A 115343-nucleotide genomic window follows, 5' to 3' on the forward strand; every position below is an offset into this window, starting at 1 on the left:
ATGTGCCGGGGTGGCGGAACTGGCAGACGCACAGGACTTAAAATCCTGCGGTAGGTGACTACCGTACCGGTTCGATTCCGGTCCTCGGCACCATTAATTTGAGCGTTTGGCTACGGATAAAAGTAATTGTGGTTTCTAAACGCCCGAGAAATTTGCGGGAAGTAGCTCAGCTTGGTAGAGCACTTGGTTTGGGACCAAGGGGTCGCAGGTTCGAATCCTGTCTTCCCGACCATACAAATCATTTCAGCATTAAATAATGGGGCCTTAGCTCAGCTGGGAGAGCGCCTGCCTTGCACGCAGGAGGTCAGCGGTTCGATCCCGCTAGGCTCCACCAATTATAAATTATAATAATAATACTATCGCGGGGTGGAGCAGTTCGGTAGCTCGTCGGGCTCATAACCCGAAGGTCACAGGTTCAAATCCTGTCCCCGCAACCAAATGGTCCCGTGGTGTAGCGGTTAACATGCCTGCCTGTCACGCAGGAGATCGCCGGTTCGATCCCGGTCGGGACCGCCATTTATTTTAATGGGTCGGTAGCTCAGTTGGTAGAGCATTTGACTGAAGCTCAAAGTGTCGGCGGTTCGATTCCGTCCCGACCCACCATTTTAATATTCCGAAGTAGCTCAGTGGTAGAGCAACCGGCTGTTAACCGGTTGGTCGTAGGTTCGAGTCCTACCTTCGGAGCCATTATGGGGAAGTACTCAAGAGGCTGAAGAGGCGCCCCTGCTAAGGGTGTAGGTCGGGTAACCGGCGCGAGGGTTCAAATCCCTCCTTCTCCGCCAGCATACATATTGTTCTGGCCCGTTGGTCAAGTGGTTAAGACACCGCCCTTTCACGGCGGTAACACGGGTTCGAATCCCGTACGGGTCATAAAAATTACAGAATACAGTTATATCTAGTAAAATATTCTGGATAAGCGAAAAAGGTGCAATTAAAAAATTGCACCTTTTTTCTGTCTAAGTTGATATTATATACCATATCTGTGGGCTTCACCTTAGATTTCAATGTTTTGTATAATCCAAGTACTAATATAATAGCTCCCACCAAACAAAAGGAAGCTAGATATCGCCTGATTATCTCCCCAATTTCTATAGGCTTTTAGAGAATTTACTCAAAACGATAAGGAAATTAATAAAAATTCCAAATTTAGAAATCCCTTTCACCTAAAAACCTCTTTCTCATATAATCAATAACCCCTAGAATAAATCCTGAAGTTAAGAGCGAATGTAGCATATTTCGAAAAGAACCCATACAATCTTCAATTACAATCATTAAATTTACTTCTTCAACATTCTCCAATTAAATACGAGTGTGGTAGTTCTTCGCAAATTAATAATCCCTGCATTTTAACTTTTACATCTCGTGCCTCTACTGCATATGATAGGGAGAGCATGCCTAGGTTTTAAAAAAATGTAATTTTTATTGTCTTTTTGAAGAGAACGAATTATAATAAAAATCATTGGAGATGTTGATATATCAATGATTAAGTGTATTTTTAAGGTGGACAATTGTTTTTCATCAGAGGAGGGTACAGCATGAAAAAAATAATGGTAACGGGTGCGTTAGGCCAAATTGGTTCTGAGTTAGTTGTGAAGTTACGTGATATTTATGGGGAAGACAATGTTTTATCCACAGACATACGAAAAGATCCAAAGATAAGTGGACCATTTGAGATTCTCGATGTAACAGATGCAGAACGTATGTATGAACTTGCCAAACAGTTTGGTGCAGATACACTTATTCACATGGCAGCTTTACTATCGGCAACCGCGGAAAAAAATCCGCTTTTTGCGTGGAATCTTAATATGGGCGGATTAATGAATGCATTAGAGGTTTCAAGGGAGTTAAGTTTACAATTTTTCACACCAAGTTCAATTGGAGCGTTTGGACCGTCAACACCGAAAGATAATACACCACAAGATACACTTCAGCGTCCAACAACGATGTACGGAATTAATAAAGTGGCTGGGGAATTATTGTGTGACTACTATTATTCTCGTTTTGGTGTCGATACGAGAGGGGTACGCTTTCCAGGATTGATTTCATATGTGACGCCTCCTGGAGGGGGAACGACCGATTACGCGGTAGATATTTATTACAAGGCAGTTCAGCAGGGCAGCTATACATCTTATATTGCAGAAGGTACGTATATGGATATGATGTATATGCCAGATGCCCTACAAGCAATTGTTGATTTAATGGAAGCAGACGGTTCTAAGTTAAACCATCGCAATGCGTTCAATATTTCCGCTATGAGTTTTGAGCCGTCTCAAATTGCAGATGAAATTCGTAAGCATATTCCTTCATTTAAAATGAGTTATAATGTTGATCCTGTTCGTCAAAAAATTGCGGATAGTTGGCCGAATGCAATCGATTCTTCAGCAGCAGTAGAAGAGTGGGGATTCAAAGCAGAGTATGATTTAGAAAAAATGACCATTGATATGTTAGATAAATTAAAACAAAAGTTAAAAAAGATATCATAAAAGTAGGCTAGGAGAGTGATCTGAAAATTCTCCTAGCCTCTAATCTTATTTATTTAACATTTCAAATACTTGCTCAACGTCTTTATCACCGCGTCCAGATACATTGACAATAATGCTGTCTTCTGGTGAAAGTGTAGGGGCAAGTTTTAAAGCGTACGCAACAGCATGTGAACTTTCTAATGCTGGGATAATTCCTTCTACTCGAGAAAGTGTTTGGAACGCCTCTAATACTTCTTCATTTGTTACCGTTACGTATTCACCACGACCAGTAGAATGTAAATGTGCATGTAACGGACCAACGCCTTGATAGTCAAGACCTGCTGCAATTGAACTTGTTTCTAACAGGTTGCCTTCTTCGTCTTGTAAAACAAAGCTTTTAAAACCATGGAATACAGCAGGAGAACCCTTAGATAACGTAGCAGCGCCTGCTGGTTCAACACCGATTAAACGTACTTCTTTGTCTTCTTTGTAGTGGGCAAAAGCACCTGCTGCATTGCTACCACCACCAACAGCGGCTACAACAGCAGTTGGAAGTTTACCTTCTTTTTCTAAGTGTTGCGCGCGACTTTCTTTACTAATAATCGATTGGAAATGTTCAACCATTTCTGGATAAGGAGTAGGGCCTACAGCAGAACCAATTAAATAAAACGTATTTTTATAGTTTGCCACTAAGTCTGCGAAAGCTTCATCTACAGCTTCTTTTAACAAACCTTGGCCTTTATCAACAGCAACAACTTTTGCACCTAGTAACTCCATACGGAAAACGTTTAATGCTTGGCGTTTTGTATCTTTTGCACCCATGTAGATTGTGCATTCCATACCGAACATAGCACATGCAGTAGCAGTTGCAACACCGTGTTGACCCGCACCTGTTTCAGCAATCACACGTTTCACACCCATACGTTTAGCAAGTAAAATTTGACCCAACACGTTGTTAATTTTATGGGATCCTGTATGATTTAGATCTTCACGCTTTAAGTAGATTTTCGCGCCACCTAATTGTTTTGTTAAATTTTCAGCTAAGTATAGAGGATTTTCACGTCCTGCATATTCACGTAAATAATAGTCTAATTCTTCATTGAATTCTGGGTCGTTTTTATACTTTTCATATTGCTCACCAATGTACTGTAAAACCTGTTGTAAATCTTCAGGAACAAAGCTGCCTCCAAATTCTCCATAATAACCATTTTTAATTGCTACTTGACTCATTGAAAATCATCTCCTAAGTTAATTTTATCCGCCAACTTCAATTCTTATTTCACTGCTGTTACTTTAGAAGCCTTAACTAGCTCTTCAATTGTTGCCCAGTCATCAGCTACTAAACTATCAACAATTTTACTACCAACAATAACACCACTACAAAAATCACTAAAGCTTTTTACATGTTCTGGAGTTGAGATCCCAAAACCAGCTAACACTGGTGTATCTGTGTATTCTTGAATCTTTTTGAAATGCTCCTCTAATTCACTCGCAAAACTTGAGCGAGCACCTGTGATTCCGTTAACGGTTACAGCATAAATAAAACCTTCACTTGCTTTCGTTAATCGTTCAATGCGTTCTGAAGTACTAGTTAAAGAAACAAGTTGTACAAGAGCGATGTGATTAGCTTTTAGAGCAGGGTGGACAATTTCTCTTTCTTCTAATGGCATATCAGGAATAATAACACCTCGAATTCCTGCAAGCTTAGCGTCCTCTGCAAATTTTTCAACACCATAAGCTAATATTGGATTTAAATAAGTCATGGCAACAAGTGGGACTTGAATCTTATCCGCAAAGCTCGTTAATGTTTCAATTACTTTGCGTAAAGTTGTGCCATTAGCTAAAGCACGTTCACCAGCACGTTCAATAGTTGGTCCATCTGCAACAGGATCAGTAAAGGGAATACCCACTTCAATTGCCGTAACCCCAAGCTCTTGTAGTTTTAAAATCGTAGGCTGTAATTTTTCTAACCCACCATCACCAGCCATGATATAGGGAATAAATGCTTTATTACCTCCAGAAGTAGTTGAAAGGATTGCTTCTTTTAATTGACTCATGCTAAGTCACCTCCAAGGGCAGCAGAAATGGTATGAACGTCTTTATCGCCACGACCAGATAAGCAAATAACAAGAATCTCATCAGGTGACATCGTTTTTGCTAGTTTTGATGCGTAATATACTGCGTGGGAACTTTCTAATGCAGGTAAAATTCCTTCTGTACGACAAAGCAATTTCACACCTTCTAAAGCTTCTTCATCTGTTACACTGTCGAAGGTTGCACGACCAGTTTCATGAAGATGGCAATGTTCTGGCCCTACACCTGGATAGTCAAGACCTGCTGAAATGCTATGGGCTTCTGTGATAAACCCGTTTTCATCTTGTAGTAAATACATGAATGCACCATGAAGTACACCAGTTTGCCCACCTTGAATAGCAGCAGCGTGTTTACCAGTTTCGATTCCTTGGCCAGCAGCTTCTACACCATATAAAGCAACGTCCGTATCTTGCACAAATGGATAGAACATACCGATTGAGTTACTTCCTCCACCAACACAAGCGACAATGGCATTTGGAAGACGATTTTCGATCTCTAAAATTTGAGCCTTTGTTTCATCGCCAATTACACGTTGGAAATCACGAACAATTGTAGGGAACGGGTGAGGACCCAATGCTGAACCTAAAATATAGTGTGTGTCATCAATATGAGTTACCCAATGACGTAGTGCTTCGTTTACTGCATCTTTTAAAGTAGCGGAACCTTTTTCAACGGCTACCACTTTAGTGCCGAGCAACTCCATCCGAAATACATTTAATGCTTGGCGTTTCACGTCTTCTGCGCCCATGTAAACGATACATTCTAAGTTCAGAAGGGCACAGGCAGTAGCAGTTGCAACACCGTGTTGACCAGCGCCCGTTTCTGCAACGATTTTTTTCTTACCCATTCTTTTTGCTAACAGTGCCTGGCCGAGAGCGTTGTTGATTTTGTGGGCACCTGTATGATTCAAGTCTTCACGTTTTAAATAGATTTTTGCTCCACCACAAGCTTCTGTTAATCGTTCAGCAAAGTATAGGGGAGTTTCCCGACCAACGTAATTTTTTAAATAATAATGAAGTTCTTGTTGGAAAGAGTCATCGTTTTTAAAGTGCTCATAGGCTTCTTCTAATTCTTGTAATGCTGTCATTAAGGTTTCAGGAACGAACTGACCTCCAAAACGGCCAAATCTACCTTTTACTTCTGTTGTCATTTGCTGTTCACTCCTTTAAGGTTCGCCGCTTTAATAAATTGTTCTATTAACTTAGAATCTTTGGCACCATCTCGTTCGACACCGCTAGATACGTCCACGCCATATGGTTGTACTTGTTCAATGGCAAGACCTACATTTTCACTAGTTAAACCGCCTGCAAGAATAACGCGATCGTTTGGGATAGAGAGCTTTTCAAGTAAAGACCAATCAAAAACTTTTCCGCTCCCACCAGCAAAATCTATACCTGGTGCGTCAAACAAAAAGTAATCCACCTCATACTTAGTTGCTTTTTCAACATCTTCATAAGTGCGGATAGAAAGGGCCTTAATGGACGGATAACCTAACTTTTGAATAAATTCAGGATCCTCGTTGCCATGGTATTGCACGTAATCAAGGCCAACTATATTTACAGCTTCCCGTACTTGTTCTTCAGTTGGATTAACAAAAACGCCGACTTTCTTTACATGAGGGGGGACAAGTTTTGCAAGTTCGGAAGCCCGTTCAATGGTAATTTGCCTTTTGCTTGGTGCAAACATAAAGCCGATCCAAGTAGCACCAGCACGAATAGAAGAAACAACATGTTCTTCCTCTTTTAGGCCGCAAATTTTCACCTTAACCATTACTTCACATCCTTTACGAAAAAGGGAAGGGGAACTTGCAATGATGTTAATGCATCTTCTACATCACCACTACGCATTAATGATTCACCAACTAATACACCGCGAGCCCCAACAGCAGCAACTCGTTCGGCATCTTCTGCATTCCATATGCCACTTTCACTAATAAAGGCGATGTCATCATGGGCATTGATTTTTGCTGCCAATTTTTCAGTTTGAGCAAGGTCAAGGGTGAAGGTTTTTAAATCACGATTGTTAACCCCGATAATTTTTGGATTGATTGCTAAAGCGCGGTCAATCTCTTCGTCGTTATGAACTTCTACTAAAACATCTAATCCTAAAGCTGTTGCATAGTCATAAAGTGCTTTTAATTTTTCATCAGACAATGCTGCAACGATAAGTAAAATAACAGATGCACCTGCTGCTTTTGCATAATCAATTTGTACTTCGTGGATGATAAAGTCTTTATTTAAAATCGGAATATTTACGGTGTTTGCAATATCAGCTAGATCTTCAAATGAACCTTTAAAAAATTTGTCTTCCGTTAAAACAGAAATACAAACTGCGCCTGCCTGTTCATATTTTTTTGCTTGCTCTATAGGATTTGCTCCTTCATTAATTAATCCTTTTGAAGGTGAAGCACGCTTCATTTCTGAAATAACTTGTAGCGTATCAGAATTGCGCAAAGCTTCGTACAAGGAAATACGTGATTTTGTTGGCACATCAAAGTTCGGTTCGTTTGCCAGTAGTTGTGGAATAAGGGTTTCTTTATATTCTAAAATCGTTTGTAAAATCGTCATTTACACTGCACGCTCCTTTAAAATCGATTGGCTAAACTCTACAATCGCCTCAAGTTTTTGTAATGCCTTCCCAGAGAAGATGCTATCTCGAGCCATATCGATTCCTTCTTTGACAGAATCTGCAAGACCGTAAGCAAAGAAACCAAGTCCTGAATTTAATAAAACAGCATCAAAATAAGCGCTTTGTTTCCCTTTTAATAGCTCACGTAAAATCACTGCATTGTCATCCGGCGTACTACCGACTAGGGCACTAATTGGAGCAGGGGAGAGACCTAGATTTTCTATATTTAATGTGAATGGTTTAATTTCATCATTTTCTAACAAGGCTAATGTATTTGCACCGTTTAATGAAGCCTCATCCATCCCATTTGAACCCGAAACAACAACTGCACGTTCACGGCCCAATAATCGTAATACCTTCGCATAATCTTCTACTAGGTCTGGTCGGTTAATGCCGACAAGTTGAGCTTTTAAATTCACCGGATTCGTTAGTGGCCCTACCATATTAAAAATTGTTGGTTTTCCAATATCTCTGCGAATTTCTCCAATGCGTTTTAGTTTTGGATGAACACCTGGTGCAAAGAGAAAAGCAATTCCTTGTTGTTTAATTAGTTCAACTGAGTCCATAACAGTAAAATCGTTATGAATTCCTAATGCCTGTAAAACATCTGAACTTCCAGAATTACTCGATATTTTACGATTGCCGTGTTTCGCCACTTGAACATTATTAGCTGCAAGGACAAATGCCGATGTTGTACTAATATTAAAAGTTTTTAAACCATCGCCACCTGTTCCGCAGTTATCTAAATAACGACCTTCTGGAACGGGAATTTCAACCGCGTTTGCTTTCATAACCGTAGCAAGGCCAGCAATTTCTTCTGCTGTTTCACCTTTTGCACTTAAAGCAAGAAGAAAGGTTTTAATTTCTTCTTTTGGTGTTTCTTCATTAAATACGATTTTTGCAGCTTGAATCATTTCGTCAAAAGATAAATTTTCCTTTGCATTTGCTCGACTAGTGAATAACTGGATACCCATATTTTTGTCCTCCTATATTTGGTTTTAGCAGGTAAGAATAAGGGAAGCTGTTTTGACGCAATAAAAAAGTCCTCTACAAAAGGGAAAAACCCGTTTGTAGAGGACGATTTGCACCGCGTTGCCACCTCTGTTGAAGTAAAAAAATTACTTCCACCTTGGTGTGTAATTTCGTGTAGTAAATCACGAAAAACACTTCCTTGTAACGTAGGAAAGACGTCAACTAACATGAAAGCTAGTTGCTCTCATAAGGCCCATTCACGCATTTGTCCGCACTAGTTTACACCAACCACTAGCTCTCTTTAGCGTCCAAAAAATGCGCTACTATTCTTATTCATCAATTTACTCTGCTATTCTCATCTAAACTCTGCTTTGCTCTGACGGTGGTCGCGCTCCCGCAACCTACTACCGTATCCGAACAATTAGTTAATAGTATTCTAGACTTAATATTTCACCTTGTCAATGTTTTCAGAAAAGTTTTGCAACGAAAATAAATAATAAAAACCGACAGACGTTTTATAGTCTATCGGTTCGAACGTTAAATTAAATCTTTGAAATTTAAACGTTTATTTAAAAGATGCATAATTGGCACACCAACGATTAATACCACAAACTCACCAACAGCACATGTTAACCATGTCCATAAAAACGGTAATTCTAAAGCAAGATTTAATTCAAAGGCGATAATAAACATCGTAAATGTAAATAAAAATGAGTTGATGATCATTCGGGCCAACGTATTTTTTACAAACCTACATATTAAAATGAAGATTGCAAGCGTAATAATAGAGTGTCCTACGCCAAAAATTAAATCATAAATACCTAGTGGTGAGAATAGATTTGCAATAAATACGCCAATTACAACACCTAGCATGTAGCGTGGGTTAAAAGCTACTAAATGATTAAACATTTCAGAAACACGGAATTGAACTTCCGTAAATCCAAATGGCGCAACTAGCATCGTTACAGCAATATATAGAGCTGCAATAATCCCAGTTGTTGCTAAAAATTTTACCTTCATATTCACTTCTCCTTAGTTTTTTTTCGTGGGAGGTTCTCGAACCACGGTGAAAGAACACAAGATAATATATTATAATATTTTATTTTTTATGTCAAATTTATATTAGTAGGGTGATTATTGTACTAATTAATATAGGAAAATGTCGAAATTTCGCCATAAGAAATTATTTTTTGAATATAGTTAAATGGTATTCTTATTTATTATAGTTTAGCGATTTAAAGCGTCAAATTAATATTATTCTAATACTATTTGATTATTAAAGTTTTTCAGAACATTCCTAATGTTGTTGACTATTAAATAAGTACAATGTAATATATCGATAAACTCTAATTTTTCGAATTGTGTAATAGATTCGAAAAATTGTTAAGAATTTGAGTACACAAAAAGTCAGGGGGAAATTAGACACATGAAGAGTAGTATGAAGAAACTTTCATTCTTACTTTTTGGTCTAGTACTTTTACTAGCTGCATGTGGTGGTGGTAGTGAAACATCTACTGATACTACAGAAAAAAGTACAGAAACAGAAGGTACAGAAGAAGCAAAATCATTCAAAGTTGGTATTACACAAATCGTTGAGCATCCATCTTTAGACGCTGCAACTGACGGCTTCAAAAAAGCACTTGAAGACGCTGGATTACAAGTAGAATTTGTTGAAGAAAACGCTCAAAACGACCAAAGTATGAACACGACAATTGCACAAAACTTAGTAAATGAAGGTGTTGATTTAATTTTCGCTAACTCAACTCCATCAGCTCAAGCTGTAAAAGGTGCAACGTCTGATATTCCAATCATCTTCACATCTGTAACGGATGCTGTTGGTGCTGAATTAATCGATTCGATGGAAGCTCCTGGTGGTAACGTAACAGGTACAGTTGACTTACATCCTGATACAATCGCGAAAACTGTAGCATTCTTAAAAGACGAATTAGGTGCTAAAACAGTAGGTACTGTTTATAACACTGGTGAACAAAACTCAGTAGCTCAAGTAGACCAAGTTAGAACTCTGTTAGAAGAAGCTGGCTTAAAATTAGAAGAAGCAGCGGTTTCAACATCTGCTGAAGTAAAACAAGCTACAGAATCTTTAATCGGTAAAGTTGATTCTTTATACATTATCACTGATAACACTGTAGTTTCTGCTCTTGAATCAGTAGTTGAAGTTGCTGAAGCAAACAAACTTCCATTAATGGCTGGTGAACTAGACTCTGTAAAACGTGGGGCTCTAGGTGCATATGGCTTTGAATATTATGATATCGGTTATGAAGCTGGTCAAATGGCTGTGAAAATCTTAAACGGTGAAGCTACACCTGCAGAAATTCCAGCAGCATACCCAGCGAACTTAAAGTTACTTATTAATAAAACACCTGCAGACAAACTAGGTCTTGAAGTAAAAGACACTTGGAATGCAGAGTTATTTGAATAATAAAAGTTAGTTAGGAGAGATGATTCAATATGTTTGCAGCATTGTTCGGTTCAGTTGAGCAAGGAATCATCTATGCAATTATGGCACTCGGGGTGTACCTAACATTCCGAGTGTTAGATTTTCCGGATTTAACGGTTGATGGAAGCTTTGTTACAGGGGCATCTACAGCGGCAATGATGATCGCTCTAGGGTACAACCCGTTACTAGCTACATTAATGGCAATTGTTGCTGGATTTATTGCAGGATGTATGACTGGTCTTTTACACACGAAAGGTAAAATAAATCCACTCCTTTCAGGTATTCTAATGATGATTGCGTTGTATTCAATCAATCTACGTATAATGGGGTTATCTGCAGAAAATGCAATTGTAAAACCAAATATTCCACTCATGAATTCTGATACGATTTTTTCACAATTTCAAAGTTTTTGGAGCAATTTAGGCATTGATGATGCATTAACGAATTTAATTAAAAATACGTTAGGCTTCCAATCAGCTCCATCTACTTGGGGAACAGTTTTAGTAGTGCTAATCATTACACTCATCATTAAGTTTATTGCAGATTGGTTCTTAAAAACAGAAGTTGGGCTTGCAATCCGTGCAACAGGTGACAACAAAAGAATGATTCGAAGCTTCTCAGCAAATACGGATTCGTTAATTGTGTTAGGTCTTGGAATTTCAAATGCCTTAGTTGCATTTTCTGGAGCTTTAATCGCTCAATATTCAAAATTTGCCGATGCAAATATGGGGATTGGGATGATCGTTATCGGTCTAGCATCTGTTATTATCGGTGAAGCTATTTTCGGAACAAAAACAATCTTCCGTACAACAATTGCAGTTATTTCGGGTGCTATTATTTACCGTATAATCTATGCAATAGCACTACGCATCGATTGGTTAGATACATCTGATATGAAACTAATCACTGCGGTAATTGTTATTTTAGCGTTAGTTCTTCCACAATACATTGACAAACGTCGAGAGAAGAGACGAAAACTAAAAAGACGGACAGAACGACTTGGCGAGCAAAACGTGGCGGGGGGGAATCACCTTGCTTAAATTAGAGGGTATCAATAAAATCTTTAACGAGGCAACACCCGATGAAAAGATTGCATTAGACAATATTAACTTACATTTAGCTCCTGGTGACTTTGTGACAATTATCGGAAGTAACGGTGCCGGAAAATCAACAATGATGAACATGATTTCAGGAGCACTTACACCTGACTTTGGAACAGTTACGATTGATGGGAAAGATGTTACGAGACTTCCTGAATACAAACGTTCTCACTACATTGGCCGCGTCTTCCAAGATCCAATGGCTGGTACTGCACCTTCAATGACAATTGAAGAAAACGTAGCCATTGCTTACTCAAGAAATGCAAAACGCCAATTACGCAGTGGATCAAATCGTGAACGTCGTGATTTCTTCAGAACATCTTTAGAAAAATTACATTTAAATTTAGAAAATCGTTTAAATGCAAAAGTAGGTATGCTATCAGGTGGGGAACGACAAGCTTTATCTTTATTAATGGCAACGTTTACAAAACCTGCCATCCTATTATTGGATGAACATACAGCTGCCCTTGACCCATCTCGTGCTGAGTTAATTACAAACTTAACGAAACAACTTGTTGAAGAAGGGAACCTAACAACTTTAATGGTTACCCACAATATGCAACAAGCAATCGATTTAGGAAACCGCCTCATCATGATGGATAAAGGTCAAATCATCCTTTCAATTGATGAAGCTAAAAAGCCAACATTAACAATCCCAGACTTAATGAGCGAGTTCGAAAAAATCCGTGGTGAAAAAATGAACTCCGACCGAGCGTTGTTGGGATAATAGAATATCATGCCTCAGTTGTTAGATAGACTAACACTGAGGTTTTTTTATGTGCAAAAATGCGAAACTTATTTTTTGGGAGAAAGCAAAATCAATTGAAAGGTGTTACGATTCCTTGATTCTTGTGAATACACCTTGTTATTTGAGCAGGTGAAAATTACTTTTTAGGAGAAAAAATTGGGGTGAAATTCCATTTTGGAACTTTGACCATATAGAGAAGTACATTATAAAATTTGGCCGAGGAGGGAGAGGAATGATTGTTTTAAAAAGAGAGAAACCTAATAAATTAATAGTACTAGAAAGTATATTACGTAGATTACAATAGAAGATGAAGAGTATGAGTATTATAAAAATATATATACGACGACTAAACATGGATTTGAGGGAGAAATTCGTGTTGATCGAGAATGGGAGGAAATGGTCATACCTTCAAAATACTATTTATTTCATAGCTATGAAACGGAAAATGAAGTCAATCATTCACATCAAATGGATACAATCTTTCTTTGCCAAAATTTTATCTTACTCTTAGAGATAAAAAACATAGGAGGTCGGGTTGACTTTTACCAAAAGAAACATCAGTTTATTAGAACACGTTTAGATGGAACAAGGGAAGCCTTTTCTAATCCAATTGATCAAATTGAACGTCATGTAAGATTCTTTAAACGAGTGTTTAGGAGTTGGAATCTCATTTTACCAATTGAGTATGCAATCGTTTTAGCACAGCCCACAACAATCATTGGAGACGCTCCACAACAAGTATCTATTTTCCATGTAAGTGGACTACAAACTCATGTCTATCAATTATTTTCTAAGTATCAACATAAACAAATTCCTGAACACCAAATGGATTGTGCAAAAACAAAGCTACTTGAGATGAGAAAGCCTAAAAAATGGAGTCCAACGATTGATCAGAATAAGTTGAGGAATGGTGCGCTTTGTAAAGCTTGTCAGTACACATCAGTAATGCAGTATAAACATGGACATTTTGTCTGTCCTGTTTGTAATACAAAAACTAAAAAAGCTCTGTATGAGGCACTACATGATTATCGGAATTTACATGATGAATGGATATCCAATGGAGAATTTAGAAACTATCTAAAGATTGAATCACGATATGCGGCAAATCGATTAATTGCTGACTTGAATTTAGAGTATAAAGGTTTTAGGAAAGATCGAAAGTATAAAATCCCTTCAAATATTTTAACTTATTTAGAAAAGCGCACATAAATTCCTCGAAACCGCACATAAATGTCCGAAAAGCGCACATAAATCATTCAAAACCGCACATAAACATCAAAAAACCGCACATAAAACAAAAAAACGCACCCGAACTAGATCCGAGTGCGCTATATATTAAACTAACAATCCAAACAACGTGCTGTCTTTATTTACTTCTTTAAATTCGAAACCGTTTGTACGCATACGTTCGATTAGGCCTTGGTAATCTTCTGGTTTGCTTACTTCGATGCCGACTAATGCAGGGCCAGCTTCTTTGTTGTTTTTCTTTGTGTACTCAAATGTTGTAATATCATCATTTGGACCAAGAACAACCGTTAAAAATTGGCGCAAAGCTCCTGCGCGTTGTGGGAAGTTCACGATGAAATAATAAAGCAAACCTTCAAATAATAAAGATTTTTCGCGGATTTCTTGCATACGGCTAATGTCATTGTTTCCACCAGTAATGACAACAACTGCAGTTTTTCCTTTAATGTCATCTTTATATAGGTCAAGAGCAGCTACTGGAAGGGCACCAGATGGCTCTGCAACGATTGCGTGCTTGTTGTATAGATCAAGAATCGTTGTACTTACTTTACCTTCAGGAACGAGCACGATATCGTCTAAGTACGTGCGGCAAATCTCATAAGTTGTTTGACCAACACATTGTACAGCTGTGCCGTCGCAGAATTTATCGATTTTCGCTAAAGTAGTAGGGCCATCATTGTCAAAGGCCGCCTTCATACTTGCAGCACCAGATGGCTCAACCCCGATTACTTTACTGTTTGGTGAAAGGTTTTTTACGTAGGATGCAACCCCAGACATTAGTCCTCCGCCACCGATTCCACCGAATAAGAAATCAATAGGTGCTTCGATATCATTCATAATTTCAACCGCAACCGTCCCTTGACCAGCAATAATATCTAAATCATCAAATGGATGGATGAAAATCATTTCGTGTTCATCACAATAATCCATTGCTGCAGCTGCAGAATCATCAAATGTATCCCCAGCTAAAATGATTTCAATATTGTTGCGACCAAACATACGAACTTGATCTACTTTTTGTTTTGGCGTTGTTAAAGGCATAAAGATAGCACCTTTAATACCTAGATGTGCACATGCAAAGGCTACACCTTGAGCATGGTTTCCGGCACTTGCACAAACTACTCCACTAGTGCGGGCAGCATCTTCAATTTTTTTAATTTTATAATAAGCACCGCGCAATTTAAAAGATCGGACATGTTGTAAATCTTCACGTTTAATATAAATATTTGCACTGTACTTTTCAGATAAGTATTCATTTTTTTGAAGTGGTGTATGTACAACAACATCTTTTAGTAGGTGATGTGCAATTAAAATATTTTCCACTGCAAATGTTTTTGAGTCAACTTCCATCGTTTTGTTACCTCCGTACTATAGGTTTCTATTGGCTGAACTTTCAAATAATTTTTTAATCTTGAAAGTTTTATTATATTTAAAACGTTTTTTAATTTTAACATAGAAAATCGGCTTTTTTCACAAATATTTATTGAATTCAAAAAATTTAACGGATGAAAACGCTTTATTGTGAACGAACTTTTAACATTACATAATTGTGGAAATGAAAAAGGGATGGTAACCCACCACCCCTTAGAAAATCATATGTGAAATTAAAGCAACAATTGGAATCGAAATGATCGTACGGATTAGGAAGATAATGAATAAATCCCAAATTTTAATTGGAAGTTTCGTACCTAAAATTAATCCACCGACCTCTGACATGTAAATTAATTGTGTTACTGAAACTGTGGCGATGAAGAAACGAGTTAAATCTGATTCAATGCCAGCCCCTAAAATTGAAGGTAATAACATATCGGCAAAACCAACGATCATTGTTTGAGCAGCTTCATCTGCAAAAGGAATTTGTAAAGCTGCTAAAATTGGCTCAAACGGCATACCTAAGATTTTAAAGAAACTTGTATATTCAGCAAGAACTAATGCGATAGTACCGAATGCCATAATAACAGGAGTAATGGCAAACCACATTTCTAAAACGTTTTTAAGTCCAGAGCCAATAACTTTCCCTAAATTTTTATTATCTTCTGCTTTTTTTAAGGCATTGTGTAAACCAAAAGTAATAGCATTAAAACCTTCAGGAACATCTTCGCGTTTTTCATCAGGAATCGAACCATCAAAATTTGTATCAGCTTTACCACGTAATGGATAAATGCGTGGCATAATGAATGCAAGGATAATACTAACTAAAATAACCGATCCATAGAAAGAGAAGAAGTAGTTGTTTAAGTTAACAGTTTCAAGCACTACGAAACAAAATGTAATCGAAACGACTGAGAAAGTTGTTGCAATCGTTGCTGCTTCACGTGCAGTGTAGTTACCTTCTTCGTATTGTCTAGCTGTTAAAAGGACACCGATTGTTCCGTCTCCAACGAATGATGCTAAACAGTCAATAGCAGAGCGACCAGGAATTTTGAATAACGGACGCATAATTTTTACCATCATAGAGCCGAAAAACTCAAGTAGTCCGAAGTCTGTCAGTAACGGAAGTAGCAATCCTGCAAAAAGGAATAATGAAAACATCATTGTAACGAGTCCGCCATCTGGAGTGATTAATAGTCCAGCTGTGTAGTCGCTCGTGAAGCTTTCAGGTCCTACTTGGAATAAATACATAGCTGCAAAAATGACAGCTAAAATACGCATGATTGTCCAGAACCAATTTACACGGAATAATGAATCCCAAATGGAACGTTCTTTTTTCTCTGGTACGAATTTGATAATAACTGCGCCAACAGCTGCAATGATAAAGATGAAAAATGCGAACCAATGTATAACGGATGCAACTTGAGTAGAAAGTGCATTTGCGAGTATTGCAATAGGTACCTTAATTCCGTCATCTGTATTAAGAGGTGTAATAAATAAAAATACACCTACTAATGAAAGAACGATAAAAAGGAACCATGTATAAGGTGTGAATTTCTTCATGATGTTTTTACCTCTCTATACTTTAATATTGAATATTTATACACTATAAGGCGTTTATATGCAATTGTAAATACGTTTTGAGAAAGTAAAAGTATTCTGAATCTTTAGGCTGTATGCAATTTGAATAATTAGCATATGTAGCAAAGGGATAGTGCAGTTTAAAATGAAAAAATACGAATAGGTAAGTTGAATGTTTATACACCAGTACGTATAGGATGGTAATAGTTACCTAATATAAAAAAAGGAGACTACAATAGTATAGTCTCCCTAAAAAAGTACGTATTAATCTTCAAATTCGTATTGGTAAAATTTTTCATAGTGTAACCAACTATCGCTCATAGGTCGGCCTTCGTCAACGCGCTTTGTACTTTCTTGTATCATCCAAGCTGTTTGAGATGCATGGGCTTGAAGAGCTTTAACCTTATCTTGCTTTACGCTGCTAACATCGATTAATACTGTCGGCTCACCAATTTCTGCTACAGTGTTGTTCGCGAATGCACATGCATAAACAGTTGGGCGATCTTCTGGTTTTATACGTCGAACAGCTTCAATCACAGCACGTGCTGTTGCTTCATGATCCGGGTGAACTGCATACCCTGGATAGAAGGTAATGATGAGGGATGGATTTAATTCATCGATTAAGTCTGTTACAAGCTTCACCATTTTTTCATCATCTTCAAATTCTACCGTTTTATCGCGTAACCCCATCATACGTAGATCATCAATCCCCATAAACTCACATGCTTCTTTTAATTCTTTACGGCGAATTTCTGGTAAAGATTCACGTGTGGCAAACGGTGGATTTCCTAGGTTTCTTCCCATTTCACCTAAAGTTAAACATGCGTATGTAACTGGGACACCCATATTTCTGTAAAGTCGGATTGTACCTGCAGATGAAAAGGCTTCATCATCCGGGTGGGGAAAGACAACTAAAATTTGACGTTGTGGTTGTAAAGTCATTTGCTTCACTCCTTAATAAGAAAATGGTGTTTCACTAATTTCTAGTGCCACAGCAAGTTTCCCTGTATAGTCTAATCCAGCCATAAGTAACCGACCATGTTCATCCAATTCATAATGGGTAATTCCTTGTGCATACACCCAACCATGTTCCATCTTTAAGCCAACGCGATGTGGAGTATCGTCAATAATTTTCGCAAGTTCATAGCGAATTTTTGCATTCCGAATAAACGCTCCTGCATTAAACACTTTTTCATCAAAATGTGTTGCATATGCTCCATTTGTAGTTTCTAGATGAATATAGACGTCTTTGTTCGCAAAAGAATTAAGCAACTTTTGGAGCTCATTCGTTTGTACTTCCTTCATCTTAATTCTCCTTTCACATCTATTTACTAATATTATAGTAAAAAATGTAACTTTATGAAAAGAAAAAGCAAAGTACCCGGCACGAAAACCATTCAGAAAATGTGTGCCGGGTACATATTTTTAAATTTTTTCGATTGTAACTTCTGGTGCGCCAAGTCGAGGTTTCGCGCCGTGGTATACTGGGCCGACGAATTCGTTTAGTTTCCAGCCATGTTTGATGCCTGCTGCAACGAATTCTTTTGCTTCAAAAATGGCGTCTTTTACGGAAAGTCCATTTGCTAAATTGGCTGTAATACTTGCTGCAAATGTACAACCAGCACCGTGATTATAAAGCGTGTCAACTTTTTCTGTTTCTAATAAATAAAAGTCACTTCCGTCGTAGAATAAATCTACTGCTTTATCTGTTTGAAGTGCGCGGCCCCCTTTAATGACAACATTTTTCGCACCAAGCGCAATAATTTTTTCTGCTGCTACTTTTAATTCATCAATCGTTTTCGGTGTGCCAGTGCCAGCTAATTGGCCAGCTTCAAACAGGTTTGGAGTTGTGACAAGGGCGTTTGGTAGAAGATATGTGATCATTGCATCTACCGTACCTGGATTTAATACTTCATCTTCTCCTTTACATACCATTACAGGGTCAATTACAACGTTTTGTACGCCAGATGCCTTAATTGCTTCACCTGTTGTTTGAATTACTTCCTCTGTTGATAACATTCCTGTTTTAAGCGCATCGATGCCAGTTGAGAAGGCCGTTTTTAATTGAGCTTTTAACACATCAATTGGTAATGTATGAACTCCATGAGCCCAATTGTTATCAGGATCCATTGTCGCGATAACTGTCACGGCTGCCATCCCATACGTATTATGTTCTTCAAATGCTTTTAAATCTGCTTCTAGACCTGCTCCTCCTGATGCGTCAGAACCAGCTATTGTTAAAGTTTTTTTCAATGACATTTTTATCTACTCCCTTATCTTATCTAATGCTTACAGTATAAAATAAATCTGACTATACTAAAATGGTCAGAATTATAAAATGTTGTAGGGTCAGTTTTGGGTTGATTGGTGAAAAACATAAAATCTTCTATTGAAACCGATTCAACAATCAAGTACGGTGAAGGTGGGGTGAATTATATGAATACAGTATTTGATAATGATTGGCAAGATATCCTTGCTGAAGAATTTGAAAAGAGATATTTCATTCATTTGCAGGAATTTGTCGCGGATCAATATAATAAATCAACTGTTTATCCACCGAAACATGAGGTCATGAATGCCTTTAAAAAAATACCTTATTCTAAGGTGAAGGTGGTTGTGTTAGGGCAGGATCCATATCACGGCAAAGGGCAAGCAAATGGTCTATGTTTTTCAGTAAATAGTGGAGTTCTTATTCCGCCAAGTTTAAAAAACATCTTTCAAGAACTTCATAACGATTTGGGATGTCCAATTCCAACAGACGGTAATTTAATGAAATGGGCAAACCAAGGTGTGTTTTTATTAAATACAGTATTAACGGTACGAGAAGGTGAAGCGAATTCACATAAAGGAGAGGGCTGGGAACAGTTTACCGATGTGGTGATCGAAAAACTTGCTGAAAGAACTCGTCCGATGATTTTTGTGTTATGGGGAAAACCTGCTCAAAAGAAGAAAAAAATTATTGAACGATATGGTCCTCATCATTATATTTTAGAAGCGGCCCATCCAAGTCCATTAAGTGCGTACCGAGGTTTCTTCGGAAGTAAACCATTCTCTAAAATTAACACCAAGTTAGCAGAATGGGGACAACCACCAATTGATTGGAGTTTGTAGAAACGCACATAAACAAGACAAAACCGCACATAAAGTTGAGATAACCGCACATAAACAAGACAAAAACGCACATAAACATGAACAAACCGCACATAAAACAAAGAACACTTAACTTTTAACTTCACTTGAATCATGTTACATTGTTATAGAAAGAGAGGGAGCAACCGTGAAAGTCAGTTGCTTTAAATGTCAGCATTTCCGTGTAACTTGGGACCAAAATAACCCAAGAGGATGCGCGGCTTATCAATTTAAATCAAAACAGCTTCCTTCCATAATCGTTAAACAATCGTCAGGTATGGATTGTATGCAATTTTCACCGAAACAAACACAGGAGGACCGTAGATGATGATTTCTTACAAATCACTTTTAGATGAAATCGAAGTACATCTAGCAAATGCTAAAAATACAGAAGACGAACAACAAATTCGTGAACAACTTACTGCCATTCGTGCCCTATGCAATGTTGGACTAGCTAACAATCAGATTTCAAAACCTACTACAAAAAGTGTTAGTCTGAATCAATCAAATACTTCACCCAGTCAATCTCAAAGTATCATAAATAGTGTTTCATCGTTAAATGCTTCAAAGCTTACAGAAAACGATGCAAATGGGGATTCGATTTTTGATTTTTAATTTAATCGTACATATAGAAAGAGGTCAGTTTATACATGAAAGGTTCAATCATATCCGGTGCAATTCATGGTTTACTTGCTGTGGCATTAGGTGCGTTTGGTGCCCACGCATTAAAAAATGTACTAGATGACTACGGCGCAGGCATTTGGGATACTGCTGTACAATACCAAATGTTCCATGCAACTGCTTTACTGTTCATTGGGGTTTTAATCAAACTACTTGGCCCGATTAAGCAACTTAAAATCGCGGCAATTTGTATGAATCTAGGAATACTCTTCTTCTCAGGAAGCTTATTTATTTTAGCGTTATCTGGGATTGGTACGCTTGGTGCCATTACGCCAATCGGGGGAGTATTATTTATCAGTGGATGGATTCTAATTATTGTTTCTATCTTAAAACACAAATAACGTTGAAAGAATTACTAGATGCATATCTTAGTAATTCTTTTTTTATTTCAAATAATAATTAATTTCTCTCTATATAATATTGTAAAAGTCATGGTAAAGTAACAGTATACTATTGTCGAATTTTAGAGAGGGGATACCTTATGAATGATTTATTTTCGGCATTAAATAAAAATTATGATGAGATGGTATCGATTCGCAGACATCTGCATGCAAACCCTGAGCTCTCTTTCCAAGAAGTGATGACGCCAAAATTTATAGCGGATTATCACAGAAAGTTAGGTCTTGAAGTGCGTGAAGGAGTAGGAGGGCGTGGTGTTGTTGCGAAATTACCAGGTGCGAAACCAGGAAAAACCGTAGCGTTACGTGCAGACTTTGATGCCCTTGCGATTCAAGAATTAAACGAGGTCCCATATAAATCAAAAGTTGATGGTGTTATGCATGCTTGTGGTCACGATGGTCATACCGCAACTTTGCTTGTTCTTGCTAAAGTTCTCAAAGAAATGCGTTCTGAATTGGCGGGTAATGTTGTATTTATCCATCAGTTTGCAGAAGAAATTACACCGGGTGGGGCTAAGCCAATGATTGAGGACGGTTGTTTAGATGGGGTGGATGTTATTTTTGGTACGCATTTATGGGCACCAACCCCATTAGGAGATGTTTTAGTACGCAACGGTTCGATTATGGCGGCAGCAGACATGTTTGAAATCACGATTCACGGTAAAGGGGGGCATGGTGCCGAGCCTCATAATTCTGTTGATGCAATCGTCATCGGTTCACAATTTATTACACAGTTGCAAACCCTTGTTTCAAGAAGAGTGGATCCACTGAAATCTGCTGTTGTATCAGTAGGGCATTTTGAAGCGATTAATCCTTTTAATGTCATTGCTGAGAGTGTTGTTATTAAAGGAACGGTAAGAACTTTTGAAGAAAGTGTGCGCACATTGCTTGAGCAGGAAATAGAACTCCTAGTAAAAACAATTTGCGAAGGCGCACATGCAACTTGTGATTATCATTTTTCTAGAGGATATCCACCTGTTGTCAATCATAAAAAAGAAACACAATTTATTGCAGATATTGCGTGCTCAGTACCAGAAGTTACAAATGTTAAAGAGTGTGCACCATTTATGATTGGGGAAGATTTTGCGTATTATCTAGAAAAAGTTCCAGGTACATTCTTTATTACAGGAGCAAAAAATCCAGAATGGGAATCGGCGTATCCACATCACCATGCACGTTTTGATTTTGATGAAAGAGCGATGTTAGTTGCTGCAAAAACAATGGGCATGGCGACATTAAAATATTTAAAACATAAATAACCTCAAATATAAAGAGAGAGAAAAGGTGAGGATTATATGAGTATAGGTACTAAATTAAGTGCATCATTTTATTCACTAATTATTTTATTATGTATTTCGGTTGTAGTGAGTTTCTTTAATTTAAATAATATACAAGGCAAGATGGACGAAGCACTAGAAAGACGAATAACACAAATGGTCGAAATTGAAGAAATGCGCTATTCGTTGGCAATGCAGGGGTTATTAGTTCGAGAAATAATTGTAAACGATTCAGATAGTACTAGAGAAAGTTTACTAAACTTTAAAGAGTCATTTGAAGAACATATTACAACACTTAAGGAAACTACTAAAAGTGAAACAATGAAAAGTTATCTTCAAGAGATTGAAAATTTCCGAAACAGTTATGATCAAAATATAATGACTGCCCTTGACGCTCTGGACCAAGGTGATACAAAGCAAGCAACATTTATTGTTTCAAACTTTTTATCAGTGGATAGTCAAAACTTAACAGTCGTTACAGATAAAATGTTTGAATATCAGAACTCTCAATTAACAGACGTACGCAAACAAGCTAATGATACAATATCAAACTCTAAAACGATTTCAATTACTGTATTAATAATTAGTATTTTAATAAGTATTGCTTTAGTAATCTATGTGAAGAGAACTGTAGCATATCCTTTAAGAAAAGTTGTTAACTCTGTGAATGTAGTTTCAGCAGGGGACCTAACAGAAGATGATTTACCTGTACGAACAAGAGATGAAATTGGTCAATTAGCGAAATCCTTTAATATGATGAAAGGGAATTTAAAATCCCTCATAAAAAGTGTTCAACAAAATACCGAGCATTTAAGTGCAGCTGCCGAGGAGTTATCCGCAAGTACAGAGGAAATTACAGCATCCACAGAAGATGTGACAGTGCGTGTTGAAGCAACGGCAGAACAAGTTAAAACAAGTTCGGTCGCATCATTTGAAAGTGCAAAATCAATGGATGAGACGGCTTCAGGGGTACAACGGATTGCAGAATCAACACTAGTTCTACATAATAGTTCAGTGAATGCAAGTGAAACAGCAACGCATGGTACAGAAATTCTTCAAAAAGCAGAAAGTCAAATGAATGCAATTAGTCACTCAACAACTTTAGTTAACGAGCTTGTACAAAAATTGAGTAAGCAAACTGAGGAAATTGAGAGTATTTCAAAAGTCATTACTGATATTACCGAACAAACGAACTTATTAGCGTTAAACGCAGCAATTGAAGCTGCTCGAGCAGGTGAACATGGCAAGGGCTTTGCTGTTGTTGCAGAAGAAGTTCGTAAGCTAGCAGAAGAATCTAAAAATTCTGCTAGTCAAATCTTTAATTTAACAATGGAAATTAAGTCAGATACGGAAAATGTTGAAAAGGCTGTTACAGAATCCATTTCTTCAGTTGGTGAGGGTGTACACATTATCAGTGCAGCGGGTAGTTCCTTTAATACGATTGTCCATGCAGTAGAAGATATGAGAAATCAAATAGAGGAAATCTCAGCAACATCTGAACAAATCTCAGCAAGTGCAGAGGAAGTATCTGCATCAGTTAATCAAATTTCAAGAGGATCATCGAAATCAGCCAATGATGTTGAAATGATTGCTGCTGCGATTCAAGAGCAGGCTGCAACAATGGAACAAGTAAATTCCGTTGCAGTAGAATTAAGTATTAAAGCGCAAGAATTACAAAGTGAAATTCAAAAGTTTAAAATTTAATAAAAAAAGTTGCCCACATCAATCCTTTGAAGGTTGAGTGGGCCTTTTTGTTAAAAAAACAATTCTTTAAGCACGCTGCATAAATTATTAAGTTCCAAATGGATTACGATAGTTTATATAAGCAAGTTCTTCATCAAACTCAGCAAAATCGAAATAAATCATTGGGAATAAATAGTTATGATTTGTATCAAGTTCGCGGATGATTGCATGGTCACGCCCTGCTTCTACAACGACCCCTCGAACTCTAATCGTATTGCCATTTGCTGTATCTTGCTGCACATTTGCAGATGGTACAGTGAAGAAGAAAGTTGCTGGTTTTCCTCGGTTTAAACGTAAAATGTTTTCGATGTACGATTCTTCACGTAATGTTGGGGCAGAGCCATTTTGAACAGGAATTCCACTTGTCGTTTGCCCTCCATTAGGAACCGCAGTCTGTGGAGTTGGGAACGGTCTTGTTTGCGATTGACCGCTTTGCATTTGCCCCGCTGGATATTGCCCCATAGGATATTGTCCCATAGGATATTGCTGTTGATTTTGTTGACCCCAGTAATAATACAAGAATAAACATCCTTTCACTATAAATTTTACTTAAGCATCATTAAAGTGGATGATAAGTTTACACATAAGGACAATCCAAAAACATACAGGTGATGAAACGTGAATTCTACATTCCACTTATTAAACTACTTAACACCCTACAGTAGCATGAAGAGTAAGATTTTTCTTGCTTGGAAGCAGTAAGTATTGATGCTACTGAACAAGACACAAACCTCCTCATAACCATGTATATGCGCAAGGCATCATTTAAGAATAATTAAATGTCAAAAAATCACCCATGCAACTAATTTATGTAACACAATACTTCTTGTTCACAATTTGTATAAAAAAATAAAATTCTTAATACACTATAGATAAGAGGAAAGTTTTACAAAGTTTTGGCGGTTTTTGGGGATAAAAAAATGTAAGGGGAATCGGTGAAGAAATCTACCTTAGGGGTTGGTACGATGCAAATAGGTATTTGGATTGGAATTGTCATCAGTGCGATTATTTCATTTTTGGTCGCAAGTTTTTACGAGCAACCGTTGCATTGGTATTTGTTTGTCTTAATTGTGTTTATTGGTTTTTTTATTAACACCATCATCCTTATATTGAAAACAAAAGATGAAAAAGAGAAAAACGGTACGTAATATGTTAAACTGCTCCCAATAATTTATTGGAGAAGCAGTTTTTTTGATGAAAAAAAGGCATGTATCCAATTGTAGAGTGAACACATGCCAAAATCATAAGTTTTATTTATTTACAGATAAGAAATTCATTAATTTTTCGTTGTCTAATACGTTTCCAACTAAGAACTCTCCAAATTCGCCATAGCGAGCTGAAACTTCATCAAAACGCATTTCATATACGATTTTCTTGAATTGAAGCATATCATCAGAGAATAATGTAACGCCCCATTCATGATCATCTAGACCAACAGAACCCGTAATATATTGTTTTACTTTTCCTGCATAACTACGACCAATTAAACCATGTGAACGCATTAATTCACGACGGTCGTCCATGCTTAACATATACCAGTTATCATTTCCTTCGCGACGTTTGTCCATTGGGTAGAAACAAACATATTTTGTACGTGGTAGCTCTGGGTATAAACGGGCACGCACATGTGGATTTTGGTATGGATCATCGTTTGACTCACCAGCTAAGTAGTTTGATAACTCAACTACAGAAACATAAGAGTAAGTTGGAATTGTGAAATCAGCTATTGCTAATTTATTAAATTCTGCTTCTAATTCTTGTAGTTCTTCTGGTGTTTCACGAAGAATCATTAACATAAAATCAGCTTTTTGTCCGATAATTGAATAGAAAGCATGAGATCCAGTTTTAGCAACGTGTGTTTCGTTTAATTTTTCTAAGTATTGGACGAATTCATCGATTGCTTTTGAACGTTCATCTTGTGATACTAACTTCCAAGAAGCCCAATCAATTGAACGGAAATCGTGTAAACAGTACCAACCATCTAGTGTCATTGCTGCTTCATTCATTTATAAACACTCCCTTAATTGATAATCATTCACAATTATCTTAGCATAAAATCAAAATAATTCCTTCTATGAATGCTGTAATATGTCGAAATTCACCATTTCGTCATTAGTGTGCACATCTTTTTTATAACGCATAAGTATCGAGAAAATTTGATAAAACATTATTTTCATGTATTCTTAAAATAAATGGTGATTTTTAAGGAGTTTTTTACTATGAATCCTCTGTTGCAACAACCAACATGGCGTTTTATTGATCAATCCAATATTATGAAAAATCGAACACCCCTAGAATCCTTTGCGATGGATGACACACTTTGCGAAATCGTCGGGCAATTGCGTTCGCCAGCGACAATCCGAACATGGGTCCATGATGATACGGTTGTATTAGGCATTCAAGACCATCGTTTGCCCTATGTTCAAGAGGGAGTTGAACTTTTACATACAAAAGGGTATCAATCAATCGTACGTAATTCTGGTGGACTAGCAGTAGTGCTAGACAGTGGCGTATTAAATATATCCATCATCCTTTCAGAGCAACCTGCATCTATTTCAATAAATAGTGGCTATGATGTTATGGTGGATTTAATAAAATACCTTTTTCCTGAGGTAGCTGATCAAATCGAAGCTTATGAAATTGAAGGTTCCTATTGTCCAGGTTCATATGATTTAAGCATTGATGGAAAGAAGTTTGCGGGAATATCACAACGCCGGCTAAGACAGGGAATCGCTGTTCAAATCTATTTATGTATTGAAGGTAGTGGAGCAAAACGCGCCGAGTTAATTAGAGATTTTTATAACATTAGTTTAAAAGATGTAGAGACAAAATTTGCTTATCCAAAAGTGAATCCATCTGTCATGGCGAGTTTAAGTGAACTATTAAACAAGCCGATTACCGTTCAAGAAACAGTTTTTCGGTTGCAAAATCTTTTTGAAAATATAGAAGTGAATAGTTTTGATGAAGAAGAATTAGAACTTTATATGTTTTATTTAAAACGAGTGTTAGAGCGAAATAAAAAAATGCTTGGAAAATAGGAAAAAACGTGAATGTGCTTAATGAGGCACATCCACGTTTTCTTTTTCAATAGAGCCAGTAGTATAGTTAGCTACCAAGTTACCGTTTTTCTCCATTTTAAAGACAGGTGCAACACGTTGTTCATCTTCTTCTAGAGTTACTAATCTACGAGCACGATTCATAATCTGAACGAATTGCTCATAATCTTCTCGTATTTCTTTATTCTCTTGTTCTAGTCGCTTTAACTGAGCTTCTAAATCTTTTACTTTTTCTGTAGCAGTATTTGCAATATGACGCCATTTTGTTGCTTCAATATCATTTCCACCTTGATGTTGTAAACGTAATAGATAAGCAATCACAATATCAAGATTAAGAGCTGATAACGGAATCGATTTTACTTCTTCATTACTACTTGGAGTTGAAGCACCAGGTAATAGATAAACAGGTTGAGAGCGACGTCTACCATTCATTCCTAATACTCGCATTCTCTCTTTTCTTTCTTTCTTAGCTTCTGCTAGTTCTTTTTCATATAAACGACGAACGACTGCATTCCAACGAAAACCACATGCTGCTGCTGTACGATTTAACGCATCGCCAGCTTCTTCAAAAGCGTTTAATTGTGTACTACCTTCTTTCACGTGACGTAAAACTGCCTCAGCTAATAGTTCATCATTTTCTTTTAACCAAGCATCTTGTCTAATTTTAACCATTGTAAAACCTCCTGTTAATAAAATAGTTTTTTCTTATCTCAAAACCTAGAATGTCCAAGATGTACCAATTTTATTCATATATTTTTACAGAAAAAAGGATTTTTATAGGAAGTTTATTAATGAAACAATATAAATGGAGTAATAGTGTTGTGGAAATGTTTATGCTTGTTCAGACCTTTGACGGAAATGTTAGGTTTTTACTTGATGGGATATGATTTATTACGATAAAATAGCAATTGTGTTAAATGGGAATGATATAGTTAAAATAGAAATCAATCAATAGAAAGGGTTGTTGACAAAATGGCAAACGAATTTAAAGTTTGCGATGAATGTCAGGCCGTTAATTTAAAAACGTTAATTCCGAAATTAAAACAATTAGATCCAGATGCAACGATTGAAATTGGCTGTCATTCATATTGTGGTCCAGGACGTAAAAAAACATTTACTTTTGTAAATGGTAGACCTGTTAATGCATTAACTGAAGAAGAGTTAATGGAAAAAGTAAAGGCAAAATTAAAAGATAAATAATATAGCTATCTCCTGCAGCAAGGAGATGGCTATATTTTTTTGTGCCCAACGTTTGGAATATGTAGAAATGCAAGTTCTTTATGAGAATATGATGTAATTATGACGAAACACTCTTATAATAGATAATAAGTTTATGGGAGTGAGGTGTCGACAGTGAGTCATTACGCAAATGCTAAATTAATAGAAGAAAAAGTATTTAAGGATCCTGTGCACCGTTATATCCATGTACGCGATCAAGTAATTTGGGATTTAATTAGCACGAAGGAATTTCAAAGGTTGCGCCGTATCAAACAGCTTGGCACTTCGTATCTAGTGTTCCACGGTGCAGAACATAGCCGATTTAATCATTCCCTTGGTGTTTATGAAATCGTGAGACGTATTGTCGATGATGTTTTTAGAGGCAGAGCGGAGTGGGATGACAATGAACGATTAGTAGTTCTGTGCGCGGCTTTGCTTCATGATTTAGGTCATGGTCCATTTTCCCATGCCTTTGAAAAAGTATTCCATACAGATCACGAATATTTTACAAGGGAAATTTTATTAGGCGACACAGAAGTGAATGCAGTGTTACGAAAAGTTTCTGCAGATTTTGCTGAGAGAGTCGCATTAGTGATTGAGAAAAATTATACAAACCCATTGGCAGTAAGTCTTATTTCAAGTCAAATCGATGCGGATCGTATGGATTATTTACAACGAGATGCTTATTATACAGGAGTAAGTTACGGCCACTTTGACATGGAACGAATTTTAAGAGTCATCCGTCCAAGACAAGGTCAAATTGTCTTTAAAGCGAGCGGCATGCATGCGATTGAAGATTATATTATGTCACGCTATCAAATGTATCTTCAAATCTATTTCCACCCGGTATCAAGAAGTGCGGAAGCCGTGTTAAATCAAGCATTAAAAAGAGCAAGAAAATTATATGATGAGGGGTATCAATTTAAGTTTGAACCGGCTCCTTTCATTTCCTTCTTTGAAAACAACGTAACATTAAAAGATTATTTAGCACTGGATGAAAATGTCTTATTGGCATATTTCCAGTTTTGGATGGAAGAAGAAGATTCGATATTAAAAGATTTATGCAGAAGATTTGTTAATCGAGATCTATTTGCTCACGTGGATTTAAATCCAGAAGAAGAACCAGAGCGATTTGCTTGGTTAGTAGAACAGGTGAGGTCGATGGGGTTAGATCCGGAATATTATATTAAACCAGACTCTACTTCTGATTTACCCTATGATTTTTATCGTCCGGGTTCAAAATCAACAAAGAAACCGATTTATTTAGAGATGCCGAGTGGGGAAATACGTGAGCTTTCTGAACAATCACACATCGTTTCCGCAATGGCCAATAATATTAAAGTAGATTATAAAGTTTACTATCCAAAAGAAATTTTATTTATATAAGTATGTGAACGCTTGCTCCTCTCTACAACTAGGAACTTCTTGCATTGAGCACAGAGTTTATGTAGTTGTTGTCGGAGTGAGCGAGCGTTCTTTCGCTTTTTATTTATTTATCAATCGCACGTACGCCACCGTTTGCGTAATGATTTTTTGACATTTCTTCAATAACAATCGTTACTGCTTCAGGTTTTGCATTTACTGTTTCAACAACTGCTTCTGTTACTCTTTCAACTAATGCTTTCTTTTGCTCGTCTGTACGACCTTCTAATAATTTTACTGTTACGATTGGCATTTTGTGTCCTCCTTGGTGGATAATATTAGTGTATATTCATTATAATAGGCATATACGGAGGGATTTATCAATGGCTAATGAAGAAACGAAGAAACAAAAAATGGGCTTCACCATTATTAAAAACGATCCAACAGATGGGCATAAAGGGTTCGGAATTGGCTCTTTATCGTTGGAAAATGTTTCGCCTGTTTTTATTGATATACAAGAGAAACATGCATTTATTGATATTGGTGCTATGCATGCTAAAAGTGATGTAGAGCGTGGAATTAAATTTACAACCGATCGCGCGGATTCAGAGGGCGGAAAACCATATTGGCTTGTTTGGGTCACAATCGATTTTAGAGAAGAGGGTCCGTATTTTGCGGGGGTTACCGCATGTGAAATGGTCGTGAACCGTGAAAAGAGACGGGGCTACAAAATATTGGCAGATCATGTTAATAAAATGGATAAATCGATGAAACGAAAAATCATCGTTGACCATATGGATGAAGACTCTAAAAAAGTACTAGCGGATTTCCTAAAGTCTCATAATATTGAAATGTGGAATAATAGCGAGGAACAATTACGAAATGATTTAACAGTAGGATAAGTTTCAAACTTATTATTTTATTATTTAAGTGCCCGTCAATAGTTTTTTAATAAAATAAAATTACAAAATTGAACAAAGTGTGACATTTATTTGTTGCATTTAATCCGATATTGAAACTACCATTGAAAAAAAGTACACTAAATGTAGCTGACAATAGTGAGCTAGGACACTTGGCAAACCTAAGCTTGAGACTTATGCGGCATTTGTACAATCCCAAGCCGAATGCCCCATGATTCTCATGCTTTTGCTTGCCATAAAAAAGCTTTCTCTTAATGACGGTATATCCGTTTTAAGAGAAAGCTTTTTTGTTAATAATATTTTGTTTTGGAGTTGGGCGAACGCGCTCCGCTTTTCTGATTGTCTAGCTGCGGCGGCTAGCTCCTCGGTAACTTCGACTTCTTCCTGCGCGTGTAAACACGCTTGTCAGAAGTCTACAGTTACTTTCGGAGCTGAACGAGCCGCCTCCGCTTTTCTAATTTTTGAATGCTTCAAATGGGAATAGGTCCAAGAAGTCATTCCAAGAATCATCATCAAAGAATTCAAAGGATGAACATTTTTCTTTTGGTACATCTTCCGTTTTTACATAGACAAGACGTTGTTTTGGACAGGAATCGGTTGCAAGTTTCCCGGTTTCAATATCAATTACAACTCCTTCAACCCCTTTAGGAGGTTTAAAGTTTTCGTTTGGTGTTCCTTTATTGATAGTTTCCATAAAATCAATCCACACTTGTTTTGATGCAGCCATATCTTCTTGAACTGAAAGAGTTTTACCTTGGTCGTACCCATTCCATACACCAGCTGTCACATTTGGTGTGTAGCCGATTAGCCATTGATCGCTCACAGTTGTTCCTGATTTTGCCGCATACGTATGAGTCATACGAGGGCGTAAGGAAACACCCGTTGCAGGGGAATAATCACTATATACAGGATCAAAAATTCCCGTCATCATATCGGTTAATAGAAACGCATCTTTTTCTGAAATGACTTGCTTTGATTTTGGTTTTTTATATTCGTAAACAGTTTCACCAGATGAATCTTTAATTGAAAGAATCGTTGTCGCTTTTCTCTCTTGACCATTGGCGGCAATCATATTGAATGCATTTGTCAAATCGTATAGTGATGTTTCGATAGTGCCAAGCGCAATGGAAGGATTATCTGCATCTGTATAGTTCAAATCAAATCTCTTTAACATATCGCGGTAGTGCTCATAGCCGATTTTCTCTAAAGTTTTCACTGCATAAATATTATCTGAAATGGCCATTGCTTGAGCTAACGACATTTCACCGTCTGCATATTTACCATTTACATTTTGTGGTTTATATGTTGCCCGACCATTATCATAGGTAAAAATCGTTTCTCCTACATCTAAATAAGTGAGTGGAGAGAATCCATTTTCTAATGCAGCCGCATATAGAATGGGCTTAATAGAAGAACCAGGTTGACGCACAGCTTGGGTAACACGGTTAAATGAACTTTTCTCATAATCTCGTCCACCTACTAATGCGGTGACATGTCCATTCTCTACATCCATGCTGACAAAGCCAACTTGTAATTCACTATCAGGCATATTGTTCTTAACTGCTTCCTCTGCAGCTTTTTGATGTGCTTGGTTTAAGGTTGTTCGAATCTCCCATCCGCCTTCACGAATGTTGCGGTTTTCTTCTTCTAGTATTTTTTCAGCTTCTTGCCAAGCTGCATCTAGGAAGTAAGGTGCAACAGATTTTGTTGCTGCCCATTGTTCATTTTTTAGTACAAGATCTTCAGCGTTAGCACGTTGTTTTTCCTCACCTGAAATATAGTTTTGATCTTCCATTAATCCTAAAATAACTTTTTGACGGTTTATCGATTTTTCGTAATCATTAAGAGGAGAATAAATGCTTGGGCCTTTTGGTATTCCTGCAAGTAGCGCGGATTCAGCTAATGTCAAATCACTGGCTGATTTTCCAAAGTAGTAGCGACTTGCTGCTTCAACTCCGTACATTCCGTGACCATAGTTAACAGTATTTAAATAACCTTCTAATATTTCATCTTTATCATAGAAAACTTCAAGTCTATAAGCATAAAAAGCTTCTTGAATTTTTCTTGTCCATGTCTTATCTAAAGTTAAATAAAGGTTTCGAGCAAGTTGCATGGTAATCGTGCTTGCACCTTCAGCTTTACTTTGTGTCTTTAAATCAGTTAATAAGGCACTAGCGATTCTTGAAAAGTCAAAGCCGTTATGTTTATAAAAATCTTTATCCTCAACTGCGACTGTCGCATCTAGTAAATAAGGGGAAACTTCATCAAGCTTAACCCAATATCTACGCTCAGCTGTAAAAAAATCACCAATTCTATTCCCATTACTATCTAAAAACACGGATGCCTTTGTTGCTGTAAGGGGTGGGGCACCAGCAATTTGAGCGTACAACCGTAATGCACCGAGCGACACGGCTATTGCACAAATAAAAGCAACAACCGTAAATGCACTATACTTCATCCATTTAAGCCGTTTCCTCTTTTTGCGATAGCTTTGTCTTTTCATCCGTATTTCACCTCGTTTTTTTCATAGTAGTAGAAGTATTGACGTAAACTTACTCCTTTAATCGATTTTATACATAAAAAAACTGTTGCACTTTGTCTAAAAACATCTATACTTTTTTCCTGTATGTATAAACTATACGAAAAAAGTCGATGGAAGTTTCAGACTAGGTTTTACACGGAATTTTCAGGTTATTTTTCTATAATCACATAACTTAGTTAAATGGAAATTGACGATTTTTGAAAGACTTCCGCGAAAAATCATTAAAATATGGTAAAGTCACAATATTAAAGAAAATAAATTTAGTAGGTGAAAATTATGAGATTTGATGAAACATATTCTGGTAACGTTTTTATTAAAAGTCATCCAAACTACGAAGAATCAACAGCAGTACTTTACGGAATGCCAATGGATTGGACAGTAAGTTATCGTCCAGGTTCACGTTTTGGTCCTGCTCGTATTCGTGAAGTTTCAATTGGATTAGAAGAATATAGTCCATATTTAGATCGTGAATTAGACGATGTGAAGTATTTTGATGCAGGGGATATTCCGTTACCGTTTGGAAATGCACAAAAATCTTTAAATGAAATTGAAAACTTTGTAAAACGCGTATTAGACGATGGAAAAATTCCTGTTGGTATGGGTGGGGAACATTTAGTTTCTTGGCCTGTTATGAAAGCGGTTTATGAAAAATATAACGATTTAGCAATTATTCATTTTGATGCACACACAGATTTACGTACAGAATATGAAGGGGAACCATTATCTCACTCAACGCCTATTCGTAAAATTGCTGAACATATCGGACCAAAAAATGTGTATTCATTTGGAATTCGCTCTGGTATGAAAGAAGAATTCGAATGGGCACGTGAAAATGGGATGCATATTTCAAAATTTGAAGTGTTAGAACCATTAAAAGAAATTTTACCAACGTTAGCTGGACGTAATGTTTACGTTACAATCGATATTGATGTACTAGACCCAGCCCACGCACCAGGTACTGGAACAGTTGATTGCGGAGGTATTACATCAAAAGAATTACTTGCATCAATCCACGCAATTGCTGGCAGTGATGTTAATGTAGTTGGTTTCGACTTAGTGGAAGTTGCACCAATTTACGATTCAAGCGAAATGACCGCTAATACCGCATCAAAATTAATCCGAGAAATGATTTTAGGATGGGTAAAATAAATTTTAAGGTCTTCACCATGAACTAAAAAGCACCAGAGCATAGACCAAAGTTAAGAAGTAGTTCTACAAAAACATCTAAAACGAGGTGCAATATGAATCAAGAATTTGAAAATGAAAAATTCGACGAGTGGTTTGAGGATGCATTTTATGAAAAAACAGATGAAATAAATGAGCAGCTTTCTAGAGAAATTTTAATCTCAATGGTTGGGGATGTGAACTCTGGCAAATCATCCACAATCAATAGATTAATGGACGAAGATTTGGCAAGTGTCGGTGCGCAACCTGGTGAGACAGTGCATATTCAAAAATACGTCTATAAAGAAAATATTATTTTTGTAGATACACCTGGCTTAGATGACGTTGTGGAGGAAAACTCTGAAGTAACGAAGAAATACTACGAGCAATCAGACGTTGTATTATTCTTTTTAAATGCTGCGGGTACAGTACTATCGGAAAATGAACTAAAAAACTTCAAACAAATAGAAAAGATTACAAAAGATATCATTATTGTATTAAATAAAATTGATGCAGCAGATGATATTCCAAATCTGGTGAAATACATCCAAGACCATACAAATTATGGATATCCAGTTGTCCCGATTTCTTCGCGTACTGGAGAAAATATTTCAATGCTTCAGGCAAAGTTACTGGACGTACTGGAAAAAAAGTCTAAAGATATCCTAATGGCGCAAAACTTCAAAGACAAAAGCTCTGTTGCGAATAAATGGATTTTAGCAGCAGGAGCATCTGCCGCAGCTGTTGGGGCATCACCAATTCCGGGTTCTGATTTTATTCCATTAACTAGTATTCAAGTTGGATTAATGATTAAGCTATCAACTCTTTATGACAAACCCGTTTCAAAAGAAAATGCAAAAGAGCTGTTAATTGCAACCGTTGTAGGGAACATCGGAAAAACGATTTTCCGCCAACTTGTTAAAATCATACCTGCAGCTGGATCTGTTGTTGGGGCGAGTGTAGCAGGTGCAACAACGATAGCGCTTGGCTATGCTGTAAAATATATGCACGAAAACGAAATCGAGCTAAAAGCAGAACATTTAAAAACTGTTTATGAGATGTTTTTGAAGAAGGAAAAGAGCAATCCAAGCATTTAATAGAAAAATCCAAAGGCACTATGCTTTTGGATTTTTATTATGAACACACATTTTTTGCCGATTGTTGAACTTTAATTTATCTTTAATATATAATGTATAAGTTATAGTAAAGGTAGGCTGGAGTGACTACAATATGAATACGTTCGAAAAAAACGTGAAAATCAAATTAAATTCTACCATTCGACCAACTGATGGAGAAACTGAGAACTATGAAATGTGGTTAAATGGCTCTTTTATTGAAAAGTCAGGAAAGGCTTATTTGCGTTATACTGAAGTGCATGAAGACCATACAGTTCGTACAACGGTAAAGATGGGTAGTGAACAAGCCCTGATTTTGCGAAATGGCGGGGTAAACATGCGACTTCCATTTAACTGTGACCATATAGAAAATGGGCATTACGAAACTCAAATGGGTTCTTTGCCAATCAATACAAATACCCTTTCATTAATACATGAAGAGAACAGTAAAGAAGATGTAGTTAGTGGCAGGTTTAAAGTCCAGTATGATCTCATTATTAGCGGTCAATCTGTTGGAAAATATACGTTGGAAATTCAATATTCGGAGGGACAATCATGAACGCAGTAGAACAATTGCAACAATCAATTAAAGCTGCCCTTGCAACAGCAGTTGAAAAATCAGGTTTAGTTGAAGAAGGAGCTCAATTTAACATTCACCTAGAAACACCAAAAGATAAGGCAAACGGTGATTTTGCAACAAATTTAGCGATGCAATTAACGAAATTAGCCAAAAAGCCGCCTCGTGCAATTGCTGAAAGTATTTTAGAAAACCTTGTAACAGAAGGAACTGAAATCGAAAAAGTAGAAATCGCAGGACCAGGTTTTATCAATATTACAGTACGCAAAGACTTCTTAGCTGATGTGATTAAAGCAGTTAAAGAACAAGGCGAAAACTACGGACGCTCTAATACTGGAAACGGTGAGAAAGTACAAGTTGAGTTTGTATCTGCAAATCCAACTGGTGACCTTCACTTAGGACATGCTCGTGGTGCCGCTTTTGGTGATTCATTATGTAACGTTCTTGATTTTGCAGGATTCGATGTATCACGTGAATATTACATTAACGATGCAGGAAACCAAATCAATAATCTTGCCTATTCATTAGAAGCTCGTTACAAACAAGCGTTAGGCCAAAATGCAGAAATGCCAGAAGATGGCTACCATGGTCAAGATATTATCGATATTGCAGGAAAATTAGCAGAGCAATTTGGTGACTCAATTTTAGAAAAATCCGATGAAGAACGTTTTAACTTCTTCCGTGAGCACGGACTAAAATTAGAGTTAGAAAAACTAAAAAATGACTTAGAAAACTTCCGCGTAAAATTTGATGTTTGGTATTCAGAAAGTTCTTTATATCAAAATGGAAAAATCGATGTTGCGCTAGATAAGTTAAAAGCAAATGGCCATGTGTTTGAAGAAGAAGGAGCAATTTGGTTCCGTTCTACAACATTTGGTGATGATAAAGACCGCGTTTTAGTAAAATCAGACGGTTCTTACACGTATTTAACTCCAGATATTGCTTACCATGAAGACAAAATTGTACGTGGATTCGAAAAATTAATTAACATTTGGGGAGCAGACCACCATGGGTATATCCCACGTATGAAAGCTGCCATCCAAGCGCTTGGTTATGATCGTGAAAAATTAGAAGTTGAAGTCATTCAAATGGTTCAACTTTATAAAAACGGCGAAAAATACAAAATGAGTAAACGTACAGGTAATGCTGTTACAATGCGTGAACTTGTTGAAGAAGTAGGGTTAGATGCAGTACGTTACTATTTCGTAAAAACGGCTTGTGATTCACATATGGACTTTGATTTAGATCTAGCAGTTTCTCAATCAAATGAAAACCCTGTGTACTATGCACAATATGCTCATGCTCGTATTTGCTCAATTCTTCGTTCTGCAGAAGAACAAGGCTTTGCAGCATCATTAGAAAACTTAAACCTGTTAACTGATGAAAAATCTGAGGATGTACTGAAAAAAGTAGGTTCCTTCCCACAAGTTGTGGCAGAAGCAGCAAAACACAGAACACCTCACCGTATTGCAAACTATATTCAGGAGTTAGCAGCTGCATTCCACAGCTTCTACAATGCGGAAAAAGTATTAAACCCAGAAAACAAAGAATTAACAGAAGCACGTCTAGCATTAATCAATACAGTTCGCGTAACATTAGCCAATGCATTGCGATTAATCGGTGTAGCAGCTCCTGAGAAAATGTAATAATCAAACCAGTCTCTTAATTAGGGGCTGGTTTTTTCGTTACTAAACAAACTGCATTATGTAATAAAAATTCTACTAAAATCAAAAATATTCTTGAAGTTTACGTTAACGTCAATGCTATACTGAATGAAGAGGTGATGGGATGAAATCGATTCAACAAGTTGCAAGCGAGTTTAATGTTTCTACTAGAACTCTCAGATACTATGAAGAAATTGGTTTACTCAAGCCGGGCCGTTCTATTTCAAATCAACGAACCTTTTCAAAAAAGGAAACTGCCAAACTGAAACTCATCCTTCGTGGCAAAAAATACGGTTTCTCATTGGAAGAAATTAAGGAGATGGTGCTGCTTTTTGACCTTGACCGTACCGGCATCCAACAGTTAGAACGCACCGTAGAGTATGGCGAGCAAAAAATGTTAGAAATTGATGAGAAAATTGCTGAGCTGACACAAATAAAGAGTGAAATCCAACAACTGCATACGTTATTTAGTGAAAAATTAACGAAATTAAAGGGAGAGATGCTTGATGAATAGTTCTAATTTATTAGCAAGAAATGCCCGTAAATATCCAACTCATGAGGCAATTATTTGTCACGGTAGAAGAATCACTTATCAAACATTGGATGAGCAAGTAACACGCCTAAGCCATGCGTTACTTTCTAAAGGAATCGGACAAGAAGATAAAGTCATTCTCTTTATGCCAAATGTTTTGGAGTTTGTCGTTAGTTATTTTGCAGTTCAACGTATCGGTGCCATTGTCGTACCGGTAAATGCGAAGTTTACTCTATCTGAGGTGGAGTATGTTGCGGAACATGCAGAAGCAAAAGCCATCCTTGCCCACGAAGCCATTTTTACAGCGGTGGAAAACCTTTCAAATATAGAATTAAAGATTAAAACAGGCCAAGCAAAAGGTGATTGGGAAAGCTATACAACACTAATTGAAAACGCTAACAATTCACCAATTGATTGTCAATTGAATGGAGATGATTTATCCACAATCCTTTACACATCCGGTACTACTGGAAAGCCTAAAGGAGTGCTCTTTAGTTACCAAAATATTTTAGCCGTTGCACAAATGATTGCGATTGAAATGGAAGTAAAGCCAGAAAGCAGAATTCTTTTAATGATGCCGTTAACTCATTCAGCACCACTTCACTTATTCTTAATGTCTAGTATGTTAGTGGGGGCAACGAGCGTACTTACTCCAACATTTACCCCAGATTTACTAATCGATTCAGTTGAAAATGAAAAAACAACGCACTTCTTTGGGGCGCCTGTAGCCTATTTGCTAACTGCATCACATCCACGACTACAATCTGCAGATCTCTCCTCAATGAAATGGTGGGTGTATGGCGGAGCACCTTTATCCGAAAATGAAATACGTCAAATTGAACAAGCCTTTAAAGCAGAAATAACTTGTGTATACGGTTTAACAGAAGCAGGTCCAAGTGGTTCGCTTTTATTCGGTCATGAACATAAAGAAAAGGCGGGCAGTGTTGGCAAACGTGCACCATTTGGAACGGAATTACGGATCGTCAATGAATTAGGAGAAGACGTTGCAACTGGTGAAATTGGTGAAGTAGTCCTCTATGGGGAAGGAAATATGGTAGGTTACTATAAAGACCCAGAATCTACGAAAGCTGCATTTATCGACGGTTGGGTAAAAACCGGGGATTTAGCGCGTTTTGATGAAGACGGTTATATCTGGATTGTCGACCGCAAAAAAGATGTCATTATTTCAGGTGGAGTGAATATTTATCCAAAAGAAATAGAAGATCGAATTCTACAATTTGGAGGCATCTTTGAAGTGGCGGTTGTCGGGGTACCTCATGAGGAATGGGGAGAAACGGTGAAAGCAATTTATGCTGCTAAATCACAAATTGATGAACAAAAATTAAAAGATTACTTATCTGAACATTTAGCAAAGTATAAAATTCCAAGACTCTTTGAACAAGTTGATGCACTACCGCGAAATGCATCTGGAAAAATATTAAAGCACCAATTGAAAGCTCAGGTGGTGAATTAAATGAAAGTATTACAATCCGTCCCGAAGCGTGAAACGAACTTTTTTGAAAATGACGATACTCTCCAAAAGATACTTGAGCAAATGCTCGACTCGGAATTTTTAGACTATGCCAAGCGTGAATTACAAGATTTCGGTGCCCTTGTTGCAGGTGAAATTGACGAGCGAGCAAAACATACGGACCGAGAAGGAGAGCCACGTTTAAAACGATACAATAAATATGGAGAAGAAGTTTCTGAGATTTGGGTCAATGAAGGGTACAAAAAAACCGTTCAACAAACTTATAACACAGGTATTGTTGGGTACGTTCATAAAGACATTCCCCAACTAGGCAAAAAAGGCAACTATGTTTATAGTTTTGCACAAGGCTATCTACTGTCCCATGCTGAACCAGGATTTTATTGTCCTGTCACATTAACGATGGCAACAGCTTACTTGCTAGATCATTATGCAGATAAAGAAGTAAAAGAGCGATTGTTACCTCACGTGTGTTCAACAGGGGAAGTAGAGTTGTATGAGGGCGCAACCTTTTTAACGGAACGTCAAGGTGGGTCGGATGTTGGGGCAAATGTTGTAGAAGCTCGTTTTGATGGAGAAAATTATCGTTTATATGGAGAGAAATATTTTGCATCAAATGCAGGGATATGTGGGGTGGCCATGGTGTTAGCTCGCATTGAAGGAGCAAGTTCCGGATCGAAAGGGTTAACTCTTTTTGCAGTACCTTGGAAAAAGGAAGACGGCTCTGTTAACGGGTTACGCATTCGCCGATTAAAAGACAAACTAGGGGTTCGTGCAGTGCCTTCAGGGGAAGTAGAATTCGATGGCGCACTAGCATATGTAGTAGGTGACCAAAAAAAAGGGATTTATTACATGTTAGAAGCATTGAATTTATCAAGAATCTGCAATGCTGTTGCTTCAGTTGGCATTATGAGACGTGCCTTTTTAGAGGCGAAGCAATATGTTTCCAACCGTTCTGCATTTGGGAACGTCTTAACAAACTATCCGATGATTCAAGACTCACTAGCTAAGTTTGCTGCAAAAGTGCATGTTGAAGTAGCGACGACTTTCGATTTAATTCAACTTTACGATGTGGTGTCGAGTGGGAAGGGGACAGAAAAAGAAACCATTTTAAATCGTTTGAAAATCGCCATTATAAAGAAAGAAACGGCAGAATCCGCAGTAAAATACGCTAGTGAAGCAATCGAACTCCATGGTGGTAATGGCTATATTGAAGATTTCGTCACGCCACGTTTACTAAGAGATGCACAAGTGCTAACAGTGTGGGAAGGTACAGCCAACATTCTAGCATTAGAGCTCATCCGTTTAGTTAATAAATACAACGCTCACACGTTATTTATTGCAGAAATGTTTGAACGCCTACAAAATATTACGATCAACCCTTTGAAAGATATTGTCATGGCACAGCTAAATACGCTTCAAGACCAATTAAATGTATTTGCTACTCTAAATGACTCCATGCAAACATATGAAGCAAAAGACATTGCTAGAAAAATGGCCTTGCTTTATGAAAGTGTAGTGGCGGTAGAGTGGGCAGAGCGATACGGAGGAAAATACGAAAAACTTGCAGAAATTTATTTAGAAGAAACCTGGCATTTGCGTAAATTAGGTGACCGAATGAAGACCGTAGAATACTTTCAAGAGATTTTTTAAATAGTAATGTTGAGTAAGGATGAAAAATTCCTTACTCATTTTTTGTAAAAAGGGGGAATTTTTCTATTAGTAGCGACTTTCTATTATCTACCTCAAATTTTCTAATAAAGTATCAAAATTTTCTATTAACCTCATGAAATATTCTATAATTGGTGCGAAATTTTCTATTAAGTGAAGACCTTCTATTAATGAGAGCAATTTGTCTAATAACGAACGAAAATTTTCTATTAACCCCGCAATTTTTCTATAATCAGCATGAATTCCCCTATTAAGTAAACTTCAGTAAATAATTTTATAATTTAATTCATTGACTATTTAGAAAAAAGTGACTTTTGGATAAGTACTTACTGAAATGTTATTGTTTGTTATAATTTGAATAATTCCTATAAAAAAACTTGCAATTACCTATTGACTTATAAATAAACAAAAAGTAAAATCAATTTATCAATTAACCACCTTTTCTTAGTGGAGAAGTAGGGATTAAAAATAACCAAAAATCGAATAACATTTGAAAAGGAGGAAAATTATTGTGAAAGAATTATTTATTAAAACAGAACAACAACGTGTTTGGCTAGAAAAGCTCGCAACATTAGAAGAAACGTTTAAAAATAATGCGCAAGAAATCGATGAACAATCTAGATTTCCCCATGAACATATCAATGCATTACGTGACATTGGCTACACAAAACTAACTTTACCAAAGGAACTTGGTGGAGAAGGAATGAACGTCTATGAAGCTATTGCACTACAGGAAACGCTTGGAAGTTTTGACGGAAGCACAGCCCTTGCGACAGGATGGACACTCCTTACAGTGGGCGAACTATTCGAGAATAAATATTGGGATGCATCCAAATTAAGTGAGTTTGCGAAAAAAGTAGAACAAGGTGCCATTATTAACCGTGCTGTCAGCGAAGTAGCAACAGGCAGCCCAATTCGTGGCGGTCGTCCAGGAACTTCAGCAAAAAAATCAGATGGCAAGTGGATCATCAATGGTCGTAAAAGTTATACAACTGGCTCACCTGAACTTGATTACTTCCTAACGTCTGCATGGATTGAAGAAGAAGAAAAAATCGGTTTCTTCTTAATTCATAAAGATACAGAAGGGCTATCAATTGATGAAACTTGGGACGTTATTGCAATGCGCGGTACAGGAAGTCACGACTTAGTGTTAAACAATGTAGTTGTGGATGAATCAGATTTAGTCGAACTACCAAATTACAATACAGGTTTTAAATTGAATGGTTGGTTATTACTTGTTCCAGCTACATACTTAGGAATTGCTCAAGCAGCAAGAGATTACGCGCTTTCATTTGCTAACACACATTCGCCAAACAGTATTAAAGGAACAATCGCAACATTGCCTAACGTACAAAGTTTACTTGGTGAAATTGAATTAGAATTAGCAAACGCTCGATTTGCATTATATGGTGCAGCTCAAAGCTACGTAGAATCAAAACAAAAAGAAGCACAAGGTAACGAACTTTCAATAGAAGAAGGCACGGCGATTGTCAACGCAGTGAACATTGCGAAACATGTTGTAACAAATGCAGCACTTAAAGTAGTTGATAAAGCTATGCGCGTTGTAGGAGCGAAAAGTTTACAACGATCAAATCCACTACAACGTTACTATCGTGATGTGCGTGCAGGACTACATAATCCGCCAATGGATGACTTAACGATTAAAAAATTAGCAGAGTTTGCATTACAACAAAATGAGAATCAAGGGAGATAGAGAATAATGAAATTTAATAAATTATTAAAATTTGCTGCAGTTAGTTTAGCGTCTGTTTCAATTTTAGCAGCATGTGGTGGGAACGAAAGTGAAGAATCAACTTCAAACTCAGGATCTACTGATAGCCAAGAAGTTCGTAAAGTAAAAGTAGCATTCGACCAAGCAGGAAAACCTATGTCTTATATCGATGAAAATGGTAATCCAACTGGTTATGACGTTGAAGCTATGAAACTGATTGATGAATTATTACCAGAATACGAGTTTGAATATGTAGGAACTTCAAACGACGACTTATTACTTGGTGTTGAACAAGGGAAATATCACGTAGGGGTTAAAAATGCCTTCTGGACACAAGAACGTACGGAAAAATACGTGTTCCCACAAGAATTTATTGGATTAAGTAGTGCTGGATTAGTATTGAAAAAAGAAAATGAAAACATTAAAAACTTAAGTGACTTTGCAACAGCTGGTTTCACTTTAGCACCAATTGCAGCAAATAACGCGCAATACACTGTTATTGACGAATACAACAAAGCAAATCCAGATAACCCTGTGAAATTAAAAGCAGGTGAAGATTTCATTGTTGACGTTGTTCAATGGGTAAACGAGGGACGCGTTGATGGTGGTGTTATTATTGAAGGTCAATTTAAAGGTCAAGTTTTAGCTGAAGATGGTCCGTATTACAACTTAAAAGATGAAGTGGTTTATAACGAATTTGCTGTTATTAAAACATGGCCATTATTCAACAAAAAAGAGCAAGAATTTGCAGATGCATATGATGAAGCTGCTAAAAAAGTAAAAGAATCAGATCAATTACGTGAATTAAGCACTGAATTCTTTGGAAGAGACTTATTTGAAGTATTAGAACAAGTTGAACGCTAATTAAATTTCTAGGTAGGGCTGTTGGGCAGTCAAAATGCTCGAGAGCCCTTCCTTTATACCATAGAGGAAGGAAAGAGGGTGAACTTACTTGGAAAAATATTTTGATATTAATTATCTATGGGGTGCCATTCCACAACTAGCGCCATTTTTATGGATCACACTTGTTGTTGCTGCATTAGCTGTTATCTTCGGTTCTCTATTAGGGTTAGTGATAGCGGTCTTCAAGCTATCGAAAAGTAAAATATTACAATTCCTTGCAAATGTGTATATTACAATCATGCGTTGTACACCATCCGTAGTTTTACTATTCCTTGTTTACTATGGTGTTCCAGCATTTGCAGATTACTTTTTTGGAATTTACTTACAAGACGTCGAGACCGGAGTTTTTGTTGTCATAACATTTAGTTTACAATTTGCCGCAATGATGGCGGAAGTAATTCGATCTGCTTATCAAGCAATTGACAAAGGGCAATATGAAGCCGCTGTTAGTGTCGGGTTAACACCATTCCAAGCCTATCGACGAATTATTTTCCCACAAGCCTTTATTGTCGCATTACCAAACTTCGGGAATGGCTTAATCGCTGTTTTACAAGAAGGGGCACTCGCTTACACAATCGGTTTCATCGATATCGTTGGAAAAGCGAACTTAATTATTGCAAATAACTTCAATACTCATGCTTTTGAAATTTATATCGCATTAGCTGTATTCTATTGGATTCTTTCTGTTGCCATTGAAAAATTCTTTGGGTTGCTTGAAAAAATGTTTAGTAAAGGGCAACGTTCACTAAAAACTAGTTAAGGAGGCGTAAAACTTGGATTCTAGCTTTATCAACATAGAGTTTTTAATTGATACTTTTTTCGTCGCATTAAGCGGAGTACCAATTGCGCTTCTTGTAACGGTTGTGTCAATGGCCATCGCTCTGCCAATTGGTTTCTTTCTCGCATTAACAAGAATAAATGAAATACCAGTTTTAAACTGGTTTACGAAAGTGTATGTATCCTTCGTCCGTGGAACACCTGTTATTATTCAAATCTTTGTTTTATATAGCGTAATTCCATTAATTTTAACTGGAATTTTTGAAAAGTATAAAATTGATTACCCAATCTATGAAATCAATCCATTATGGTATGCATTTGTTATATTCTCGTTCAATACTGCAGCTATTTTAGTAGAAGTATTCCGCTCTGCATTAAAAACAGTGAATCAAGGTCAACTAGAAGCAGCATATTCGGTGGGGTTAACAACAGCGCAAAGCTATCGCCGAATTATTATTCCGCAAATGCTTGTAACGGCGATGCCAAACTTATGTACAGCTACCATCAACTTGATTAAAGCAACATCACTTGGATACGCGATTTCACTTCAAGAAATTACGTTAAAAGCGAAAGTTGCGGCAAATGTGGGCTACAACTATTTAGAAGCATACATTGATATTTTCATTGTTTACATGATTTTATGTATGATTGTAGAATACTTATTTAAATTATTCGAAAAACGTTTAAGTCGTTATAAATACGCCACTGCATAAGGGGGTCAGACAATGCTAGAAATTAAAAATATTCATAAATCGTTCGGTAAAAATGAAATATTAAAAGGTGTCGACCTGAAAATTGATAAAGGCGACGTGGTAGTTATTTTAGGCCCAAGTGGTTCAGGGAAAACAACACTTCTTCGTTGTATCAATTTTTTAGAAAGAGCAGATCAAGGGACGGCAAGCTTTGGAGAAATCAATGTAGATTTAAAAGGAGCTTCAAAAAAGGATGTTTTATCAATCCGTAAAAAAACAGCCTTTGTATTCCAAAACTATAATCTATTTAATAACAAAACAGCCTTAGAAAATGTAGCAGAAGGTTTAATTATCGGAAGAAAAATGCCGAAACAACAAGCCTACGAAATTTCAAAAAGTGCCCTCGACAAAGTAGGGTTATCAGAAAAATATGATTCATATCCAAGTCAGCTTTCTGGTGGCCAACAGCAACGTGTCGGTATTGCCCGCGCAGTCGCATTAAATCCAGATATTATTTTATTTGATGAACCAACATCTGCCTTAGACCCTGAGTTAGTTGGAGAAGTGCTTCAAGTAATGAAAGACATTGCAAAAGAAGGGACAACAATGCTCGTCGTAACACATGAGATGGGCTTTGCGAAAGATGTAGCAAATAAAGTGATCTTTATGGATGGTGGCGTCATTGTTGAGGAAGGTTCGCCTCATGACATTTTCGTTACACCAAAAGAAGAACGCACGCGCCGTTTCTTACGCCGTGTACTACCAGGTGAATATGAGTTCGAAATTTAATTGCAGTCCATTCGTGGGCTGTTTTTTTGTTCTTCGGGCAAATAAATAGTGCGGTTTAGCAAATAAGTTCGCATAAAAGGCAAATAACTCCGCCCAAAAAGCAAATAACTCAAGTAAATAAGCAAATAAAGTTCTATTAAGGTAGGATATAATAGATGTACATATTTGAGGTGGAGTCATGTGAATAAAACAATAATTATTGCTTATATATCCTCAATGGTTGCCTTGCTAGTTAGTATTTGGTTAGGGGTTTCGATTGGATCTGTAGACGTACCATTTTCAACACTGTGGGATGATACAAACGAAAGCCTGTATAATATACTGTGGACGATTCGCATGCCACGTGTTTTGTTAGCTGGCTTAGTTGGCGCATCCCTTGCCATTGCTGGAGCAGCTTTTCAAGGGCTACTAAAAAATCCATTAGCAGATCCTTATACATTAGGTGTTTCATCAGGCGCTTCAGTTGGAGCAGTAGCAACGATATTTTTTAGTATTTCTATTCCATTCATCAGTACCTTTACATTACCGATACTTGGAATGATTGGCGCGCTACTCACCATGGTGATTGTGTTAACCTTTGCTCGTCTTATCGATCGCTCAATGAAAATGGAAACATTAATTCTCACAGGTGTTATCTTCAGTTCGTTTCTAGGGTCATGTATTTCGTTGATGATTGCTTTAACGGGTGATCAGTTGCGCGAAATCATGGGTTGGCTTTTGGGAAGTGTATCTATGCGCGGATGGCCTTATGTTAAAATGATTGTTCCTTTTGTTGTCATTGGTTCAATTCTATTATGGCTGTATCGTCGGGAGCTTAATGCCATGATGTACGGAGATGAACGGGCAATGTCTCTAGGGGTTAATGTGAAGCGAAGTAAGTACGCGATATTAATAGGTGGCTCGATGTTAACAGGAGCAGCTGTTGCCGTTTCAGGGACAATTGGCTTTGTTGGATTAGTAGTTCCCCATATGACAAGAATGTTGTGGGGAGCAGATCATCGTCACCTACTACTATTATCCTTTTTAAATGGTGCAAGTCTGTTGATTATATGTGACTTAGTTTCCCGTACAATTATCGCACCAATTGAAATCCCAATTGGTGTCATAACGGCATTTATTGGTGCGCCAGTATTTTCGTATATCTTTTATAAACAACGTCGGAAGTAAGGGGGAGTCGGTTTGCTACAAGTAAAAAATATATGTGGAGGTTACGGCACAACCCCGATTCTTAAAGACATTTCCTTTCAAGTAGAGAAAGGAACATTTTTAGGCATTCTTGGTCCGAATGGTTGTGGGAAATCTACATTATTAAAAATAATTAGCGGTGTTCTAAAACCATCATTAGGCAAAATATTAATAGATGATAAAGAGTTGGCAACGTATTCAAATCGGGAATTAGCCAAAACAATGACAGTTCTCCCACAACTACATGGAGCTGCCTTTTCTAGCACCGTTCGAGAAACTGTATCAATTGGACGTTATCCGCATCAAAAGGGCTTTTTTTCCCAATGGTCCGAAGAAGACGAATATGCAGTAAATCAGGCAATGGTGCAAACAGGTGTGAAACGGTATGAAAATGCATATTTGGAAAACTTATCTGGTGGGGAACGTCAACGAGTCTTTATTGCACAAGCTTTAGCGCAAAGTTCGCAATTAATACTTCTTGATGAACCAACAAACCATTTAGACATTGCACACCAGCAACAAATTCTAGATATGATTCGAAAAGAAGTTACGGACAATGGATTAACCGTCGTTTCCGTACTTCACGACATTAATTTAGCCGCACTTTACTGCGATGAATTATTGCTCATGGAAAAGGGGCAAGTGCGCGCATTTGGGAAACCACATGAAGTACTATTAGAAAACCAAATTGCAGATGTTTATGGTGCTCAAATCTCTTTACAGGCACATCCAGAACAACCTAAACCACAAATTACGATTTTGCCTGAAATTCACGAACCATTGAAGGACGGGAAAATTACACTAAATCATATCCAAATCCAAGAAGAGTATGTTGAACTAAGATCACAATTTCCATTAAGGGTGTTGTCATCTGCCGTTCACAATGCGGGACTAGGATGGTATGAAAATTTCATCAATCGTACTGTAAAACCGGAGTACAACATTGAGAATGTACAGGAAGAATATACTCAATACTTATATAAGGCTGGCTTTTCACCGACAAATACGGTAGGAATGATGACGGCAGTAGAAGCAAGAAAAGCAATCATCAAACAATACGAAACTCCTTTTGGGGAAGTGTATGTAATCGTAACGGCTGGTATCGGTGGAGCAATCGATGTTTCAAAAACCTATGAACGGGAATTTCCAATAAGAATTGGTACCATTAATATATGGGTCATTATGAATGCAAAACTATCTGATGAAGCTTTTGTGCAGGCGATGATCACCGCAACCGAGGCAAAAACAAAGGCACTACAACATGAAAGGGTAATGGACTATCAAACAAATACAATTGCAACCGGGACACCAACAGATAGCTTACTCATTGCAGCAACGCAAACTGGGGATTATATGCAATATGGGGGACCAATTACACCAGTTGGGAAAATCGTTGGTCGCGGCGTATTTGAGGCAACGACTGAGGCAATTCGAAATTATCAGAAAGGGGAATGATGAGGTTGAAACTGTATACAAAAACTGGAGACAAAGGACAAACAAGTTTAATGGGGGGACGTGTAAGTAAAGATGACTTACGCGTTGAAGCTTATGGGACGATTGATGAATTAAATTCGTTCATTGGTAAAGCGGTAACAGAGCTAGATTCACAAAAGTTTAAAGATATTTTAGCTGACCTTGAAACAATTCAGCATGAGCTATTTGATTGTGGTGGAGATTTGGCAAATGTCATGAAAGAACGAAAATATAAATTACAAGAAGCATCAATTGAAGTGTTAGAAAAAAGAATTGATGCTTTAACCGATGAAGTGCCACCATTAAAACGATTTATTTTACCTGGAGGAACGCCTGCTGCTGCAACACTACACATTGCACGTACAGTAACACGCCGAGCTGAACGTCAGGTTGTATCATTAATGAATGAGGCAGAAGATGTACCAACAATTGTTCAAAAATATTTAAATCGATTATCAGATTACTTTTTTGCTGTAGCAAGAGCAGTGAATTTCAGATTAGGTGTAAGTGATGTTGAGTACATCCGTAGTGGTGATGTATTTAAATAAAAATTGATTCAAACAATCCTATTTAACGAGGGCACTGAAAAAGTCGATTTTAATAAATTTTTATAATAAAAATACGCTCAGATCTTTTAGGAAGTGGGATTCACGAAGACTCCTACGGGAACAGCTTGAGCTGAAGACCCCGCAGGAGCTTGCGACGAGGAGGCTGAAGCCAAGCCCGTGGAAAGCGAAGTGAATCCCACCTTCTATTTAGAAGCAAATAATTACTATAAATTTTTATCGGTATTTAGTTTTTCAGTGGCTTCTATTTAACGTAGGATTGTTTTTTATATGGCTTTCTTTCCAACCCAGTGAGCGAATAATACGACAGGGGCAATTAAAATAGTAAATGGTAAACAAAGGAAAATAGTTTTCCAATCAATAATATTATTAGATAATAGAGAGTGGTATAGGATGATGCTATATGGTATAAGAATCACGATTGATGTAATAACACCTGGTGTAATGGAGCGAAAAATAATAGCTTGCCCAATATGAGTAAAACTATGCAGAAAAAATACTAATGTTATAATAATAAACATATATAGATTATTAAATTGAATTGCTATAAAAGTTGAGCTTGAGACGAATAAAAACATAACGAGTACTGCTACTGCAAATTGAGCAGTTGTCATTGAAAATTGCTTCATCACTTGGTCTGCTTGGTGCTTCGGTAATACTTTATAAATTTTAGACGAATTGTTTTGCATCCATCTTTCAACCATAATAATTTCTTCAAAGTCATGGAAAATAAATGCAATGACAAATAACCAGATTAAAGTCTCTATTTCCATTTAATCACTCCCATCCTTATATTACCATTCTACGATACCTAAAGTGGATAATCCCTAATATTTAACCTCATGCAGAAAAAATTGCGCAATTCGAAGGTGAATTTTAATTGTTAGAAAAATTCGAACAATGCGTTGACTGAACGCTCATTCATAATTTACAATTGAAATACAAAATGAAATGATACAAATTCTAGTATCATATTTTTTAGTTCGCATAAATCCTATAAAACTATTTTCAGGGGATTAACTGTCAAAGGGGGAGAGTTAATGAGTCCATTATTAATTGCAAACTGGGTGTTCACTATTGCTGTTGTGTTGTATGCAATCGGATTATTCGCTTACTTATTAAAAACACGTGCAGCCTATGTAAAGCTAGGAAAGAAAGAGCAATTCAATGATAGTGTGAAAGAGCGACTTGAAAAAATTTGGGTCAATGTGTTTGGCCAATCCAAACTGTTAAAAGACAAAAAAAGCGGACTAATTCACGTTTTATTTTTCTACGGATTTTTACTTGTTCAGCTCGGTGCAATTGATTTCATTTGGAAAGGGCTAGCACCTGGTTCACATTTACCTTTAGGACCACTTTATGAAGTATTTACTTTATTTGAAGAAATTGTTGCTGTCGTTATTTTAGTAGCGGTTTTTGGTGCCTTTTACCGACGTTATATTGAAAAACTTGTTCGTCTTAAACGAGGATGGAAAAATGGACTTGTTTTACTATTTATCGGTGGATTAATGGTAACTACATTAATTGGAAATGGTATGGGCATTATTTGGCATGATCACGGCTTTACAGGAAGTGAACCGATTGCATCTGGTATTGCTGCCATTTTTGGTTTCCTATCAGCAGATGTGGCAACGGGTGTATTTTATGTTATGTGGTGGGCCCACTTACTTATTTTATTAACATTCCTAGTTTATGTGCCACAATCAAAGCACTTCCATCTGATTTCAGGTCCAGTAAACGTTTATTTCCATCGTTTAGATCGTGCTGGTACGCTTAGACCGATTAATTTCGAGGCAATGGAAGAGATGGAAGAAGAGGAAGAGCCATCGTTTGGTGTTGGCAAAATTACAGAATTCACGCAAAAGCAACTTCTTGACTTATATGCCTGTGTAGAATGTGGCCGCTGTACAAACATGTGTCCAGCAACAGGTACAGGCAAAATGCTCTCGCCAATGGATTTAATTGTGAAACTACGTGACCATTTAACAAATACAGGGGCGGTAGTGACAAAGCAAAAGCCGTGGGTACCAGCATTTGCATTTAATAATACAAAGGGTAACCAATTAGCAATGGCGGCTGGTGCAGAAGGAGCTGTCATTGAAGATATTTATAGCCCATCATTAATTGGCGATGTTATTACAGAAGAAGAAATTTGGGCTTGTACAACTTGCCGTAACTGTGAAGACCAATGCCCAGTAATGAATGAGCATGTGGATAAAATTATTGACCTTCGCCGCTATTTAACGATGACAGAAGGAAAAGTAAATAGCGATGCACAACGCGCGATGAACAATATCGAGCGCCAAGGAAATCCATGGGGGCTTAACCGTAAAGAAAAAGAAAATTGGCGCGATCTTGACCCAGAAGTAAACATTCCAACTGTTAAAGAAGCGAAAAAATCTGGTGAAGGTTTTGAGTATCTATTCTGGGTTGGTGCAATGGGTTCATTTGATAGCCGTTCACAAAAAATCGCTTTATCCTTCGCTCGCTTACTGAATGAAGCAGGAGTGAAATTTGCGATTCTTGGAAATAAAGAGAAAAACTCTGGTGACACACCACGTCGCTTAGGGAATGAATTTTTATTCCAAGAACTAGCAACTGGAAACATTGAAGAGTTCGAAAAAAATGAAGTGAAGAAAATCGTCACAATCGACCCTCATGCATACAATATCTTTAAAAACGAATATAAAGATTTTGGTTGGGAAGGCGAAGTATATCACCATACAGAGCTACTTTACGAATTGATTAACCAAGGTCGCTTAACGTTGAATCACCGAGTAGAAGAAACAATTGTATTCCATGATTCTTGTTATTTAGGGCGATATAACGATGTGTACGATGCACCACGCGAAATCTTAAAAGCCATTCCAGGTGTGAACCTTGTGGAAATGGAAAGAAACCGTGATACTGCAATGTGCTGTGGAGCAGGTGGTGGCTTAATGTGGATGGAAGAGCATGTCGGAAACCGTATTAACGTAGCACGTACGGAACAAGCATTAGCAACAAGTGCTTCTGTCATTTCATCTGGATGTCCATACTGCTTAACAATGTTATCAGATGGTACAAAAGCAAAAGAAGTAGAAGATCAAGTAGGTACATTTGATATTGCCGAATTGTTAGAGCGTTCAGTGTTTGGAGAAGTATTAGTGGAAGAAGCGGCTACTGAAGAAGAAGAACTTCCAACAGAAACTGCAATTACTGAATAAGGGAAAGGACTAAGTCGGTAAACTCGGCTTAGTCCTTTTAGTTCCAATTACTAACTCTTTACCACGATTGAAACAGGGAATTCACTTGAGGCTTTATCAAGTTTTAAAATAGTTTTCAAGAAATATAGAAGTCAGAAAAATAGGAATTGAATAAAAAAAGAAGTTTTTGTACAATGGATATAAGAAGAAATTGGGAGTTCTAAGGGCTCCCATTTTTACTGAAGTAGGATTGAGCGAGCGTTCGGTCAATGAAAAATAACAGCTTAGTTAATACTTAATATCACACAAAGGGGATGGAGATTTGAGTAAAACAGTTATTTTAGACGGAGCAAGAACACCATTTGGTAAATTTGGAGGTACGTTATCAAGCTTATCAGCAAGCGATCTTGGTGGGAAAGCAATTGCAGCAGCTTTAGAAAGAGCACAAATTAAGCCTGAAGAAGTGAATGAAGTGATTATGGGAACGGTCCTTCAAGCAGGGCAAGGTCAAATTCCTTCACGCCAAGCTGCAACAAAAGCGGGGATTCCGTACTCTGTCAAAACCGAAACAATTAATAAAGTTTGTGCTTCTGGTATGCGAAGTGTCACATTAGCTGATCAACTGATTCGACTTGGTGAAGAAGAAGTGATTGTTGCTGGTGGTATGGAGTCTATGTCAAATGCTCCTTACTATTTACCAAAAGGGCGTTGGGGTTTACGTATGGGGGATGCGCAGCTCATTGACGGGATGGTTTACGATGGTCTTTCTTGTGCTTTCGATCCAAATCATGTTCACATGGGGACATACGGCAATTCAACAGCAAATGAATTTAACTTAACTCGCCAAACTCAAGATGAATGGTCAGTAAGAAGTCACCAACTTGCGTTTAAAGCGATTGAAGAAGGAAAATTTGCGGAAGAAGTTGTTTCGGTGGAGATTAAAGGACGTAAAGGGGAAGTGGCATATGTCTTAGAAGACGAAGCACCTCGAAAAGACACTTCATTGGAAGCGTTATCAAAGTTGCGCCCTGCTTTCGACCGTGATGGAACCATTACTGCTGGAAATGCACCTGGTGTAAATGATGGCGCTTGTGCCCTTGTATTAATGAGTGAAGAAAAGGCACAGAAAGAAGGACGTACACCGCTCGCAACAATTTTAGGTCATGCAGAAGTAGGGGTTGAACCAAAAGACTTCCCACAAACTCCAGGGATTGTCATTAACGAATTATTAAAGAAAACTGGTAAAACGGTAGAAGATATAGACTTATTTGAAATTAATGAGGCCTTTGCAGCGGTTGCACTAGTAAGTAGCCAAATTGCAGGGCTAGATTCAGAGAAAGTAAATGTTAACGGTGGAGCAGTTGCACTAGGACATCCAATTGGTGCATCTGGCGCAAGAATCATTTTAACCCTTGCGTATGAATTACGACGTCGCGGTGGTGGTATTGGTATTGCTGCAATCTGTTCAGGTGGTGGTCAAGGGGATGCCATCATGATTGAAGTACCGAAAAATTAAGATTTTGAAATGTCACAGTTCAAACAAAATGGGGGATTATATATGACAATTCAAAAAGTGATGGTCGTTGGGGCAGGGCAAATGGGATCTGGCATTGCCCAAGTTTGTGCACAAGCAGGCTTTGACGTAACACTCAATGATATAAAAGAAGAATTTATTCAAAGAGGTTTAGGAGTTATTACGAAAAATCTTTCTCGAGATGTAGAAAAGGGGCGTAAATCTGAGGAAGAAAAGCAAGCAATTTTAAACCGAATTACGACTTCTACTGATTTAAAGGATGCTTATAATGCGGACATTATCATTGAAGCAGCCACTGAAAATATGGATATAAAGCAATCTATTTTTAGAGAGTTAGATGCAATTGCACCGAAACATGCGATTCTTGCATCAAATACATCATCATTACCAATTACAGAGATTGCAGCAGTAACTGAACGACCTGAGCAAGTGATTGGAATGCACTTTATGAATCCGGTACCAGTAATGAAACTAGTTGAGATTATTCGAGGTCTTGCAACGGCAGATGAGGTATATAAAGCTGTTGAAGAAATGACCGTTAAATTAAGTAAAACACCGGTCGAAGTGAATGATTTCCCAGGTTTTATTTCAAATCGTATTCTCCTTCCGATGATTAATGAAGCAATCTATGCGTTATATGAAGGGGTAGCAACAAAAGAAGCAATTGATGATGTAATGAAGCTAGGCATGAATCATCCAATGGGTCCTTTAACATTAGCTGACTTTATCGGGTTAGATACGTGTTTATACATTATGGAAATCTTGCACGAAGGTTTAGGAGATAGCAAATACCGACCATGTCCACTTCTTCGTAAATATGTAGCAGCAGGATGGTTAGGCAAAAAGACTGGAAGAGGCTTTTATGTTTACGAAGATTAAGGAGCGATTTGCATGAATCTCAACTTCACAGAAGAACAGGCAATGGTACGCGACATGGTTCGTCAGTTTGCAGAAAGTGAAATTGCGCCATTTGTTGAAAAAATGGAAGAAGGACAGTTTCCACGAGACATTTTAAAAAAAATGGGCGAACTTGGCTTAATGGGGATGACAACACCTGAAAGCTTAGGTGGCTCGGGGATGGACTTTACTTCCTATATACTCGCTATTAATGAGATTTCTAGAGTAAGTGCAACAGTTGGCGTTATTTTATCTGTTCATACATCAGTAGGAACGAACCCCATTTTGTATTTTGGAACAGAAGAACAAAAGAAAAAATATGTTCCGAAACTAGCGAGTGGCGAGTATTTAGGGGCGTTTTGTTTAACAGAGCCTGAAGCCGGTTCTGATGCAGGGGCATTAAAAACGAGAGCAGTGAAAAAAGAAGACCATTATGTTTTAAACGGTTCAAAGGTGTTCATTACAAATGGTGGTGAAGCAGATGTTTACATCGTTTTTGCCTCCACATCTCCTGAAAAAGGGTCAAAAGGAATTTCGGCATTTATTGTAGATAAAGATACGCCGGGACTCGTAATTGGTAAAAACGAACATAAAATGGGGCTTCATGGCTCGAAAACAGTACAGCTAACTTTCGAAAATATGAAAGTACCTTTGGAAAACTTATTAGGCACAGAGGATGCAGGGTTCAAAATTGCATTAGCAAACCTTAATGCTGGTCGTATCGGCATTGCAGCTCAAGCTCTTGGTATTGCAGAAGCTTCTCTTAACGCAGCAACAAAATATGCAAAAGAGAGAGTTCAATTTGGCAAACCAATAGTAGAAAACCAAGGTGTTGGATTTAAATTAGCAGATATGGCAACAAACGTTGAAGCCGCTAGACTACTAGTGTATCGAGCAGCAGATATGCAATCCCGTGGAATCCCAATCACAAAAGAAGCATCTATGGCAAAACTATTTGCCTCCCGCACAGCTGTAGAAGTGTCAACAGAAGCCATTCAAATCTTTGGTGGCTATGGCTATACAAAGGAATATCCTGTTGAACGCTACTTTAGAGATGCAAAAGTAACTGAAATATACGAAGGTACAAGTGAAATCCAAAAAATCGTAATAACAAAAGCGTACCCGGTACAAAAACAATTCTGAATTTTCGGAATTGTTTAGGTACCCGGTACGGGACATTGAGGGGGATGGAAAATGAATTTTCAACTATCAGAGGAACATGAGCAATTGAGAGAAATGATTCGTGATTTTGCTATAAATGAAGTGGCGCCATCTGCAGCTGAGCGTGATGAAAATGAAACATTCGATATGGAAATTTGGAACAAGATGGCTGAATTAGGGCTAACAGGGATTCCGTGGCCTGAAGAATATGGTGGAGCAGGATTTGATTATTTAGCTTACTGTATCGCAGTAGAAGAACTTTCTCGTGTTTGTGCTTCAACGGGGGTAACACTTTCTGCTCATACTTCACTAGCGGGTTGGCCCGTTTATAAATTTGGCACAGAAGAACAAAAGCAAAAATTTTTACGTCCAATGGCAGAAGGAAAGAAAATCGGGGCGTACTGCTTAACAGAGCCAGGTTCAGGAAGTGATGCAGGGGGAATGAAAACCACTGCAAAATTAGACGGCGATGAATATATCCTAAATGGCTCCAAAATCTTCATTACAAATGGAGGAATAGCAGACATTTATATCGTATTTGCCGTAACAGATCCTGAGTCTAAACATAAAGGAACAAGTGCATTTATTGTTGATTCAAGCTTTCCAGGCTTTGGCGTAGGGAAAAAAGAGAAAAAAATGGGAATCAGATCTTCGCCAACAACTGAAATTATTTTTGATAATTGTCGTGTTCCAAAAGAAAACCTTCTTGGAAGTGAAGGAGAAGGGTTCAAAATCGCGATGCAAACATTGGACGGTGGGCGTAACGGAATTGCCGCTCAGGCAGTAGGTATTGCGCAAGGTGCTTTAGATGCAGCGATTGACTATTCAAAGCAACGTGTTCAATTTGGTAAACCAATTGTTGCAAACCAAGGAGTTGCTTTCAAACTTGCAGATATGGCGACAGCAATTGAAGCTTCAAGATTATTAACCTATCAAGCTGCTTGGCTAGAGTCGAATAGTTTACCATACGGAAAAGCATCTGCCATGGCGAAATTAATGGCGGGTGATACGGCAATGTCTGTTACAACAGATGCAGTACAAATCTTTGGTGGCTACGGCTACACGAAAGAATACCCGGTAGAACGTTACATGCGCGATGCAAAAATTACACAAATTTACGAAGGTACGCAAGAGATACAGCGCCTAGTAATCTCGCGTATGTTAACGAAATAAATGCCTGAAAATGAAGAAAAAATTTTAGTTCAAACTAACGTGAAAGATGAAAGTCTCATTGAAATAAGGCGCAATCAAATTGTCAGTGGTGCTGTCAAATTATTTAGAGAAAAAGGTTTTCATCGAGCAACAACGAGGGAAATTGCAAAAGCTGCTGGATTTAGCATCGGCACTTTATACGAATATATTCGTACAAAAGAAGATGTGCTCTACTTAGTGTCTGACAACATCTATGATCAAGTGTTTCAGCGACTTTCTACAATTTCTACAAGTAAAGGCACGTTAGAGGAATTAAAATTAGCAATCAAACAATACTTTTCACTCATTGATAGTATGAAAGACGAATTTACGATTATGTACCAAGAAACAAAATCACTTCCAAAAGATAAGCAACATTATATATTTCAAAAAGAATTGGAAATGGTATCACTCTTCGAAAAAATTATTACTAATTGTGTTCAATCAGGTGAACTGAAAATAGCATCAAAACAAGAAATCTATTTGGCAGCAAATTTACTTGTAGTCCAAGGGCAAGCGTGGGCGTTTCGTAAATGGGCACTACAAAAACATTTCACGATAGAAGAATATACAAGAGCACAAACAAAAATGTGCTTGTCAGGATTATTGCATTTTGAGTGAGGGGGGAACATCGCTAAAGAGCATACGTACATTTGCGTTGCATTTTGGCGGTGTTTTTCGTTTCATATAAAATCTTAGTGGGAATAGTAGGATTTGTTCATTGAAAGGGGTATCTCGTATGGTGAAAGTAGATGAAAAGAAACAACAATCCAATGTTTACAAACCACAACATCACGTTCGTTTTGTCACAGCTTCAAGTTTATTTGACGGGCACGATGTATCGGTTAATATTATGCGTCGTATTTTACAAGCAAGCGGTGCTGAAGTCATTCATTTAGGCCATAATCGCTCTGTTGAAGAAGTAGTGAATGCAGCTATTCAAGAAGATGCACAGGCAATTGCTGTCTCTTCCTACCAAGGCGGGCATATGGAATACTTTAAATATATGTATGATCTGTTACTAGAAAAAGGGGCACCACATATTAAAATCTATGGTGGTGGAGGTGGGGTAATCCTTCCGCGTGAAATTGATGAATTACATGAATACGGGATCGCAGGCATTTTCTCACCAGAAGACGGAATGAAACTAGGGCTTCAAGGAATGATCAACAAGCAGTTAGAAGGTGCAGATTTTACAACTTTAAAGGGGAACTACTTAGAAAAATTAAAACATCTATCAACGGAAACTCCTGAAATTTTAGCAAATCTCATTACAGCTGTTGAAATTGGTGGAGATGGTGAAATCACCTACTTACTTGAAGCAGCTCGCAAAATATCAAAAAATACCCCTGTATTGGGAATTACAGGAACGGGTGGAGCAGGTAAATCATCATTAACCGATGAATTAATTCGTCGTTTCTTACGCGAGTTTCCTGAGAAAAAGGTAGCCATTATTTCAGTAGACCCAACAAAACAAAAAACAGGTGGCGCACTGCTTGGGGATCGAATCCGAATGAATGCGATTTTCAATAACCGCGTTTATATGAGAAGTTTAGCAACACGAGGTTCGAAAACAGAATTATCCTCAGCAACTGGGGATGTTTTGGATATTGTAAAAGCTGCAGGATACGACCTTATCATTGTGGAAACAAGTGGGATTGGTCAAGGGGATGCAGAAATAACAAAATATACAGATCTTTCTATGTATGTAATGACAAGCGAGTTTGGTGCACCAACGCAGCTTGAAAAAATTGACATGATTGACTATGCAGACTTAATCGCCATCAATAAATTTGAACGAAAAGGTTCTGAAGATGCACTTCGCCAGGTTCAAAAACAATATCAACGCTCACATGAATTATGGACAGAAGAACTAGATAAAATGCCGGTGTATGGAACAATTGCGAGCCAATTTAATGACAAAGGAACAAATTCATTGTTTGCTGCACTTGTTGCAAAAATTAACGAGAAGTTCGACTTTTCTTGGAAGACATCTTATGAGCAGTTTGTTCAAACACAAAAGCAAGATGTTATTATTCCGAACGACCGCCGCTACTATTTGCGTGAAATTGTGGATACCGTTCGTAATTATCACAAACATGCAGCACATCAAGTAGAACTAGCTAGAAAACTATATCAACTAGAAGGTGCCATTTCACAAGTTAAGCAAAGCTCACCAGAAGATGCTTTGTTACAATCTTTACAATCTCTAGCAGATAGTGTGAAAAATGAATTAACTGCAGAGTCTCAGCGTATTTTAAATAATTGGGAAAAAATAAAAGAAGCATATTCAGGGGATGAATTTGTTACAAAAGTACGAGATAAAGAAATTCGTACAATTTTGAAAACAACATCCTTATCAGGGACAAAAATTCCAAAAGTCGTCCTTCCGAAATATAAAGATTACGGCGAAATTTTACGATGGGTTTATGCCGAAAATGTACCAGGAGAGTTTCCGTATACAGCTGGCGTATTTCCATTTAAACGACAAGGGGAAGATCCGAAACGACAATTTGCTGGAGAAGGCACACCTGAGCGAACGAATAAAAGGTTCCATTACTTGTCAAAGGATGATGATGCAAAACGTCTATCAACGGCCTTTGACTCTGTAACGTTATACGGAGAAGACCCTGATTATCGTCCAGATATTTACGGAAAAGTTGGGGAGTCAGGTGTTAGTGTCTGCACCCTTGAAGATATGAAAAAGTTATATGATGGATTTGATTTATGTTCACCATCCACTTCTGTTTCCATGACAATCAATGGACCTGCACCAATTATTTTAGCGATGTTTTTAAATACAGCAATCGATCAACAAGTAAAATTACGTGAAGAAGAATTAGGTCGTACACTTACTGTTGAGGAATTTACTCAAGTACGCGAGCAAACATTGCAAGTGGTGCGCGGAACTGTTCAGGCAGATATTTTAAAAGAAGATCAAGGTCAAAATACGTGCATCTTCTCTACTGAATTTGCTCTTCGAATGATGGGGGATATTCAATCTTATTTTATCGACCATAAAGTACGAAATTATTATTCTGTTTCAATTTCCGGCTATCATATTGCAGAGGCTGGAGCAAACCCAATTTCGCAATTAGCCTTTACATTGTCAAATGGATTTACTTACGTGGAGTATTATTTAAGTCGTGGTATGAAAATTGATGATTTCGCACCAAATCTATCATTCTTCTTCTCAAACGGCCTAGACCCAGAATATACAGTGATTGGTCGTGTGGCTCGTCGTATTTGGGCAATTGTAATGCGCGATAAGTACGGAGCAAATGAACGTTCTCAAAAATTGAAATACCATATCCAAACATCTGGGCGCTCGCTACATGCACAAGAAATCGACTTTAACGATATTCGCACAACTTTGCAGGCATTAATGGCTTTACAAGATAATTGTAATTCTCTTCATACAAACGCCTATGACGAAGCGATTACAACGCCAACAGAGGAATCTGTTCGCCGCGCAATGGCCATTCAAATGATTATTACAAAGGAACATGGGTTATCGAAAAATGAAAATCCACTACAAGGTTCCTTCATTGTTGAGGAATTAACGGATTTAGTAGAGCAAGCGGTTTTAGAAGAGTTTGAACGGATTAATGATCGTGGGGGTGTGCTAGGTGCAATGGAAACACAATATCAGCGCGGTAAAATCCAAGAAGAATCCATGCACTATGAACATTTAAAACATACTGGTGAATTACCAATCGTTGGGGTCAATACTTACTTGAATCCAAACCCACCTTCAGCAGATGAAATTAATAATATGGAAATCGCTCGAGCTACAAAAGAAGAGAAAGAATTGCAAATTAACAATTTACAGGAATTCCAAAAACGTAATGAAGCACACGGCCTTGCAGCTTTAGAAAAATTAAAACAAACAGCCCTTTCTGGAGGGAATATTTTTGCCGAATTAATGGAAACGGTCAAAGTTGCGAGTCTTGGACAAATTACACGAGCGTTATATGAAGTTGGAGGGCAATATAGAAGAAATATGTAAATACTATTAGTTTATGGCGCTTGCAAATGATAATATTTCAGTTGTGCAAGCGCTAATTTTTTTATATGATGATTTTCTTATATTACTAAATTCGCTATTTTAGTAAATAATTTACTCCCCTAATAAATATTTTACTGAAATTATAATTTTGAGCGGATTGTGGAAGGTTGTTTAGTAGCAATTTTTAGTATTTTTATCTAAATTTTAGCTATAATGTATTGTACAGAAAGGAAGGATTGCTTTAAATGAAACAATATTATCATTACATCATTATACTTTCATGTTTACTTGCAACTTTCTTTTTGTATAATAAACAATTAGGTTCCATACCGTTACTCATATTATCAGGCTTTTTATTTTACTTAGGTATCAAAGAGGCTTATAAAATAAAAAACAGCAAATGAAACTAGCATAGTGTATAGTACTTTGTATATAATGGATATTATGCTTAAGATATGTAGAATCGCAAAATAAACTTAACGCGAAATTGTATTGATAGAAAGGACGTGCACGAAGTTGAATATTCGTGAATTAACAAAAGAACAATTAGCAGAAGAATCGTTAATTGACTTAGCCTACGCAGTTTTAGAAGAGAGAAAATCACCGATCGCATTCCATGACTTACTTAAAGAAATCCAAACTTTAAACGGTCTTTCAGATGATGAAATCCAAGCACGCCTTGTACAGTTTTATACTGATATGAATATTGATGGACGTTTCCTTTTAAACCATGAAAACGGATGGGGACTACGTGAATGGTATAAAGTTGAAACAATTGAAGAAGAAACAGCTCCAACAGTTAAAGCTCGTAAACGTAAATCAAAAGCAGTGGATGATGAAGATGAAGAGTTAATTGTTGATGAAGACGATTTAGTATTCGAGGAAGACTTCGAAGAGTTTGTTGACGTAGAAGAAATCGACGAATTAGACGACGAAGAAGAAGAAGAAGATTTAGACTTCGTTGAGGAAGAAATTGATGATATTGATGATGTGGATGCAGACATTGACGATGAAATCATTGATGACGAAGAAGGATTTATTATCGAAGACGATGATGAGGAAGTAGAAGATTTAGAAGAAGAAGAGGAAGAAGAAAAGTAAAGTAACATAAGAATTGTCTCGATGGGCAAAATAGGACGATTCCTACAGTTGGGTCGGAGTGATTGAGCCGCCTTCGCTTTTCATAATTTTTATTTAAGGACTTGACTTCTCTTATCTTTCAATATACTCTTTTACTTGGGCTCCTTAAAAAAGGAGATTGACCGTGATAAATTCACGCTCCCTCTGCCATAGTGCAGATGGAGCGTTTTTTATTTTGAATAAGAAAGTAGAATAGAACCTTAAAAACGTATAGGTTTAAATATCCGGTGGAATGTTTTTAAAGAGATATAATTTTTGATTGAATACCACGGATATGTTCTAGCTTTTAAAAAAATAGCAATAAGTTGTATTGAGGAGGAAAATTTGCAATGACAAAGTATATTTTTGTAACAGGTGGAGTAGTTTCTTCACTTGGAAAAGGGATCGTCGCTTCATCTCTAGGACGATTATTAAAAAATCGCGGATTACAAGTAACCATTCAAAAATTTGACCCATATTTAAATATAGATCCAGGTACAATGAGTCCATACCAACATGGTGAAGTATTCGTAACCGATGATGGTGCAGAAGCGGACTTAGACTTAGGACATTACGAACGCTTTATTGATATCAACTTAGGGAAACATTCTACTGTAACTTCAGGTCGTGTTTATAAATCTGTTTTAGCAAAAGAACGCCGTGGAGACTATAACGGTAAGACAGTGCAAGTTATTCCTCATGTGACAAATGAAATTAAAGACCGCATTCAACGTGCAGGCCGTGAAACAAACGCAGATATCGTAATTACAGAAGTCGGCGGTACAGTTGGGGATATCGAATCTCTTCCATTCCTCGAGGCTATTCGTCAAATGAAATCTGACCTTGGCCACAATAATGTAATGTACGTTCACTGTACTCTAATTCCTTATATTGCAGCAGCTGGTGAATTAAAAACAAAACCAACACAACACTCTGTTAAAGAATTGCGCTCATTAGGTATTCAGCCAAACATTATCGTAGTACGAACAGAACAACCTGTTTCTCAAGAAATGCGTGAAAAATTAGCTTTATTCTGTGACGTAACGGCTCGTGATATTATTGAATCTCGTGATGCAGAACATTTATATGAAATTCCATTAAATTTACATGCTCAAGATTTTGATGATATCGTTTTAGATCATTTCCGTATTGAAGCTCCTGAAGCAGACATGTCTGATTGGAAAGAGCTTGTTCATAAAGTGAAAAACCTACAAAATAAAACTCGTATTGCATTAGTAGGGAAATATGTTGAACTTCAAGATGCTTATATTTCAGTAGTTGAAGCATTAAAACACGCTGGATATGCTTTTGATTCAGAAATTGAAGTAGATTGGATTAATGCAGAACACGTCAATGCAGAAAATGTAGGCGAATTATTAAAAGATGCAGCTGGTATTTTAGTTCCTGGTGGTTTCGGAGATCGCGGTATTGAAGGCAAAATTGCGGCAATTCAATATGCTCGTGAAAACGACGTACCTTTCTTAGGAATTTGTTTAGGAATGCAATTAGCAACTATCGAATTTGCTCGTAACGTTCTAGGACTTGAAGGAGCTCACTCTACTGAATTAAATAAAGAAACACCTTACCCAATTATCGACTTCTTACCAGATCAAAGTGATGAGGTTGATTTAGGTGGTACTTTACGTTTAGGGTTATACCCATGTAAATTAAAAGAAGGTTCTCGTGCGATGGCTGCTTATGACGACGAATTAGTTTATGAACGTCACCGCCACCGTTATGAATTCAACAACGAATACCGTGAAGCGATGGAAGCGGAAGGTCTTGTATTCTCTGGTACAAGCCCTGATAATCGTTTAGTAGAAATTATCGAGTTACCGGAGAAAAAGTTCTATGTGGCTTGTCAATTCCACCCAGAGTTTATTTCCCGTCCGCAACGCCCACAACCATTATTCCGTGAATTTGTAGGTGCAGCGTTTAACAATAGTAAATAAAATACACTAAAAAAGGACTATCTCTTTTGGAGATGGTCCTTTTTTGTGTTAAATATATATTCTCACTTAACCTAAATTTAACTTTATTCATGTATATTAATGTTATAAATTTATTCTATTTCGTCATCAGATAGCATTTCGTCATAGTTTAACTTGATTGCTTCATAGATAAACAATCCGGCCATTAAATAAGGAAATATAACACGTTCTCCTAAATTCGTCGGATGAGGTAATAATCCACCACGAATTTTCATAGATACATAAGTGTAAGCTAAATTACTTAATATATTTTGTTCATCTTGTGATTCACTTGAAACAACGGCAAAAGGTATAAATTTTTCGTAAAGCGTTTGAGCAAGATTTAGAACTTTTGGATTTTCAATACTAGGAGTAAAAATGCAAACGCGATCAACGTCCGTAACAACGGTTGTTTCTGACCATTTTTCAAGATTTGCGAATTTTTCTATACCTTGTAAAGCGTTAGTTTCGATTGCTTCTAGCTCATCAAAACATGCAAAATACACTTTACCTTGACCAACACTAGCTTGGGCAAGTAGACGAGCAGTTTCTTCAATAGCTTCTTCTTCACTTTGAATAATTTTTTGGAATAACCCACTCATTTGAGTAGAAAGTATTTTTGACATAGTTCCACCTCTTCTTTGATGTATTATAATTTTTCGAGTGGTAAAAAGCAAAATATGAAATTATTGTGAATAAATATGATGATAGTATTAATATAAAAAGTATACATGTTTAGAATTGTAAATTCAGGGGAAATAAAAGGTGAAATACATACTACTAATTTAATTTAAGGGGAAAAGAACTGTGAGAAAAATATTAATTGTAGATGATCAAAGAGGAATTCGTCTTTTACTAGAAGAAGTATTTTCGAGGGAAGGATATGAAGTATATCAGGCGATTAATGGTTTAGAAGCATTATCAATTATTAAAAATAATAGTATTGATTGTGTCTTACTGGATATGAAAATTCCTGGTATGAATGGTTTTGAAATTTTGCAAGAAATCCGTTCGCTAAACTTTACGATGCCTATTTTTATGATGACTGCGTTTGGTGATCAGGAGTTAATGGATGAAGCGAAGAGTTTAGGCGTGGTTAAATATTTTACAAAGCCATTTAATATATTTGAAGTAACAAAAGAAGTAAATGAAGTATTAGCGGCTTCTTAGTTCGATATTTTGATTCTCATTTTTTATGGTAATTTCTCCTTAAGCTTATTATTTTTAGATGAAATACTTAGAATAAGAATCTGCATATTGTGCAGAATTCAATCCCGTCTTCAACTCGATAGACGGGATTTTTTTGTTTTGTATTGTGAAGAGAGTAGTTATATGTTTTTGTCTGTCGCATTGGCTTTCGGCGCAGAAAAGCATGTCGTCTCTACACTTGAGAGACGTAAGAGGTAAATAATTCGGGAAGAGGTATATTACTCATAAAGTGTTTTTGCGCCTGCATCTGCCGCTAAAGCTTTCGATGCAGTACCTTGATGATTTAGTAATAAATACTAAAAAAGGGTGGAATAAAGATAAAGAACCCTATCTGATTATTTTTACGTGTCGCAAGCTTTCGGCGCAGAAAACGATGTAGTCTCACTTGAGAGACAGAAGATAGGTGGTGGTACTTAACTATATAAATAAAAACGTAATATGCTGAGAGTTTTAGTCAATATTAAAGTGAATAGATGTTTCGTTTGAGGAAAGTACCTATTTATATGTTTTTGCGCCTGTCGCTTTGGCTTTCGGCGCAGAAAAACATGTCGTCTCTACACTTGAGAGACGTAAGAGGTAAATAATTCGGGAAGAGGTATATTACTTATAAAGTGTCTTTGCGCCTGTCGCATTGGCTTTCGGCGCAGAAAACGCTGTAGTCTCACTTGAGAGACGTAAGAAGTAAAAAATTCGGGAAGAGGTATATTACTTATAAAGTGTTTTTGCGCCTGTCGCTTTGGCTTTCGGCGCAGAAAACGCTGTAGTCTCACTTGAGAGAGTTAAGAAGTAAATACAAATGAACAACAGTAATTTACTGATAAGGAGTTTTTGCAGCTGTCGCAAGCTTTCGCTGCAGAAAAGCATGTCGTCTCTACACTTGAGAGACGACATGCTTTTTGTTATAGTTAATCTGGAATATTTATTGGAATGTTTTAGCATAATAATAAAAAATTTCGTCCTAGGAGGATTTTTGAGATGCCATTAGTATCTATGAAAGAAATGTTAATTAAAGCGAAAAAAGAAGGATATGCGGTAGGTCAGTTTAATATAAATAACTTGGAATTTACTCAAGCAATTTTACTAGCTGCTGAAGAAGAAAAATCCCCAGTAATCCTTGGTGTTTCTGAAGGTGCAGGGAAGTATATGGGTGGATTTATTTCTGTTGTCCACATGGTAAAAGGTTTAATGGAAAGTTATAAAATAACGGTTCCTGTGGCAATTCATTTAGACCACGGTTCAAGTTTTGATAAATGTAAAGAAGCCGTAGACGCTGGATTTACTTCTGTAATGATTGATGCTTCTCACCACCCATTTGAAGAAAACGTAAAAATTACTTCTGAAGTAGTGGAATATGCGCATGCAAAAGGTGTTTCTGTTGAGGCTGAGCTAGGTACTGTTGGTGGAGAAGAAGATGGCGTTATTGGCGGTATCAACTACGCAAACCCACAAGAATGTAAAGCGTTAGTAGAACAAACTGCAATCGATTGTTTAGCACCTGCTTTAGGATCTGTTCACGGGCCATATAAAGGGGAACCAAACTTAGGATTTGCCGAAATGGAAGAAATCTCAAACCTTACAGATCTTCCACTTGTTTTACATGGTGGTACTGGGATTCCAACAAAAGATATTCAACGTTCAATCTCTTTAGGTACGGCTAAAATTAACGTAAATACAGAAAACCAAATTGCAGCAACAAAAGTTATTCGCGAAATTTTAGAAAAAGACCAAAAAGTTTATGACCCACGTAAATACTTAGCACCAGCACGCGATGCAATTAAAGAAACTGTAATCGGTAAAATGCGCGAATTCGGTAGTTCACAAAAAGCTTAATTTTAAGGATGCAGAATAGTTTATAATTATTGGGAAAATGTTTACTATAATGTAAATACCTAATTTCTGCTTTTCTTGATTGAATAATGATTTACAGGAGAAGAGTCGGATAGATGAATCGACCTTCTCCTCATTTTTGATAGTTGAAAATTTAAGGAGGCTTTCTAATGAAGTTTTTTATTGATACAGCAAATTTTGAGGAAATTAAAGAAGCACATTCATGGGGGATTTTATCAGGTGTTACAACAAATCCTTCACTAGTTGCAAAAGAAGAAAATGTGTCGTTCCATGATCGTTTACGTGAGATTGCAGAACTTGTTAATGGTTCTGTAAGTGGTGAAGTAATTTCTCTTGATGCAGAAGGAATGATTAAAGAAGGTTTAGAATTAGCGGCTATTGCTCCAAACATTACGGTTAAACTACCCATGACACCAGATGGACTAAAAGCTTGTAAATTCTTCTCTGAAAAAGGAATTAAAACAAATGTGACACTAATTTTTAGTGCAAACCAAGCATTAATGGCTGCTCGTGCAGGTGCAACATACGTTTCTCCATTCGTAGGACGTCTTGATGATATCGGTCAAACGGGTTCTGAATTAATTGGGACAATTGCTGACATTTTTGCGATTCATGATATTCCAACTGAAATCATTGCAGCGTCTATCCGTCATCCTCAACACATTACAGAAGTAGCGTTAGCTGGAGCAGATATCGCAACAACTCCTTTCAAAGTATTAAAACAACTTTTCCATCATCCATTAACTGATAAAGGAATTGAAGGGTTCCTAGCTGATTGGGAAAAACGAAAAAGTAAATAACTATTAGTCCCAACTGTCAACTTAACTGGAATTTTAAATAATATATAAGATAAATGAAAAAAACTTATTTTCTTTATGTAAAATAGGCTTTAAATTGTGAAATTGGTAAATAATAAGAAAAAATGAATTATTATTTGGTCACCTTTGTTTTAGAAAGTGAGCGGATCTGACAAGTAAGTAAAGGACAATAATAAGTGAAACTTTCCAATCATAAGGGAGAACGTGTAATGGATGTTTATAAAATCATCGGTGGGAACCGTCTAAAAGGAACAGTGAAAGTCAGTGGAGCAAAAAATAGTGCGGTTGCTTTAATCCCAGCTTCTATCCTTGCAAATTCGACTGTCACAATCGGTGGAATACCTGAAATATCTGATGCTTGGACGTTAAAAGCATTGTTGGAGGAAATCGGTGGTGAGGTCGCTTTCAAAGATGGTCAAATGGAAATCGACCCGACACAAATGCAAGCCATTCCTTTACCAAATGGCAATGTGAAAAAACTTCGCGCCTCTTATTATTTAATGGGGGCAATGCTTGGTCGTTTCAAAAAAGCAGTAATTGGACTACCAGGGGGATGTTTTTTAGGTCCTCGTCCAATCGACCAACATATTAAAGGTTTTGAAGCACTCGGAGCTAAAGTAACAAACGAACATGGTGCAATTTATTTACGTGCAGACGAATTGGTCGGTGCAAAAATTTATTTAGACGTTGCCAGTGTTGGAGCTACTATTAATATTATGCTAGCAGCAGTACGTGCAAAAGGGCGTACTGTCATTGAAAATGCTGCAAAAGAGCCAGAAATCATTGATGTTGCAACACTTTTAACGAATATGGGTGCGAATATTAAAGGTGCTGGTACAAGTGTCATTCGAATCGATGGTGTCGACGAATTGCATGGAACAAAACATACAATTATCCCCGATCGTATTGAAGCTGCTACGTTTATGATAATGGCAGCAGCAATCGGTGATGGTGTTACTGTTGATAATATTATTCCATTCCATCTTGAAGCTATAACTGCAAAATTACGTGAAATGGGTGTCAAAGTGGTTGAAGGGGAAGAAAGTATTTTTATTCCAAGATCAGACGCACTTCAAGCAGTGGATGTGAAAACTCTTGTATATCCAGGGTTCCCTACTGACGTACAACAGCCACTATCGGTATTAATGACGCAAGCTGTTGGTGCATCTAAAGTAACGGATACAATTTATTCTGCCCGCTTTAAACATATTGATGAACTTCGACGTATGAATGCGAATGCAAGAGTGGAAGGGAATACTGCTATCATTCAAGGTCCGACAAAACTTCACGGATCGAAAGTGACAGCTACTGATCTTCGTGCTGGAGCGGCATTAGTATTAGCTGGTTTAGTTGCAGACGGAGAAACTGAAATACAAGAAATATATCATATCGAACGAGGATATAGTTCCTTAATAGAGAAATTGTGTTCATTGGGCGCAAACATTCGTCGTGAAACCATCACGGTTAGTACATCTAACCGTGTTGAATAAGGACTAAATAAATTAAAACCCAAAATGCAAATATAACAATTTATGTTACAATAGATGGACATGATAGTTTCGGTATACCCGAAAACAGGAGGCAAATGAAGAATGGAACGTAGTTTAACGATGGAAGTAGTACGCGTTACCGAAGCAGCAGCGATTGCTTCTGCGAAATGGATGGGACGTGGCTTAAAAGAGGAAGCAGATGACGCCGCAACAACAGCAATGCGTGCGTTATTCGATACAATTCCAATGCATGGTACCGTAGTGATTGGTGAAGGAGAAATGGATGAAGCACCAATGCTTTATATTGGTGAAGAACTTGGCCAACGTAACGGCGGTCCACATGTGGATATTGCAGTTGACCCTCTAGAAGGAACGAACATCGTTGCAAAAGGAACAAACGGAGCAATTACCGTACTTGCAATAGCAGACCGTGGAAATTTATTAAATGCACCAGATATGTATATGGAAAAATTAGCAGTTGGACCAGAAAGTAAAGGGAAAGTAGACATTAACGCATCGGTTACTGACAATTTAAAAGCAGTAGCAAAAGCAAAAAACAAAGAAATTTCAGATGTAGTTGCCATTTTACTAGACCGTCCTCGCCATCAACATATTGTAGATGAAATTCGCGCTGCAGGAGCACGAATCAAATTTATCCAAGACGGAGATGTAAATGCCGCAATTAGTACTGCATTTGACGAAACAGGTATCGACATTATGTTCGGTACTGGTGGAGCTCCAGAAGGGGTAATTTCTGCCGTAGCTTTAAAATGTTTAGGTGGAGATTTCCAAGGTAAATTAATACCAGAAGACGAAGAGCAAGCTTTACGATGCAAAAATATGGGAATCGATCTTGATAAAGTGTTATACTTAGAAGACCTTGTAAAAGGGGATGACGCAATCTTTGCTGCAACAGCAGTTACAGATAGCGAACTATTACGAGGCGTACAATATAAAGGGGACTATTGCTTAACACATTCAGTTGTTATGCGTGCAAAAACTGGAACAGTACGTTTCATTGAAGGTCGCCACAGTATTGATAAAAAACCAAAATACGTAAAAGAATAACTTCAAATGTAACGCCTGATTAAAAATATTAAGACTGGATATTCTATAAGAATAAATCCCACAATATTTCTACATAATTTTAATCAGGCTTTTTCCTTCCAAACTTTCAAAAACACCTTACAGTAAGTAAATTCCAACATATTAAGTTAGATTCGAAAATTTAAAAGACTGGAGAAATGCTATGTCAGCTCTTACTATAGCTCAATTAGAAAATATGACGTTGAAAGAGTTATATGCTCTTGCACGTGATTACAAGATTTCATATTATAGTAAATTAACAAAAAAAGAATTAATCTTTGCAATATTAAAATCTCGATCCGAACAAGAAGGTTTCTTCTTCATGGAAGGAGTTTTAGAAATTGTAAATCAAGAAGGTTTCGGATTCCTTCGACCAATTAACTATTCTCCTTCAAAGGAAGATATTTATATTTCTGCTTCTCAAATTCGTCGTTTCGACCTTCGAAATGGGGACAAGGTTTCTGGGAAAGTGCGTCCACCTAAAGAAAATGAACGATATTTTGGATTACTTCAAGTGGATGCAGTTAACGGTGAAGACCCAGAAATTGCAAAAGAACGTGTTCACTTTCCAGCATTAACACCACTTTATCCAGATCGACATATCAAATTAGAAACAGAATCACATAAACTATCAACTCGAATTATGGATTTAGTTGCCCCTGTTGGATTTGGCCAACGTGGGCTAATTGTGGCCCCTCCGAAAGCAGGGAAAACATCGCTTTTAAAAGAGATTGCTAATGCCATTACAACAAACTATCCGGAAGCAGAATTAATTGTCTTATTAATTGACGAACGACCAGAAGAAGTTACAGATATTGAGCGTTCAGTAAAAGCAGACGTAGTAAGCTCTACTTTTGATGAAGTTCCTGAAAATCACGTAAAAGTGGCCGAGCTTGTCTTAGAACGTGCTCGTCGTTTAGTTGAACATAAACGTGATGTAATTATTTTAATGGATTCGATAACACGTCTTGCTCGTGCTTATAACTTAGTAATCCCACCAAGCGGCCGTACATTATCAGGTGGTATCGACCCAGCAGCATTCCACCGTCCAAAACGATTCTTCGGTTCTGCTCGTAATATTGAAGATGGTGGTAGTTTAACAATTCTAGCAACTGCATTAGTAGATACAGGTTCCCGTATGGATGAAGTAATCTATGAAGAGTTTAAAGGGACTGGTAACTTAGAACTTCATTTAGATCGTCAACTTGCTGAGCGTCGTATCTTCCCAGCTCTTGACATTCGTCGTTCTGGTACACGTAAAGAAGAATTGCTCATCCCTGCAGAACAACTAGAAAAACTATGGGCAATCCGCAAAACATTCTCAGATGCACCTGACTTTGCAGAACGCTTCCTGAAAAAACTTCGCAGCACAAAATCAAACGAAGAATTTTTCGATAAACTTGATAGCGACATGAAAAAAGCAAAAGGTAAAGGGTTGCTATAAGTTGCCACTTAAGCGAGTGAGCAAAACCTCCGCGAGAATGGACAAAACGTTGCGCTATGTGGACAAAATCCAAGCGTGAATGGACGAAACGTTGCGCTATGTGGACAAAATCCAAGCGTGAATGGACGAAACGTTGCGCTATGTGGACAAAAACCATGCGCAAATGGACAAAATGATCCGCTTTTTGGACAAAACCTACGCAGATGGCAAATATTTTTTCTTGCGTTAAGGAATATTACTTGCTATAATCTTTTAGGTATGTAACGTGTGCATATGTAACTGACATATTCGGGTTATGTAAGGCACGGTTCGAATAATACTCTGTTCCGGATGGTTCAGGGCGAGAGGAGAAACGAATATGAAACAAGGAATTCATCCAGATTACAAAACTGCAACAGTAACTTGCTCTTGCGGTAACACTTTTGAAACTGGTTCAGTAAAAGAAAAAATCACTGTTGAATTTTGCAACGAGTGCCACCCATTCTATACTGGCCGTCAAAAATTCGCGTCTGCTGACGGACGTGTGGATCGTTTCAACAAAAAATACGGTCTTAAATAAGAATTTTATAAAATGCCTGCCAAGCAAATGCTGGCAGGCATTTTTTAAGTTTGTGCATAATTTGTTCGTTCAACTATGATGAAAAACGAGAAATGAGGTATGCTTGAATGGCGCAATTATTTTTTAAACATGGTGCTATGAATAGTGGAAAATCCATTGAAATTCTTAAAGTTGCTCATAACTATGAAGAACAAGACAAACCAGTATTAATTTTTACGTCGGGAATCGATACGAGAGATGAAGTAGGGTACGTATCAAGCCGAATTGGACTTCGCCGTAAAGCAATACCTGTATTTGATGAAACAAACCTGTTTGAATACGTGAAAAACTTCCCAGGAAAATTATATTGTGTTTTAGTAGATGAAGTACAATTCTTAACAAAAGAACATGTTTTACAATTAACTAAAATTGTCGACATTTTAAATATACCTGTCATGGGCTTCGGCTTAAAAAATGATTTTCAAAATGAACTATTCGAAGGTAGTCGCTACATGCTCATCTATGCTGACAAAATCGAGGAAATGAAAACGATTTGTTGGTTTTGCCATAAAAAAGCAACGATGAATCTACGTGTAGATGAAAACAACAAGCCTGTCTACACAGGAGAACAAATTCAAATCGGTGGCAATGATACATATTATCCTGTTTGCCGCCAATGTCATGTAAATCCACCTTTATAAAAGGTTGTAATTTCTTTATACTAAAAAAGAAAAACGCAATTGGCGGATAAATACCCGATTTAGGCGGATAACGCTAATCCACATAAAATATAAAAATCAATAACAGAGGTGAAACCATGTTTGATCGTCTACAAGCGGTTGAGGACCGTTACGAAAGATTAAATGAATTATTAAGTGATCCGGATATCGTAAGTGATAGCAAAAAACTTCGTGAATATTCAAAAGAACAATCAGATATTCAAGAGATGGTAGAAGTTTATCGCGAATATAAAAATGTCAAACAACAACTAGCTGATACGAAAGAAATGCTAGAAAACGAAAAAGACCCAGACATGTATGAAATGGTCAAAGAAGAATTCAATGAACTAAATGCGCAAATTCCAGAATTAGAAGAGCGCCTAAGAATCCTTCTTATCCCGAAAGACCCGAATGATGATAAAAACGTTATTATGGAAATTCGCGGTGCAGCAGGTGGGGATGAAGCGAATATTTTCGCAGGGGATTTATTCCGTATGTACACGCGTTACGCAGAAGCACAAGGCTGGAAAATCGACATTATGGAAGCAACACCAAACGCAATGGGTGGTTATAAAGAGGTAATCTTTATGATTAACGGGCAAGGTGCATATTCAAAATTCAAATATGAAAATGGTGCACACCGAGTTCAGCGTGTTCCAGCAACAGAATCACAAGGTCGTATTCATACTTCAACAGCAACAGTAGCATGTCTTCCAGAAGTTGAAGAAGTTGACGTAGAAATCCATGAAAAAGATATTCGTGTTGATACATTTGCATCAAGTGGTGCTGGTGGGCAATCCGTTAACACGACAATGTCCGCTGTTCGTATGACCCATCTTCCAACAGGTGTAGTGGTTTCCATGCAAGATGAGCGTTCACAAATTAAAAACCGTGAAAAAGCAATGAAAATCTTACGTGCTCGTGTAGCGGATATGTATATGCAAGAAGCACAAAAAGAAATTGATGCAACACGTAAATCAGCAGTAGGTACAGGAGATCGTTCTGAACGTATTCGCACATATAACTATCCACAAAATCGTGTCACAGACCACCGCATTGGTTTAACTCTGCAAAAACTAGATATCATTATGGAAGGCAAGTTAGACGAAATTATTGATGCACTAATGTTAGAAGAACAAGCATCAAAACTTGCCCACTTAAATGATGAAGCATAAAACAATTTTCGAGGCCCTTAAATGGGCTTCTTCTTATTTAGTGGACAAAGGTCGTGACGAAAATGCTGCAAGGCTACTATTGCAGCATATTTACCAAACAAACTATTCTGGTTTAATGATGCGAATGCACGATATCATATCAAATGATCAACTCGAACAACTTGAAAACTATGTGAATCAACATGCTTTAGGGCGCCCTGTGCAATATATTACAGGTGTCGAAGAATTTTACGGTAGATCCTACACTGTAAATGAATCAGTTTTAATTCCAAGACCGGAAACAGAAGAACTGATTGTTGCCGCGCTTAACCGAATACACAAACTATTTGGCAAAGATGCTTCAGTGAAAATTGCAGATATTGGAACGGGTAGTGGTGCCATTGCTATTACAATGAAGTGCGAAATGCCAAATGCGGAAGTAGTAGCAACAGATATTTCCGAATCAGCTCTTAAAACCGCACAAAAAAATGCACAATCTCACAATGCGCAAATTGAATTTCGTCTTGGTGATCTAACTGAACCGCTCCAAAATGAAAAATGGGACGTTATTTTATCAAACCCACCCTACATTAGTTATGAAGAAGCAAAAGAAATGTCGGAGGTTGTTTTGGAACACGAGCCACATTCAGCGCTTTTTGCAGAAGAAGACGGACTAATCCTTTATCGAAAACTTGCAGAACAATTGCCAACTTTATTAAAAAAGCCAGCTTTAATTGGTGTTGAAATTGGCCATTTGCAAGGAGAAGCAGTTGCGAAATTCTTTAAAACTAGCTTTCCTGAGGCGAAAATAGAAATTATAAAAGATATTAATCAAAAAAATCGTTTTGTTTTTTGTGAAATTGATGTATAAAAAGTTCTCTTCCTGCCAATTATGATGTCAGGGAGGGATTTAAAATGTTAAACGATTACGAGATTACAAGAGTAGAAAACGAGAAAGTAAATTATATTTTAAGTGTATTAAAATTAGTAGCCGGTGCAGTAGCCATTTTATGTTCAATTATTTTATTACCAAATTTAATAGATGAAGTTTATGAAACTAGAAACAGTACAATAGATAATTCATTAAAAATTCGCGTCGTTGCGAATAGTAACACAACTGCTGACCAACAACTTAAAAATGAGGTTGTGGATAGTTTACAGCCGATATTCACAGAAATTCAGAAAAATGAATTAAATGGTGTGGATAACGATGAAAGTTATGCACAACTAGCAACTTTTGTAGAAAAACATTATCCACAAGAAAATATTCAAATTAATATTGGAGATCATTTAATTCCGCCAAAGTTGGATGCAAATACGTTTTATCCGCAACATGTTTACAATTCACTTGTCCTTACAATAGGCAACGGACGTGGAGATAACTGGTGGTGCAGTATTTTCGGCAATGTGTGTGAAAGTGCACAAGAAAAAGAAGATGTAAAAGAAACAGAAAAAGAAGAACCTGAAGTGAAGTTCTTTATTTGGGAATGGATTAAGAAACTATTTAGCTAATTTATTCGAACAATTTTGAAAGTTATGCACAATAGTTGATAACTTATCCACAAACTGTGTATAACTGTAGTGATATACTCAAAAATAAAGGAGGGAGTAAGATGGAGACTATCCGATTGCTTGTGGATAAAAGTGGGGATAACGAGGGAATTTATTCACAAGCTGTGGATTTATTAAATAATGGGGAAGTTGTAGCCTTTCCAACCGAAACTGTTTACGGTCTAGGCGCAGTTGCAACAGATGATCGGGCGGTAAAAAAAATATTCGAAGCAAAAGGCCGTCCATCTGATAACCCATTAATTGTACATATTGGATCAATTGAAGATGTATTAAATTTCATAGAAGAAATTCCTCAAAATGCATTCAAACTAATGGATTCATTTTGGCCCGGCGCATTGACACTTATTATGAAAGTGAAACCTGGTGTATTTGCTCCAAGTGTTACAGCTGGGTTATCCACAGTGGGAATTCGAATGCCGGACCATGAAGTTGCACTAAACTTACTTAGAAAGTTACAAAAACCAATTGCCGCTCCAAGTGCAAACAGAAGTGGCAAACCAAGCCCTACGAAAGCTATTCACGTAGAGGAAGATTTGCGTGGAAAAATCCCGTTAATTCTCGACGGGGGTACTACTGGAATTGGTTTAGAGTCGACAGTGTTGGATATCACTGTAAACCCGCCAGTAATTTTACGTCCAGGTGGAATTACACAAGAGATGCTACAAGAAGTAATTGGGGAAGTTATTTTACCAAATAAAGAGCAGCAACAACTCGAAACAACACCAAAGGCACCCGGAATGAAGTACACACATTATGCTCCAGAGGCACCCGTTTATTTAATTGAGAGTGATCAACAAATAGTCGAAAATGCCATTATCCAACTAAAAAGTGATGGGAAACAGGTTGCTTTACTAGCTCCTTCCAACTTCCATTCATTAGGTGCTGACTATTTCTTTACTTTTGGCAACGAGGGAGATCAAGAAAGAATGGGTGCAAAACTATATGATGATCTACGCGCTTGCGATAAAACAAAGGCAAATATTATTCTCGTAACGACAACTTCAACAGAAGGAGTTGGCGCTGCAATTATGAATCGACTCGAAAAAGCTTCTGGTGGAAAATGGTATAAATAACTCAAGTAAGATTGGCTTTTAGGATGAACCTAATGGCCAATCTTTTTTATTGTTCCTCTAAAATCTATGTCGATGAAAAGCCATGATAATGGTAACTTCCTACGCATAAGATAGTAGAAATCTTAAATAGGAAAGAGGACAATACTTGCAGGAAATATTAACAGGACTCATTGTTGCTTTAGATGTAGTTGCACTATATCTACTCCTACCAGATGTGAAAAGACGTTTATTACTGTCTTTATGGACAGCCATTTTACATATGATATTCCCAATAATAGGATATACTTTAGGGAACTGGATGTTGACTTTGTTAACACATTGGTCAAATATTATATCCAGTGTCTTATTATTTTTTATTGGGCTTCAATTGATACTTTCGACAAAAAACCGACAAGTAATAGCGATTCCTATCGTAATTTTAGCAATAACAGCAAGTTTAGATACCTTTTCAGTTAGCATTTCTTTTGGTATGCTAAACTTACAAAAACATTTATTTATTATGAGTGCAGGAATATGGACCTTTGTTCTTTCCTATATCTCACTTCATCTTGCAAAAAGCCATATCCCTTTAAAAGGAGATGTTCTAAAATGGATTGCAGGGATTTCATTATTAACTATTAGTATCCTTACTTTCATAAATAGTCTTGATAATACTTAAAAGGAAGAGTGACAGCATGAATATCTATTTTATCTGTACTGGTAACACATGTAGAAGTCCAATGGCAGAGGCCATTTTAAAAGCACGAAGTATTCAAGGAGTTCAAGTAAAATCAGCAGGAATTTATGCTCTTGAGGGGGGCGAGATATCAGAAAATGCCAAAGCAGTACTAGAGCAAGATCAAATTAAGTTTGATCATATTACATCTCAAGTAAAGCAACAAGATATCGAATGGGCAGATTTAATTCTGACGATGACATTGGCGCATAAAAATATGATTCTACAATCGTTTCCAAATGCTCAAAACAAAACATTTACTTTAAAAGAATATGTTGCACCATATAGTTCAAAAGATGTATCAGATCCTTTTGGAGGAGATATTAATACGTATAGACAAACGTATGAGGAATTATCAAGATTAATTGACGATTTACATTTAAAAATTACTGGGGGTCGTACTACTGAATGAAGAACAATAAAAACTTTAACTTACGCAGAAAGTTAGTTTTATTCGTTGGAGTATTAGCACTTATTACGTACTCTACTAGTTTCATATTTATTCATTATTTGCATCCAATGTTCTTCTCAAAAATAATACCAAATCTAATAGTATTTGAATTTTTAACTTATGCTTTAGGTATTCTTTGGTCTAGTATTTTAGCAGCGATATTTAGTGTCATCTTAGTAAAACCATTACAAAATCTTGAGGAAACAGCAACACTTGTCGCAGAAGGGAAAATTGGACGAGATGTGGAAATTAGAAATTCTCGTGATGAAATCCAATCTGTAGCCGAAGCATTCCAATTAATGCTAACAAACTTAAGACAAATGGTTGATAGTATTGAAGGCAACTTCAAAAAAACAAATGAAACAATTATTAATCTATCAGATCAAACGGCCTCTGCTTCTCGAAAAGCAGAAGGAATTGCCGAAACAGTAAGTCAAATTTCTGAAGGCGCTGAAGCTTCTGCGGTGGCAGTTCAAGAAACAGTAGAAGCAATTGAAGATGTGCGATTATTAGCTTCAGAAGTAAATGAGCGTGCGTTGGATTCAGCTACTCAATCCAAAAAAATCATTAGCAATTTAGAATCTACAACAAACTCAATCCAAGGCTTAGTAAGTAGCATTCAACAAATTGCAAACGGTAATGAAAAAGCGCTAGATAATATCCACCAACTTGAAAAAAATGCAGAGCAAATCGAACGAATTATTAGTTTAGTAGGGGATATTGCAGCTCAAACAAATTTACTAGCTTTAAATGCTTCCATTGAGGCAGCTCGAGCAGGTGAGCATGGTAAAGGATTTGCTGTAGTTGCTGAAGAGGTACGTGGACTAGCAGATGAAAGTGGTAAGGCGGTTCAAGGTATAACTGCATTAATTAAAGCGATGCAAGAAAATGTGAATCTCGTTGTAAAACAAATGAAAGAACAAGTAACGTTTGCTGTAAAAGAATCTTCAAAAGTCTCGGAAACTACTGCTATAGTGGAAGGAATGGCTTCTAGCGTTAGAGAAATGGCTGATGCGGTTGTGGATATATCCCAATTAGTAGAAAGACAGATGATTAATATAGAAACTACTGCTCGACAATCCCAAGAAGTCGCGGCTATCGCAGAGCAAACATCAGCGGGAGCCCAAGAAGTTCGCGGTTCAACGGAAGAACAAGCTTATGCGATAGAACAAGTAGAGAAATTATCTCAAGATTTAAAACGTCAATCTGAGGAACTATACCGTATGATTCAACAGTTTGACCGTTCAAAATAAAATTCCATATTTTACTAATAGTGCTATAATAGTTATAGCACTATTTTTATTTTGGGGGGATAGTTATGAAGGGGAAGGGACTCACAAAAATGTTATTAACAAGTTGCTTTTTTCTAATTTTACTAGCTGGATGTAGCGGAGATAAAACAGAAACAACAACGGAAACAAGCAGTGCTCAACAAGAAGAAGGACAAGCATTAGATGAAACCTTAGTAGCAGAAGGTGAAAAAATTGCAAAATCTAACTGTATTGGTTGCCACGGGATTGATTTAGCTGGGGATATTGGTCCAAACTTACAAAACATTGCATTAACAAAGGAACAAATTGTAGAACTTCTAATTAAAGGAAGAAAAACAATGCCACCTGCAACAGCAAATGGACACGAGGAAGCCGTTGCGGAATATTTGTTGTCTTTAAAATAAGATATAAGTAGCCGTAAAGCCAACTTGTTTGTTGTCTCTATGGCTTTTTTCATGCACATATTTCAATAAAAAAGCAGACGCCCTTTTGAGACGTCCACTTTGAAAACTTTTTATTCTGTTACTTCAAACATTGTGCGAATCGCTGGGATTCCTGTTCCAGGGTGGTCTTCGCGATAAGTAAGCATCGGTCTTAAATAGTAAGTAGGTTGTGTTTGTTGTCCTTTATAGATAGAAGGGTAAATATCGATAAACTGATATCCTGGGTCGCCAGTTGCTTTCAATCGTAATTTGATTGTTCCTTGGCTATTGAATCCACAAATATAACCAATGTAAGAGTTGTTATATAAAACGCCTAAAGCATTATCGAATTCTGTCCACCCAGAACCTTTAATTTCAATGACAAACTCAGTTCCTACTGGTCCAGACGATGGTGTAATAGATGCAATGGAAGGTAAAATTCTTAAATACGTTTGACCATAAACTTCATCTCCAACTTTTAAGTCGATTAAGTGAGGGAGGCCTCCTAAATCATCTGGAATGTTAAATTTATGAGTTAATTTACCATCCGCATCGGTTTTTGCTTCGCCAATATCGAATACTTCTTCACCATAACCTTCAGCCGTTACGCGAGTACCTACCATCGTATGCCAATCAAATTTAATTGTTTCATTTTTTGGTAAACCAGAAGCAGTTAACACGACAGGCTCGCCAACCGTTCCTTCAGATTTGTCGATTGATACAGATACACCGTCTTTATTAACAGGGTCTGGCATTTTAATACCGCCATTTGCAGGTTGTGGAGCTTCTTCAACATAAGAAGCTGTTGTTACTGGTTGATCGCCTGTAATTTCAAAAGCAAAATAATGCGTATCGATGTAGTTTATCGCCGAGCTACTTCTACTTAAGTAAGGGAAGCCCATTGCACCACTTTCAACAGTAATACTATGCGTACCTGCTTTACCTGATGCGCGCACTACCGCTTTTGCTTTCCCGTTTGTCGTAATCGCTGTAATAATACCAGAGAAGTTGTTATCGTAGTTCAAGTGCCATAAACTCCCAAACATTTTCCAACTTAACCCTTCGCCTGTAACGGTAATTTCGGTACCAGGTGGGCCAGATTCAGGACTCATCGTAAAGACCGTTTCTACAAAAACGTTCGCTTTTGCAATAACCGCATCTTCTTGATAAATTAATAAATCATGATCGTCACCAAAGCCATCTGGAATTTTGAAAGACCCTTCCCATTTTCCAGCACCATCTGCAGTACCTTCTGCAACCGTTTTTTCAACTGGCTCAAAAGTTGTGCCGATAAATGAATAATTGTCTTCAATTTGGTAAGATCCAACCATATCTACCCATACTAATTTTACAGGTAAATCCGGTTTTAAAGATTCTACAGAAACCGCTATTTCATCGCCAATACGACCGCTTGGATTACTTAATGTCACTTTCCCTTGGAGATTTACTTCTGCTTCTTTTTCTTCAGGTTTTGCAGTTTCATTCGTTTCTTTGGATTCCGTCGATTTCGTTGTTTCTTCTGGTGCTTTTGTTTTCTCTTCGTTTGCGGCGTCAGTACATCCGCTAACTAGTAATAGTAGTGCGAAGAGTGCTACGGTTAGATGTTTTTTCATTATTATGCATCACCTTCTCCATCGGCTGGTTGCTGTTCAGCGTTTTCTCCTCCGCCTTCAGCTTCTTCCTTTGCTTTCGCTTCTGCCGCTGCTTTTGCCTCAGCAGTTAATTTCTCTTCAGCACCTTTTTCAAGTATCGTTAATTTCGATAAAGAAACATTGAATGGTTCGTGTGTATATTCTTTACCATCCACTTCAGCAATTAGTTTATAATCAAGTGTTCCAGTTGGGAAATCGTCTGGAATTGTCCATAAAACTGTCCAAAGTATTGTGCCTTCTTCACCATGAGGGCCCATTTTCATTTCGTATTCTTCGCCATTGCCTAATACAACTTTTACTTTTGCATCTTCAATCGTTGCATTTGTTTTACTGTCGATAACATTTGCGCGGAAAACAAGACTATGGCCTCTTTCAAAACGACTATCTACAACACAAACTGCATCTGCTTGGAAGTGTGAGTTAATTGTATCCCCTTTAACAATAACAGCTGCTTCTTCACTTGCTGCCGTCTCGGTTGTTTCAGCTTCTTCAGGTGTGCTTTGTTCAGTATCAACAACTTTAACTTCTTCTTCAGTACATCCTGCTGCAATCAATGCTGCTAGTAAAGCGCTTACAAACAAACTCCCCTTTGTTTTCCCTTTCATAACCTTCCCCCTTAAAATGTAATTAATTCACCATTTTTTCCAAAATAATGAAGTTACTTTCTATTATAATAGTGATAGGTCAATAGTCAATGGACAAAGTTTTGCATTATTTAACTATTATTAATAGAAAAAGGAGATAATCAGTTCTAATTTCGTTCAGAAGGATTTTCAAGCAATTTCGAATAAAGGTGAATGATTTTAGGGAAATATGTTTAAAAATCAATGAAAAAGTGAACGTTCTAATATTTGAAAGCGAAATCATTCGTATTTTAAGAAAAAGTTTATCGTGTTCTGTGTAAAATTCATGTTATTCTTATGCAATAAGTGGTACACTGATGATGAAACAATCGCGTAGGAGGTTACAAAAGTGAAAATCGCAATTTCTTCTGACCACGGTGGGAATAATTTACGTAAAGAAGTTATGTCACTTTTAGATGAACTAAACATTAGCTATGAAGATTTTGGCCCACAAAGTTCAGATTCAGTAGACTATCCGGATTTTGCAAGACCGGTTGCAGATGGTGTAGCAAGCGGGAAGTTTGATCGTGGTATATTAATTTGCGGAACTGGCATTGGGATGTCAATTGCTGCAAACAAAATAAAAGGAATTCGTTGTGCATTAGTACATGATGTTTTCAGTGCAAAAGCAACACGTTGTCATAATGATTCAAACATTTTAGCAATGGGTGAACGTGTAATTGGTCCTGGGCTTGCTTGTGAAATTGTAAAAGCATGGCTTGGTACAGAATTCGAAGGTGGTCGTCACGCTCGACGCATCGAAAAAATTACAGAACTTGAAGGGTAAGTGACATCTATGTCGTTTCAACATCTACAAGATCAATTAGCTCAACTGCTCAATGAAATGGAACAACAAGTCGATTTTCAACCAAAACAATTATTCGTCATAGGTTGCTCTACATCTGAGGTTGCGGGTTCTAAAATCGGAACTGCAGGAGCAATGGAAGTAGCAGAAGTACTGTATGCAGAATTAAATCGTTTTGCAAAAAAACACGATCTTTATTTAGTTTTCCAAGGCTGTGAACATATTAACCGCGCGTTAACGATGGAATATGAAGCAGCATTAAAATATTCGTACGAGCCGGTTGCAGTCATTCCTGTAAAACATGCAGGTGGCTCCATGTCGGCATACGCCTATACACAATTCGAAAATCCAGTGGTTGTCGAACATGTTCGTGCACATGCTGGAATTGATATTGGACAAACAATGATTGGAATGCATCTAAAAGAAGTAGCAGTGCCAATTCGTACTTCAATTCGTCAAATTGGGGATGCCATTGTAACAGTGGCAAAAACACGACCAAAATTAATCGGTGGTGAGCGTGCTATTTATATAAAAGTAGAAGAGTAGCATGCAGTATTTTCTGATAAGTTTGATAAAAATCTAAATTAAGATTTTTTCATTATATAAAAATACAAGATTTTTAGGGGGATTTGAACAATGGCATACGAAAAACTAGCAGCGCAAGACAAAGCGGTTCTAGAAGGAATTTTAGCAGAGAAAAAGCGTCAACAATTAAATATCGAGTTAATCGCATCAGAAAATATCGTTTCTGAAGCTGTAATGGAAGCACAAGGTTCTGTATTAACAAATAAATATGCAGAAGGTTACCCTGGTAAACGTTACTATGGTGGTTGCGAACACGTTGACGTAGTAGAAGATATTGCACGCGATCGTGTAAAAGAAATCTTCGGAGCTAGATTTGCAAACGTACAAGCCCATTCAGGTGCTCAAGCTAACATGGCTGTATACTTTACACTTTTACAACCAGGCGACACTGTACTTGGTATGAACCTTTCACACGGTGGTCACTTAACACACGGCTCACATGTTAACTTCTCTGGTATTCAATATAATTTCGTAGAGTATGGTGTTACAAAAGATACAAACGTTATTGATTATGAAGATGTTCGTGCAAAAGCATTAGAGCATAAACCAAAATTAATCGTTGCAGGTGCATCAGCTTACCCACGTGAAATCGACTTTAAAAAATTCCGTGAAATCGCGGATGAAGTAGGTGCATACTTCATGGTAGACATGGCTCACATCGCAGGTCTTGTAGCTGCTGGTGAACATCCAACGCCAGTTCCTTATGCACACTTCACAACATCAACTACACACAAAACATTACGCGGTCCTCGTGGTGGATTAATTTTAACAAATGATGAAGAGCTTGCGAAAAAAATTGACAAAGCAGTGTTCCCAGGAATTCAAGGTGGTCCATTAATGCACGTAATCGCTGCGAAAGCTGTTGCATTTGGCGAAGCATTACAACCAGAATTCAAAGAGTACGCAAAACAAATTAAATCAAACGCACGTAGCTTAGCTGAAACTCTAGTTGCTGAAGGATTAGAGCTTGTATCAGGCGGTACTGACAACCACTTATTACTAGTAAACGTAAAATCAGTAGGCTTAACTGGTAAAGTGGCAGAACATTTACTTGATGAAGTTGCCATTACAGCGAACAAAAATACAATTCCTTACGATGAAGAAAAACCATTCGTTACGAGTGGTATCCGTTTAGGTACTGCGGCTGTTACTTCTCGTGGCTTCAAAGAAGAAGACCTGAAAGAAGTAGGTTTAATCATTGCTAAAGTTCTTAAAAACCCTGAAGATGAAGCAGTAAAAGCAGAAGCGCGTGACCGTGTGAAAGCTTTAACTGACAAATATCCGATATACGAAGATTTAGTTACAAATATTTAATGTTGAAACCCTCGTTCATTTTGTGGACGGGGGTTTTTGATGGTCAGGGAGATCTTTTCACAAATTAGACTGATAAGGAAAACTTCATTCCCATCCATTCGACATAATGTTTTATGTTTAAACAATTTTTGATATACTATGCTAGATAAAGTGAATCTTCATTATATAGATGGGGAAAATAGTTAGGAGCGAACAACATTGAGCAAAGTTTATGTATTTGACCACCCATTAATTCAACACAAATTAACGTATATTCGTGATAAAAAAACAGGAACGAAAGAATTCCGTGAACTTGTTGACGAAGTAGCGACTCTTATGGCCTTTGAAATTACACGTGATTTACCTGTAGAAGAAATTGAAATCGAAACACCTGTACAAACGGCAAAAGCAAAAGTACTGTCAGGTAAAAAAATCGCCCTAGTTCCGATTTTACGCGCTGGTATTGGTATGGTTGATGGCGTACTTAAATTAATTCCAGCAGCAAAAGTAGGCCATATTGGTTTATATCGTGACCCAGAAACTTTAAAACCTGTAGAATATTATGTAAAACTTCCTGCTGATGTTGAAGAACGTGATTTCATCGTAGTAGACCCAATGCTTGCAACTGGTGGCTCTGCTGTAGAAGCGATTCATTCATTGAAAAAGCGCGGAGCAAAAAGCATTAAATTTATGTGTTTAATTGCTGCCCCAGAAGGTGTACAAGCTATTCAAGAAGAACACCCAGACGTGGATATCTATATTGCTGCGTTAGACGAAAAACTTAATGACCACGGCTATATCGTTCCAGGTCTTGGTGATGCGGGCGACCGTTTATTCGGTACGAAATAGAAAATTCGCACATAAATAGCAGGAAACCGCACATAAACTCGTCAAAACCGCACATAAATGGTATGAAACCGCACATAAACACACCAAAACCGCACATAAAAAATTAAACCGCGTCCTTCGTTTAGGCGAAGGGCGCTTCACAATGTAAAAGGATGGTGCAAGACATTTGACTAAAAAGTGGAAAGTGATGACGATTTTCGGAACAAGACCTGAAGCCATTAAAATGGCGCCCCTTGTTCTTGAATTGCAAAAACATCCAGACAAAATTGAATCAATTGTTACCGTTACAGCACAACATCGCCAAATGTTAGACCAAGTGCTCGAAACTTTTCAAATACAACCAGATTATGATTTAAATATAATGAAAGATCGCCAAACATTAATCGATGTAACGACAAATGCACTTCAAGGTCTTGATGAAGTCATGAAAGATGCAAGACCGGATATTGTGTTAGTTCACGGCGATACATCAACAACCTTTGTTGGAAGCCTTGCTGCATTTTACAATCAAATTGCAATCGGGCACGTAGAAGCTGGTTTACGCACAGGTAACAAATATTCTCCATATCCAGAAGAAATGAATCGGCAATTAACAGGTGTGATGGCGGATTTACATTTTGCACCAACAGAAAATTCCAAAGATAATTTAATAAAAGAAAATAAAAATATTGAAAACATTTTCGTGACAGGAAATACCGCAATTGATGCATTGAAAACTACTGTTCGAGAAAACTACTCTCACCCAGTATTGGACAAAATTGGGGATAGTCGTATGATTTTACTTACTGCCCATCGTCGAGAAAACCTCGGTCAACCAATGCGTAATATGTTCCGTGCAATTAAACGGATACTAGCTGAACATGAGGATGTGCAAGTAATTTATCCAGTACATTTAAATCCTGCAGTACGTGAGGTAGCTGATGAAGTCTTAGGAGATGATCCTAGAATTCATTTAATTGAACCTCTTGAAGTACTAGATTTCCATAACTTTGCGGCGCGTTCATACATGATTTTAACGGATTCTGGTGGGATTCAAGAAGAAGCACCATCATTAGGAAAACCAGTGCTGGTACTGCGAGATACAACAGAGCGTCCAGAAGGCATTGCTGCTGGTACGTTGAAGTTAGCAGGAACAGAGGAAGAAACAATCTATCAATTAGCCAAAGAATTACTAGAAGATGGCACGGCTTATGAAAAAATGGCTCATGCATCAAATCCTTATGGTGATGGATATGCTTCTGAACGAATTGTCAAGGCTTTGATTAGCTTTTTAGAAAGAAGTTAATAATATTGTGCAATAGTGAGAATAATTTTACAAATATTTTAATAATGCCTACAAAAGTGATGGGAATTTTAAATGAAAGTTGGAAATTAATCACATAATAACTTCATAAATTTGTCGACAATTTGACAAGATTTCAGTTGTTGTGAAGTTTTTCACCTGAACCAATTGACATCAAATTTCCCCTATTGTATGCTTACAAAGGGTAAGAATGATAAGGGTTTTGAGTCCGAAAATGGCCCCGAAACGCTTGTTATATCAAGTTTCTACTAGGTTGGCAGTTGAAATTAATCAGTTGTCAATTTGCAACGTTTTCAGGCGTCTGAATACTTAATGATTGCAAAGGAGAAAATGCGGTAAGAAAGAAATTTCTCGAAAAGACGACAAATTTCTGTGAATAAATCAGATTTTTCGACATCAAATTTTCCGCGTGCATCCCATTATACTACGCTTGATTTCCTATAAGTAGAGAGCGATTAGACACTTTACTCGAAAAAGATTTGGGAGATAAATTGCCAATGCTAGATTTGCATCACATTTTCGCTATGCAGAAGAAAGCGTTATTTTTTTTGCTTGCTCTCTGTGCATTAGGATGGGGCTTCACCTCGCATCCTACGATATTTGCTGGTATTGCTGTCGGTGCTTGCTTTGGTACATATAACTTTTGGATTCTTGTTCGAAGAATGGACAAGTTTGATCGTTCCTTAAGTGAAGGGAAAAAAGTAGTATCACTCGGTTCGGCTTTACGCTTTGGATCAGGTATTGCAGCAGTCGCAATCGCAATTACGTTGCCACAATATTTCCACTTAATTAGCACGGTGATAGGGCTAATGATTCCATACGTTTTCCTGAGTGTAGGGGTATTCGTATATTTAGTAAGAAACAATAAGGTAACTAGAAAGTGAGGTGAATGCAATAATGAATCATGGATCTCCAGAGTTAACTTTGGACCTAGGTGCCTTTTCACTCACGTTCAATTTATCCACAGTTCTAATGTTAGTTATTACAGCTGTTGTAGTGTTTTTAATCGCATTTATTGCAACTCGTAACTTAAAGCTGAAACCAACTGGCATGCAAAACTTTATGGAATGGATAATGGACTTTGTTAAAGGTATTATCAAAAGCAACATGGATTGGAAAACAGGTGGTCGTTTCCACATCTTAGGTATCACACTTATTATGTTCATCGCCGTTGCCAACTTGTTAGGCTTACCATTCTCAGGGATTATCATTAACGATCAATTATGGTGGAAATCCCCAACAGCTGACCCGACTGTTACATTAACATTAGCATCAATGGTAACGGTGTTAGCTACTTTTTATGGTATTAGAATGCAAGGTAGCAAACATTATTTCGGTACATTCTTCCAACCAATGTCATTTATGTTCCCATTAAAGATTATTGAGGAGTTTGCTAACACTTTAACGTTAGGTCTTCGTCTTTACGGTAACATTTATGCGGGTGAGATTTTACTTGGTTTACTAGCTGGTCTAGCTGGTTCAAGCGTTTTTGGATTCGTAGGTGCCATTATTCCAACAATGGCATGGCAAGGATTCTCAATCTTCATCGGCTTTATCCAAGCCTTCATTTTCACTATGTTAACAATGGTTTACTTATCACATAAAGTGAGCGCAGACCATTAATAAAAGCTTTTAGTGTAAAACATTAGATGCTTAAAATAAAAAATTATAAACAATTCCAAGGAGGAAATTTAACAATGACAGGTTCATTAGGTTTATTAGCAGCAGCAATCGCAATCGGTTTAGGTGCACTTGGTGCAGGTATTGGTAACGGTCTTATCGTTTCACGCACAGTAGAAGGGATCGCTCGTCAACCAGAAGCTCGTGGCGTTCTTCAAACTACAATGTTCATCGGGGTAGCGTTAGTTGAGGCCCTACCGATCATCGCAGTAGTAGTAGCATTCATCGTAATGAACCGATAATTATCGGTTTAACATGTGGCGAAGAGTTTTCCACAAGAAGAACTTCGCCATTCCTTTTGTTTTAACTATTAATAGAAGTACAACACATAGATTAAAATCCTGTTGCATTTTTGCAATATGGTAGCTTGTATACATTATTTGAAAGCTCTTGAAGGGAGTGAAACAATCGTGAATTTAGATTATTTAGTACTAGGTTCTGGCGGTCACTTTAACGGTGGAGACGTTATTGCAACTCTAGTTATTTTCCTAATCTTAATGTTCCTTCTTAAGAAATTTGCGTGGGGTCCATTAATGGGCATGATGCAACAACGTGAAGAGTTAGTTGCTAGCGAAATCGAAGCAGCTGAAAACGCTCGCAAAGAATCGGCAAAAGTTTTAGAAGAACAAAAAAGCCTTTTAAAAGAAGCTCGTACAGAAGCACAAACTATTGTGGAAAGTGCGAAAAAACAAGGTGAAATTCAACGTGATGAAATTATCACAGCAGCACGTGCAGAAGCTAACCGCTTAAAAGAATCTGCTGTACGTGAAATCGAAACTGAAAAAGAAAAAGCAATCGCTGCAGTTCGTGCAGAAGTCGTTTCACTATCAGTTCTTGCTGCATCTAAAGTTCTTGAGAAAGAAATTTCTGAAGAAGACAATAGCGCATTAATTAAAGAAACGATTGCGAAGGCAGGCGAAGCGAAATGAGTCAAGTAGCGAAACGTTATGCGCAAAGCTTGTTTCAATTAGCTCAAGATAAACAAGTGGTAGATGAAGTTAACACTGATTTAGATGAGCTAGTAAAAGTAATTGAAACAACTCCAGAATTGCTTTCATTACTTTCATCGCCAAAGTTCTCTATTGAACGCAAAAAGCAAATCGTAGCTGAGATCTTTGCAAGTGCTAACGCTATTGTTGTTAACACTTTACAACTTCTTATTGATAAAAAACGTGTTAACGAAGCAATAAGTTTAGCATCTGAATATAAAGTGCTAGCTGCTGGAGCTCAAGGTTCTGCGGAAGCAACAGTTTACTCAACTCGTGAACTTACAGATACAGAGAAAAATGACATTTCTACTGCATTTGGTAAATTAGTTGGGAAAGAAAAATTAATTATTAAAAACGTAATCGAACCATCATTACTTGGTGGAGTTCGTGTTCAAATCGGCAACTACATTTTTGATAACACTGTAGCAAACAAGCTAGAGGGTTTAAAACGTACGTTAGTTGGTTAATTCATAAGAAATGTGAGAGGTGACATTCATGGGCATCAAAGCTGAAGAAATCAGCGTGCTGATCAAAAAGCAGATTGAAAATTACCAATCTGAATTAGAAGTAAGCGAAGTTGGTACGGTAATCACAGTTGGTGACGGTATCGCTCGTGCTCATGGCCTCGACAACGTCATGGCTGGAGAGCTATTAGAGTTCTCTAACGGTGTTATGGGTATGGCTCAAAACTTAGAAGAAGGTAACGTTGGTATCATTATTCTAGGTAACTACCTTGGCATCAAAGAAGGCGATGAAGTTCGTCGTACAGGTCGTATCATGGAAGTACCAGTTGGTGAAGAACTAATTGGTCGCGTTGTTAACCCACTTGGTCAACCAGTGGATGGACAAGGCCCAATCAACACTACAAAATCTCGTCCAATCGAAAGTCCAGCTTTCGGAGTAATGGCTCGTAAATCAGTACATGAACCATTACAAACTGGAATTAAAGCGATTGACGCATTAGTACCAATCGGTCGTGGTCAACGTGAGTTAATCATCGGTGACCGTCAAGTTGGTAAAACTTCGATCGCAATCGATACAATCCTTAACCAAGCAGACCAAGATATGATTTGTATCTACGTTGCTATTGGTCAAAAAGAATCTACAGTTCGTGGAGTAGTTGAAACATTACGTAAACACGGTGCATTAGATTACTCAATCGTTGTAACTGCATCTGCTTCTATGCCAGCTCCATTATTATACTTAGCTCCTTATGCTGGTGTATCTATGGCTGAAGAGTTCATGTTACAAGGTAAACACGTATTAATCGTATATGATGATTTATCAAAACAAGCAGCTGCTTACCGTGAGCTTTCATTATTATTACGTCGTCCTCCAGGTCGTGAAGCTTACCCTGGTGACGTATTCTACTTACACAGTCGTTTATTAGAACGTGCTGCAAAGTTAAACGAAACTTACAAAAACGGTTCTATTACAGCTCTTCCATTCGTTGAGACACAAGCTGGGGATATCTCTGCATACATCCCAACAAACGTTATCTCAATCACTGATGGACAAATCTTCTTACAATCGAACCTTTTCCACTCAGGTGTACGTCCAGCGATTAACGCCGGTCTTTCTGTATCACGTGTAGGTGGTTCTGCTCAAATTAAAGCAATGAAAAAAGTTGCGGGTACACTACGTCTTGACTTAGCTGCATTCCGTGAACTTGAATCATTCGCTCAATTTGGTTCAGATTTAGATAAAGCTACTCTTGCTAAACTTGAACGTGGTAAACGTACGGTTGAAGTATTAAAACAAGACCTTAACAAACCAATTAAAGTTGAAAAGCAAGTAACAATTCTTTATGCTCTAACTCGTGGTTTCTTAGATGATATTCCAGTACAAGATATCGTTCGTTTCGAAAATGAACTTTATAGCTGGTTAGATGTAAACCACACAAAAGTTTTAGATCATATCCGTACAACAAAAGATCTTCCAGCTGATGATGAGATGGCAGCAGCATTAAACGAATTCAAAAAGACGTTTGCTAAATCAGAATAAGCAATCTAGTTGTTAAACGTGTGATATTTGATTAAAAACTTAAAGGTGGTGAAATACCAGTGGCAAGCTTACGCGAAATAAAAAGCCGTATTAACTCTACGAAGAAAACGAGTCAAATGACAAAAGCCATGCAAATGGTTTCTGCTTCTAAAAGTAAACGTGCTGAGATGAATGCAAAAGCATATGTTCCTTACATGGAAAAAGTACAAGACGTGGTTGCAGCAATCGCGGGTGGTACAAGTGATGCTTCACATCCAATGTTGGTGTCTCGTCCTGTTAAGAAAACTGCTTATCTTGTAATCGGTTCTGACCGTGGTCTAGCAGGTGCTTATAACTCAAGCATTTTACGTCAATTAACACGTACTTTAAATGAACGTCATAAATCAAGAGATGAATATGTGATTTTGGCAATCGGTCGTGTTGCTCGTGACTACTTCGTTAAACGTGGATACAACGTAATTGATAGTATTGTTGGTTTACCTGACCAGCCTACATTCTCTGACGTAAAACAAATCGCTCGTAAAGCTGTTGGTATGTTCGCTGATGGTACATATGATGAACTTTATATGTACTATAACCACTTTGTCAGTGTTATTTCACAAGAAGTTACTGAGAAAAAGGTATTACCAATTACTGATTTAGCTCCAAAAGCAAGTGAAGGTTTAACAGCTTCTTATGAATTTGAACCATCTGCGGAGGCAATTCTAGAAGTGTTACTACCTCAATATGCTGAAAGTTTAATTTATGGTGCTTTATTAGATGGTAAAGCCAGTGAACATGCTGCTCGTATGACAGCGATGAAAACAGCAACTGATAACGCTAATGAACTTATTGGCAACTTATCACTTGTTTATAACCGTGCTCGTCAAGCGGCGATTACACAAGAAATTACAGAAATCGTTGGTGGAGCTGCAGCCTTAGAATAGTTGCGCACCAACTCGGATAAATCGACGGATCTGGCAAAGAGCTTCCTTTTTAGAGTTACTAAAGTGGGTGCACACATTTTAGTCATTCTTAAAAACGAAGTATCTTGCCTATGAAGTTTTTAGGAAGACAGCAATCGTGATAAGCGAGTTGCTCGACACCAATCTCGATAGGAGGGTACACAGGAATGAATAAAGGACAAGTTATTCAAGTAATGGGTCCGGTTGTTGACGTTAAATTCAGCAACGGTCAATTACCAGCAATCTATAACGCTTTAACTGTTAAGATTGAACGTCCAAACCAAGAAGCAACTACTTTAACATTAGAAGTAGCTCTTCATTTAGGTGACGATTCTGTCCGCACAATTGCCATGTCATCAACTGACGGCTTACAACGTGGTGCAGAAGTTACAGACTTAGGAAAAGCAATCTCTGTTCCAGTTGGTGACGTAACTTTAGGACGTGTATTTAACGTACTAGGAGAAGTTATCGACTTAGGAGAAGAAATCGCAAGTGATGCTCGTCGTGATTCAATCCACCGCGAAGCTCCAAAATTTGATGAATTAACTACAGAAGTACAAATCCTTGAAACAGGTATTAAAGTAGTAGACTTATTAGCACCTTATATCAAAGGTGGTAAAGTAGGTTTATTCGGTGGTGCCGGTGTAGGTAAAACTGTATTAATTCAAGAGTTAATTAACAACATCGCACAAGGTCACGGTGGTATCTCAGTATTCGCGGGTGTAGGTGAACGTACTCGTGAAGGAAATGACTTATTCCACGAAATGAGTGACTCTGGCGTTATTGGTAAAACATCAATGGTATTCGGTCAAATGAACGAGCCACCTGGAGCACGTATGCGCGTTGCTTTAACTGGTCTTACAATGGCTGAATATTTCCGTGATGAACAAGGTCAAGACGTATTATTATTCATCGACAACATCTTCCGCTTTACTCAAGCAGGTTCGGAAGTTTCTGCCTTACTTGGACGTATGCCTTCAGCGGTAGGTTACCAACCAACACTTGCTACAGAGATGGGTAACTTACAAGAACGTATCACTTCAACAAACAAAGGTTCTGTTACTTCAATCCAAGCGATTTACGTACCAGCCGATGACTATACTGACCCAGCTCCAGCAACAACTTTCGCTCACTTAGACGCAACAACTAACTTAGAGCGTAAATTATCTGAGATGGGTATCTATCCAGCCGTGGATCCACTTGCTTCAACTTCTCGTGCACTATCACCTGAAATCGTTGGTGAAGAACACTATAATGTTGCTCGTGGCGTTCAAATGACGTTACAACGTTATAACGAATTACAAGATATCATCGCAATCTTAGGTATGGATGAATTATCTGATGAAGACAAGCAAACAGTAGAACGTGCTCGTCGTATTCAATTCTTCTTATCACAAAACTTCCACGTAGCGGAACAATTCACTGGTCAACCAGGTTCTTTTGTACACGTAAAAGACACTGTTCGTTCATTCAAGGAAATTCTTGAAGGTAAATACGATCACTTACCAGAGGATGCTTTCCGTTTAGTAGGTAGCATTGAAGAAGTAGTAGAAAAAGCGAAAAGCATGGGCGTAGAGGTATAATTTTAGGGACGAGGAGGAAAAAATATGAAGACAGTTCAAGTCAATATTGTCACTCCCGACGGCCCAGTATACGATTCAGAAGTCGCAATGGTTATCGCAAAAACAGTTTCTGGTGAAATTGGGGTTCTTCCTGGACATATTCCAATGGTAGCTCCCTTAGCAATTGGTGCAGTTACACTTAAAAAAGATGGCGGTTCACAAGAGATTGTTGCAGTTAGCGGTGGTTTTATTGAAGTTCGTCCTGACAAAATTTCAATTTTAGCTCCAGCTGCTGAAGTTGCATCAAGTATCGATGTAGCACGCGCAAAAGAGTCAATGAAACGTGCTGAGGAACGCCTTCAAAAGAAACAAGATAACATCGATTTCAAACGCGCTGAGCTTGCTTTAAAACGTGCGATTAATCGTATCAGCGTTCATGAGGGTAATAATCAATAATAATTTAAAAAGCGGGCAGGTTTACTGTCCGCTTTTTCATATGTCTAAATAACGGAGGAAACGTTGAATGGAAGTATACCAAGCTTTAGGCCTACAAGCGATTTTAGGGCTATTTTCTCATATATTTTTTATCGGAATTACTTTTTATGCTATTCAATCTTTCCGATTTGATCAACTGTTTAAAAAAGGACGTACATTTCAAATACAATTAGTTTATATTTTACTAAGCATTGCCATTGGTTCGAGTGTGTCAAATTTTGTTTTAGAAATTACAAATTGGTCTCGACAATTACCTTATCTTTTTTCATAATTCGAACATACTATATAGACAAAGGCAGCAAGTTATATGCCTTGTAAGGACAAATGAAATTCGTTTGCCGTTACAACACATATAGATTTAATTTTTCCCATCCTATGTTGATTTACACGTGTAAAAATTTGCCGCACAATGAAGATTTTATATATTTCCTGGGTAATATTGTTGAAAATTGTACACCTCAATAAAAAATTCACCAATATGTTTTATTACGCGTAATATAATGTGTAGATAATTATTGAAAAGTACCGTAAAATAGTGATTTGGATGCTTGTTTAACTAAATAAAAAGCAGTAACATAGTGATAGTTTGTGTGTTTTATAAACTAACAAAATGTTTTGTAATGACAGTTTTGGACAATTGAATTCGGAGGGACGAATTGTGGAGAAAATCATTGTTACGGGAGGCCAAAAATTACGTGGAGTCGTAAAAGTTGAAGGAGCCAAAAATGCCGTACTACCAATTCTAGCTGCATCTTTACTAGCTTCAAAGAGTATTAATATTATAAAAGACGTTCCGAATTTGGCGGATGTTCATACAATAAACGAAGTACTCAAAAGCTTAAATGCTACAGTAGAATATAATGAAAATAATAATGAAATTTATATAAATGCCCAACAAAAATTATCAAGTGAAGCACAGTTTGAATATGTAAGCAAAATGCGTGCATCAATACTTGTTATGGGTTCTTTACTTGCTCGTAATGGTTATGCTCGTGTTGCGTTGCCTGGTGGATGTGCAATCGGTTCTCGACCAATTGAATTGCACTTAAAAGGCTTTGAAGCAATGGGTGCAAAAATTTCATTTGGCCATGGTTTTGTGGAAGCAAAAACAATCGGTGGGTTACATGGTGCAGAAATTTATTTAGACTTCCCAAGTGTGGGGGCAACAGAAAACATTATGACAGCTGCTGCATTAGCGAAAGGTACTACAATCATTGAAAATGCAGCAAAAGAGCCAGAAATTGTTGACTTAGCTAATTTTATTAACAGTATGGGTGGTCGAATTATCGGTGCTGGTACAGATACGATTCGAATCGAAGGTGTACCTGAACTTCATGGAACAACTCATCATGTAATACCAGATCGTATTGAAGCAGGAACGTTCATGGTTGCCGCAGCTATTACTAGAGGCGATGTATTTATTGAAAATGCAGTACCTGAACATATGACAGCATTAATTGCGAAATTACGTGAAATGGGTGTTGAAATTTTAGAGGAAGGTGACGGCTTACGTATCCGTGCGACAGATCCTCTAAAAGCAGTTGATATTAAAACAATGCCTCATCCTGGTTTCCCAACAGATATGCAAGCTCAAATGATGGCACTTCTTTTAACTGCAAATGGAACGAGTATCATTACTGAAACTGTGTTTGAAAATCGATTTATGCATGTTGAAGAATTCCGCAGAATGAATGCACAAGCAAAAATCGAAGGCCGTTCTGTTTTTATTGAAGGACCTGTGAAATTACAAGGTGCCGAAGTTTCAGCAACGGATTTACGTGCTGCAGCTGCCTTAATTTTAACTGGCTTAGTTTCTGAAGGTGTAACACGCGTTACGAAGCTTCACCACCTAGATCGTGGCTATGTGAACTTCCACAAAAAACTTGCTGCTCTTGGTGCCAATATTGAACGTGTTGTAGATATGGACTTAGAGCAAACACCGCAGTTAACGATTGAAATCTAAACTTTGCCCATTTTAATTTATCTATTTTACTTAAAAATATGTTTTAAATAGTTAAATTATGACCTATGAACGACAAAATTCTTTAAAAGAGTTTTGTCGTTTTTTTATTCTCGTGACCCTCAGTAAGTATATCCAAATTTCACTTGCTAATACTCATATTTTCTCCTTCAATATCATAAGTACTATGTATGAAAAAAATTAAGAGATATAGACATTTGGTAGTTGTCGCATCAATTTTCGGTTTTATATCTGTGCTCTTTTTCTTTCCATTCATTTTTAAGGAAGCGGATCAAAAACTTGAAGCAGCATCAGAAAAAAAGGAAGAGAAAATCGTGAACGCATGTGAATTAACAATCCATGTTAGTGGCAGTGAAGAACCCATTGATTTAGAAGAGTATGTAATCGGTGTCGTATCTGCAGAAATGCCTGCTAACTTTCATCCTGAAGCATTAAAGGCACAAGCAATTGCAGCAAGAACTTATGTATTAAAATCAACAGATTATGGAAAGACAGCAATCGAACCAACCGTAGCAAAGCAAGTTTTTTATGATCCAAATACACGAAAAGCAAATTGGGACGAGTCTTTTGAAGAGTATGAAAATAAAGTAAGACAAGCAGTTGAAAGTACTAAAGGTGAAATCATTAACTATAATGGGGAACTTATAACGGCAATGTTCCATTCAATGAGTAATGGCATGACAGAGAGTTCAAAAAACTATAGTGGGACAGAACTTCCTTATCTACAATCCGTAGCAAGTACAGATTTTCAATATGCGGATAACTATGAAATGGAGAAAAGCTTCACGATTAATGAATGGAATCAACTGCTAAATACGAATTTGACCTTAAATCAGCTTAAAAACATCCGTATCAAGAGAAACAATACAGGGAGGGTAGAAACTGTTATTGTTGGCAAAAACGAATGGGCAGGGCGAGACGTGCGAACTTTACTCGACTTACGCTCAACAGATTTCCGAATTGAAGTAAAAGGTGAAAAAATCGTAGTGACAACAGAAGGATATGGCCATGGTGTTGGAATGAGTCAATATGGAGCTGATGCAATGGCTGATAATGGTGCAACTGCTCATGAAATTATCCAACATTATTATAAAAATACAAATATTGAAAAAATAACTTGCAAATAATAGAAATTTTTTTCCATAATGTGTTTAGAATTGTAAAATCTTGTTCACACTTCAATCAGAGGTGATGAACATGAGAGAAGAAAAACAAACTACTCCTTCTCCTAATAAAAACAGTTGGCAGAAAAAGCCATGGTTTTGGCCGTCAATCTATGCAGGAATCGCAGCAGTGTTAATCGGTCTAATTTTCAGTTATAATGCAATCATTAATGATGATGAAGAAAAGGAAGTTGCATCGAATGAAGAAACAACTTCTAATGAAACAGTCATCGAAACAAATGCTCGCCAGGAAACATTGAAATATCCTTTCAGTGAAGATCATTTAGACAATGTACAAGTGTTACAAGACTTCTATGATGTAACAGCTGATGAAGCAACAAGAGAAAATGCATTGTTGGTATTTAACCAAACATTCTCTACTTCATCTGGTGTATCACTTTCTGTTAATAGCGAGCCATTTGAAGCACTTGCTGCCATGAGCGGTGAAGTGACAGAAGTAAAATTAGATGCATTTACTGGAAATAAAATCGTGATCACGCATGCGAATGGCATGGAAACACGTTATAGCTCAGTTACTGATATCCTTGTTAAAGAAGGAGATACAGTCGAACAAGGCCAACCATTAGGTACGACAACTGAAAACGAATGGAATCCAACAGCTGGAAACCATCTCCACTTTGAAGTATTACAAGATGGAGAACACGTTAACCCAAGAAATTTCTTAGCTTTCTAATTTGACAAGATTCATTCTTTTGTACAAGCAATAAGCGAGAACGTCCATAATCCCTAAAACGTTGAAACCGACGAAATTTTTCCTAATTTCAACGTGAACAGTGGAATTATGGGCGTTTTTGCAGTTTTGTTTGTAAAAATGGTTCTTAAATCACGGAAAACCTCATATGGTGAATAAACGTTAAATCGCTAGTTGCAAAAATTTCAATGAAACACTCACAATATGAACATGTTGAAGAAGACACCTCTCGTTAGCAAAACGGCACATTCTTATATCCGATAGAAAGGAAGAGAACGTGCACGAGCACATTCGGCATCGCTGCGTTCGGCTTGGAGAGCTGCTGATCGAAACAGGTGAGACGGTTCGTGTCCTTGCGAAAATGACGGGTTATTCGAAAAGTACAGTGCATAAAGACTTAACCGAAAGACTATTCCTAGTCAATGAAGAATTAGCAAATGAAGTAAAAGAAATATTAGCATATCACAAATCGATTCGTCATTTACGAGGAGGCGAGGCAACCCGTAAGAAATGGCAGTCCCGACAAAAACAATGAAAGAGCATTTAGTTTGGCTTTAATTACGAAGTCAACTAAATGCTTTTTTATTGTACCGCTTTCTTTTATGTACCCGGTACGCAAACAATTCTGAATTGTTTGCGTACCGGGTACAGGCACAATTTCACCGCATTCTTTAGTTTTTAGAAATTTGTAATACAACTGTAACAGCATTGAAATTAAAGATGTAATTACTACTCGAATATGATAAAATAGTCTAGATTAAGATAACTATTTGAACGTGAACCATGTTGGAATTGGCGGGAAGGAGAAATATACATATGTTTTCAAAAGATATTGGGATCGACCTAGGAACGGCAAACGTCCTAATTTATGTTAAAGGTAAGGGAATCGTTTTAAATGAGCCTTCCGTCGTAGCAATAGATAAAAACTCAAACAAAGTACTTGCTGTTGGGGAAGAAGCGCGCCAAATGGTAGGTCGTACACCAGGAAATATCGTTGCGATTCGCCCACTTAAAGATGGGGTTATTGCTGACTTCGACGTGACAGAAGCAATGTTAAAACATTTCTTAAATAAGCTCGATTTAAAAGGATTTTTCTCAAAACCACGCATTCTAATTTGCTGTCCAACAAACATTACAAGCGTGGAGCAAAAAGCAATTCGTGAAGCAGCCGAAAAATCAGGTGGGAAAAAAGTTTACTTAGAGGAAGAACCAAAAGTTGCTGCAATCGGTGCAGGAATGGATATTTTCCAACCAAGTGGAAACATGGTCGTCGATATCGGTGGAGGTACGACGGATATTGCTGTCCTATCAATGGGCGATATTGTAACAAGTGAATCCATCAAAGTAGCAGGAGACGTTTTCGATAATGACATCTTGCAATACATAAAAAAAGAGTACAAATTACTAATTGGTGAACGTACTGCTGAAGCGATTAAAATTAATATTGGTACGGTTTACCCAGGGGCACGAGACGAATCAATGGATATTCGTGGTCGTGACATGGTAACTGGTTTACCAAGAACAGTAACAATTCATTCTTCAGAAATAGAAAAAGCTCTTCATGAATCCGTTTCATTAATTGTTCAATCAGCGAAAAACGTGCTAGAAAAAACACCACCTGAATTATCAGCCGACATTATTGATCGTGGCGTGTGTATTACGGGAGGCGGTGCGCTTCTACACGGAATGGACCAACTATTAATCCAAGAACTTAAAGTACCAGTTTTTGTAGCAGATAATCCAATCGATTGTGTAGCAATTGGGACAGGTTTAATGTTAGATAATATTGATCGTTCTCCTGGTTCAAGAATTTAAACATATCGATATTTTATTGAAATAGTTTTGTAAACTTATTACTATACAATAATAAAAAGAGGTGAATTTAGTTGTTTAAAGGGTTTTACACAGTTGCTTCAGGCATGATTGCGCAACAAAGAAAAACAGAAGTATTAACAAATAATATGGCAAATGCAAATACACCTGGGTATAAGGCAGACCAATCAACAATACGTTCATTTCCTGATATGCTACTTTCCGCAAGAGGTGTAACAAATATCCCGACTGAACAGGGCATTAGTACATTAAAAACGGGTGAAATCGGTGCGATTAACACTGGCGTATATTTACAAGAAACACTAGCAAACTATATGCAAGGTACGCTTATGGAAACAAATCTTACAACAGACTTTGCTTTAATTAACGGGGCAATGCCAATAGATGAAGAATCTGGTCAAGCAGGTACAATCTTTTTCCGTCTTGAGCATCCTGAAGGTGGAGAAGCATATACTCGTAACGGAAACTTCACGATTGACGGCCAAGGATATTTAGTTAATCCTCAAGGTTTATACGTGCTTTCAGATGAAGGAGAGCGTATTCAATTACAAAATGAAGATTTCCAACTTTCTCAAGATGGGCGCATTTTAGTGGATGGTCAGCAAGTGGCAACATTAGGCGTTTCTTTCTCAGCAAATCCTGATGTTCTTTTAAAACAAGATAATGGATTATTCCGTTCGATTGACGGTGAAGTTTTACCATCTGCTTATGGACAAGATGGCGTAACCTTTGCACTACAACAAAGCTTTTTAGAAGGTTCCAATGTGGATTCTGCTCAATCGATGACAGAGTTACTTACGGCATATCGTGCTTTTGAAGCAAATCAAAAAGTGTTACAAGCATACGATAAGAGCATGGATAAAGCAGTAAATGAAATCGGAAAAGTGTAGTTGGAAAGGAGAATAAAACATGATCCGTACAATGATCACAGCGACAAATACATTAGGTCAATTACAACAACAAATTGATACAATCAGTAACAATATTTCTAACAGCAATACAACAGGCTATAAGGCGAAAGAAGCCCGTTTTTCAGAACTTTTATACCAACAATTTGAAAACGACCAAATGGATCCTACAGTTCGTCAATCACCTGTTGGAATTCGTTACGGTGTAGGTGCTCAAGTTGCGCAAATTCAAATAAATACAAAGCAAGGAAGTTTACAAAATACAGATCGTGATTTAGACCTTGCTTTTACGAAAGAAAATCAATATTTCAACATTATTATGCCAGACGGAGAAAATGGCCAACGCACAGTTTATTCTCGTCAAGGTGACTTTTATGTAACACCTGTTAACAATGGACAAGTGATGCTTGTTAATCATGATGGCTATGCTGTTGCAGATTCAACTGGAAACGCAATCACTTTTGCCGAAAATGTGAAAAACTTTAATTTACTAGAGGATGGAACGTTATTAGTAAATTATCCAGATGGTACAACACAAGGCTTTGAATTAGCGGTTACACAAGTTGAAAAACCTCAAACGATGGAAAGATTATCAGGTACGTATATAGCTGTACCAACGAATCTTGATGAATTAGGCTTAAATGAGGCAGATCTTTATACGAATTTACAAGGTGGTTTACGCACAGAAATCGGTATTGCAAATGGGAAACTTGAGATGTCAAATGTCGATATTTCTAAAGAAATGACAGACCTAATTAATGCACAACGCTCATACCAATTTAGTTCTCGTGCAATTACGATCGCAGACCAAATGTTAGGGTTAATTAACGGGATTCGATAAATAACCCGTAGATAAGTATACCCTCTATTTCAAATAATAAGCGCTAATGTATTACAAAAGTACGTTTTAAAGGGAGAACGGCCAATGACTAACTTAAAAAGTAACTCGACAAAGCCGAATGTTCCTCAAGAAGAAAAGGAAAAACGAACTGCAAGATTTTCGGAAAGACCAGTTCGTTGGTACAGCTTCCGACTTTTTCCGATTTGGTTAAGATTACTTATTGTTTTTATTTTATTATTCCTTGCAATTTGCTTTGGTGTAATGATTGGTTATGGGGTCATTGGAGAAGGAAATCCGCTTGATGCTCTAAAATGGGGAACATGGCAACATATATTAGATATCATAAATGGAAAAGAATAAAGCTTACATAACTTTTTGGGGGGTAAGAACATGTTAACTGCTGAACAAATTCAAGAAATTTTGCCGCACCGCTATCCATTTTTATTAGTGGACCGTGTTGTAGAAATAGAAGAAGGAAAGCGCGCGGTAGGAATTAAAAACGTAACTATCAATGAAGAATTCTTTAATGGTCATTTTCCAGGATACCCTGTAATGCCAGGAGTTTTAATTATTGAAGCTTTAGCACAAGTAGGGGGAGTTGCTCTACTGAAATCTGAAGAATATAAAGGCCGTATAGTTTTTTTAACGGGGATTGACAACTGCCGTATTAAACGACAAGTTATTCCTGGCGACCAATTAAAATTAGAAGTCGAATTTGTAAAATTACGCGGTGCAATGGGTAAAGGACATGCAATTGCGACAGTTGAAGGCGAACTAGTTTGTGAAACCGATATTCTATTTGCAATTGGACCAGTTCAACCGAAGTAAGAAAAAAGTTCCTTCACTAAAATAAATGAATTTTCCTAGTATAATATCCCGTTTTCAATGGGTATGAATGCTATAAGAAGATTTCGTCAAATGTCCGTGAATTTGCATTTTAATAGTGAAGGATATAAAATGATATGGTTGACTTTATTTATACGTACGAGTATACGTATTGTTTGGCTTTTTAAACGTAGGAGGTTTTAAATAGATGTATAAACAGTTGTCTTCAGGCGTCAAGATCAGCATCACTCGATCCATCTCAACGTCTTTTGAGTCATACTTGGCAAGCATTGGATGGGATGAAGATAAATTCTCAATGGACGATTTTGTAACAAGCTGGCAAAAGTATTTTACTGAAAACGCTGCTTGGTTCGACAAAGTTCCTCAAGAAGTATTGGTTAGTCAAGAGTTTCATGAGGAGATTGCAAAGAAAATTGACGAAACAATCGCAAAAATTCTAAGTGAAAAGCCGACTAAAAAGCAAATCGATTCCATCGAAAAAATGCAAAAACAACTTGGTACAAGCTACACATATGGTTGTAAAGCAGAAGCCACGTATGTTGAACAACTTTTAAAAGAGCAGTTAAATAAATAACGCTGTCAATTTTTTAAAGATTATTTAAAATAGACACGTTTAAATTTCGGATAGTTCCCTCCTTCCTCGGGTACTCTATAACTAGTCACATTACATATGTGATGGAGTGCAAATTTTGAAAGGAGGGAACTTTTTATGTGGAAAAAACCAGTCTTTGCATTTGTACTTGCATCAGCATTGCTCGTAGGATGTAATAACAACGCAGGAGAAGATGCGGCAGAGGATGTCGGTGAAGGCATCAATGAAGGCGTGAACGATGTACAGCAAGGTGTAGATGACATGCTGGATAACGATACGAACAATGGGAACGGTGTAAATAACGGCACAAATGGTACAGGTAACAATAACGGTGCCAATGACAATGGCTACGGAACTGACCAAGGCGTAGATCAAGACGGTACCCAAAATAGCAACGGTGCAGGACAAAATGGTAATTCCGGCATGGTTGAAAACAACGATGAACGTATCTTAAATGACAACCAAGAAGATATCATTGAAGATAACAAAGATGTACAAGACCGTGATCAAAAAGATGAATAAATAAAATACGAAAGATCGTCTCATTAAGTGAGGCGATCTTTTTTCATAAGGCGCGCGGGTGGATAATAGACAAAATCGGGTCAATAATAGCACGATACGCCCCTTTAAAAGAAATTTTTATGATTCCTTCAACCGTGGACGTTCGCGCATACCCTTTTTAAATCGTTCTAATAATTCGTCTTTTGATAAATTTTCTTCTAACAAAAGCTTCAACAATTGTTCCGCATATTTGCTTCGTTGTGTTTTGATTGTACCTTTTAGTAAGACGGAAATTTGCTCGCCAATTTCCTTAATTGAATAAACAATGACTTTAAATGGAGCGGGTTCATTTTCTGGAAAGGATATAACGGCGTTCACATCTAAAACTTCACCAGAGGACTTATATTTTTCAAACGTGGGCAGATGTTTTTTCGAAGTAAATAATTCTAATATCCATGATTTATGGCTATTTTCTTGATTGATAATAATCCCGTCGATAATAGGTATCCGTAGCTTCCCCCCCTCATTCACAAGGTCAAAAGAGAGCATTTTAAAAGTCTTCATTCACGTACCCCCTGTAGATTTCGTTAATTTTAGTATATCATAGAAAAATTGCGAAAATTATAAATTGGACATATTCAAAAAACACGGATAAACCCTTCTCCTATCTACATTTCACTAGTTTTTCATAAAAAATACATATGTTGAAAAATATTTTTTCAAAACGAAAATTGGGTCAAAACTGATTTTCCGGTTTTTGCCAAAAAGTTCATCTTAAGTTAGGATATAGTCGAAAGGAGGTGAACAACATGAATCAAGTCGGACTAGTCGGTAGAATCACAAGGGACCCAACGCTTAAATCATTCTCTGAAACACGTAACCAAACTAGTTTTGTCATTGCAATCAATAGAAACTTTCGTAATAACCAGGGCATTATTGATGCAGATTTCGTGCCTTGCATAGCGTGGGGAAAGCTTGCAGAACGGATTGTACAATATTGCGGAAAAGGATCTTTGATTGGAGTAAACGGCCGTCTACAATCGAGATCGTATATAACGAAGGATGATACGAAAGTCTATACTACAGAAGTTGTAGTCGATGATGTCCGATTTTATGCACTGAAGTCTCCGCAAGATACAAAACTCTCCGCATCTAAAGATATTGCACAACACTTTGTTCTTCCTGAAAAAGAGGAAGCATTACCAGTACCATAACTTACAAAGCATTGTGGAAGAAGTTGTGAAAGTTGTTGAAGGTAAAAAAAAGTAAGTTGTCAGTAACGATTCTCCTTGTTATAAATCAAAATGTAGAGGAGGTGATAGTTAAACCTCTGCTGCTGACCGCACAGTAGTGGTTCCCATTTCTCCTAACTCTACATACTTTTGCCATCTATACGAAAGAAACGTAGAGAAACTTACAACTGAATATTGGAATAAAAGTGAAAAAGGATAACGAGATAAAAAGAGTCGAGTAACTACTACCTACTCGACTCTTTCCATAAAGTTAGTTTCCAATTGATGTTGTATCTAACAGTAATAAATCCATTAATTCCTCTTCTTGAAGCTCTGTTAACCATGTACTAGATTGAATCAACTCTTCTGATAAAGCAGATTTTAACTCAATCATCTTATCGATTTTTTCTTCAATCGTCCCAATCGTAATAAATTTATGCACCTGAACAAATTGGGTTTGCCCGATGCGATACGCTCGGTCAGTTGCTTGGTTTTCAACAGCTGGATTCCACCAACGATCGGCATGTAATACATGATTTGCAGCAGTTAAATTTAATCCAGTGCCTCCCGCTTTTAAAGAAAGCAAGAATATCGGGAATTCCCCCGCTTGGAAGCCATCCACTAACCGGTCACGTTGGTGTTTTGGCATACTTCCCGTTAAAAAAGGTACGTCAATATCATATAGTTCGGATAAACAATGCTGTAACAGATGACCCATTCCAATATATTGGGTGAAAATTAAGCATTGTTCACCGTTCTCAACAATGTCTACAGCCAGTTGTACAATTCGTTTTAACTTAACTGAACGATTTAGAAACGTTTTCGCATCATCAAAAGGTTCTTTTAAATACAGGGCAGGATGATTACATAGCTGTTTTAATTTGCTCAGCATTTGTAGGATGCGTCCCTTTTTCTCAAATGCAGACATTGAATCAAGTTGAGCCATTGTATCTTCAATATAACCTTCATATAGTGCTGCTTGTTCACTAGTTAAGGCACAAAACTCTTTTGTCTCTTGTTTATCTGGTAAGTTTAGCATTAAATCAGGGTCATTTTTTGTACGACGCAACAAGAATGGACGAATTTTTGTACGTAAAATTTGTTTATGACGTTCCGATTCATCTCGTTCAATCGGCAAGATAAACTGTTCTTGGAATTTGCCAAAGCTTCCTAAGTACCCTTTATGAATAAAGTCAAAAATAGCCCATAATTCAGAAAGGCGATTTTCGATTGGTGTACCAGTTAAGGCGATATGATGTTTTCCATGTAATTTTCTAATCGCCCGTGATTGCAGCGTTTGCATATTTTTAATATTTTGTGCTTCATCAAGAGCAACCGTAGACCAATCAATATTTTGTAAGAATTCAATATCTTGTGAAATTGTTCCATAAGTTGTGAGCACAACGTTAGGTTGTTCGTTTTCTAGATAATTTTTGAAATCCTCATCTTTTAGGCGAGAGGAACTATAATGCGTATATACTTTCAATGAAGGGGCAAACCGAGCTAATTCTTTTTGCCAGTTTCCTAAAACGGAAGTTGGACAAATAATTAAAGTTGGATGTTCTTCACTAAGACCTTCTACTGTATGCAATAAGTAACTAATTAATTGAACGGTTTTCCCAAGTCCCATATCATCTGCTAGCACAGCTCCAAACTGTTGGTCACGCATAAAAACAAGCCATTCAAACCCTTCTTGTTGGTAAGGTCGTAACTCTGCTTGTAGTCCAGTAGGTAGTGGAACTTCCGGCAATCCTTTTTTATGTTGAAGTTGATCAATATAATTTTTCAAAGAGTGCTGCATTTCAAATGCAAATAAAGGGTCATCCCGTTCTGCATCTTCTTCATCCATTTCTAAAGGAGCCGTCAGTTCTTCAGGCAATTCACGGAATAGTAGTTCGCGTACTGTCCAATTCTCTTCTTCTGCTTTGTTCATGAGCTCGCGAATTTCGTTCATCCACTCCGCATCCATTCGGAACCATTCGTTGCCAATACGGATAAATTCGCGTTTTTCATCAACAATTTTTCGAAACTCTTCCGAAGAAATGTCCTCGCCATTAACGGAAAGCTGCCATTTGAAGGATAAAATATCGTCTAGTCCAGCAACAGAACGCTGTGTTTGAGTATTAGCACTAACTCGAACGCGCATTTTCGTTTGTCTTAATTCTTTCAACCATGCCGGTAAGATCACTTCAAACCCTAATGCACCAAGCTTTGCAAAATCATCGCGTAACAGTTTACGTACATCGGCATCCTCTAAATAAACATGCAAGAAGGAATCATCTGAAACGTTGTATTTGCTTAGGTCAAGAAGTTCTAACATTTGATGCTGTAAGTTGGAAATGTCCTCTGCAAATGGTAACCACTTTTCAGGGAGTGCCCGTTCAATCGGCAGATGTCGTTTTCGAACAGCAGGCGTCCATTGTTTTGACGTATTTTTTGAACTTAATACCGTTTCTAAAAGCCATTCTGATTTCGTTTCTTCTGGTTCACTTAAACGTAAGGCGATTTTTATATTGCCAATCGATCGTTCTTTATTCATAGGCCAGCCACCATTTTTGAAAAATGGCATTAAGGTAGGGACATCATTTATAGATAGTCCGGCATTTGCCAACTTTTGAATTGTGGCAGTAGTTAGAAGCGATGAGCATTGTTCTAAATTGATAGTTTGTGTTCCGAAAATACTTTGAACTGTTGCGTCATTTGCAAACTGATTTGGTAATTCAAATGATAATCCATCATCCAACAACGCATAATCCCAAAGTGCGGCACTATTCCAAAGCAATTCAATGGCTTTTGAATTTTTGAGAAGTGATTCTGAATCGGAATCTGCCCCTACCAAATTCATAAAGGGATGGTGAAACTGGGGGGAGAGAAGATCCAGTAATTCCGAGATGCTCATTATCAACTCAGAATCCACTACATTTGCCTTTAACCCATAGAAGTTTGGCTCAAAACGATAAAAAACTTTCGGAGTCCAGATTATCGTCGGGATAATGGTGCCGTCTTCATTGATTGCTTTTATGGAATAATATCCAGGTTGTTGCTCCTCCACTTTTATATGAATGGTTTTCATAAATGGTGAAATGTTTGTCATGCAAGTAAATTTCCTTTCTCTAACTCTTCTTGCAATGCCCGTAAACGTTTAAATTGTTCTCGAACAGTATGGATATAGTCTGCCCAAAAATTTACTTTTCCGCTCTTTTTTGCGGCGGATTTCATCATCTTCCAAATACGCACTGCTTGTTTATAATTCATACGTGATTTTTGATTCACTTCTTCTAGGGCGTAATAATGATATAAAGGTAAGGTTGCTGCTGGTTCGTTTTCGAGTACTTCTTTTAACCCACACGTTTCTAAATAAGAAATGGAAGACGGGTATAGAAGATGTAGGGCAACCCACTCCTCATAGCGTTGTTTCTTTAACAAGAAAGATGAATAAGGTTGAACTCCATGCACACCAAAAGCAGAGTAAAGTTGTATTTCTTCGCGTTCTGTTAAATCAATATTCTCGTATAATGAATGAATTCGTTTAACAGACAGTTGGCGTTTGGAAGGCATTAAATAATGATTAATATATACATTTAAATGAGGGAGAATGGCTTTTAAAATTAACTCACTTGCAACATCATCTCTTTTTGATAATGAAAATTTCGCAAGGCCAAAGTAGACATCCAAATGCTCAGGGCTAATTACATCTAAATTACTTTGAAGTTCTTCATAATTTTTAAGCAGGATATGAAAAATGTTCAGGATATCAGGTAATGGAACATCTTCACTTACATTTTGCAGATTTGATAAGATTTCTTGCTCTTCTTCTGCTCTTCGTCTTTCAATGAAGATGGAATCCCAAAATAATAAATAGATATTCAACCTTCTATTAAAATAAGTGTTCCGTTCCACTAAAAGTTCACGAACCATTACTTGAAGGGCATCGAAAAATGGATCTGTTGCAAATAACCGTGATTTTCCCGCTAAATCATTCACGTAAATTTGAATACCTTCAAAACGTCGGTCAATAAAAAATTCAAAGTATTCTTGTTTTAATCCGACATTTGTTTGGAAAATATGTTCCCAAAGTTTGCTGAGGACGGCAATTTCCATAAAGAGATGATAGATGGGTTGCCATTCCCGTTCGAAAGGTTGATGCTTCCTCAGTTTTGTATAGGCATTTTCATAAATTGTAGAGATCATGTAATGTTCAATTTGACGTCCAGTTGGTAAAAGATGTGACATCACTTCGTCAACCATTGCCTGCCAATTTTCAGGTGTTCTTTCAGAGGCTAGGAGATGTAAGTTCACGCCTTTTTTCGCTCTCCACTTCGCAGCCCAATCCTGAACAGAATCTAAATATTGATATAATGACATAATCACGCTCACCTTATGACGGCACCACCCATCATGAGGGCAGTTACAAACAATGATTTGGCTATTCAAATGAATGATCACTTCAGTAGGCCGAACATCTTGCACTTGTGTATATAAAATCCCGTTTGTAGGAATGTAGCGCCCAATAATAACGGATTTATTGCGAACAGCAAATAATGCGCGGCGAACCAATTCCTCATCTTCTGTTACAGAAGGATGTAAGGCACGCTCAATTTGCTCCACTTGTTCTTTAATAAAAATTTCATGGTCACGTGCGAGGGATGAAACTGATAAAGCCATTCTTTTCGCTCCTTAAGTTTGCGGGATATCCGCTAAAAAAGTCTTTCTCTCCATTATAACTTGAAATGTGAGGGATGATAAGTAAAAGGATTAATAACAAAAAAGATGCTACTAAAAGAAGTAACATCTTGAGGCTTCTATTTAAGTAAATCATCATAGACCATTAAAATCGACTTAATGGCATTTAAATATAAACGCTGCCTTTTCGCATTTAAACTATTGAGGAACCCTAACAGTTGCCTAAGTTCTGGCAAATTTGCAATTAAATCAAAATAAGATTCACCAAAATTGACCATATAACGTTCACGTAATTCTCTTGTTTGCATGGCTAATTCTTCAACGGGCATTTTCCTACGATTGCGTGATTGGTTAAGAATCATGTCCAAAAACTGTTCATCTGGGATGTTAAAGACTTCCTTTATTTTTGGAAGCAACTCAATTGGAATCGGTCTTTCGCAACGTTCGTAATTGGAATATGTATTGGGAACTAAACCAAGTTGATATGCCGCTTCCCCCTGAGTAATATTCAGTTCTTCACGGTATTGTCTCAAGTGTTTTCCAAAATGCATTTATTCAACCCCCATTTTTGTAGCTTTTATTCTAAATTTAGCTAAATTATACCATTAAATTACAAATCCCTTCGTTATGAGGTGAAGAAATTTGTCGGAGCGAGGGGAAAAGTGAAAAGGGATTGAAAAATATTTACAATAATTAGTAAAAATAGTAAGTTACAACAATATTTGAAATGGGGGAATGTCAATTGGTAATGTTTGAAGTTTCAATTCCACAAACTAACAATTACTCTGCATTTCAGTGGACGCTTACAATTTTAGAAAATCCAATGCAGAGGCGAAAAATTCAATATGCATCTTGCAATTTTTACGAAGAGATGGAACAAATCGAAATCAATGGGTTTACCTATGAGAAGTTAATTTTTGATTTTCAAAAAGGAAAATTACATATTACATTAAAGAATAACGATCCGAAAGCCGTTTTAAATATTTTAAATGCTTTAACCATTCACACCTCGCCGACTTCACAGATGTATTTTTTAAATCCGGGGAGAAGACGTCGAAAGAGAGAAACTTAAATTTTTTTGATAGCGGTTTCATAATGCATGCGAAAATAAAACAATTATCGCTAAATTTAGTGGAAAACGAGAAGTTTGAAACAAGAAAAGTATGGGGAATATAGCATTAACAAGAAGAAGGAAACGTATAATAAGTTAAGAGATATTTCAAAATTCAGACAAAATTAGGAATGAAATAGCTCGGCGAATCATATACTTCTTGAACATTTAAGTTTCTTAGAAAACTTCCATAGAGGAGGGGATTGGATGATTCAAGTGCAATTTATGAAACCCTTTTACACGAAAGTAACCGGAAAAAATTTGCGTTTAGTGTTTGCGTACCAGTATTTTTCCATTGTAAAAGATGATGAGCTGTACCATTTTGTACCGGTGGAAGGCAAGGAGATGATTGTCAACTTGGAGACGAAGCAAATTGAAAATCTTTCCGAAATTTTTGTTTTCCAGCGCGGCAATCGTTTTATTAGAATGCCATTGTATCAGTTACTTCTGATTTCGAATGTGCACGAGCATTTATCACCGATTTTGGATAAAGCCTCAACACATGAAGAAACGGTCAATCTCTTACCGAAAGATGAGGAATTATCCGAAGTACAAAAAATGATTCGTCAATTTGAAGAAGATAATCTTAACCGTCTCATTGATGATGCTTTAGAACAGCGTGACGAAAAAAGATTCTACCAACTACTTGATGAAAAGGCAAAAATGAATTGGGCATAACAATGGTGAATCAAACAACAAGTTTGGGAATGACAACGGAGGATCGACATCATGAATAGAATTAAAAAATAAGCACCCTCGATTTAATCCATAATCGAAGGTGCTTAAATTTTTAGGGGAGGAAGGGAGAGTTACAGTTACAGTTCAGATATAAACAAAGAGTTGGATGATGATCAATACAATACCAGAGCCGATGATTCCTAAAATACAATCCTCTTTTGAAAATGACAAGCGTTTTGAGTTCTTCATTGTTCTCCCTCCTGTAATCCAAGTGTTTCCAAAAGAATGGTAAATTAAACGTAAAATTTGGTAAAGGGTACCGATAAAATTATTAAATACGTTGAGGGGGCTTTCACATGTTGGGTCAATGGTCTTCTACAGGGTTGTCGATTGTCAATAATATGAATCGCAACTGGCATTCCGCAAATAAAACATTAATGCGCATTTCTACTGGGTACAGAATTAATAGCGCGGCAGATGATCCAGCTGGGTTAGCGATTTCAGAAAAAATGCGTGCGCAAATTCGAGGGCTTAATATGGCGTCCAAAAATATTCAAGATGGTATCTCCCTTGTGCAAACTGCAGAAGGCGCACTTGGAGAAACCCATGCAATGATCCAACGAATGCGCGAATTAGCAGTACAAGCTGCCAATGATACTTTGACCGATGAGGATCGGGTGCAACTACATCTTGAATTTCAGCAATTAAAGGAAGAGATTACGCGAACAGCTACGGATAGCGAATTTAATACTAAGAAGCTGTTAAATGGGGATTATGAATCGAACCCGTTGAAAATCCAAGTTGGTGCCAACGCGGGACAAACGATAGATATTTACATTGGTGGTGTTGATAGCGCAAGGCTCGGTATTGGTACATCTGATATTTTGACTAGAGAAAATGCAGACAAAGCGATTGGGGAACTGGACAATGCTTTGAAGGTAGTGTCTTCTGAACGGTCTCGGTTAGGCGCCTACCAAAATCGGATGGAGCACGCATATAACAACACAGTGAATACCGCCGAAAACCTAACAGCAGCCGAATCTCGTATCCGCGATGCCGACATTGCCAAAGAAATGATGAACTACACAAAAGCAAGCATCCTCCTGCAAGCAAGCCAATACATCCTTGCTCTTCATATGCAACAGGCTGAGTCCGTTCTAATACTATTGAAAAACGACTAAAACTCACTTTTGACGGTGGGTTTTTTACATTTACTTGGCTGTTTTTGAAAACGCATTCACAAGGGCGGCCGAGTTTGATAATTTAATAGCAAAAACGAGGAAGGTGAATGTAGTAGTGATTTTGAAAGCGTTTGAGTCAAGCCATTTCACACTAGGTCTCACTGCATTAAAAAGCGATTAAATCCTAGAAATGAAAAATTCTCTTTTATTGTCGAGGAATTGAATAAACACGAGGCTGGTGAACATGGTGAGCGATATTTACTGTCACTCTTTGAAATGAACAAGCTTCCTGAAAATACGGTAATACTGCACAATGTATCTTTTACTTCAAATATGCAAACTCAGATTGATATACTGATTATTTCTCCAAGTTGGTGTTTGATTTTAGAAGTGAAAAATATTAGGGGCGTTGTATCTTTTAATCGAAACCCTAAACAGCTTATAAGGATTAGAGAAGATGGATCTGAAGAAAATTTGGGTAGCCCAGAAGTACAGGTGGAGCAATTTCAATTCGGCCTTAATTCTTTGCTATCTAGTTTAGGAATTCGTATACCGATCTATTGTGCAATTATATGGCCTTTTAATAATGCGGTTATCAAACAGCCGCCGGAGAAATACCCTTTGTTAATGGGGCGTGAAATCTTGCAATATATTTGGTCCCTTCCTAGAGGTAAAAATATTGTTAATCCAAACCATGTAGGAAAAATAATAATGGATAATTTAAAACCATGGGAACCCTTTCCGCTTTGTGATTATTACGAAATTAGTAAAGATATGATTCTTAGAGGGGTAGAATGTCCAAACTGTGGAACCATTCCAATGAGGAGAACGTTAAGAACTTGGTGCTGTCCAAAATGCCAAAAAAATTATATGTATGCTCATACTCAAGCTTTAAAGGATTATTACATGTTAATTAGTAAGACGATTACCTCTAGAGAAGCAATGAGTTTTTTAGGATTAAGAAACCGATTCGAAGCAGTGCGAATAATCCGGGCTAATAGTACTAATAGGACTGGTGCAACTAAAACAAGTCGGTTTGAATTAAGTTTAAACGCACTAAAGAAGGTATAAGCGCACCAAATCCGGTGCAAGTGCACAAAATACAGTGCTAAGTGCACAAAAAGAGATGTAAGTGCACTAAATCCGTTGCTAAGTGCACAAAAAGAGATGTAAGTGCACCAAATCCGTTGCTAAGTGCACAAAAAGAGATGTAAGTGCACTAAATCCGTTGCTAAGTGCACAAAAAGAGATGTAAGTGCACTAAATCCGTTGCTAAGTGCACAAAAAGAGATGTAAGTGCACCAAATCCGGTGCTAAGTGCACAAAAGGAAATGTATGTGCACAAAAACGGATGCCAAATGCACAAGACAAGTGTCTAAGTGCACAAAACTATCAGTGGAAACTTCAATCTTACGATTTCATTTCACAGAATCGCGGGAAAGTTGTATACTATAATGCGAGATTGTAGAAGCATTCGTACATAAGAATAGAATGCTAGAATATAGGATCGAGTAGGTGTGCGTGTGCTGTGAATTGCATAAATTCGCAGTATGTGGGCATTTTAAATAGAAACTGCTCGAACATGATATAATGATTTATTGAATATAAACACACTCGTTCTCGAAGTTGAAAGGAAGTAACGAAGATTATGACAAAGACAGTTTGTGTTGTTGGTTTAGGATATATTGGATTGCCAACAGCGGTAATGTTTGCAAACCACGGTGTGAAGGTGCATGGGGTTGATGTGAATCCTGCAGCCGTACGAAGCATTCAAGAGAAAAAATTACACATTGAAGAAACGGGCTTGCAGGAGCGTTTGAATCAAGCTGTCGATGAAGGCTTTTTGACAGCTTCGACTTCACCGGTAGAAGCAGACGTGTTTATTGTTGCCGTTCCTTCACCAATTAATCCTGATAAAACAGCAAACTTAGAATATGTACGACAAGCAACGGCATCAATTGTGCCTTTCGTGAAAAAAGGAAACTTAGTCATTCTTGAATCAACAGTGCCGCCAAAAACAGTTGAGCGCATTATGATTCCAGAGTTAGTGAAAACAGGCCTTGAAATTGGGACAGACATTTTTGTTTCACATTCTCCAGAGCGCGTT

General features: G+C 37.4%; 113 protein-coding genes, 9 tRNA genes, 1 riboswitch and 1 other annotated feature (1 of these 124 running past the window's edge). Of the genes, 97 read left to right on the forward strand and 25 right to left on the reverse strand.

What is annotated here, in order from left to right; genetic code table 11:
- Positions 1-4 precede the first annotated feature (4 nt).
- The 10 genes from CRO00_RS00005 to CRO00_RS00050 all read left to right on the forward strand — a co-directional run bounded on the left by CRO00_RS00005 (position 5) and on the right by CRO00_RS00050 (position 2483).
- A tRNA-Leu gene (locus tag CRO00_RS00005) sits at positions 5-93 on the forward strand.
- Positions 94-155: 62 nt separating this feature from the next.
- Positions 156-232, forward strand: a tRNA-Pro gene (locus CRO00_RS00010).
- Between the two features lie 26 nt (positions 233-258).
- Positions 259-334: transfer RNA gene (locus CRO00_RS00015), tRNA-Ala, on the forward strand.
- 26 nt (positions 335-360) lie between these two features.
- A tRNA-Met gene (locus tag CRO00_RS00020) sits at positions 361-437 on the forward strand.
- 3 nt (positions 438-440) lie between these two features.
- A tRNA-Asp gene (locus tag CRO00_RS00025) sits at positions 441-516 on the forward strand.
- Positions 517-527: 11 nt separating this feature from the next.
- Positions 528-603, forward strand: a tRNA-Phe gene (locus tag CRO00_RS00030).
- A 9-nt stretch (positions 604-612) separates the two neighbouring features.
- A tRNA-Asn gene (locus tag CRO00_RS00035) sits at positions 613-687 on the forward strand.
- A gap of 4 nt (positions 688-691) precedes the next feature.
- Positions 692-782 (forward strand) — tRNA-Ser (locus tag CRO00_RS00040).
- A gap of 16 nt (positions 783-798) precedes the next feature.
- Positions 799-870, forward strand: a tRNA-Glu gene (locus CRO00_RS00045).
- A 665-nt stretch (positions 871-1535) separates the two neighbouring features.
- Positions 1536-2483: an L-threonine 3-dehydrogenase gene (locus CRO00_RS00050; protein WP_097071607.1), complete on the forward strand. Its 948-nt coding sequence runs from the start codon at positions 1536-1538 to the stop codon at positions 2481-2483.
- Positions 2484-2528: 45 nt separating this feature from the next.
- Here CRO00_RS00050 and trpB (CRO00_RS00055) read toward each other — a convergent pair whose 3' ends face one another.
- From trpB (CRO00_RS00055) to CRO00_RS00085, 7 genes are all read right to left on the reverse strand, one after another.
- A complete protein-coding gene (trpB, locus tag CRO00_RS00055; protein WP_097071608.1) occupies positions 2529-3692 on the reverse strand; it encodes a tryptophan synthase subunit beta in 1164 nt (387 codons plus the stop codon).
- Positions 3693-3736: 44 nt separating this feature from the next.
- Positions 3737-4519 carry a tryptophan synthase subunit alpha gene (gene trpA, locus CRO00_RS00060; protein ID WP_097071609.1) on the reverse strand — a complete coding sequence of 261 codons (783 nt, stop codon included), beginning with the start codon at positions 4517-4519 and terminating at the stop codon, positions 3737-3739.
- Complete coding sequence (gene trpB, locus CRO00_RS00065) at positions 4516-5706, reverse strand: tryptophan synthase subunit beta (RefSeq protein WP_097071610.1); 1191 nt, start codon at positions 5704-5706, stop codon at positions 4516-4518. The genes trpA and trpB (CRO00_RS00065) overlap by 4 nt, the downstream gene beginning before the upstream one ends.
- Positions 5703-6326, reverse strand: coding sequence for a phosphoribosylanthranilate isomerase (locus CRO00_RS00070; RefSeq protein ID WP_097071611.1), 624 nt, complete (start codon positions 6324-6326; stop codon positions 5703-5705). Before CRO00_RS00070 ends, trpB (CRO00_RS00065) begins: the two co-directional genes overlap by 4 nt.
- The gene (gene trpC, locus CRO00_RS00075) at positions 6326-7123 is read right to left on the reverse strand and encodes an indole-3-glycerol phosphate synthase TrpC (RefSeq protein WP_097071612.1); all 798 of its coding nucleotides are present in this window, start codon (positions 7121-7123) and stop codon (positions 6326-6328) included. Before trpC ends, CRO00_RS00070 begins: the two co-directional genes overlap by 1 nt.
- Positions 7124-8158, reverse strand: a complete 1035-nt coding sequence (gene trpD, locus CRO00_RS00080; protein ID WP_097071613.1) for an anthranilate phosphoribosyltransferase — start codon at positions 8156-8158, stop codon at positions 7124-7126.
- Between the two features lie 96 nt (positions 8159-8254).
- Positions 8255-8502: a binding site (T-box leader), on the reverse strand.
- Positions 8503-8693: 191 nt separating this feature from the next.
- Positions 8694-9176 (reverse strand): QueT transporter family protein, encoded by a 483-nt coding sequence (locus tag CRO00_RS00085; RefSeq protein WP_097071614.1) that lies wholly within the window; start codon positions 9174-9176, stop codon positions 8694-8696.
- A gap of 6 nt (positions 9177-9182) precedes the next feature.
- Positions 9183-9227: riboswitch (PreQ1 riboswitch) on the reverse strand.
- Between the two features lie 355 nt (positions 9228-9582).
- Between CRO00_RS00085 and CRO00_RS00090 the strand changes: the two genes are divergently transcribed.
- The 4 genes from CRO00_RS00090 (at position 9583) to CRO00_RS00105 (ending at position 13671) form a co-directional block, all read left to right on the forward strand.
- Positions 9583-10596 (forward strand): ABC transporter substrate-binding protein, encoded by a 1014-nt coding sequence (locus CRO00_RS00090; RefSeq protein WP_097071615.1) that lies wholly within the window; start codon positions 9583-9585, stop codon positions 10594-10596.
- A 29-nt stretch (positions 10597-10625) separates the two neighbouring features.
- Positions 10626-11654, forward strand: coding sequence for an ABC transporter permease (locus tag CRO00_RS00095; protein WP_097071616.1), 1029 nt, complete (start codon positions 10626-10628; stop codon positions 11652-11654).
- Positions 11647-12441: an ABC transporter ATP-binding protein gene (locus CRO00_RS00100; protein ID WP_097071617.1), complete on the forward strand. Its 795-nt coding sequence runs from the start codon at positions 11647-11649 to the stop codon at positions 12439-12441. Before CRO00_RS00095 ends, CRO00_RS00100 begins: the two co-directional genes overlap by 8 nt.
- Positions 12442-12795: 354 nt before the next feature.
- Entirely contained in the window at positions 12796-13671 is an 876-nt protein-coding gene (locus CRO00_RS00105) for a nuclease-related domain-containing protein (RefSeq protein ID WP_272914302.1), read from the forward strand.
- Between the two features lie 126 nt (positions 13672-13797).
- Here CRO00_RS00105 and ilvA read toward each other — a convergent pair whose 3' ends face one another.
- From ilvA to thiD, 5 genes are all read right to left on the reverse strand, one after another.
- Positions 13798-15057, reverse strand: coding sequence for a threonine ammonia-lyase IlvA (gene ilvA, locus CRO00_RS00110; protein WP_097071619.1), 1260 nt, complete (start codon positions 15055-15057; stop codon positions 13798-13800).
- A 234-nt stretch (positions 15058-15291) separates the two neighbouring features.
- Positions 15292-16641, reverse strand: a complete 1350-nt coding sequence (locus CRO00_RS00115) for a YjiH family protein (protein WP_097071620.1) — start codon at positions 16639-16641, stop codon at positions 15292-15294.
- A gap of 282 nt (positions 16642-16923) precedes the next feature.
- A complete protein-coding gene (gene bshB2 / locus CRO00_RS00120) occupies positions 16924-17601 on the reverse strand; it encodes a bacillithiol biosynthesis deacetylase BshB2 (RefSeq protein WP_097071621.1) in 678 nt (225 codons plus the stop codon).
- A gap of 12 nt (positions 17602-17613) precedes the next feature.
- A complete protein-coding gene (locus CRO00_RS00125) occupies positions 17614-17964 on the reverse strand; it encodes a YojF family protein (RefSeq protein WP_097071622.1) in 351 nt (116 codons plus the stop codon).
- 120 nt (positions 17965-18084) lie between these two features.
- Positions 18085-18918 carry a bifunctional hydroxymethylpyrimidine kinase/phosphomethylpyrimidine kinase gene (thiD, locus tag CRO00_RS00130; protein WP_097071623.1) on the reverse strand — a complete coding sequence of 278 codons (834 nt, stop codon included), beginning with the start codon at positions 18916-18918 and terminating at the stop codon, positions 18085-18087.
- 177 nt (positions 18919-19095) lie between these two features.
- Here thiD and CRO00_RS00135 point away from each other — a divergent pair, with 177 nt between their 5' ends.
- From CRO00_RS00135 to CRO00_RS00160, 6 genes are all read left to right on the forward strand, one after another.
- The gene (locus CRO00_RS00135; RefSeq protein ID WP_097071624.1) at positions 19096-19770 is read left to right on the forward strand and encodes a uracil-DNA glycosylase; all 675 of its coding nucleotides are present in this window, start codon (positions 19096-19098) and stop codon (positions 19768-19770) included.
- A 166-nt stretch (positions 19771-19936) separates the two neighbouring features.
- Complete coding sequence (locus CRO00_RS20375; protein WP_097071625.1) at positions 19937-20116, forward strand: uracil-DNA glycosylase; 180 nt, start codon at positions 19937-19939, stop codon at positions 20114-20116.
- Positions 20113-20403 carry a YwdI family protein gene (locus tag CRO00_RS00145; RefSeq protein WP_237658276.1) on the forward strand — a complete coding sequence of 97 codons (291 nt, stop codon included), beginning with the start codon at positions 20113-20115 and terminating at the stop codon, positions 20401-20403. The genes CRO00_RS20375 and CRO00_RS00145 overlap by 4 nt, the downstream gene beginning before the upstream one ends.
- 35 nt (positions 20404-20438) lie before the next feature.
- The gene (locus CRO00_RS00150) at positions 20439-20810 is read left to right on the forward strand and encodes a DUF423 domain-containing protein (protein WP_097071626.1); all 372 of its coding nucleotides are present in this window, start codon (positions 20439-20441) and stop codon (positions 20808-20810) included.
- Positions 20811-20950: 140 nt separating this feature from the next.
- A complete protein-coding gene (locus tag CRO00_RS00155; protein WP_097071627.1) occupies positions 20951-22126 on the forward strand; it encodes a M20 family metallopeptidase in 1176 nt (391 codons plus the stop codon).
- Positions 22127-22162: 36 nt separating this feature from the next.
- A complete protein-coding gene (locus CRO00_RS00160) occupies positions 22163-23848 on the forward strand; it encodes a methyl-accepting chemotaxis protein (RefSeq protein WP_097071628.1) in 1686 nt (561 codons plus the stop codon).
- 87 nt (positions 23849-23935) lie between these two features.
- Here the strand turns inward: CRO00_RS00160 and CRO00_RS00165 are convergent, their stop codons facing one another.
- The gene (locus tag CRO00_RS00165) at positions 23936-24406 is read right to left on the reverse strand and encodes a spore coat protein GerQ (protein ID WP_237658277.1); all 471 of its coding nucleotides are present in this window, start codon (positions 24404-24406) and stop codon (positions 23936-23938) included.
- Positions 24407-24822: 416 nt separating this feature from the next.
- On the opposite strand from CRO00_RS00165, the gene CRO00_RS00170 reads away from it, so the two are divergent.
- Complete coding sequence (locus CRO00_RS00170) at positions 24823-25035, forward strand: hypothetical protein (RefSeq protein WP_237658278.1); 213 nt, start codon at positions 24823-24825, stop codon at positions 25033-25035.
- 102 nt (positions 25036-25137) lie between these two features.
- Here the strand turns inward: CRO00_RS00170 and hemQ are convergent, their stop codons facing one another.
- Positions 25138-25893, reverse strand: coding sequence for a hydrogen peroxide-dependent heme synthase (hemQ, locus tag CRO00_RS00175; RefSeq protein ID WP_097071630.1), 756 nt, complete (start codon positions 25891-25893; stop codon positions 25138-25140).
- A gap of 213 nt (positions 25894-26106) precedes the next feature.
- On the opposite strand from hemQ, the gene lipL reads away from it, so the two are divergent.
- The gene (gene lipL / locus CRO00_RS00180) at positions 26107-26925 is read left to right on the forward strand and encodes an octanoyl-[GcvH]:protein N-octanoyltransferase (RefSeq protein ID WP_097071631.1); all 819 of its coding nucleotides are present in this window, start codon (positions 26107-26109) and stop codon (positions 26923-26925) included.
- Positions 26926-26943: 18 nt separating this feature from the next.
- On the opposite strand, the gene CRO00_RS00185 is transcribed toward lipL, so the two are convergent.
- A complete protein-coding gene (locus tag CRO00_RS00185; RefSeq protein WP_097071632.1) occupies positions 26944-27615 on the reverse strand; it encodes an RsfA family transcriptional regulator in 672 nt (223 codons plus the stop codon).
- Between the two features lie 300 nt (positions 27616-27915).
- Here CRO00_RS00185 and CRO00_RS00190 point away from each other — a divergent pair, with 300 nt between their 5' ends.
- Both CRO00_RS00190 and CRO00_RS00195 read left to right on the forward strand, forming a co-directional pair.
- A complete protein-coding gene (locus CRO00_RS00190) occupies positions 27916-28143 on the forward strand; it encodes a YuzB family protein (protein WP_097071633.1) in 228 nt (75 codons plus the stop codon).
- Between the two features lie 153 nt (positions 28144-28296).
- Complete coding sequence (locus tag CRO00_RS00195; protein WP_097071634.1) at positions 28297-29547, forward strand: HD domain-containing protein; 1251 nt, start codon at positions 28297-28299, stop codon at positions 29545-29547.
- Between the two features lie 103 nt (positions 29548-29650).
- On the opposite strand, the gene CRO00_RS00200 is transcribed toward CRO00_RS00195, so the two are convergent.
- On the reverse strand, positions 29651-29836 hold the full coding sequence (locus CRO00_RS00200; RefSeq protein WP_097071635.1) for a 2-hydroxymuconate tautomerase: 186 nt from the start codon (positions 29834-29836) through the stop codon (positions 29651-29653).
- Positions 29837-29906: 70 nt separating this feature from the next.
- Between CRO00_RS00200 and CRO00_RS00205 the strand changes: the two genes are divergently transcribed.
- The gene (locus CRO00_RS00205; RefSeq protein WP_097071636.1) at positions 29907-30425 is read left to right on the forward strand and encodes a YwhD family protein; all 519 of its coding nucleotides are present in this window, start codon (positions 29907-29909) and stop codon (positions 30423-30425) included.
- Positions 30426-30897: 472 nt separating this feature from the next.
- Here the strand turns inward: CRO00_RS00205 and CRO00_RS00210 are convergent, their stop codons facing one another.
- Positions 30898-32946 carry a transglycosylase domain-containing protein gene (locus CRO00_RS00210; RefSeq protein WP_097071637.1) on the reverse strand — a complete coding sequence of 683 codons (2049 nt, stop codon included), beginning with the start codon at positions 32944-32946 and terminating at the stop codon, positions 30898-30900.
- A 315-nt stretch (positions 32947-33261) separates the two neighbouring features.
- On the opposite strand from CRO00_RS00210, the gene speB reads away from it, so the two are divergent.
- The 15 genes from speB to CRO00_RS00285 all read left to right on the forward strand — a co-directional run bounded on the left by speB (position 33262) and on the right by CRO00_RS00285 (position 49296).
- Positions 33262-34134 (forward strand): agmatinase, encoded by an 873-nt coding sequence (gene speB / locus CRO00_RS00215; RefSeq protein WP_097071638.1) that lies wholly within the window; start codon positions 33262-33264, stop codon positions 34132-34134.
- 92 nt (positions 34135-34226) lie between these two features.
- Positions 34227-35246 (forward strand): GTPase, encoded by a 1020-nt coding sequence (locus tag CRO00_RS00220; RefSeq protein WP_097071639.1) that lies wholly within the window; start codon positions 34227-34229, stop codon positions 35244-35246.
- 133 nt (positions 35247-35379) lie between these two features.
- Positions 35380-35823, forward strand: coding sequence for a YwiB family protein (locus CRO00_RS00225; RefSeq protein ID WP_097071640.1), 444 nt, complete (start codon positions 35380-35382; stop codon positions 35821-35823).
- Positions 35820-37487: an arginine--tRNA ligase gene (argS, locus tag CRO00_RS00230; RefSeq protein WP_097071641.1), complete on the forward strand. Its 1668-nt coding sequence runs from the start codon at positions 35820-35822 to the stop codon at positions 37485-37487. The genes CRO00_RS00225 and argS overlap by 4 nt, the downstream gene beginning before the upstream one ends.
- A 142-nt stretch (positions 37488-37629) precedes the next feature.
- Entirely contained in the window at positions 37630-38019 is a 390-nt protein-coding gene (locus CRO00_RS00235) for a MerR family transcriptional regulator (RefSeq protein WP_097071642.1), read from the forward strand.
- Positions 38012-39511 carry a class I adenylate-forming enzyme family protein gene (locus CRO00_RS00240; protein ID WP_097071643.1) on the forward strand — a complete coding sequence of 500 codons (1500 nt, stop codon included), beginning with the start codon at positions 38012-38014 and terminating at the stop codon, positions 39509-39511. The genes CRO00_RS00235 and CRO00_RS00240 overlap by 8 nt, the downstream gene beginning before the upstream one ends.
- On the forward strand, positions 39512-41179 hold the full coding sequence (locus CRO00_RS00245) for an acyl-CoA dehydrogenase family protein (protein WP_097071644.1): 1668 nt from the start codon (positions 39512-39514) through the stop codon (positions 41177-41179).
- 529 nt (positions 41180-41708) lie between these two features.
- A complete protein-coding gene (locus CRO00_RS00250; RefSeq protein ID WP_202615595.1) occupies positions 41709-42911 on the forward strand; it encodes an acyl-CoA dehydrogenase family protein in 1203 nt (400 codons plus the stop codon).
- Between the two features lie 6 nt (positions 42912-42917).
- Positions 42918-43793: a transporter substrate-binding domain-containing protein gene (locus CRO00_RS00255; protein ID WP_097071645.1), complete on the forward strand. Its 876-nt coding sequence runs from the start codon at positions 42918-42920 to the stop codon at positions 43791-43793.
- Positions 43794-43881: 88 nt separating this feature from the next.
- Positions 43882-44592, forward strand: coding sequence for an amino acid ABC transporter permease (locus CRO00_RS00260; protein ID WP_097071646.1), 711 nt, complete (start codon positions 43882-43884; stop codon positions 44590-44592).
- Positions 44593-44605: 13 nt separating this feature from the next.
- The gene (locus CRO00_RS00265; RefSeq protein ID WP_237658279.1) at positions 44606-45322 is read left to right on the forward strand and encodes an amino acid ABC transporter permease; all 717 of its coding nucleotides are present in this window, start codon (positions 44606-44608) and stop codon (positions 45320-45322) included.
- A 12-nt stretch (positions 45323-45334) separates the two neighbouring features.
- Positions 45335-46090, forward strand: a complete 756-nt coding sequence (locus tag CRO00_RS00270; protein ID WP_097071647.1) for an amino acid ABC transporter ATP-binding protein — start codon at positions 45335-45337, stop codon at positions 46088-46090.
- Between the two features lie 180 nt (positions 46091-46270).
- Complete coding sequence (locus tag CRO00_RS00275; RefSeq protein WP_097071648.1) at positions 46271-47257, forward strand: FecCD family ABC transporter permease; 987 nt, start codon at positions 46271-46273, stop codon at positions 47255-47257.
- 12 nt (positions 47258-47269) lie between these two features.
- Entirely contained in the window at positions 47270-48730 is a 1461-nt protein-coding gene (locus tag CRO00_RS00280; RefSeq protein ID WP_097071649.1) for an adenosylcobinamide amidohydrolase, read from the forward strand.
- 5 nt (positions 48731-48735) lie between these two features.
- Positions 48736-49296, forward strand: a complete 561-nt coding sequence (locus tag CRO00_RS00285; RefSeq protein ID WP_097071650.1) for a cob(I)yrinic acid a,c-diamide adenosyltransferase — start codon at positions 48736-48738, stop codon at positions 49294-49296.
- A 284-nt stretch (positions 49297-49580) separates the two neighbouring features.
- Here the strand turns inward: CRO00_RS00285 and CRO00_RS00290 are convergent, their stop codons facing one another.
- On the reverse strand, positions 49581-50087 hold the full coding sequence (locus CRO00_RS00290; protein WP_097071651.1) for an HXXEE domain-containing protein: 507 nt from the start codon (positions 50085-50087) through the stop codon (positions 49581-49583).
- Between the two features lie 267 nt (positions 50088-50354).
- Here CRO00_RS00290 and CRO00_RS00295 point away from each other — a divergent pair, with 267 nt between their 5' ends.
- The 9 genes from CRO00_RS00295 to CRO00_RS00335 all read left to right on the forward strand — a co-directional run bounded on the left by CRO00_RS00295 (position 50355) and on the right by CRO00_RS00335 (position 64362).
- Complete coding sequence (locus CRO00_RS00295) at positions 50355-52520, forward strand: (Fe-S)-binding protein (protein WP_097071652.1); 2166 nt, start codon at positions 50355-50357, stop codon at positions 52518-52520.
- A gap of 301 nt (positions 52521-52821) precedes the next feature.
- On the forward strand, positions 52822-54015 hold the full coding sequence (locus CRO00_RS00300) for an acetyl-CoA C-acetyltransferase (RefSeq protein WP_097071653.1): 1194 nt from the start codon (positions 52822-52824) through the stop codon (positions 54013-54015).
- 42 nt (positions 54016-54057) lie between these two features.
- Entirely contained in the window at positions 54058-54912 is an 855-nt protein-coding gene (locus CRO00_RS00305) for a 3-hydroxybutyryl-CoA dehydrogenase (protein ID WP_097071654.1), read from the forward strand.
- A gap of 12 nt (positions 54913-54924) precedes the next feature.
- A complete protein-coding gene (locus CRO00_RS00310; RefSeq protein ID WP_097071655.1) occupies positions 54925-56073 on the forward strand; it encodes an acyl-CoA dehydrogenase in 1149 nt (382 codons plus the stop codon).
- A gap of 51 nt (positions 56074-56124) precedes the next feature.
- Entirely contained in the window at positions 56125-57264 is a 1140-nt protein-coding gene (locus CRO00_RS00315; RefSeq protein WP_097071656.1) for an acyl-CoA dehydrogenase, read from the forward strand.
- Complete coding sequence (locus CRO00_RS00320) at positions 57265-57903, forward strand: TetR/AcrR family transcriptional regulator (protein ID WP_097071657.1); 639 nt, start codon at positions 57265-57267, stop codon at positions 57901-57903.
- Between the two features lie 118 nt (positions 57904-58021).
- On the forward strand, positions 58022-61291 hold the full coding sequence (gene icmF, locus CRO00_RS00325; protein WP_097071658.1) for a fused isobutyryl-CoA mutase/GTPase IcmF: 3270 nt from the start codon (positions 58022-58024) through the stop codon (positions 61289-61291).
- Between the two features lie 516 nt (positions 61292-61807).
- Positions 61808-62392: a DNA-directed RNA polymerase subunit delta gene (gene rpoE / locus CRO00_RS00330; protein ID WP_097071659.1), complete on the forward strand. Its 585-nt coding sequence runs from the start codon at positions 61808-61810 to the stop codon at positions 62390-62392.
- Positions 62393-62760: 368 nt separating this feature from the next.
- Complete coding sequence (locus CRO00_RS00335; RefSeq protein WP_097071660.1) at positions 62761-64362, forward strand: CTP synthase; 1602 nt, start codon at positions 62761-62763, stop codon at positions 64360-64362.
- 110 nt (positions 64363-64472) lie between these two features.
- Here the strand turns inward: CRO00_RS00335 and CRO00_RS00340 are convergent, their stop codons facing one another.
- A complete protein-coding gene (locus CRO00_RS00340) occupies positions 64473-65006 on the reverse strand; it encodes a DUF2529 family protein (RefSeq protein WP_097071661.1) in 534 nt (177 codons plus the stop codon).
- 181 nt (positions 65007-65187) lie between these two features.
- Between CRO00_RS00340 and CRO00_RS00345 the strand changes: the two genes are divergently transcribed.
- From CRO00_RS00345 to CRO00_RS00420, 16 genes are all read left to right on the forward strand, one after another.
- On the forward strand, positions 65188-65550 hold the full coding sequence (locus tag CRO00_RS00345; protein WP_097071662.1) for a response regulator: 363 nt from the start codon (positions 65188-65190) through the stop codon (positions 65548-65550).
- A 1014-nt stretch (positions 65551-66564) separates the two neighbouring features.
- A complete protein-coding gene (locus CRO00_RS00350; protein ID WP_097071663.1) occupies positions 66565-67419 on the forward strand; it encodes a class II fructose-bisphosphate aldolase in 855 nt (284 codons plus the stop codon).
- A gap of 167 nt (positions 67420-67586) precedes the next feature.
- Positions 67587-68237 (forward strand): fructose-6-phosphate aldolase, encoded by a 651-nt coding sequence (gene fsa, locus CRO00_RS00355; protein WP_097071664.1) that lies wholly within the window; start codon positions 67587-67589, stop codon positions 68235-68237.
- Between the two features lie 227 nt (positions 68238-68464).
- Positions 68465-69745 carry a UDP-N-acetylglucosamine 1-carboxyvinyltransferase gene (locus CRO00_RS00360; protein WP_097071665.1) on the forward strand — a complete coding sequence of 427 codons (1281 nt, stop codon included), beginning with the start codon at positions 68465-68467 and terminating at the stop codon, positions 69743-69745.
- A gap of 102 nt (positions 69746-69847) precedes the next feature.
- Positions 69848-70813 (forward strand): class II fructose-bisphosphatase, encoded by a 966-nt coding sequence (gene glpX / locus CRO00_RS00365; RefSeq protein WP_097071666.1) that lies wholly within the window; start codon positions 69848-69850, stop codon positions 70811-70813.
- Positions 70814-70994: 181 nt separating this feature from the next.
- Positions 70995-72275, forward strand: a complete 1281-nt coding sequence (rho, locus tag CRO00_RS00370; RefSeq protein ID WP_097071667.1) for a transcription termination factor Rho — start codon at positions 70995-70997, stop codon at positions 72273-72275.
- A 358-nt stretch (positions 72276-72633) separates the two neighbouring features.
- Entirely contained in the window at positions 72634-72834 is a 201-nt protein-coding gene (gene rpmE / locus CRO00_RS00375) for a 50S ribosomal protein L31 (protein WP_097071668.1), read from the forward strand.
- Between the two features lie 107 nt (positions 72835-72941).
- Complete coding sequence (locus tag CRO00_RS00380) at positions 72942-73514, forward strand: thymidine kinase (protein ID WP_097071669.1); 573 nt, start codon at positions 72942-72944, stop codon at positions 73512-73514.
- A gap of 116 nt (positions 73515-73630) precedes the next feature.
- Positions 73631-74707, forward strand: a complete 1077-nt coding sequence (gene prfA / locus CRO00_RS00385) for a peptide chain release factor 1 (protein ID WP_097071670.1) — start codon at positions 73631-73633, stop codon at positions 74705-74707.
- Positions 74694-75557, forward strand: coding sequence for a peptide chain release factor N(5)-glutamine methyltransferase (prmC, locus tag CRO00_RS00390; RefSeq protein WP_097071671.1), 864 nt, complete (start codon positions 74694-74696; stop codon positions 75555-75557). The genes prfA and prmC overlap by 14 nt, the downstream gene beginning before the upstream one ends.
- Positions 75558-75601: 44 nt before the next feature.
- Entirely contained in the window at positions 75602-76198 is a 597-nt protein-coding gene (locus tag CRO00_RS00395) for a stage II sporulation protein R (protein ID WP_097071672.1), read from the forward strand.
- A gap of 101 nt (positions 76199-76299) precedes the next feature.
- Entirely contained in the window at positions 76300-77331 is a 1032-nt protein-coding gene (locus tag CRO00_RS00400; RefSeq protein ID WP_097071673.1) for an L-threonylcarbamoyladenylate synthase, read from the forward strand.
- A 145-nt stretch (positions 77332-77476) separates the two neighbouring features.
- Positions 77477-77989 carry a manganese efflux pump MntP gene (locus CRO00_RS00405; protein WP_097071674.1) on the forward strand — a complete coding sequence of 171 codons (513 nt, stop codon included), beginning with the start codon at positions 77477-77479 and terminating at the stop codon, positions 77987-77989.
- A 16-nt stretch (positions 77990-78005) separates the two neighbouring features.
- Positions 78006-78458: a low molecular weight protein arginine phosphatase gene (locus CRO00_RS00410; protein WP_097071675.1), complete on the forward strand. Its 453-nt coding sequence runs from the start codon at positions 78006-78008 to the stop codon at positions 78456-78458.
- Positions 78455-79750, forward strand: a complete 1296-nt coding sequence (locus tag CRO00_RS00415) for a methyl-accepting chemotaxis protein (RefSeq protein WP_097071676.1) — start codon at positions 78455-78457, stop codon at positions 79748-79750. Before CRO00_RS00410 ends, CRO00_RS00415 begins: the two co-directional genes overlap by 4 nt.
- A 65-nt stretch (positions 79751-79815) precedes the next feature.
- A complete protein-coding gene (locus CRO00_RS00420; protein WP_237658280.1) occupies positions 79816-80172 on the forward strand; it encodes a c-type cytochrome in 357 nt (118 codons plus the stop codon).
- 110 nt (positions 80173-80282) lie between these two features.
- On the opposite strand, the gene CRO00_RS00425 is transcribed toward CRO00_RS00420, so the two are convergent.
- Positions 80283-81803 (reverse strand): hypothetical protein, encoded by a 1521-nt coding sequence (locus CRO00_RS00425; RefSeq protein WP_097071677.1) that lies wholly within the window; start codon positions 81801-81803, stop codon positions 80283-80285.
- Between the two features lie 2 nt (positions 81804-81805).
- Positions 81806-82447, reverse strand: coding sequence for a hypothetical protein (locus CRO00_RS00430; protein ID WP_097071678.1), 642 nt, complete (start codon positions 82445-82447; stop codon positions 81806-81808).
- Positions 82448-82814: 367 nt separating this feature from the next.
- On the opposite strand from CRO00_RS00430, the gene rpiB reads away from it, so the two are divergent.
- The 26 genes from rpiB (at position 82815) to CRO00_RS00560 (ending at position 104372) form a co-directional block, all read left to right on the forward strand.
- Positions 82815-83252 (forward strand): ribose 5-phosphate isomerase B, encoded by a 438-nt coding sequence (gene rpiB, locus CRO00_RS00435; protein ID WP_097071679.1) that lies wholly within the window; start codon positions 82815-82817, stop codon positions 83250-83252.
- 9 nt (positions 83253-83261) lie between these two features.
- A complete protein-coding gene (locus tag CRO00_RS00440; RefSeq protein ID WP_097071680.1) occupies positions 83262-83816 on the forward strand; it encodes a TIGR01440 family protein in 555 nt (184 codons plus the stop codon).
- Between the two features lie 90 nt (positions 83817-83906).
- Entirely contained in the window at positions 83907-85169 is a 1263-nt protein-coding gene (gene glyA / locus CRO00_RS00445) for a serine hydroxymethyltransferase (protein WP_097071681.1), read from the forward strand.
- Positions 85170-85367: 198 nt separating this feature from the next.
- The gene (gene upp / locus CRO00_RS00450) at positions 85368-85997 is read left to right on the forward strand and encodes a uracil phosphoribosyltransferase (protein WP_097071682.1); all 630 of its coding nucleotides are present in this window, start codon (positions 85368-85370) and stop codon (positions 85995-85997) included.
- A 166-nt stretch (positions 85998-86163) separates the two neighbouring features.
- The gene (wecB, locus tag CRO00_RS00455; RefSeq protein ID WP_097071683.1) at positions 86164-87282 is read left to right on the forward strand and encodes a non-hydrolyzing UDP-N-acetylglucosamine 2-epimerase; all 1119 of its coding nucleotides are present in this window, start codon (positions 86164-86166) and stop codon (positions 87280-87282) included.
- Positions 87283-87797: 515 nt separating this feature from the next.
- Complete coding sequence (locus CRO00_RS00460) at positions 87798-88184, forward strand: ATP synthase subunit I (protein WP_097071684.1); 387 nt, start codon at positions 87798-87800, stop codon at positions 88182-88184.
- 13 nt (positions 88185-88197) lie between these two features.
- Positions 88198-88923, forward strand: a complete 726-nt coding sequence (gene atpB, locus CRO00_RS00465; protein WP_097071685.1) for a F0F1 ATP synthase subunit A — start codon at positions 88198-88200, stop codon at positions 88921-88923.
- A gap of 74 nt (positions 88924-88997) precedes the next feature.
- Positions 88998-89222: a F0F1 ATP synthase subunit C gene (gene atpE, locus CRO00_RS00470; protein WP_097071686.1), complete on the forward strand. Its 225-nt coding sequence runs from the start codon at positions 88998-89000 to the stop codon at positions 89220-89222.
- Between the two features lie 168 nt (positions 89223-89390).
- Entirely contained in the window at positions 89391-89909 is a 519-nt protein-coding gene (gene atpF / locus CRO00_RS00475) for a F0F1 ATP synthase subunit B (protein ID WP_097071687.1), read from the forward strand.
- The gene (locus tag CRO00_RS00480; protein WP_097071688.1) at positions 89906-90436 is read left to right on the forward strand and encodes a F0F1 ATP synthase subunit delta; all 531 of its coding nucleotides are present in this window, start codon (positions 89906-89908) and stop codon (positions 90434-90436) included. The genes atpF and CRO00_RS00480 overlap by 4 nt, the downstream gene beginning before the upstream one ends.
- Positions 90437-90464: 28 nt before the next feature.
- Positions 90465-91973: a F0F1 ATP synthase subunit alpha gene (gene atpA, locus CRO00_RS00485; RefSeq protein WP_097071689.1), complete on the forward strand. Its 1509-nt coding sequence runs from the start codon at positions 90465-90467 to the stop codon at positions 91971-91973.
- 59 nt (positions 91974-92032) lie between these two features.
- Entirely contained in the window at positions 92033-92899 is an 867-nt protein-coding gene (gene atpG / locus CRO00_RS00490; RefSeq protein WP_097071690.1) for an ATP synthase F1 subunit gamma, read from the forward strand.
- Between the two features lie 185 nt (positions 92900-93084).
- Positions 93085-94500: a F0F1 ATP synthase subunit beta gene (atpD, locus tag CRO00_RS00495; protein ID WP_097071691.1), complete on the forward strand. Its 1416-nt coding sequence runs from the start codon at positions 93085-93087 to the stop codon at positions 94498-94500.
- Between the two features lie 24 nt (positions 94501-94524).
- A complete protein-coding gene (locus CRO00_RS00500; protein ID WP_097071692.1) occupies positions 94525-94935 on the forward strand; it encodes a F0F1 ATP synthase subunit epsilon in 411 nt (136 codons plus the stop codon).
- Positions 94936-95002: 67 nt separating this feature from the next.
- Complete coding sequence (locus tag CRO00_RS00505) at positions 95003-95245, forward strand: DUF1146 family protein (RefSeq protein WP_097071693.1); 243 nt, start codon at positions 95003-95005, stop codon at positions 95243-95245.
- A 387-nt stretch (positions 95246-95632) separates the two neighbouring features.
- Entirely contained in the window at positions 95633-96937 is a 1305-nt protein-coding gene (gene murA, locus CRO00_RS00510) for a UDP-N-acetylglucosamine 1-carboxyvinyltransferase (protein WP_097071694.1), read from the forward strand.
- A gap of 188 nt (positions 96938-97125) precedes the next feature.
- A complete protein-coding gene (gene spoIID, locus CRO00_RS00515; RefSeq protein WP_097071695.1) occupies positions 97126-98082 on the forward strand; it encodes a stage II sporulation protein D in 957 nt (318 codons plus the stop codon).
- A gap of 70 nt (positions 98083-98152) precedes the next feature.
- The gene (locus tag CRO00_RS00520) at positions 98153-98812 is read left to right on the forward strand and encodes a M23 family metallopeptidase (RefSeq protein WP_097071696.1); all 660 of its coding nucleotides are present in this window, start codon (positions 98153-98155) and stop codon (positions 98810-98812) included.
- A gap of 295 nt (positions 98813-99107) precedes the next feature.
- Positions 99108-99365, forward strand: a complete 258-nt coding sequence (locus CRO00_RS00525) for a sporulation transcriptional regulator SpoIIID (protein WP_097071697.1) — start codon at positions 99108-99110, stop codon at positions 99363-99365.
- A 281-nt stretch (positions 99366-99646) separates the two neighbouring features.
- Positions 99647-100645 (forward strand): rod shape-determining protein, encoded by a 999-nt coding sequence (gene mreB, locus CRO00_RS00530; protein WP_097071698.1) that lies wholly within the window; start codon positions 99647-99649, stop codon positions 100643-100645.
- 71 nt (positions 100646-100716) lie between these two features.
- Positions 100717-101553, forward strand: coding sequence for a flagellar hook-basal body protein (locus tag CRO00_RS00535; protein WP_097071699.1), 837 nt, complete (start codon positions 100717-100719; stop codon positions 101551-101553).
- Positions 101554-101572: 19 nt separating this feature from the next.
- The gene (locus tag CRO00_RS00540) at positions 101573-102412 is read left to right on the forward strand and encodes a flagellar hook-basal body protein (protein WP_097071700.1); all 840 of its coding nucleotides are present in this window, start codon (positions 101573-101575) and stop codon (positions 102410-102412) included.
- A gap of 84 nt (positions 102413-102496) precedes the next feature.
- On the forward strand, positions 102497-102772 hold the full coding sequence (locus tag CRO00_RS00545) for a DNA-directed RNA polymerase subunit beta (RefSeq protein WP_097071701.1): 276 nt from the start codon (positions 102497-102499) through the stop codon (positions 102770-102772).
- Between the two features lie 30 nt (positions 102773-102802).
- Complete coding sequence (gene fabZ, locus CRO00_RS00550) at positions 102803-103240, forward strand: 3-hydroxyacyl-ACP dehydratase FabZ (protein ID WP_097071702.1); 438 nt, start codon at positions 102803-102805, stop codon at positions 103238-103240.
- Positions 103241-103445: 205 nt separating this feature from the next.
- A complete protein-coding gene (locus CRO00_RS00555) occupies positions 103446-103832 on the forward strand; it encodes a hypothetical protein (protein ID WP_097071703.1) in 387 nt (128 codons plus the stop codon).
- Positions 103833-103967: 135 nt separating this feature from the next.
- On the forward strand, positions 103968-104372 hold the full coding sequence (locus CRO00_RS00560) for a hypothetical protein (RefSeq protein ID WP_097071704.1): 405 nt from the start codon (positions 103968-103970) through the stop codon (positions 104370-104372).
- A gap of 117 nt (positions 104373-104489) precedes the next feature.
- Here CRO00_RS00560 and CRO00_RS00565 read toward each other — a convergent pair whose 3' ends face one another.
- Complete coding sequence (locus tag CRO00_RS00565; RefSeq protein ID WP_097071705.1) at positions 104490-104915, reverse strand: YwpF family protein; 426 nt, start codon at positions 104913-104915, stop codon at positions 104490-104492.
- Between the two features lie 245 nt (positions 104916-105160).
- Between CRO00_RS00565 and CRO00_RS00570 the strand changes: the two genes are divergently transcribed.
- Positions 105161-105565 carry a single-stranded DNA-binding protein gene (locus tag CRO00_RS00570; protein ID WP_097071706.1) on the forward strand — a complete coding sequence of 135 codons (405 nt, stop codon included), beginning with the start codon at positions 105161-105163 and terminating at the stop codon, positions 105563-105565.
- A 289-nt stretch (positions 105566-105854) separates the two neighbouring features.
- Here CRO00_RS00570 and CRO00_RS00575 read toward each other — a convergent pair whose 3' ends face one another.
- From CRO00_RS00575 to CRO00_RS00585, 3 genes are all read right to left on the reverse strand, one after another.
- The gene (locus CRO00_RS00575) at positions 105855-108677 is read right to left on the reverse strand and encodes a DEAD/DEAH box helicase (protein ID WP_097071707.1); all 2823 of its coding nucleotides are present in this window, start codon (positions 108675-108677) and stop codon (positions 105855-105857) included.
- Positions 108674-110248 carry a hypothetical protein gene (locus CRO00_RS00580; RefSeq protein ID WP_097071708.1) on the reverse strand — a complete coding sequence of 525 codons (1575 nt, stop codon included), beginning with the start codon at positions 110246-110248 and terminating at the stop codon, positions 108674-108676. The genes CRO00_RS00575 and CRO00_RS00580 overlap by 4 nt, the downstream gene beginning before the upstream one ends.
- A 137-nt stretch (positions 110249-110385) precedes the next feature.
- Positions 110386-110817: a helix-turn-helix domain-containing protein gene (locus CRO00_RS00585; protein WP_097071709.1), complete on the reverse strand. Its 432-nt coding sequence runs from the start codon at positions 110815-110817 to the stop codon at positions 110386-110388.
- Between the two features lie 191 nt (positions 110818-111008).
- Here CRO00_RS00585 and CRO00_RS00590 point away from each other — a divergent pair, with 191 nt between their 5' ends.
- From CRO00_RS00590 to CRO00_RS00610, 5 genes are all read left to right on the forward strand, one after another.
- Positions 111009-111338: a hypothetical protein gene (locus tag CRO00_RS00590; RefSeq protein ID WP_097071710.1), complete on the forward strand. Its 330-nt coding sequence runs from the start codon at positions 111009-111011 to the stop codon at positions 111336-111338.
- Positions 111339-111584: 246 nt separating this feature from the next.
- Positions 111585-112055 carry an IDEAL domain-containing protein gene (locus tag CRO00_RS00595; RefSeq protein ID WP_097071711.1) on the forward strand — a complete coding sequence of 157 codons (471 nt, stop codon included), beginning with the start codon at positions 111585-111587 and terminating at the stop codon, positions 112053-112055.
- A 356-nt stretch (positions 112056-112411) separates the two neighbouring features.
- Entirely contained in the window at positions 112412-113236 is an 825-nt protein-coding gene (locus tag CRO00_RS00600) for a flagellin N-terminal helical domain-containing protein (protein ID WP_097071712.1), read from the forward strand.
- A 219-nt stretch (positions 113237-113455) separates the two neighbouring features.
- Positions 113456-114307 (forward strand): nuclease-related domain-containing protein, encoded by an 852-nt coding sequence (locus CRO00_RS00605; protein ID WP_097071713.1) that lies wholly within the window; start codon positions 113456-113458, stop codon positions 114305-114307.
- A gap of 577 nt (positions 114308-114884) precedes the next feature.
- Positions 114885-115343: the beginning of a nucleotide sugar dehydrogenase gene (locus tag CRO00_RS00610; RefSeq protein ID WP_097071714.1), read on the forward strand. It continues 813 nt past the right edge of the window; 459 of the gene's 1272 nt are visible here — the first part of the coding sequence; the start codon lies at positions 114885-114887; its stop codon lies beyond the right edge, outside the window.

Source organism: Ureibacillus xyleni (assembly GCF_900217795.1).
GTDB classification, from domain to species: Bacteria; Bacillota; Bacilli; order Bacillales_A; family Planococcaceae; genus Ureibacillus; species Ureibacillus xyleni.

Coding starts and splice junctions, on each gene's coding strand:
- CRO00_RS00050 (WP_097071607.1), top strand. CDS start 1,536: ATGAAAAAAATAATGGTAACGGGTGCGTTAGGCCAAATTGGTTCTGAG.
- trpB (WP_097071608.1), bottom strand. CDS start 3,692: ATGAGTCAAGTAGCAATTAAAAATGGTTATTATGGAGAATTTGGAGGC.
- trpA (WP_097071609.1), bottom strand. CDS start 4,519: ATGAGTCAATTAAAAGAAGCAATCCTTTCAACTACTTCTGGAGGTAAT.
- trpB (WP_097071610.1), bottom strand. CDS start 5,706: ATGACAACAGAAGTAAAAGGTAGATTTGGCCGTTTTGGAGGTCAGTTC.
- CRO00_RS00070 (WP_097071611.1), bottom strand. CDS start 6,326: ATGGTTAAGGTGAAAATTTGCGGCCTAAAAGAGGAAGAACATGTTGTT.
- trpC (WP_097071612.1), bottom strand. CDS start 7,123: ATGACGATTTTACAAACGATTTTAGAATATAAAGAAACCCTTATTCCA.
- trpD (WP_097071613.1), bottom strand. CDS start 8,158: ATGGGTATCCAGTTATTCACTAGTCGAGCAAATGCAAAGGAAAATTTA.
- CRO00_RS00085 (WP_097071614.1), bottom strand. CDS start 9,176: ATGAAGGTAAAATTTTTAGCAACAACTGGGATTATTGCAGCTCTATAT.
- CRO00_RS00090 (WP_097071615.1), top strand. CDS start 9,583: ATGAAGAGTAGTATGAAGAAACTTTCATTCTTACTTTTTGGTCTAGTA.
- CRO00_RS00095 (WP_097071616.1), top strand. CDS start 10,626: ATGTTTGCAGCATTGTTCGGTTCAGTTGAGCAAGGAATCATCTATGCA.
- ilvA (WP_097071619.1), bottom strand. CDS start 15,057: ATGGAAGTTGACTCAAAAACATTTGCAGTGGAAAATATTTTAATTGCA.
- CRO00_RS00115 (WP_097071620.1), bottom strand. CDS start 16,641: ATGAAGAAATTCACACCTTATACATGGTTCCTTTTTATCGTTCTTTCA.
- bshB2 (WP_097071621.1), bottom strand. CDS start 17,601: ATGACTTTACAACCACAACGTCAAATTTTAGTTGTCTTTCCCCACCCG.
- CRO00_RS00125 (WP_097071622.1), bottom strand. CDS start 17,964: ATGAAGGAAGTACAAACGAATGAGCTCCAAAAGTTGCTTAATTCTTTT.
- thiD (WP_097071623.1), bottom strand. CDS start 18,918: ATGTCATTGAAAAAAACTTTAACAATAGCTGGTTCTGACGCATCAGGA.
- CRO00_RS00135 (WP_097071624.1), top strand. CDS start 19,096: ATGAATACAGTATTTGATAATGATTGGCAAGATATCCTTGCTGAAGAA.
- CRO00_RS00145 (WP_237658276.1), top strand. CDS start 20,113: ATGATGATTTCTTACAAATCACTTTTAGATGAAATCGAAGTACATCTA.
- CRO00_RS00150 (WP_097071626.1), top strand. CDS start 20,439: ATGAAAGGTTCAATCATATCCGGTGCAATTCATGGTTTACTTGCTGTG.
- CRO00_RS00155 (WP_097071627.1), top strand. CDS start 20,951: ATGAATGATTTATTTTCGGCATTAAATAAAAATTATGATGAGATGGTA.
- CRO00_RS00160 (WP_097071628.1), top strand. CDS start 22,163: ATGAGTATAGGTACTAAATTAAGTGCATCATTTTATTCACTAATTATT.
- hemQ (WP_097071630.1), bottom strand. CDS start 25,893: ATGAATGAAGCAGCAATGACACTAGATGGTTGGTACTGTTTACACGAT.
- lipL (WP_097071631.1), top strand. CDS start 26,107: ATGAATCCTCTGTTGCAACAACCAACATGGCGTTTTATTGATCAATCC.
- CRO00_RS00185 (WP_097071632.1), bottom strand. CDS start 27,615: ATGGTTAAAATTAGACAAGATGCTTGGTTAAAAGAAAATGATGAACTA.
- CRO00_RS00190 (WP_097071633.1), top strand. CDS start 27,916: ATGGCAAACGAATTTAAAGTTTGCGATGAATGTCAGGCCGTTAATTTA.
- CRO00_RS00200 (WP_097071635.1), bottom strand. CDS start 29,836: ATGCCAATCGTAACAGTAAAATTATTAGAAGGTCGTACAGACGAGCAA.
- CRO00_RS00205 (WP_097071636.1), top strand. CDS start 29,907: ATGGCTAATGAAGAAACGAAGAAACAAAAAATGGGCTTCACCATTATT.
- CRO00_RS00210 (WP_097071637.1), bottom strand. CDS start 32,946: ATGAAAAGACAAAGCTATCGCAAAAAGAGGAAACGGCTTAAATGGATG.
- speB (WP_097071638.1), top strand. CDS start 33,262: ATGAGATTTGATGAAACATATTCTGGTAACGTTTTTATTAAAAGTCAT.
- CRO00_RS00220 (WP_097071639.1), top strand. CDS start 34,227: ATGAATCAAGAATTTGAAAATGAAAAATTCGACGAGTGGTTTGAGGAT.
- CRO00_RS00225 (WP_097071640.1), top strand. CDS start 35,380: ATGAATACGTTCGAAAAAAACGTGAAAATCAAATTAAATTCTACCATT.
- argS (WP_097071641.1), top strand. CDS start 35,820: ATGAACGCAGTAGAACAATTGCAACAATCAATTAAAGCTGCCCTTGCA.
- CRO00_RS00235 (WP_097071642.1), top strand. CDS start 37,630: ATGAAATCGATTCAACAAGTTGCAAGCGAGTTTAATGTTTCTACTAGA.
- CRO00_RS00240 (WP_097071643.1), top strand. CDS start 38,012: ATGAATAGTTCTAATTTATTAGCAAGAAATGCCCGTAAATATCCAACT.
- CRO00_RS00245 (WP_097071644.1), top strand. CDS start 39,512: ATGAAAGTATTACAATCCGTCCCGAAGCGTGAAACGAACTTTTTTGAA.
- CRO00_RS00255 (WP_097071645.1), top strand. CDS start 42,918: ATGAAATTTAATAAATTATTAAAATTTGCTGCAGTTAGTTTAGCGTCT.
- CRO00_RS00270 (WP_097071647.1), top strand. CDS start 45,335: ATGCTAGAAATTAAAAATATTCATAAATCGTTCGGTAAAAATGAAATA.
- CRO00_RS00290 (WP_097071651.1), bottom strand. CDS start 50,087: ATGGAAATAGAGACTTTAATCTGGTTATTTGTCATTGCATTTATTTTC.
- CRO00_RS00295 (WP_097071652.1), top strand. CDS start 50,355: ATGAGTCCATTATTAATTGCAAACTGGGTGTTCACTATTGCTGTTGTG.
- CRO00_RS00305 (WP_097071654.1), top strand. CDS start 54,058: ATGACAATTCAAAAAGTGATGGTCGTTGGGGCAGGGCAAATGGGATCT.
- CRO00_RS00310 (WP_097071655.1), top strand. CDS start 54,925: ATGAATCTCAACTTCACAGAAGAACAGGCAATGGTACGCGACATGGTT.
- CRO00_RS00315 (WP_097071656.1), top strand. CDS start 56,125: ATGAATTTTCAACTATCAGAGGAACATGAGCAATTGAGAGAAATGATT.
- CRO00_RS00320 (WP_097071657.1), top strand. CDS start 57,265: ATGCCTGAAAATGAAGAAAAAATTTTAGTTCAAACTAACGTGAAAGAT.
- icmF (WP_097071658.1), top strand. CDS start 58,022: ATGGTGAAAGTAGATGAAAAGAAACAACAATCCAATGTTTACAAACCA.
- CRO00_RS00335 (WP_097071660.1), top strand. CDS start 62,761: ATGACAAAGTATATTTTTGTAACAGGTGGAGTAGTTTCTTCACTTGGA.
- CRO00_RS00340 (WP_097071661.1), bottom strand. CDS start 65,006: ATGTCAAAAATACTTTCTACTCAAATGAGTGGGTTATTCCAAAAAATT.
- CRO00_RS00350 (WP_097071663.1), top strand. CDS start 66,565: ATGCCATTAGTATCTATGAAAGAAATGTTAATTAAAGCGAAAAAAGAA.
- fsa (WP_097071664.1), top strand. CDS start 67,587: ATGAAGTTTTTTATTGATACAGCAAATTTTGAGGAAATTAAAGAAGCA.
- CRO00_RS00360 (WP_097071665.1), top strand. CDS start 68,465: ATGGATGTTTATAAAATCATCGGTGGGAACCGTCTAAAAGGAACAGTG.
- glpX (WP_097071666.1), top strand. CDS start 69,848: ATGGAACGTAGTTTAACGATGGAAGTAGTACGCGTTACCGAAGCAGCA.
- rho (WP_097071667.1), top strand. CDS start 70,995: ATGTCAGCTCTTACTATAGCTCAATTAGAAAATATGACGTTGAAAGAG.
- rpmE (WP_097071668.1), top strand. CDS start 72,634: ATGAAACAAGGAATTCATCCAGATTACAAAACTGCAACAGTAACTTGC.
- CRO00_RS00380 (WP_097071669.1), top strand. CDS start 72,942: ATGGCGCAATTATTTTTTAAACATGGTGCTATGAATAGTGGAAAATCC.
- prfA (WP_097071670.1), top strand. CDS start 73,631: ATGTTTGATCGTCTACAAGCGGTTGAGGACCGTTACGAAAGATTAAAT.
- prmC (WP_097071671.1), top strand. CDS start 74,694: ATGATGAAGCATAAAACAATTTTCGAGGCCCTTAAATGGGCTTCTTCT.
- CRO00_RS00395 (WP_097071672.1), top strand. CDS start 75,602: ATGTTAAACGATTACGAGATTACAAGAGTAGAAAACGAGAAAGTAAAT.
- CRO00_RS00400 (WP_097071673.1), top strand. CDS start 76,300: ATGGAGACTATCCGATTGCTTGTGGATAAAAGTGGGGATAACGAGGGA.
- CRO00_RS00410 (WP_097071675.1), top strand. CDS start 78,006: ATGAATATCTATTTTATCTGTACTGGTAACACATGTAGAAGTCCAATG.
- CRO00_RS00415 (WP_097071676.1), top strand. CDS start 78,455: ATGAAGAACAATAAAAACTTTAACTTACGCAGAAAGTTAGTTTTATTC.
- CRO00_RS00420 (WP_237658280.1), top strand. CDS start 79,816: ATGAAGGGGAAGGGACTCACAAAAATGTTATTAACAAGTTGCTTTTTT.
- CRO00_RS00425 (WP_097071677.1), bottom strand. CDS start 81,803: ATGAAAAAACATCTAACCGTAGCACTCTTCGCACTACTATTACTAGTT.
- CRO00_RS00430 (WP_097071678.1), bottom strand. CDS start 82,447: ATGAAAGGGAAAACAAAGGGGAGTTTGTTTGTAAGCGCTTTACTAGCA.
- CRO00_RS00440 (WP_097071680.1), top strand. CDS start 83,262: ATGTCGTTTCAACATCTACAAGATCAATTAGCTCAACTGCTCAATGAA.
- glyA (WP_097071681.1), top strand. CDS start 83,907: ATGGCATACGAAAAACTAGCAGCGCAAGACAAAGCGGTTCTAGAAGGA.
- CRO00_RS00460 (WP_097071684.1), top strand. CDS start 87,798: ATGCTAGATTTGCATCACATTTTCGCTATGCAGAAGAAAGCGTTATTT.
- atpB (WP_097071685.1), top strand. CDS start 88,198: ATGAATCATGGATCTCCAGAGTTAACTTTGGACCTAGGTGCCTTTTCA.
- atpE (WP_097071686.1), top strand. CDS start 88,998: ATGACAGGTTCATTAGGTTTATTAGCAGCAGCAATCGCAATCGGTTTA.
- CRO00_RS00480 (WP_097071688.1), top strand. CDS start 89,906: ATGAGTCAAGTAGCGAAACGTTATGCGCAAAGCTTGTTTCAATTAGCT.
- atpA (WP_097071689.1), top strand. CDS start 90,465: ATGGGCATCAAAGCTGAAGAAATCAGCGTGCTGATCAAAAAGCAGATT.
- atpD (WP_097071691.1), top strand. CDS start 93,085: ATGAATAAAGGACAAGTTATTCAAGTAATGGGTCCGGTTGTTGACGTT.
- CRO00_RS00500 (WP_097071692.1), top strand. CDS start 94,525: ATGAAGACAGTTCAAGTCAATATTGTCACTCCCGACGGCCCAGTATAC.
- CRO00_RS00505 (WP_097071693.1), top strand. CDS start 95,003: ATGGAAGTATACCAAGCTTTAGGCCTACAAGCGATTTTAGGGCTATTT.
- spoIID (WP_097071695.1), top strand. CDS start 97,126: ATGAAAAAAATTAAGAGATATAGACATTTGGTAGTTGTCGCATCAATT.
- CRO00_RS00520 (WP_097071696.1), top strand. CDS start 98,153: ATGAGAGAAGAAAAACAAACTACTCCTTCTCCTAATAAAAACAGTTGG.
- mreB (WP_097071698.1), top strand. CDS start 99,647: ATGTTTTCAAAAGATATTGGGATCGACCTAGGAACGGCAAACGTCCTA.
- CRO00_RS00540 (WP_097071700.1), top strand. CDS start 101,573: ATGATCCGTACAATGATCACAGCGACAAATACATTAGGTCAATTACAA.
- CRO00_RS00545 (WP_097071701.1), top strand. CDS start 102,497: ATGACTAACTTAAAAAGTAACTCGACAAAGCCGAATGTTCCTCAAGAA.
- fabZ (WP_097071702.1), top strand. CDS start 102,803: ATGTTAACTGCTGAACAAATTCAAGAAATTTTGCCGCACCGCTATCCA.
- CRO00_RS00555 (WP_097071703.1), top strand. CDS start 103,446: ATGTATAAACAGTTGTCTTCAGGCGTCAAGATCAGCATCACTCGATCC.
- CRO00_RS00560 (WP_097071704.1), top strand. CDS start 103,968: ATGTGGAAAAAACCAGTCTTTGCATTTGTACTTGCATCAGCATTGCTC.
- CRO00_RS00565 (WP_097071705.1), bottom strand. CDS start 104,915: ATGAAGACTTTTAAAATGCTCTCTTTTGACCTTGTGAATGAGGGGGGG.
- CRO00_RS00570 (WP_097071706.1), top strand. CDS start 105,161: ATGAATCAAGTCGGACTAGTCGGTAGAATCACAAGGGACCCAACGCTT.
- CRO00_RS00575 (WP_097071707.1), bottom strand. CDS start 108,677: ATGACAAACATTTCACCATTTATGAAAACCATTCATATAAAAGTGGAG.
- CRO00_RS00580 (WP_097071708.1), bottom strand. CDS start 110,248: ATGGCTTTATCAGTTTCATCCCTCGCACGTGACCATGAAATTTTTATT.
- CRO00_RS00585 (WP_097071709.1), bottom strand. CDS start 110,817: ATGCATTTTGGAAAACACTTGAGACAATACCGTGAAGAACTGAATATT.
- CRO00_RS00595 (WP_097071711.1), top strand. CDS start 111,585: ATGATTCAAGTGCAATTTATGAAACCCTTTTACACGAAAGTAACCGGA.
- CRO00_RS00600 (WP_097071712.1), top strand. CDS start 112,412: ATGTTGGGTCAATGGTCTTCTACAGGGTTGTCGATTGTCAATAATATG.